Source organism: Geodermatophilus obscurus (assembly GCF_900115395.1).
Classification (GTDB): domain Bacteria; phylum Actinomycetota; class Actinomycetes; order Mycobacteriales; family Geodermatophilaceae; genus Geodermatophilus; species Geodermatophilus obscurus_B.
On sequence record NZ_FOWE01000001.1, the window covers coordinates 226,798 to 340,840 of the forward strand.

At 76.3% G+C, this 114,043-nt stretch carries 105 protein-coding genes and 1 riboswitch (2 of these 106 running past the window's edge); of the genes, 57 read left to right on the forward strand and 48 right to left on the reverse strand.

What is annotated here, in order from left to right; all coding sequences use genetic code 11:
* The 4 genes from BM165_RS01090 to BM165_RS01105 form a co-directional block, all read left to right on the forward strand.
* Positions 1–1,118, forward strand: partial view of a low temperature requirement protein A gene (locus BM165_RS01090; RefSeq protein ID WP_075011675.1) — the 3' portion only. The gene continues 97 nt to the left of window position 1, outside the view; the window shows 1,118 of its 1,215 coding nt (coding positions 98–1,215); its start codon lies off the left edge, out of view; its stop codon occupies positions 1,116–1,118.
* Positions 1,119–1,166: 48 nt separating this feature from the next.
* On the forward strand, positions 1,167–2,177 hold the full coding sequence (locus BM165_RS01095; protein WP_075011676.1) for an Acg family FMN-binding oxidoreductase: 1,011 nt from the start codon (positions 1,167–1,169) through the stop codon (positions 2,175–2,177).
* Between the two features lie 122 nt (positions 2,178–2,299).
* Positions 2,300–2,821, forward strand: coding sequence for a universal stress protein (locus BM165_RS01100; protein ID WP_075011677.1), 522 nt, complete (start codon positions 2,300–2,302; stop codon positions 2,819–2,821).
* Complete coding sequence (locus BM165_RS01105; protein ID WP_075011678.1) at positions 2,790–3,119, forward strand: hypothetical protein; 330 nt, start codon at positions 2,790–2,792, stop codon at positions 3,117–3,119. Before BM165_RS01100 ends, BM165_RS01105 begins: the two co-directional genes overlap by 32 nt.
* 161 nt (positions 3,120–3,280) lie before the next feature.
* On the opposite strand, the gene BM165_RS01110 is transcribed toward BM165_RS01105, so the two are convergent.
* Complete coding sequence (locus tag BM165_RS01110) at positions 3,281–4,828, reverse strand: HNH endonuclease signature motif containing protein (RefSeq protein ID WP_075011679.1); 1,548 nt, start codon at positions 4,826–4,828, stop codon at positions 3,281–3,283.
* 299 nt (positions 4,829–5,127) lie between these two features.
* Between BM165_RS01110 and BM165_RS24065 the strand changes: the two genes are divergently transcribed.
* Positions 5,128–5,793, forward strand: coding sequence for a hemerythrin domain-containing protein (locus BM165_RS24065; protein WP_075012068.1), 666 nt, complete (start codon positions 5,128–5,130; stop codon positions 5,791–5,793).
* Here the strand turns inward: BM165_RS24065 and BM165_RS01120 are convergent.
* Positions 5,768–8,080 carry an ATP-binding protein gene (locus BM165_RS01120; protein WP_083426924.1) on the reverse strand — a complete coding sequence of 771 codons (2,313 nt, stop codon included), beginning with the start codon at positions 8,078–8,080 and terminating at the stop codon, positions 5,768–5,770. The two genes, BM165_RS24065 and BM165_RS01120, sit on opposite strands and share 26 nt — an antisense overlap.
* Before the next feature lie 84 nt (positions 8,081–8,164).
* On the opposite strand from BM165_RS01120, the gene BM165_RS01125 reads away from it, so the two are divergent.
* The 3 genes from BM165_RS01125 (at position 8,165) to BM165_RS01135 (ending at position 10,800) form a co-directional block, all read left to right on the forward strand.
* Complete coding sequence (locus tag BM165_RS01125; protein ID WP_075011681.1) at positions 8,165–8,554, forward strand: ArsR/SmtB family transcription factor; 390 nt, start codon at positions 8,165–8,167, stop codon at positions 8,552–8,554.
* Positions 8,551–9,174, forward strand: coding sequence for an SRPBCC family protein (locus BM165_RS01130; RefSeq protein WP_075011682.1), 624 nt, complete (start codon positions 8,551–8,553; stop codon positions 9,172–9,174). Before BM165_RS01125 ends, BM165_RS01130 begins: the two co-directional genes overlap by 4 nt.
* Positions 9,175–9,255: 81 nt before the next feature.
* Complete coding sequence (locus BM165_RS01135) at positions 9,256–10,800, forward strand: APC family permease (RefSeq protein ID WP_075011683.1); 1,545 nt, start codon at positions 9,256–9,258, stop codon at positions 10,798–10,800.
* Here the strand turns inward: BM165_RS01135 and BM165_RS01140 are convergent.
* Both BM165_RS01140 and BM165_RS01145 read right to left on the reverse strand, forming a co-directional pair.
* On the reverse strand, positions 10,787–11,974 hold the full coding sequence (locus BM165_RS01140) for a lycopene cyclase family protein (RefSeq protein WP_075011684.1): 1,188 nt from the start codon (positions 11,972–11,974) through the stop codon (positions 10,787–10,789). The genes BM165_RS01135 and BM165_RS01140 overlap by 14 nt on opposite strands.
* Before the next feature lie 70 nt (positions 11,975–12,044).
* Positions 12,045–13,424, reverse strand: coding sequence for a cation:dicarboxylate symporter family transporter (locus tag BM165_RS01145; RefSeq protein WP_075011685.1), 1,380 nt, complete (start codon positions 13,422–13,424; stop codon positions 12,045–12,047).
* Positions 13,425–13,553: 129 nt separating this feature from the next.
* Here BM165_RS01145 and BM165_RS01150 point away from each other — a divergent pair, with 129 nt between their 5' ends.
* A complete protein-coding gene (locus BM165_RS01150; RefSeq protein ID WP_075011686.1) occupies positions 13,554–15,179 on the forward strand; it encodes a sensor histidine kinase in 1,626 nt (541 codons plus the stop codon).
* A complete protein-coding gene (locus BM165_RS01155) occupies positions 15,176–15,844 on the forward strand; it encodes a response regulator (protein ID WP_075011687.1) in 669 nt (222 codons plus the stop codon). The genes BM165_RS01150 and BM165_RS01155 overlap by 4 nt, the downstream gene beginning before the upstream one ends.
* Positions 15,845–15,851: 7 nt before the next feature.
* Here BM165_RS01155 and BM165_RS01160 read toward each other — a convergent pair whose 3' ends face one another.
* Both BM165_RS01160 and BM165_RS01165 read right to left on the reverse strand, forming a co-directional pair.
* A complete protein-coding gene (locus tag BM165_RS01160) occupies positions 15,852–16,250 on the reverse strand; it encodes a YchJ family protein (protein WP_075011688.1) in 399 nt (132 codons plus the stop codon).
* A 4-nt stretch (positions 16,251–16,254) separates the two neighbouring features.
* A complete protein-coding gene (locus BM165_RS01165; RefSeq protein WP_075012069.1) occupies positions 16,255–17,907 on the reverse strand; it encodes a glycoside hydrolase family 13 protein in 1,653 nt (550 codons plus the stop codon).
* A 211-nt stretch (positions 17,908–18,118) separates the two neighbouring features.
* Here BM165_RS01165 and BM165_RS01170 point away from each other — a divergent pair, with 211 nt between their 5' ends.
* Together BM165_RS01170 and BM165_RS01175 are read left to right on the forward strand one after the other, a co-directional pair.
* Positions 18,119–18,310, forward strand: coding sequence for a hypothetical protein (locus BM165_RS01170; RefSeq protein ID WP_075011689.1), 192 nt, complete (start codon positions 18,119–18,121; stop codon positions 18,308–18,310).
* Between the two features lie 126 nt (positions 18,311–18,436).
* Complete coding sequence (locus tag BM165_RS01175) at positions 18,437–19,465, forward strand: LLM class flavin-dependent oxidoreductase (protein WP_075011690.1); 1,029 nt, start codon at positions 18,437–18,439, stop codon at positions 19,463–19,465.
* 16 nt (positions 19,466–19,481) lie between these two features.
* Here the strand turns inward: BM165_RS01175 and BM165_RS01180 are convergent, their stop codons facing one another.
* Positions 19,482–20,471, reverse strand: coding sequence for a YihY/virulence factor BrkB family protein (locus BM165_RS01180; protein ID WP_075011691.1), 990 nt, complete (start codon positions 20,469–20,471; stop codon positions 19,482–19,484).
* A gap of 134 nt (positions 20,472–20,605) precedes the next feature.
* Here BM165_RS01180 and BM165_RS01185 point away from each other — a divergent pair, with 134 nt between their 5' ends.
* Entirely contained in the window at positions 20,606–20,920 is a 315-nt protein-coding gene (locus BM165_RS01185; protein ID WP_075011692.1) for a PspC domain-containing protein, read from the forward strand.
* On the opposite strand, the gene BM165_RS01190 is transcribed toward BM165_RS01185, so the two are convergent.
* A complete protein-coding gene (locus tag BM165_RS01190) occupies positions 20,886–21,719 on the reverse strand; it encodes a helix-turn-helix transcriptional regulator (RefSeq protein ID WP_075011693.1) in 834 nt (277 codons plus the stop codon). The two genes, BM165_RS01185 and BM165_RS01190, sit on opposite strands and share 35 nt — an antisense overlap.
* A gap of 231 nt (positions 21,720–21,950) precedes the next feature.
* On the opposite strand from BM165_RS01190, the gene BM165_RS01195 reads away from it, so the two are divergent.
* Positions 21,951–22,328 carry a hypothetical protein gene (locus BM165_RS01195; RefSeq protein WP_075011694.1) on the forward strand — a complete coding sequence of 126 codons (378 nt, stop codon included), beginning with the start codon at positions 21,951–21,953 and terminating at the stop codon, positions 22,326–22,328.
* Between the two features lie 116 nt (positions 22,329–22,444).
* Here the strand turns inward: BM165_RS01195 and BM165_RS01200 are convergent, their stop codons facing one another.
* The gene (locus tag BM165_RS01200; protein ID WP_083426926.1) at positions 22,445–23,188 is read right to left on the reverse strand and encodes a dienelactone hydrolase family protein; all 744 of its coding nucleotides are present in this window, start codon (positions 23,186–23,188) and stop codon (positions 22,445–22,447) included.
* Between the two features lie 129 nt (positions 23,189–23,317).
* Between BM165_RS01200 and BM165_RS01205 the strand changes: the two genes are divergently transcribed.
* From BM165_RS01205 to BM165_RS25070, 3 genes are all read left to right on the forward strand, one after another.
* Positions 23,318–24,520 carry an FAD-dependent oxidoreductase gene (locus BM165_RS01205; protein WP_075011695.1) on the forward strand — a complete coding sequence of 401 codons (1,203 nt, stop codon included), beginning with the start codon at positions 23,318–23,320 and terminating at the stop codon, positions 24,518–24,520.
* Between the two features lie 77 nt (positions 24,521–24,597).
* Positions 24,598–24,849: a hypothetical protein gene (locus BM165_RS25065; protein ID WP_208976593.1), complete on the forward strand. Its 252-nt coding sequence runs from the start codon at positions 24,598–24,600 to the stop codon at positions 24,847–24,849.
* Positions 24,850–24,973: 124 nt separating this feature from the next.
* Complete coding sequence (locus BM165_RS25070; protein WP_208976594.1) at positions 24,974–25,261, forward strand: SGNH/GDSL hydrolase family protein; 288 nt, start codon at positions 24,974–24,976, stop codon at positions 25,259–25,261.
* A 51-nt stretch (positions 25,262–25,312) separates the two neighbouring features.
* Here BM165_RS25070 and BM165_RS01215 read toward each other — a convergent pair whose 3' ends face one another.
* Complete coding sequence (locus tag BM165_RS01215) at positions 25,313–26,494, reverse strand: MFS transporter (RefSeq protein ID WP_075011696.1); 1,182 nt, start codon at positions 26,492–26,494, stop codon at positions 25,313–25,315.
* Between the two features lie 154 nt (positions 26,495–26,648).
* On the opposite strand from BM165_RS01215, the gene BM165_RS01220 reads away from it, so the two are divergent.
* Positions 26,649–27,320: an alpha/beta hydrolase gene (locus BM165_RS01220; RefSeq protein WP_244273951.1), complete on the forward strand. Its 672-nt coding sequence runs from the start codon at positions 26,649–26,651 to the stop codon at positions 27,318–27,320.
* Between the two features lie 5 nt (positions 27,321–27,325).
* Here the strand turns inward: BM165_RS01220 and BM165_RS25390 are convergent, their stop codons facing one another.
* Entirely contained in the window at positions 27,326–28,015 is a 690-nt protein-coding gene (locus tag BM165_RS25390; RefSeq protein WP_244273952.1) for an alpha/beta fold hydrolase, read from the reverse strand.
* Between the two features lie 238 nt (positions 28,016–28,253).
* Here BM165_RS25390 and BM165_RS25395 point away from each other — a divergent pair, with 238 nt between their 5' ends.
* Together BM165_RS25395 and mug are read left to right on the forward strand one after the other, a co-directional pair.
* Positions 28,254–28,634: a hypothetical protein gene (locus BM165_RS25395; RefSeq protein WP_244273953.1), complete on the forward strand. Its 381-nt coding sequence runs from the start codon at positions 28,254–28,256 to the stop codon at positions 28,632–28,634.
* Between the two features lie 29 nt (positions 28,635–28,663).
* Positions 28,664–29,149: a G/U mismatch-specific DNA glycosylase gene (mug, locus tag BM165_RS01235; RefSeq protein ID WP_280140676.1), complete on the forward strand. Its 486-nt coding sequence runs from the start codon at positions 28,664–28,666 to the stop codon at positions 29,147–29,149.
* Position 29,150: 1 nt separating this feature from the next.
* On the opposite strand, the gene BM165_RS01240 is transcribed toward mug, so the two are convergent.
* Entirely contained in the window at positions 29,151–32,042 is a 2,892-nt protein-coding gene (locus BM165_RS01240) for an AfsR/SARP family transcriptional regulator (RefSeq protein ID WP_075011699.1), read from the reverse strand.
* A gap of 185 nt (positions 32,043–32,227) precedes the next feature.
* Between BM165_RS01240 and BM165_RS01245 the strand changes: the two genes are divergently transcribed.
* Positions 32,228–33,523: an FAD-binding oxidoreductase gene (locus BM165_RS01245; protein WP_075011700.1), complete on the forward strand. Its 1,296-nt coding sequence runs from the start codon at positions 32,228–32,230 to the stop codon at positions 33,521–33,523.
* Between the two features lie 12 nt (positions 33,524–33,535).
* On the opposite strand, the gene paaE is transcribed toward BM165_RS01245, so the two are convergent.
* From paaE to paaA, 5 genes are all read right to left on the reverse strand, one after another.
* Positions 33,536–34,612, reverse strand: a complete 1,077-nt coding sequence (gene paaE, locus BM165_RS01250; protein WP_075011701.1) for a 1,2-phenylacetyl-CoA epoxidase subunit PaaE — start codon at positions 34,610–34,612, stop codon at positions 33,536–33,538.
* Complete coding sequence (gene paaD / locus BM165_RS01255) at positions 34,612–35,106, reverse strand: 1,2-phenylacetyl-CoA epoxidase subunit PaaD (protein ID WP_244273955.1); 495 nt, start codon at positions 35,104–35,106, stop codon at positions 34,612–34,614. Before paaD ends, paaE begins: the two co-directional genes overlap by 1 nt.
* A gap of 5 nt (positions 35,107–35,111) precedes the next feature.
* Positions 35,112–36,026: a 1,2-phenylacetyl-CoA epoxidase subunit PaaC gene (gene paaC / locus BM165_RS01260; RefSeq protein ID WP_244273956.1), complete on the reverse strand. Its 915-nt coding sequence runs from the start codon at positions 36,024–36,026 to the stop codon at positions 35,112–35,114.
* Positions 36,027–36,117: 91 nt separating this feature from the next.
* The gene (gene paaB, locus BM165_RS01265) at positions 36,118–36,486 is read right to left on the reverse strand and encodes a 1,2-phenylacetyl-CoA epoxidase subunit PaaB (RefSeq protein ID WP_348271780.1); all 369 of its coding nucleotides are present in this window, start codon (positions 36,484–36,486) and stop codon (positions 36,118–36,120) included.
* A complete protein-coding gene (gene paaA, locus BM165_RS01270) occupies positions 36,483–37,445 on the reverse strand; it encodes a 1,2-phenylacetyl-CoA epoxidase subunit PaaA (protein ID WP_075011703.1) in 963 nt (320 codons plus the stop codon). The genes paaB and paaA overlap by 4 nt, the downstream gene beginning before the upstream one ends.
* Before the next feature lie 111 nt (positions 37,446–37,556).
* Here paaA and paaK point away from each other — a divergent pair, with 111 nt between their 5' ends.
* The gene (paaK, locus tag BM165_RS01275; protein WP_075011704.1) at positions 37,557–38,897 is read left to right on the forward strand and encodes a phenylacetate--CoA ligase PaaK; all 1,341 of its coding nucleotides are present in this window, start codon (positions 37,557–37,559) and stop codon (positions 38,895–38,897) included.
* Positions 38,894–39,493, forward strand: a complete 600-nt coding sequence (locus BM165_RS01280) for a TetR/AcrR family transcriptional regulator (protein WP_075011705.1) — start codon at positions 38,894–38,896, stop codon at positions 39,491–39,493. Before paaK ends, BM165_RS01280 begins: the two co-directional genes overlap by 4 nt.
* 6 nt (positions 39,494–39,499) lie before the next feature.
* Here the strand turns inward: BM165_RS01280 and fahA are convergent, their stop codons facing one another.
* The 3 genes from fahA to BM165_RS24575 form a co-directional block, all read right to left on the reverse strand.
* A complete protein-coding gene (gene fahA / locus BM165_RS01285) occupies positions 39,500–40,699 on the reverse strand; it encodes a fumarylacetoacetase (RefSeq protein ID WP_075011706.1) in 1,200 nt (399 codons plus the stop codon).
* Positions 40,696–41,901: a homogentisate 1,2-dioxygenase gene (locus BM165_RS01290; RefSeq protein ID WP_075011707.1), complete on the reverse strand. Its 1,206-nt coding sequence runs from the start codon at positions 41,899–41,901 to the stop codon at positions 40,696–40,698. Before BM165_RS01290 ends, fahA begins: the two co-directional genes overlap by 4 nt.
* A gap of 96 nt (positions 41,902–41,997) precedes the next feature.
* The gene (locus tag BM165_RS24575; RefSeq protein WP_177225057.1) at positions 41,998–42,174 is read right to left on the reverse strand and encodes a hypothetical protein; all 177 of its coding nucleotides are present in this window, start codon (positions 42,172–42,174) and stop codon (positions 41,998–42,000) included.
* A 243-nt stretch (positions 42,175–42,417) separates the two neighbouring features.
* Here BM165_RS24575 and BM165_RS01295 point away from each other — a divergent pair, with 243 nt between their 5' ends.
* Positions 42,418–43,299 carry a hypothetical protein gene (locus BM165_RS01295; RefSeq protein ID WP_083426929.1) on the forward strand — a complete coding sequence of 294 codons (882 nt, stop codon included), beginning with the start codon at positions 42,418–42,420 and terminating at the stop codon, positions 43,297–43,299.
* Positions 43,300–43,357: 58 nt separating this feature from the next.
* Here BM165_RS01295 and BM165_RS01300 read toward each other — a convergent pair whose 3' ends face one another.
* Positions 43,358–43,651 carry a hypothetical protein gene (locus BM165_RS01300; protein ID WP_075011708.1) on the reverse strand — a complete coding sequence of 98 codons (294 nt, stop codon included), beginning with the start codon at positions 43,649–43,651 and terminating at the stop codon, positions 43,358–43,360.
* Positions 43,652–43,712: 61 nt separating this feature from the next.
* Between BM165_RS01300 and BM165_RS01305 the strand changes: the two genes are divergently transcribed.
* Positions 43,713–45,359, forward strand: coding sequence for a bifunctional 3'-5' exonuclease/DNA polymerase (locus tag BM165_RS01305; RefSeq protein WP_075012076.1), 1,647 nt, complete (start codon positions 43,713–43,715; stop codon positions 45,357–45,359).
* Positions 45,360–45,363: 4 nt separating this feature from the next.
* On the opposite strand, the gene BM165_RS01310 is transcribed toward BM165_RS01305, so the two are convergent.
* Positions 45,364–46,242 (reverse strand): bile acid:sodium symporter family protein, encoded by an 879-nt coding sequence (locus BM165_RS01310; RefSeq protein WP_075011709.1) that lies wholly within the window; start codon positions 46,240–46,242, stop codon positions 45,364–45,366.
* Between the two features lie 279 nt (positions 46,243–46,521).
* Between BM165_RS01310 and BM165_RS25925 the strand changes: the two genes are divergently transcribed.
* The 3 genes from BM165_RS25925 (at position 46,522) to BM165_RS01325 (ending at position 50,632) form a co-directional block, all read left to right on the forward strand.
* Positions 46,522–48,378, forward strand: a complete 1,857-nt coding sequence (locus tag BM165_RS25925) for a serine/threonine-protein kinase (RefSeq protein ID WP_075011710.1) — start codon at positions 46,522–46,524, stop codon at positions 48,376–48,378.
* Positions 48,379–48,389: 11 nt separating this feature from the next.
* Positions 48,390–49,100, forward strand: coding sequence for a DNA-directed RNA polymerase subunit alpha C-terminal domain-containing protein (locus tag BM165_RS25930; RefSeq protein ID WP_075011711.1), 711 nt, complete (start codon positions 48,390–48,392; stop codon positions 49,098–49,100).
* A 165-nt stretch (positions 49,101–49,265) separates the two neighbouring features.
* Positions 49,266–49,419, forward strand: a riboswitch (cyclic di-AMP (ydaO/yuaA leader).
* A 241-nt stretch (positions 49,420–49,660) separates the two neighbouring features.
* Entirely contained in the window at positions 49,661–50,632 is a 972-nt protein-coding gene (locus BM165_RS01325) for a VldE C-terminal domain-containing protein (RefSeq protein WP_075011712.1), read from the forward strand.
* Here BM165_RS01325 and BM165_RS01330 read toward each other — a convergent pair.
* Positions 50,620–51,843 (reverse strand): ROK family transcriptional regulator, encoded by a 1,224-nt coding sequence (locus tag BM165_RS01330; RefSeq protein WP_075011713.1) that lies wholly within the window; start codon positions 51,841–51,843, stop codon positions 50,620–50,622. The two genes, BM165_RS01325 and BM165_RS01330, sit on opposite strands and share 13 nt — an antisense overlap.
* 102 nt (positions 51,844–51,945) lie before the next feature.
* On the opposite strand from BM165_RS01330, the gene xylA reads away from it, so the two are divergent.
* Genes xylA through BM165_RS01345 form a run of 3 tightly spaced genes read left to right on the forward strand, consistent with a single transcriptional unit; the run spans position 51,946 to position 55,339 of the window.
* Complete coding sequence (gene xylA, locus BM165_RS01335; protein ID WP_075011714.1) at positions 51,946–53,133, forward strand: xylose isomerase; 1,188 nt, start codon at positions 51,946–51,948, stop codon at positions 53,131–53,133.
* Positions 53,133–54,539, forward strand: coding sequence for a xylulokinase (gene xylB / locus BM165_RS01340; RefSeq protein WP_075011715.1), 1,407 nt, complete (start codon positions 53,133–53,135; stop codon positions 54,537–54,539). Before xylA ends, xylB begins: the two co-directional genes overlap by 1 nt.
* Positions 54,536–55,339: a sulfite exporter TauE/SafE family protein gene (locus BM165_RS01345; RefSeq protein WP_075011716.1), complete on the forward strand. Its 804-nt coding sequence runs from the start codon at positions 54,536–54,538 to the stop codon at positions 55,337–55,339. The genes xylB and BM165_RS01345 overlap by 4 nt, the downstream gene beginning before the upstream one ends.
* A gap of 39 nt (positions 55,340–55,378) precedes the next feature.
* Here BM165_RS01345 and BM165_RS01350 read toward each other — a convergent pair whose 3' ends face one another.
* Both BM165_RS01350 and BM165_RS01355 read right to left on the reverse strand, forming a co-directional pair.
* A complete protein-coding gene (locus BM165_RS01350; RefSeq protein ID WP_075011717.1) occupies positions 55,379–57,028 on the reverse strand; it encodes an AMP-binding protein in 1,650 nt (549 codons plus the stop codon).
* Between the two features lie 7 nt (positions 57,029–57,035).
* A complete protein-coding gene (locus BM165_RS01355) occupies positions 57,036–58,001 on the reverse strand; it encodes a cyclase family protein (RefSeq protein ID WP_075011718.1) in 966 nt (321 codons plus the stop codon).
* Between the two features lie 119 nt (positions 58,002–58,120).
* On the opposite strand from BM165_RS01355, the gene BM165_RS01360 reads away from it, so the two are divergent.
* Positions 58,121–59,410 carry a hydroxyacid-oxoacid transhydrogenase gene (locus BM165_RS01360; protein WP_075011719.1) on the forward strand — a complete coding sequence of 430 codons (1,290 nt, stop codon included), beginning with the start codon at positions 58,121–58,123 and terminating at the stop codon, positions 59,408–59,410.
* 4 nt (positions 59,411–59,414) lie between these two features.
* On the opposite strand, the gene BM165_RS01365 is transcribed toward BM165_RS01360, so the two are convergent.
* On the reverse strand, positions 59,415–59,846 hold the full coding sequence (locus BM165_RS01365; protein ID WP_083426930.1) for a PaaI family thioesterase: 432 nt from the start codon (positions 59,844–59,846) through the stop codon (positions 59,415–59,417).
* Between the two features lie 25 nt (positions 59,847–59,871).
* The gene (locus tag BM165_RS01370) at positions 59,872–60,387 is read right to left on the reverse strand and encodes an Lrp/AsnC family transcriptional regulator (RefSeq protein ID WP_075011720.1); all 516 of its coding nucleotides are present in this window, start codon (positions 60,385–60,387) and stop codon (positions 59,872–59,874) included.
* Between the two features lie 162 nt (positions 60,388–60,549).
* Here BM165_RS01370 and hppD point away from each other — a divergent pair, with 162 nt between their 5' ends.
* Entirely contained in the window at positions 60,550–61,755 is a 1,206-nt protein-coding gene (hppD, locus tag BM165_RS01375) for a 4-hydroxyphenylpyruvate dioxygenase (RefSeq protein ID WP_075011721.1), read from the forward strand.
* A 132-nt stretch (positions 61,756–61,887) separates the two neighbouring features.
* Here the strand turns inward: hppD and BM165_RS26265 are convergent, their stop codons facing one another.
* Positions 61,888–62,376 (reverse strand): WhiB family transcriptional regulator, encoded by a 489-nt coding sequence (locus BM165_RS26265; protein ID WP_432276809.1) that lies wholly within the window; start codon positions 62,374–62,376, stop codon positions 61,888–61,890.
* 309 nt (positions 62,377–62,685) lie between these two features.
* Between BM165_RS26265 and BM165_RS01385 the strand changes: the two genes are divergently transcribed.
* Together BM165_RS01385 and BM165_RS01390 are read left to right on the forward strand one after the other, a co-directional pair.
* Complete coding sequence (locus BM165_RS01385) at positions 62,686–63,030, forward strand: YciI family protein (RefSeq protein ID WP_075011722.1); 345 nt, start codon at positions 62,686–62,688, stop codon at positions 63,028–63,030.
* A gap of 4 nt (positions 63,031–63,034) precedes the next feature.
* On the forward strand, positions 63,035–64,282 hold the full coding sequence (locus BM165_RS01390; protein WP_075011723.1) for an RNA polymerase sigma factor: 1,248 nt from the start codon (positions 63,035–63,037) through the stop codon (positions 64,280–64,282).
* Here BM165_RS01390 and BM165_RS01395 read toward each other — a convergent pair.
* From BM165_RS01395 to BM165_RS01415, 5 genes are all read right to left on the reverse strand, one after another.
* On the reverse strand, positions 64,279–64,746 hold the full coding sequence (locus tag BM165_RS01395) for a heme-degrading domain-containing protein (protein ID WP_075011724.1): 468 nt from the start codon (positions 64,744–64,746) through the stop codon (positions 64,279–64,281). The two genes, BM165_RS01390 and BM165_RS01395, sit on opposite strands and share 4 nt — an antisense overlap.
* Positions 64,743–65,024, reverse strand: a complete 282-nt coding sequence (locus tag BM165_RS01400) for a YciI-like protein (RefSeq protein ID WP_075011725.1) — start codon at positions 65,022–65,024, stop codon at positions 64,743–64,745. The genes BM165_RS01395 and BM165_RS01400 overlap by 4 nt, the downstream gene beginning before the upstream one ends.
* A gap of 10 nt (positions 65,025–65,034) precedes the next feature.
* Entirely contained in the window at positions 65,035–66,324 is a 1,290-nt protein-coding gene (locus tag BM165_RS01405) for a D-arabinono-1,4-lactone oxidase (protein WP_075011726.1), read from the reverse strand.
* 115 nt (positions 66,325–66,439) lie between these two features.
* On the reverse strand, positions 66,440–66,643 hold the full coding sequence (locus BM165_RS01410; protein WP_075011727.1) for a cold-shock protein: 204 nt from the start codon (positions 66,641–66,643) through the stop codon (positions 66,440–66,442).
* Positions 66,644–67,147: 504 nt separating this feature from the next.
* The gene (locus tag BM165_RS01415; RefSeq protein WP_075011728.1) at positions 67,148–68,338 is read right to left on the reverse strand and encodes an MFS transporter; all 1,191 of its coding nucleotides are present in this window, start codon (positions 68,336–68,338) and stop codon (positions 67,148–67,150) included.
* A 92-nt stretch (positions 68,339–68,430) separates the two neighbouring features.
* On the opposite strand from BM165_RS01415, the gene BM165_RS01420 reads away from it, so the two are divergent.
* Positions 68,431–68,916, forward strand: a complete 486-nt coding sequence (locus BM165_RS01420; RefSeq protein ID WP_208976596.1) for a cupin domain-containing protein — start codon at positions 68,431–68,433, stop codon at positions 68,914–68,916.
* A gap of 43 nt (positions 68,917–68,959) precedes the next feature.
* Here BM165_RS01420 and BM165_RS01425 read toward each other — a convergent pair whose 3' ends face one another.
* The 3 genes from BM165_RS01425 to BM165_RS01440 form a co-directional block, all read right to left on the reverse strand.
* Positions 68,960–69,898, reverse strand: a complete 939-nt coding sequence (locus BM165_RS01425) for an alpha/beta hydrolase (protein ID WP_075011729.1) — start codon at positions 69,896–69,898, stop codon at positions 68,960–68,962.
* A 35-nt stretch (positions 69,899–69,933) separates the two neighbouring features.
* Positions 69,934–71,448, reverse strand: coding sequence for a flavin-containing monooxygenase (locus BM165_RS01430; protein WP_075011730.1), 1,515 nt, complete (start codon positions 71,446–71,448; stop codon positions 69,934–69,936).
* A gap of 291 nt (positions 71,449–71,739) precedes the next feature.
* Positions 71,740–73,125 (reverse strand): cytochrome P450, encoded by a 1,386-nt coding sequence (locus tag BM165_RS01440; RefSeq protein ID WP_244273957.1) that lies wholly within the window; start codon positions 73,123–73,125, stop codon positions 71,740–71,742.
* Between the two features lie 254 nt (positions 73,126–73,379).
* Here BM165_RS01440 and BM165_RS01445 point away from each other — a divergent pair, with 254 nt between their 5' ends.
* From BM165_RS01445 to BM165_RS01475, 7 genes are all read left to right on the forward strand, one after another.
* Entirely contained in the window at positions 73,380–74,780 is a 1,401-nt protein-coding gene (locus BM165_RS01445; RefSeq protein WP_075011732.1) for a nicotinate-nucleotide adenylyltransferase, read from the forward strand.
* Between the two features lie 44 nt (positions 74,781–74,824).
* Positions 74,825–75,847: an aldo/keto reductase gene (locus tag BM165_RS01450; RefSeq protein ID WP_244273988.1), complete on the forward strand. Its 1,023-nt coding sequence runs from the start codon at positions 74,825–74,827 to the stop codon at positions 75,845–75,847.
* A gap of 11 nt (positions 75,848–75,858) precedes the next feature.
* Entirely contained in the window at positions 75,859–76,686 is an 828-nt protein-coding gene (locus BM165_RS01455) for an alpha/beta hydrolase (protein WP_075012080.1), read from the forward strand.
* Between the two features lie 161 nt (positions 76,687–76,847).
* Positions 76,848–77,882 carry a BMP family protein gene (locus tag BM165_RS01460; protein ID WP_075011734.1) on the forward strand — a complete coding sequence of 345 codons (1,035 nt, stop codon included), beginning with the start codon at positions 76,848–76,850 and terminating at the stop codon, positions 77,880–77,882.
* 62 nt (positions 77,883–77,944) lie between these two features.
* Entirely contained in the window at positions 77,945–79,492 is a 1,548-nt protein-coding gene (locus BM165_RS01465; protein ID WP_075011735.1) for an ABC transporter ATP-binding protein, read from the forward strand.
* The gene (locus tag BM165_RS01470) at positions 79,489–80,577 is read left to right on the forward strand and encodes an ABC transporter permease (protein WP_075011736.1); all 1,089 of its coding nucleotides are present in this window, start codon (positions 79,489–79,491) and stop codon (positions 80,575–80,577) included. Before BM165_RS01465 ends, BM165_RS01470 begins: the two co-directional genes overlap by 4 nt.
* Positions 80,574–81,503, forward strand: coding sequence for an ABC transporter permease (locus tag BM165_RS01475; RefSeq protein WP_075011737.1), 930 nt, complete (start codon positions 80,574–80,576; stop codon positions 81,501–81,503). Before BM165_RS01470 ends, BM165_RS01475 begins: the two co-directional genes overlap by 4 nt.
* A gap of 92 nt (positions 81,504–81,595) precedes the next feature.
* Here the strand turns inward: BM165_RS01475 and BM165_RS01480 are convergent, their stop codons facing one another.
* Positions 81,596–81,778: a hypothetical protein gene (locus tag BM165_RS01480; RefSeq protein ID WP_143107968.1), complete on the reverse strand. Its 183-nt coding sequence runs from the start codon at positions 81,776–81,778 to the stop codon at positions 81,596–81,598.
* 280 nt (positions 81,779–82,058) lie between these two features.
* On the opposite strand from BM165_RS01480, the gene BM165_RS01485 reads away from it, so the two are divergent.
* From BM165_RS01485 to araA, 5 genes are all read left to right on the forward strand, one after another.
* A complete protein-coding gene (locus tag BM165_RS01485; protein WP_075011739.1) occupies positions 82,059–82,874 on the forward strand; it encodes a 3-oxoacyl-ACP reductase family protein in 816 nt (271 codons plus the stop codon).
* Positions 82,875–82,919: 45 nt separating this feature from the next.
* Complete coding sequence (locus tag BM165_RS01490) at positions 82,920–88,424, forward strand: ATP-binding protein (protein ID WP_075011740.1); 5,505 nt, start codon at positions 82,920–82,922, stop codon at positions 88,422–88,424.
* Between the two features lie 24 nt (positions 88,425–88,448).
* Positions 88,449–90,398 (forward strand): 3-oxoacyl-ACP synthase III family protein, encoded by a 1,950-nt coding sequence (locus tag BM165_RS01495; protein WP_075011741.1) that lies wholly within the window; start codon positions 88,449–88,451, stop codon positions 90,396–90,398.
* Between the two features lie 388 nt (positions 90,399–90,786).
* Entirely contained in the window at positions 90,787–91,797 is a 1,011-nt protein-coding gene (locus tag BM165_RS01500) for a LacI family DNA-binding transcriptional regulator (RefSeq protein ID WP_083427000.1), read from the forward strand.
* Between the two features lie 93 nt (positions 91,798–91,890).
* Positions 91,891–93,423, forward strand: coding sequence for an L-arabinose isomerase (gene araA / locus BM165_RS01505; RefSeq protein ID WP_075011743.1), 1,533 nt, complete (start codon positions 91,891–91,893; stop codon positions 93,421–93,423).
* 106 nt (positions 93,424–93,529) lie between these two features.
* On the opposite strand, the gene BM165_RS01510 is transcribed toward araA, so the two are convergent.
* From BM165_RS01510 to BM165_RS01520, 3 genes are read right to left on the reverse strand one after another with little or no spacing between them, the layout of a single operon-like run.
* On the reverse strand, positions 93,530–94,039 hold the full coding sequence (locus tag BM165_RS01510; protein WP_075011744.1) for a phosphohydrolase: 510 nt from the start codon (positions 94,037–94,039) through the stop codon (positions 93,530–93,532).
* Positions 94,040–94,091: 52 nt separating this feature from the next.
* Positions 94,092–94,880: a hypothetical protein gene (locus BM165_RS01515; protein ID WP_075011745.1), complete on the reverse strand. Its 789-nt coding sequence runs from the start codon at positions 94,878–94,880 to the stop codon at positions 94,092–94,094.
* Entirely contained in the window at positions 94,877–95,806 is a 930-nt protein-coding gene (locus BM165_RS01520; protein ID WP_075011746.1) for an ABC transporter ATP-binding protein, read from the reverse strand. The genes BM165_RS01515 and BM165_RS01520 overlap by 4 nt, the downstream gene beginning before the upstream one ends.
* Before the next feature lie 168 nt (positions 95,807–95,974).
* On the opposite strand from BM165_RS01520, the gene BM165_RS01525 reads away from it, so the two are divergent.
* Together BM165_RS01525 and BM165_RS01530 are read left to right on the forward strand one after the other, a co-directional pair.
* Positions 95,975–97,264, forward strand: a complete 1,290-nt coding sequence (locus BM165_RS01525; protein ID WP_075011747.1) for a sensor histidine kinase — start codon at positions 95,975–95,977, stop codon at positions 97,262–97,264.
* On the forward strand, positions 97,261–97,908 hold the full coding sequence (locus BM165_RS01530) for a response regulator (protein ID WP_075011748.1): 648 nt from the start codon (positions 97,261–97,263) through the stop codon (positions 97,906–97,908). The genes BM165_RS01525 and BM165_RS01530 overlap by 4 nt, the downstream gene beginning before the upstream one ends.
* A gap of 9 nt (positions 97,909–97,917) precedes the next feature.
* Here BM165_RS01530 and BM165_RS01535 read toward each other — a convergent pair whose 3' ends face one another.
* The 4 genes from BM165_RS01535 to BM165_RS01545 form a co-directional block, all read right to left on the reverse strand.
* Positions 97,918–98,979, reverse strand: a complete 1,062-nt coding sequence (locus BM165_RS01535; RefSeq protein ID WP_075011749.1) for a DUF2855 family protein — start codon at positions 98,977–98,979, stop codon at positions 97,918–97,920.
* A gap of 69 nt (positions 98,980–99,048) precedes the next feature.
* Positions 99,049–99,468 (reverse strand): dihydrodipicolinate reductase C-terminal domain-containing protein, encoded by a 420-nt coding sequence (locus BM165_RS25075; protein ID WP_208976597.1) that lies wholly within the window; start codon positions 99,466–99,468, stop codon positions 99,049–99,051.
* Positions 99,468–99,848 (reverse strand): Rossmann-fold NAD(P)-binding domain-containing protein, encoded by a 381-nt coding sequence (locus BM165_RS25080; RefSeq protein ID WP_208976598.1) that lies wholly within the window; start codon positions 99,846–99,848, stop codon positions 99,468–99,470. The genes BM165_RS25075 and BM165_RS25080 overlap by 1 nt, the downstream gene beginning before the upstream one ends.
* Before the next feature lie 19 nt (positions 99,849–99,867).
* Entirely contained in the window at positions 99,868–101,082 is a 1,215-nt protein-coding gene (locus BM165_RS01545) for a coiled-coil domain-containing protein (protein ID WP_143107969.1), read from the reverse strand.
* Between the two features lie 90 nt (positions 101,083–101,172).
* Between BM165_RS01545 and BM165_RS01550 the strand changes: the two genes are divergently transcribed.
* Positions 101,173–102,201, forward strand: a complete 1,029-nt coding sequence (locus tag BM165_RS01550; RefSeq protein ID WP_075011751.1) for a site-specific integrase — start codon at positions 101,173–101,175, stop codon at positions 102,199–102,201.
* A gap of 26 nt (positions 102,202–102,227) precedes the next feature.
* On the opposite strand, the gene BM165_RS01555 is transcribed toward BM165_RS01550, so the two are convergent.
* The gene (locus BM165_RS01555; RefSeq protein ID WP_143107970.1) at positions 102,228–104,663 is read right to left on the reverse strand and encodes a lysylphosphatidylglycerol synthase domain-containing protein; all 2,436 of its coding nucleotides are present in this window, start codon (positions 104,661–104,663) and stop codon (positions 102,228–102,230) included.
* A gap of 213 nt (positions 104,664–104,876) precedes the next feature.
* Between BM165_RS01555 and BM165_RS01560 the strand changes: the two genes are divergently transcribed.
* Positions 104,877–106,136, forward strand: coding sequence for a cation:proton antiporter (locus BM165_RS01560; protein WP_083426934.1), 1,260 nt, complete (start codon positions 104,877–104,879; stop codon positions 106,134–106,136).
* A gap of 85 nt (positions 106,137–106,221) precedes the next feature.
* On the opposite strand, the gene BM165_RS01565 is transcribed toward BM165_RS01560, so the two are convergent.
* The 3 genes from BM165_RS01565 to BM165_RS01570 all read right to left on the reverse strand — a co-directional run bounded on the left by BM165_RS01565 (position 106,222) and on the right by BM165_RS01570 (position 108,806).
* Positions 106,222–107,577 (reverse strand): diacylglycerol/lipid kinase family protein, encoded by a 1,356-nt coding sequence (locus BM165_RS01565; RefSeq protein WP_075011753.1) that lies wholly within the window; start codon positions 107,575–107,577, stop codon positions 106,222–106,224.
* An 88-nt stretch (positions 107,578–107,665) separates the two neighbouring features.
* The gene (locus tag BM165_RS24580; protein ID WP_177225058.1) at positions 107,666–107,818 is read right to left on the reverse strand and encodes a hypothetical protein; all 153 of its coding nucleotides are present in this window, start codon (positions 107,816–107,818) and stop codon (positions 107,666–107,668) included.
* A gap of 577 nt (positions 107,819–108,395) precedes the next feature.
* Entirely contained in the window at positions 108,396–108,806 is a 411-nt protein-coding gene (locus tag BM165_RS01570; protein ID WP_075011754.1) for a DUF5709 domain-containing protein, read from the reverse strand.
* A 307-nt stretch (positions 108,807–109,113) separates the two neighbouring features.
* Between BM165_RS01570 and BM165_RS01575 the strand changes: the two genes are divergently transcribed.
* The 5 genes from BM165_RS01575 to BM165_RS01595 form a co-directional block, all read left to right on the forward strand.
* Entirely contained in the window at positions 109,114–111,888 is a 2,775-nt protein-coding gene (locus BM165_RS01575) for a helix-turn-helix transcriptional regulator (protein WP_075011755.1), read from the forward strand.
* A gap of 116 nt (positions 111,889–112,004) precedes the next feature.
* Positions 112,005–112,184 carry a hypothetical protein gene (locus BM165_RS01580; protein ID WP_075011756.1) on the forward strand — a complete coding sequence of 60 codons (180 nt, stop codon included), beginning with the start codon at positions 112,005–112,007 and terminating at the stop codon, positions 112,182–112,184.
* 98 nt (positions 112,185–112,282) lie between these two features.
* A complete protein-coding gene (locus tag BM165_RS01585) occupies positions 112,283–113,002 on the forward strand; it encodes an alpha/beta fold hydrolase (protein ID WP_208976599.1) in 720 nt (239 codons plus the stop codon).
* Positions 113,003–113,022: 20 nt separating this feature from the next.
* Positions 113,023–113,952: an alpha/beta fold hydrolase gene (locus BM165_RS01590; RefSeq protein ID WP_075011758.1), complete on the forward strand. Its 930-nt coding sequence runs from the start codon at positions 113,023–113,025 to the stop codon at positions 113,950–113,952.
* Positions 113,953–113,993: 41 nt separating this feature from the next.
* Positions 113,994–114,043: the beginning of a DUF6510 family protein gene (locus BM165_RS01595; protein WP_075011759.1), read on the forward strand. Its footprint extends 235 nt past the window's final position; 50 of the gene's 285 nt are visible here — the first part of the coding sequence; the start codon lies at positions 113,994–113,996; its stop codon lies off the right edge, out of view.

The window sequence follows — 114,043 nt, forward strand, 5'->3', positions numbered from 1 at the left end:
CGGCCTCGCGGCTGGAGCTGTTCTTCGACCTGGCGTTCGTGCTGGTCGTGGCGGAGCTGGCGATCGCGCTGCGCGAGGACGTCACCCTGCACGGGTTCCTCGTCTTCGCGGGCCTGTTCGCCACGGTGTGGTGGTCGTGGATCAGCTCGACGCTCTACGCCAACCGCTTCGACCACGACGACGTCGTCTACCGCGTGTACAAGCTGGCCAGCATGGCCGCCGTCGTCGGGCTGGCGGCTTCGGCGTCGGAGGCGACGGGAGAGCGGTTCACCGTCTTCGTCGTCTGCCAGCTGCTGCTGCGCGGGACGCTGCTCCTGCAGTACCACCGCGCGCACCGGCACGTGCCCGAGGCGCGGCCGATCACCCGCCTCTACCTGGCCGGGGCCGGTGCGGGGGCGGTGCTGTGGGCGGTGTCGCTCGCGGTGCCCCGGCCGGCCGCCTTCGCGCTGTGGGGCGCCGCCGTGCTGGTCGAGGCGCTGGTGCCGCTGCTGGCGACGCGCTCGCGCAGCGACGTGCCCCTGCACGTCGAGCACCTGCCCGAGCGGTTCGCGCTGTTCGTCATCCTCGTGCTGGGGGAGCCGGTGGCGGCGGTCGCGCACGGGCTCTACGACGCGAAGTGGTCGGGGGCCGCGCTGCCGGTGGCGGTGCTCGGCTTCGTGCTGGCGGCGGGGCTGTGGTGGAGCTACTTCGACCTCGCCGGCGCCCGCGCCAAGCGGCTGCTGGGCGAGGCCGGGGAGTCCAACGGCGCCACCTCCCACGACGTCTACGTGTTCGGCCACCTGCCGCTGACGCTCGCGCTGGCCACCGTGGGCGCCGGCCTGGAGCTGGCGGTGGTCGAGGCCGCGGCCGGGGAGGTGCCGCCGGCGACCCGGCTGCTGGTCGCGGGCGGGGTGGCGGTCTACCTGCTGTCGGCCAGCGTGACGACGTCGGCGATGACCGGCGACACCCGCCGGCAGTGGTGGTGGCCCGTCCTGGCCGCCGTGGTCGCCGCGCTGGACGCCCTGCTGGAGCTGCCGGCGTTCGTGGTGATCGGTGCCCTAGCCGCGCTCGTCGCGGTCGTGGTGGTCGCGGGCCTGGCGCAGCGCTCGGCCGGTGACCTGGAGACCGAGGAGGTCTGATGCCCGCCCGACCGGGTGGGGCACGGGAGTCGAGGACGGGAGGACGGGATGGACCAGCACGCGTGGACCCGGGTCGTCGAGGCCGCGACCCGCGCACCGTCGATCCACAACACCCAGCCCTGGTCGTTCGTCGCGGACGGCGACCGGCTCACGGTGCGCACCGACCCCTCGCGGGCGCTGCGGACACTGGACCCGAGCGGGCGCCAGCGCGTGGTCAGCTGTGGTGTGGCGGTCGAGTTCGCCGTCGTCGCGCTGACCGCCGCCGGGTCCGCGACGGAGGTCGAGCTGCTGCCGGACCCGGCGGACCCCGACCTGCTGGCGACGGTGACGGTCACCGGCCCGTGGGAGCCCGACGAGGAGGACCGGGTCCTCGACGAGGCGATCGACGCCCGGCACACCGAGCGGGCGCCCTTCCTGCCGCAGGCCGTCCCGGCCGACCTGGTCGAGCGGCTGCAGGCGGTGGCCGGGGCCTTCCGGGTGTGGCTGGAGCCGGTCACCACCGAGGACGAGGAGGTCGCGACCGTGTTCCTCATCTCCCGGGCCGAGGAGATCGAGCGGGGTGAGCCGGAGTACCTCGCGGAACTGGAGCGGTGGATGCGCACCGACCCGGGCGCCGTCGACGGGATCCCGGTCGCGGCGGTGCCGGGGGAGGACCCGGCGACCCGGCCGTCGAACTGGCTGGTCCGCGACTTCGTCGTCGGGTCCCGCCCGGCCGGGGGCGCACCGCGCGGCCCCGACCCCGACGCGCCGCCCGAGGTGGAGCGTCCCGCGGTCGTGGTGATGGGCACCGACGCCGACGACCGGGCGGCGTGGCTGACCGCCGGGCGGGCGCTGGGCCGCGTGCTGCTGGAGGCCACCGCGGCCGGGCTGGCCGCCTCACCGCTGACCCAGGCCCTGGACTGGCCGGCGACCCGTTCGCAGTTGCGCTCGCGGCTGTCGCTGATCGGGCACCCGCAGATGCTGCTGCGGCTGGGCTACCCCGCGGGTGACCGGACGCCGTCGACGAACCGGCGGCCGGTCACCGAGGTGCTCACCTTCGGTAGGACGCCCTCCGCCTGACCCTCCCTCCGCCTGACCCTCCCCCACGGGGACCAACGGCACTGTCCCGGCGGACCGCTGCGGGCGTGCACTGGACTGCGGAGGTCACCGGGGACCGGCCGGGAGGTGCTGCGGTGGACGGAATGCCGGATCGCGGCGGAGAGATCGTCGTCGGGGTGGACGGGTCCGCCTGCGCCCGCGCGGCGCTCGCCTGGGCCGGGCGGCTCGCGGACCGGACGGGCCTGCGGCTGACGGTGGTCCGGGCGTGGTCGCTGACCAACGCGCCGCGGCCGCCGACCTGGGAGCCGGCGTACGTACCGCCGATGGCCGACTACGAGGCGGCGGTGCAGGCCGCCCTCGCCCACGACGTCGCCGCGGCCGGGGTGCCCGAGCGCGTGACGGTGCAGTGCCGGGCGGTGCACCGTTCGCCCGTCCCCGCGCTGGCCGCCGCGTCGGCCGACGCCGAGATGCTGGTCATCGGCTCGCGCGGCCGGGGCGGCGTCCGCGGCCGGCTCCTGGGGTCGGTGACGACCTCGCTGGTCGAGGCCGCCGGCTGCCCAGTGGTCGTGGTGCGCCCACAGCGCCGGCCGGACCATGCCCGGCCGGGGAGCAGGGACAGCAGGGAGGACGCTCATGGACAGGTCGACCCCGCCGACGCCCGGTGACGACCGGCGCCGGGAGATGTCACCGGACGAGAAGCTCATCGCCCAGTGGGAGGCTCAGCACGACGTCGCCGCCCGCGGGCACCGCGGCGATCCGCTCGGGCTGCAGCGATCGCTGAGCCGCGAGCGCCTCGCCGATCAGTGCCGGCCGCCCCGCGGTGCGACGGCCAGCAGGGACGCCGCCGCGCAGGGGCAGCCGCGCGCTGCCGACGCGATGCCGGGCCCGGCGCCCGGCGAGCCGCAGGTGCCCGCCCGCCGGCACCCGTGGCGGCGCTTCCACCACCACTCGTCCGAGCACTGAGTCCGTCGGGCGCGGAGGCGACCTGACGCCTCGTCGACGAGTCGGCAGGTCGGCACGGCGACGAGGCGAGCTGTCGGCATGTCGATCGGTCCCCACGTCGAGGTGTCGCTGCGTCGAGGTGTCGCCGCATCGAGCTGTCGCCAAGTCGACCCGGCGGGACCTCAGAACGGTGGCGGGTCGTGGTCCGGGTCGGTCTGTGGTGGCCCGGCCGCCTGGGGTGGCGGGTCGGGCGCGGCCGGTGGTGGTCGCATGCCCGGTGGGCGGGTCGTGCTGGTGATGCCGGACGGTGTGGTGACGGTGAGGATCCCGTCGGCGTCCATGGTGAAGCGCCAGCCGCGGGCGAAGGTCTTGAGCCGGTGGTGGCAGCGGCACAGGCAGCAGAGGTTGGCGCAGTCGGTCGGGCCACCTGCGGCGTGCGGGATGACGTGGTCGGTGTCGGCCCAGCCGACGCGTTGGCCGCAGGTGGGGAAGCGGCAGGTGCGGTCGCGGGCGCGCACGAACGCCTGCTGCGCGGCCGAAGGGCTGTAGCGGTTCACGGCGTGGGGCCGGTCGAGCACCGCACACGAGCACTCCTCGGCCCGGTGTTCCGGGCAGCCGCGGGCGGCGAGCCGACGCAGCCGGTCCAGCGTGCCGGTGGCGCGCAGGGTGCCGTCGTCGTCGGTGAGGGCCACGGTGACCGATCCGCCGTCGGGTGCCTGTACGCCGAGGGCGTCGAGCCGGGCGAGCAGGTCGCGCAGGTGTGCGGCGGTGATCGGCAGCCCGTTGACCGCACCGCACCCGGTCGAGGACCCGGCCAGCGAGGCGAGGGTGGCGGTGATCTGCAGGTGCGCGGTGATCTGCAGGTGCGCGGTGATCTGCAGGTGCGCGGTGATCTGCAGGTGCGCGGTCACCGGTGGGCGGCTGTCGTCCCAGGGGCGCTGGATCAGGTCGGCGGCCACCTGGGTGCGCAGCTGCCCGATCGGGCGGGGGTCGCCGTCGGCCTTGAGCATGGCCGCGAGTGCGTCGATGACCGCGTGGCAGGCCGCGGCCACCTCGGCGGGCAGGTCGGCGGTCAGTCTCGCCATGCCCTCGTCGGGGGAGGGCTCGAGGCGGACGTCGGCGTGGCGCTGTGCCTGCTCCCGGCGGCGCTCGGCCGCGTCGGGGTCCAACTGCAGCAGCAGTTCCAGCGCGCGCTTCTTCAGCTTTCCCGCCGTCAGGGTCGCGGCCTCGGGCAGCAGCCGGGCCTCCACCCGCCGCGCCAGCCCCGGGTCGGTGTGCTCCAGCGCCTCGACCAGGATCCGGGCCCGGTACTCGTCCAGCACCCCGGCGGCCAGCGCCGCCCACGTGGCGGGCAGGCTCTCCCGCAACGTCCAGGCTCGGTGGGCCAGCTTCGACGCCGCCACCCGGCCGCAGTTGAGGACCATCGCCAGCTCGACGGGAAAGAACTCCGACACCCCGGGCAGCTCGGGATCGGGCTTCCACGACCGCGCACCGGGTGTGCCGGGCGGCGGGTCGTCGTCATCGGGTGAGTCATCGGCCAGGCCGAGCACGAGTTCGGCCTCGTAGGCGGCGGTCCGAGCCCGCACCGCCTGCACCCGCGCCAGCTCCGCCGCCATCTGCTCCCGCGACAGCAACGACACCGGCAGCCGGCGCAACGGCGCCGGCGTCTCGACCAGGAGACCGGCCAGCGCACGCTCGAAGCGCGACCCGTGGACGGCGACCTCCTGCACACCTGCGAACCTACGGCCGGGGTACGACAGTTCCCGCAGGTCAGGAGGCACTCGGCACGCCAGATCGCTCGGGCGCCGCTCCAGGGCATTGGCCCACCCGGACCCGGGACGACGGCGTGCGCGGAGGTGCGGTCCCGAGGCGAGGAGCTGCACACCAGCGCCCACCGTCGCCCGGGGTACCCGTGCACCGCGGCACGGCAGGTCAGGCGGTGGGGTCGCCACGGGCACCACGCGGTGAGGGGGAGGTGTGGGTGCCCTGTGGCTGTGGCGTGCCGCCGTCCGCCGACAGGGTCGACGCCATGACGCACACCGCTCCCGCCCCCATGGCCGACGTCCGCGACATGTACGTCGTCCACCGCGCCTTCCGCCGCGAGCTCCGGCTGGTGCCCGAGCTCGTCCGGGCCGTCGCCCCCGGCGACACCGGGCGCGCCGCCGTCCTCGCCCGGCACACCCGGATGTGCCTGCACGGCCTGCACCTGCACCACACCGCCGAGGACGAGCTGCTCTGGCCCCTGCTGCTCGAGCGCTGCCCGCCCGACGCCGACCTGGTGCACCGCATGGAGGCCCAGCACGCCGAGGTGGAGCGGCTCCTCGACCTGCTCGGCCCGGCGCTGGACCGGTGGGAGGTCGAGGCCCGGCCCGCCGTCGCCGAGGAGGTCGCGGGCACGGTCGACGCGCTGCGGACCGTCCTGCTCGAGCACCTCGACGAGGAGGAGCGGGAGATCCTGCCGCTGGCCGAGCGGCACGTCACGCAGCAGGAGTGGTCGCGGCTCGGCCAGCACGGCAAGGGGCAGACGGCGCTGCGGGACCTGCCGCTGCTGTTCGGCTCGCTGCTGGAGGAGTGCAGCCCCGAGGAGCGCGAGATGATGCTGCACGTCGTCCCGTTCCCCGTCCGGGTCCTGCTGCGCACCGTCGGCGCCCGCAGCTACCGCCGCTACGTCAGCCGGGTGCGGGGGACGCGCTGAGTTCCCGCGCCAGCGCCGGGACGTCCGCCGGGCGCAGCAGCCGGCCCGCGTCCCAGGCCCGCCCGAACGCCGCCTCGCCCAGCGCCGCGCGCACCTGCGGCAGCACCTGCCGGGCCAGCTCGACGTCGGGCGGGAAGGCCACCGCCACCGACGCCGCCTCCGCGGTCGCCGAGCCCGCGGCGAACAGCCGGGCGGCCAGCTCCGGCCGCCCCCGCCGGGCGGCGACGACGGCCAGGCCCGGCAGCGTGTAGGCCAGCGTCCAGGTGGTGCGGACCTCCGCGGCGAGCTCCGCGGCCTCGGTCCACCGCGCCAGCGCCTCGTCGTCGTCCCCGGCGAGCTGCGCGAGGGAGGCCTGGACGTTGAGCACGGTGGCCAGCGTGAACGGGCTGCCCAGGTCCCGCGCCAGCCGCTCCGCCGCGGCGAGCTCCGCCGTGCCCCCGCGGAGCTCGCCGGCCAGCAGCAGCCGCTGCCCGCGCACGATCACGGCGTGCGCGCCGGCCCAGGCCTGCCCGGTCTCCCCGGCCAGCCGCAGCGCCTCGGCGAGGTCGTCGTCGGCGCCGGCGGGGTCCCCGCGGAAGACGGCGGCCGACGCGGTGAGCACCAGTGCCAGGGCCCGCAGGTCGCCGGCGCCGGCCGTCGCGGCCGCGCGGGCGGCGCCTGCGGCCGCGTCCGCCGTCCCGGGGAGGTCGCCGGAGGCGTAGCGCAGCGCCGCGGTCGCCAGCAGCAGGCGGGCGTCGTCGTCCGGGGCGAGCCCGGCGCGCGGCACCCGCGTGACCCAGCCGAGCCCCTCGGCGACGTTGCCCCGCACCGCCCAGTACAGCCAGGTGCCCTCGACCAGCCGCGCGACGTCGGACGCGCGGCCGGCGGCCACCAGCCGGCCGAGCGCGGCCGAGAGGTTGCCGTGGTCGCGCTCGAGCCGGTCCAGCCACGCGCCCTGGGCCGGCCCGGCCAGGCCCGTGCCCGCACCGGAGGCGAGGTCGAGCACGGCCGCGGTGGCCCGGTCGGCCACCACGTCTGCCTCCCCGGAGCCGGCCAGCCGCGCCGCCGCGTACTGGCGCACCGGCTCGAGCAGCCGGTAGCGGGCGTGCGGCCCGTCCTCCGCCACGACCAGCGACTGCTCCACCAGGCCACCGAGCTCCGGGACGACGTCGTCCCCGCCGGCGACGGCCCGCGCGGCGTCGAGGTCGAATCCGCCCGCGAACACCGCCAGCCGCCGCAGCAGCGCCTGCTCACCGGCGGTGAGCAGGTCTTGGCTCCAGTCCAGGGCGGCGCGCATCGTGCGCTGCCGCTCGGGCAGGTCGCGGGAGCGCCCGGAGCCGAGGGCGTCGTCGAGACGGTCGAGCAGGGCCGACGGCGGGAGGTAGCGCGCGTGCGCCGCGGCCAGCTCCAGCGCCAGCGGCAGCCCGTCGAGGCGACGGCAGATCGCGGCGACGTCGGCGGCCGCCTCCTGCAGCGACACCGCACGGCCGGCCGCTGCCGCCCGGTCGAGGAACAGCCGGGCGGCGGGGGAGGCGGCGACGGTCGCGGCGTCCGGGCGCGCCGGGACGGGCAGCGGGCCGAGGGGGTGCTCGCGCTCGGCCCGCACGCGCAGCGCCGCGCGGCTGGTGGCCAGCACCGCGAGCCCGGGGCAGCGCGCCAGCAGCGCGGCCACGTCCGGCGCGGCGTCGAGCACGTGCTCGACGTTGTCCAGGACGACGAGGTGCGCGCGGCCGCCCAGCCGCGCGGCGACGGCGTCGAGCACGGGTCCGGTCAGCTGCCGCCCGCCGAGTGCCCGGGCGAGCGCCGGCAGGACCAGCCGCGCCTCCCGCACCGGCGCGAGCTCGACGAGCGTGACGCCGTCGGGGAAGTCCGGTGAGAGGGCGCGGGCGGCGGCCAGCGCCAGGGTGGTCTTCCCGACGCCGCCGGGCCCGGTGAGGGTGAGCAGCCGCGTCGCCCCCGACCGCAGCAGGCCGGTCACCTCGGCCAGCTCGGTCTCGCGGCCGACCAGCGGCGCGGCCGGCAGCGGCAGCACCGGCGGCGTCGGCGGGGGCGGGCCCTCCGCCGGCGGACCCGGACGGGCGGCGGCGGCCAGGACCGCGCGGTCGGCGTCGTCGAGGTCGAGGGCGTCGGCAAGCGCGCGGAGGGTGTGCGGGTACGGCCGCCGACGCTCCCCGCGCTCGAGCGCGCTGACCCCCTTGGCGGTCAGCCCGGCGCGGGAGGCCAGCTCCTCCTGGCTGAGCGCGGCCCGTTCCCGCCACCGGCGCAGCAGGCCGGCGAGGGACCCGGGGTCGGACGGCACGGCGCTCACCGGCCGGGAGGGTAGCCGCGGCCCGCCATCGCCGACAGGACATCAGCCTTGACTGATATAAGTCGGCGCTGACATGCTCCGCCCGTGCACGCGTTCGACGTCCTGGGCGACCCCGTCCGCCGGCGCATCGTCGAGCTCCTCGCCGACGGTGAGCTGTCGGCGGGGGAGGTCACCGCGGTGGTGCGCCGGGAGTTCGGCATCTCCCAGCCCGGCGTCTCGGCGCACCTGCGGGTGCTCCGGGAGAACGGCTTCGCCCGGGTGCGGGCCGACGGCGCGCGGCGGCTCTACGCCGTCGAGCCGGCGCTGCTGCAGGACGTCGACCGGTGGCTCGAGCGGTTCCGCGGCACCTGGGACCGGCACCTCGACGCACTCGCCACCGAGCTCGCCCGCGGCCAGCGCGAGCGGCGCCGGCGCGGCAGCACGCCACCCGAGGACCACCTACCCGAGAACCACCCACCCGAGGAGGAACCGTGAGAGACCTGCTGGCCGGAATCGCCGAGACCGCGCGGGAGGTCGCGCGCCGCGGCGCCGGCGACGACGAGACCATCGCCGTGAGCCTGCGCCGCGAGTACCCGGCCGACGTCGCCGACGTCTGGGACGCCGTCACCGACCCGGCCCGGTTGGCGCGCTGGTTCGCACCGGTCAGCGGCGACCTGCGGCAGGGCGGCACCTTCGCCGTCGAGGGCAACGCCGACGGCGAGATCCGCGAGTGCACGCCGCCGTCCTCGCTCGTGCTGACCTGGGGGAGCCCGGTCAGCGTGGTCACCGTGCGACTCGCGCCCGCGGGGCGGGGCACCGGGCTCGTGCTCGAGCACACCGTCCCGGCGGCGTTCGCCGGCAGCGGCGCGGGTGCCCTGTTCGTCGGCCCGGGCTGGGACGTCGCCCTGCTCGGCCTGGCGCTGCACGTGGGCGGCGACGACGTCGGCGACCCGGTCGCCTGGGAGGGCAGCGACGAGGTCCGCGCGGCCAGCGCCGCCTCGATCGACGCGTGGGTCGCCACCGTGACCGGCTCGGGCACGGCGACCCCCGAGGAGGTCGCCGGCGGGGAGGCCGCGGCCCGCGCCCAGTTCACCCCGGAGCCCTCGGCGGGCTGAACGTGGTGGTCCCCGGCTCGCCGGGGACCACCACGTCGGTCAGAGTGGGCGCGCAGCTCCCTCGAGACGGAAGGCCCACGCGTGCGCGCCCAGGACGACGGCGACCCCCAGCTGGCGGAGTTCGGTTACACCCAGCGGCTCGACCGCAGCATCGGCCGGTTCGCCAGCTTCGCGGCCGGCATCAGCTACATCTCGATCCTCACGGGCACGTTCCAGCTGTTCTACTTCGGCTTCGGCGCCGGCGGCCCGGCCTACGTGTGGTCCTGGCCGATGGTCTTCGCCGGGCAGCTGATGGTCGCCCTGTGCTTCGCCGAGCTCGCCGCCCGCTACCCGGTGGCCGGGTCCCTCTACAACTGGACGAAGCGCCTCGGCAGCACGACGACGTCGTGGCTGGCCGGCTGGGTGATGCTCACGGCCTCGGTCGTGACGCTCGCGGCGACCGCGCTCGCCTACCAGATCACGCTGCCCCAGCTGTGGTCGGGATTCCAGGTCGTCGGCGACGGCACCGGCACCTACGACGTCGCCGTCAACGCCGTCCTGCTGGGCGGGCTGCTGATCCTGGCCACCACGCTGGTCAACGCCTTCGGTGTGCGGCTCATGAGCCGGATCAACAGCGCGGGGGTGTTCATCGAGCTGGTCGCGGCCGTCCTGATCATCGTCGTGCTGGCCGTGGCGGTCACCCGCGGCCCGCAGGACGTCCTCACCGACACCGGCGGGCGCGGCGAGGGCCAGTCGCTGGGCTACCTCGGCGCCTTCCTCGTCGCCGCGCTCGCGTCGGGGTACGTGATGTACGGCTTCGACACCGCCAGCTCGCTGGGGGAGGAGACCAAGGACCCCGGCCGGACCGCCCCGCGCGCCATCCTGCGGGCCGTCACCGCGTCGTTCGTGCTCGGCGGGCTGATCCTGCTCTTCGCCCTCATGGCCGCGCCCGACCTCACCGACCCGCAGCTCTCGTCCAGCTCCGGCGGCCTGCAGTACGTGCTGCTCTCGGTGGCCGGCACGGGTCTGGGGAAGGCGTTCCTCGTCTGCATCGTCGTCGCGGTCACCGTCTGCGTCCTCGCGGTGCAGACGGCGACCATCCGGATGGCCTTCGCCATGGCCCGCGACAACGCGCTGCCCTTCAGCGCGCAGCTGGCCCGCGTGGACCCCAAGCGGCGGACGCCGGTGGTGCCGGCCGTCGTCATCGGGCTGCTGGCGATCGGGGTGCTGGTGCTCAACGTGCGCCAGCCGCAGGTGTTCACCGCGCTCACCAGCATCGCCGTGGTGATGATCTACCTCGCCTACCTGCTGGTCACCGGGCCGATGCTGGTCGCCCGGCTGCGCGGGAGGTGGCCGCTGCCCGAGCGGCCGGGGCGGTTCTCGCTCGGTCGCTGGGGGCTGCCGGTCAACGTGCTCGCGGTGCTCTGGGGCGCGGGGATGGCGCTGAACCTCGCCTGGCCGCGGCGGGAGGTCTACAACGCCACGGGCGAGCCGCAGTGGTACCTGCAGTGGGCCGCGTTCGTGTTCATCGGCGCGATCATCGCCTCCGGCCTGGCCTGGTTCCTGCTGCGCCAGCGCAAGCGCACCGGCGTGCTCCCCGAGCACGCCGTCGTCGTCGACACGGCGCCGCCGCCTACCCCCGCCTGATCCGGACGCGACGGCCCGCCGTCCGCGCGACGTCACGCAGCAGGCGGGCGCGCGCGGCGGGGGGCAGCGCGGCGAACACCCGCGCCATCGCCGCGGCGATCGCCGCCGGCGGCGATCCGACGTCGAGGTAGGCGGCCCACGTGCGCTCGGGCAGGGTGAAGAAGGCGGCGAAGAAGGCGTCGGTGGCCGCCGCGTCCAGGGGCAGCAGCACCTCCAGGCCCAGCCCGAGCAACGCCGCCGTCGCCCGGGGCCGGGCGGCGCGCACCACCCGGTGGGGGTCGCTGCCGCCGGCGAGCGCCGCGGCCACCCGCGGACCCAGCCGCAGCGACGACGCCACGCTGTAGCCGGTGGCCGGGTGCACCAGCCCGGCGGCCGCGCCCAGCCGGGTGCCGGCGCCGGCGCCCCGGGCCGCGCCGTCCAGCGGGATGGCCACCCGCTCGGCGTCCCCGGCGGGGCGCAGCCCGTGCGCGGCGAGCAGCGCGGCCAGCCGGTCGCGCAGGCCGGCCAGGGGCAGGGGCGGCCGCGCGGCCAGGGAGGTGGCCTCCAGCAGCACGGTGCCGTCGTCGAGGGGCAGGCCGTAGAGGAACGCCGGGGGCAGGGCCGGGTCGGCCAGCGCCGCCCAGTCCATGAGCAGCGCGCCGCCGGGCGGCACCAGGTCGGGCACCGGGCCCGCGACCACCTCGCCCCAGGCCCGCTGCTGCGCGCTGCCCGGGCCGCCGCCGCGGGCGTCGAGGACCACCCGCGCGGTCAGCCGCCCGCCGTCGGCGAGGACGGCGACCTCCCGTCCGCCGTCGGCCAGCATCCCGGCCACCCGGCCGGTGACCACCTCGCCGCCGGACGCGCGGAACCGGTCGAGCAGCGCGGCGTGCACGACGTCGTTGCGCAGCCGGGCGTAGCCGCGGGACAGCCGCCGCTCCCCGCCGGCCGCCGTGCGCACCACGGTGGGGGAGTACCGCGTCGCCGCGGTGGCCGGGTCGAGGCCGAGCGGGCCGGCCGCGGCGTCGAGCTCGTCGGCCCACAGGGAGTAGGTGGCCGGCCAGGGCCGCGTGCCGGGGGCGACCAGGGCCGTCCGCAGTCCCGCCGCCGCGCAGGCGGCCGCGGCCGACAGGCCCGCCGGTCCGGCACCGGCGACGACGACGTCGAGGTCGTCGGGGGCGGGGGACGCGGCGGGCACGGCAGGAGACGACCACACCCCCCGTCCCCGGCGCCAGGCCGGGATCGGGGGGTGCGGTCGGGGAGGCGGGTCAGCGGACGCCGGCGACCGCCTGCTCGCGCACCTCGGCCGGGGCGTCGGGCAGGTCGCCCGGGCCGTGGTCGTCGTCGAGCATGGTCGTCTCGTCGAAGGGGGACCGGCCCGACAGGGCGGCGTCGAGCTGGGTGCGGTCGAGCTCCTTGGTCCAGGTGGCGACCAGGACGGCGGCGACGGCGTTGCCGGCGAAGTTGGTCACCGCGCGGGCCTCGGACATGAACCGGTCGATGCCGACGATGAGCCCGACGCCGTCGAGCAGGTCGGGACGGTGGGCCGACAGGCCGCCGGCGAGGGTGGCCAGGCCGGCGCCGGTGACCCCGGCGGCGCCCTTCGAGGCGATGATCATGAAGGCGAGCAGGCCGAGCTGCTCACCGATCGACAGCGGGTCGCCCAGGGCCTCGGCGATGAACAGCGAGGCCATCGTGAGGTAGATGGCGGTGCCGTCGAGGTTGAACGAGTAACCGGTCGGCACGACGATCCCGGCCACCGGCTTGCTCACGCCGGCGTGCTCCATCTTCGCGATCAGCCGGGGCAGCGCGGTCTCCGACGACGACGTGGAGACGATGAGCAGGAACTCCCGGCCCAGGTAGCGCAGCAGCGAGAAGATGTTGATCCCCGCGACCAGCCGCAGGATGAGGCCGAGGACGACGAACACGAAGACCGCGCAGGTGGCGTAGAAGCCCAGCATGATCACCGCGAGGCTCTTCAGCGCGTCGACGCCGGTCTCCCCGACCACCGCGGCGATGGCGCCGAACGCGCCGATCGGGGCCACCCACATGACCATCGCCAGGATGCGGAAGACCAGCTTCTGGAAGTGGCCGATGCCGCGCAGGACGGGCTCCCCGGCCCGGCCCATCGACTGGATGGCGAACCCGACCAGCAGCGCGACCAGCAGCGCCTGCAGCACCGACCCCTCGGTGAGCGCGGAGACCAGGGTGGTGGGGATCAGGCCGAGGACGAAGTCGACCGTGCCGCCGGAGCCCTCGGCGTCCTGGGCGAGTGCCGCCCCCTCACCGCGCAGGCCCTCCGACAGCTGCAGGCCGTCGCCGGGCTGCAGCAGGTTGCCCACCACCAGGCCGATGGCCAGCGCCACCGTCGACATCAGGAGGAAGTAGCCCAGCGCCAGGCCGCCGACCCGGCCGACCTTCGCCGCCTGCCGGATCGACCCGATGCCCAGCACGATGGTGCAGAAGATGACCGGGGCGATGAGCATCTTGATCAGGGCGACGAACGCCGTCCCGATCCACTTCAGGCCCGCGGCGAACTCGGGGAACACCAGCCCGACGGTGATGCCGAGGAGGACCGCGGCGATCACGGCCAGGTAGAGCCAGTGCGTGCGGTCGCGCCGCGTCGGTGTCGCGGTGTCTGCTGCCATGACTGCTCCTGTGGGGTCGGGAGACCGGGTGTGGTGCTCCCAGTGGGCCGCAGCCGGTGACCGCGGTCACCCTTGCGTTCATTGCGTACGTGACCTGCCTCTCACGTCACGGAGCGGCACACTGCTGCCGTGTCCCTGGTCCCGGTGCGGCGGCGCGGTACCGTCAGCCTCGCCCGGCAGTTCCTGTGGCTGCAGGCGCTGGTCGTGGCGGTGCTGGTGGCGGCCTCGTCGGTGGTCGCCTACCGCGACGCGCGGGACGCGGTCGTGCTCAACGCCGAGGAGCGCACCACCGCCGTCGTCGAGAGCATCGCCGACTCCCCGCAGGTGGTCGCCGCGGTCACCGGGCCGGACCCCACCGCGGTGCTGCAGCCCTACGTCGAGCAGGTGCGCGCCGACGCCGGCCTGTCCTTCGTGACCGTCCTGGCGCCCGACCGCACCCGCTTCACCCACCCCGACCCCCGCGAGATCGGCCGGCCGTTCCGCGGCACCATCGCCCCGGCGCTGCAGGGGACGACGTTCTCCGAGACCTACACCGGCACGCTCGGCCCGTCGGTCCGCTCGACCGGCCCGGTGTTCGACGCGGACGGCGAGGTCGTCGCGCTCGTGTCGGCCGGGATCACCGTCGACCTCGTCGGGGCCGATCTCGCCGACGACGTGCCCGGCATCCTCGGCACGGCGGCGCTGACCCTCGCCGTCGGCGCGCTGGGCAGCTGGGCGATCAGCCGCCGCGTGCGCCGGCAGACCGGCGGCCTGGACGCCACGACCCTGGCGCGGATGGTGGAGCACCACGAGGCGGTCCTGCACGCCGTCCGGGAGGGACTGCTCCTGGTCGACCGCGAGGGCCGGGTGCAGCTGGCCAACGACGAGGCGCGGCGGCTGCTCGACCTCGACGGCGACCCCGCCGGCCGGCCGGTCGCCGACCTCGGCCTGCCCGTCGAGCTGGCCGCCGCCCTCGCCGCCTCCGAACGCGGCGTCGACGAGGTGCACCTGACCGGCCGCCGCGTGCTGCTGGTCAGCCGCTCCCCGACGCGCGCCTCCGGGCGGGCCGCCGGCTCGGTCGTGACGCTGCGCGACCACACCGAGCTGCAGGCCCTGACCGGCGAGCGCGACAGCGTGCAGGCCTTCGCCGAGTCCCTGCGCGCCCAGGCGCACGAGGCCGCCAACCGGCTGCACACCACCGTGTCGCTCATCGAGCTGGGCCGCAGCGACGAGGCCGTGCGGTTCGCGACGGCACAGCTGGCCTCGGCCCAGGAGCTCACCGACCGCGTCGTCGGTGCCGTCGAGGAGCCGGTGCTGGCCGCGCTGCTGCTGGGCAAGGCCGCGACCGCCGACGAGCGCGGCGTGCGGCTGGACATCGAGACCTCGACGGCGGTCGGGCCCACCGGCATCCCGGGCGGCGACCTGGTGACGATCGTCGGCAACCTCCTCGACAACGCCATCGACGCCGCCCTGGCCGGCGACCCGCCGCGCGAGGTGCACCTGGCCGTCTGGGTCGAGGACGACCGGCTCGAGGTCCGGGTGGAGGACAGCGGCCCCGGGCTCACCGAGGAGCAGGTGCCGCTGGCGTTCCGGCGCGGGTGGTCGACGAAGGACGACGGCGCCGGCGCCCCGGCGCGGCTCGGCCGCGGGCTCGGGCTGGCGCTGGTCGCCCAGGCCGTCCACCGGCACGGCGGCACCGTGGAGGTCCGGCCCGGGCCGGGGGCGGAGTTCCGCGTGTCGGTGCCCCTCGCCGTCCCGGTGCGGACCGCGCCGTGATCCGGGTGCTGGTGGTCGAGGACGAGCCGGTCGCCGCCGAGGCGCACCGGACCTACGTCGACCGCACCGCCGGCTTCACCACCGTGGGCGTCGCGCACACCGGCGCGGCGGCCCTCGACGCGCTCGCCCGCACCCCGGTCGACCTGGTGCTGCTGGACCTGCACCTGCCCGACGCCTCCGGCCTGGACCTGTGCCGGCGGATCCGGGGGGCCGGCGCCGACGTCGACGTGCTCGCCGTGACCTCGGCGCGGGAGCTGGCCACCGTGCGCGCCGCCGCGGTGCACGGCGTCGTCGGTTACCTGCTCAAGCCGTTCACCTACCCGGGCCTGCGCGACCGGCTGGTGGCCTACGCCGAGTACCGGTCGCAGCTGTCGGCCGGCGGGGAGGTTGCCGGTCAGGCCGAGATCGACCGCGTGCTGGGCACCGTGCGGCCGTCCCGGTCGGCGCCGCTGCCCAAGGGCATGGGCCGCGAGACCCTCGACGCCGTCGTCGCCGCCGTCCGGCGCGCCCAGGGGGTGTCGGCGGCCGAGACCGCCGAGCTGATCGGCGCCTCCCGGATCACCGCCCGCCGGTACCTGGAGTACCTCGCCGAGGCCGGGCTGGTCGAGCGGGTGCCCCGCTACGGGAGTGCCGGCCGCCCGGAGCTGGAGTACCGCTGGCGCTGAGCCGGTGTCACAGCGGGTCGCCGTCGACGTAGACCCACCGGCCGTCGTCCCGGCGGAACCGGCTGTGCTCCTGGTGGGTGTGCCCGGACCGCACGTGCTCCTCCCCGCCGCTGCGCGCGTGCGCGCGGAAGGTGACGGTGCCCTCGGTGTCGAACAGCCCGCCGCCGGAGCCGGCCAGCACCTCCAGGCCGGTCCAGCGCACCGCCGGGTCGAGCTCCAGCGTGCGCGGGCGGGTGGCCGGGTCCCAGGTCGCGAGCAGGTACGCGGCGTCCCCGACGGCGAAGGCGCTGTACCGCGAGCGCATCAGCTGCTCGGCGGTGGCGGCCGCCGCCGTCCCGTCGTGCAGCCGCCCGCAGTCCTCGGCGTAGGTCAGGCCGGATCCGCAGGGGCAGCGCTCGGGGCTCACGCCGTCAGTCTCCGGCGATCCAGACGGCGGTGTCCGGCGGGAGGGCCACCGAGCGGGCCGAGGAGTGCACGCCGGGGCCGGACGCCAGGAGCACCCGCCCGCGCGAGCCCACCAGGACCGACTCGGCGCCCATGTTGACCACGCAGCGGACCGTGCGGCCACCACCGGTGCAGCGGACGGTGAGGACGTCGCCGCGGCTGCTGACCGTGGCCTCGCCGGTCCCCAGCGCGGGGTGCTCGGCCCGGACGGCCAGCGCCTGCCGGTAGAGGCTCAGCACCGACGAGGAGTCGCGGGCCTGGCGGGACACCGCGTGCTGCCGCCACTCGGCCGGCACCGGCAGCCACGGCCGGGCCGCGCCGGCGGGGGAGAAGCCGACGCCGGAGGTGGCGTTCCACGGCATCGGGACACGGCAGCCGTCACGGCCGGCCCGCTCGCCGTTGCTGCGCAGGAAGATCGGGTCCCGCTTCGCCTCGTCCGGCACGTGCGCCTGCGGCAGGCCCAGCTCGTCGCCGGCGTAGACGTAGGCCGAGCCGGGCAGCGACAGCAGCAGCAGCGCCGCCGCGCGCGCCCGCGACAGGCCGGTCTCGCCGCCGCCGAAGCGGGTCACCATGCGGTCCTTGTCGTGGTTGCCCAGCACCCAGGAGACCGGGGCGCCCACGCGGCCGAAGGCCTCCAGCGCGCTGCCGATCGCGTCGGTGAACGCCGCCGTCTGCCACGTCGACTTCAGCAGCCGGAACGACAGCGACTGGTGCATCTCGTCGGGCCGCGAGTACAGGGCGACCTCGTCGAGGTCGGCCAGGCACACCTCGCCGACGAGCATCGTGTCCGGGTACTCGTCGCAGATCCCGCGCCAGCGCCGCCACACGTCGTGGACCTCGGGCTGGTTCCAGGTCATGGCCTGCTCGGGGCCGTGGCCGAACAGCGTGGGGGAGTACTCGCCCGGGTTGTCCCGCAGGCCGGCGTCCTTGTAGAGGCCGTAGGCGACGTCGACCCGGAAACCGCTCACCCCGCGGTCGAGCCAGAAGCGCAGGGTTCGCTCGAAGTCCTCGGCGACGACGGGGTCGCGCCAGTTGAGGTCGGGTTGCTCGGGGGCGAACAGGTGCAGGTACCAGCGGCCGTCCGGGGTCCGCGACCACGCCGGCCCGCCGAACAGCGAGCGCCAGTTGTTCGGCGGCTCCTCCGACGGCGGCGCGAAGTGGTACCGCGAGGCCTCGGGGCCGTCGGGGTCGGCCAGCGCCGCCTGGAACCAGGGGTGCCGGTCGGAGGTGTGGTTGGGGACGACGTCGAGCACCACGCGCAGGCCGAGCTGCCGCGCGTCGGCCACCAGGGCCTCGACGTCGGACACGTCGCCGTACTCCGGGTCGACGGCGCGGTAGTCGACGACGTCGTAGCCGCCGTCGGCCCCGCCGGAGGGGTAGTGCGGGTTGATCCAGAGCGCGTCCACGCCCAGCCACGACAGGTAGGGCAGCCGGGCGCGCAGGCCGGCGAGGTCACCGATCCCGTCGCCGTTCCCGTCGGCGAACGACCGCAGGTACACCTGGTAGACGACGGCCGACCGCCACCAGGGCTGCTCCGCGGCCTGCTCCTGGGCAGGTGCCGGCCGGGACCACGGCTGCTGGCCGGCGGCGGTGCCGGCCGTGACGAGCTGAGCGGACATGCGCACAGGATCGGCACGGAGGGTGGCCGGTGGGGATGGTCCCGACGCCAAAGGGTGAGGTCGGGATCGTCACATTCCGCCGAACGCGCAGGTGCCGGCGACGCTGCGTGGCGTCCCGCACACCCGGATGGGCGAGGGGTGTGCCCGTGTTGCACCAGGCGTCCCACGAGTCACGAGCCGTCCCCGAGCCGGCGGCGAGGAGTCCCGCACCATGTCCCGCACCGTGTCCAGCCCGATGGCCGAGCGCGCCGTCTGTCACCGCCACCCCCGGCACGTCTGGATCGCCAGCTGCCCCGACTGCACCTCCTGGCACCTCGCCGGCCTGCGGGCCGGACGCGACGAGCGGTCGCCGGTGCCCGGCCCCCGCGACGCGGGCGACGGCCGGGCCTCCGCAGCCGCGTAGCCGGACACACCCACGCCCCTCCGGCCGGCCGGAGGGGCGTGGGTGTGTCGGGAGCGGGATGGGGTTGACTGTCGTTGAGCGTTTGACCAGCCGGGGTGCCTACCCCGTGAGCCGAGGAGGACCGCCGTGCACCTGGGTGTCGACAGCTTCGTGGCCGCGGTGACCGACCCGTCGACGGGCCGGGCCGTGGGGCCGGAGGAGCGGATGGCCGACCTGCTCGAGGAGATCGAGACCGCCGACCGGGCGGGCCTCTACTCCTTCGGGATCGGCGAGCACCACCGGCCCGAGTACTACGACTCGGCGCCGCCGGTCATCCTGGCCGCCGCGGCCGCCCGCACCTCCCGCATCCGGCTGGGCAGCGCGGTCACCGTGCTGTCGGCCGCCGACCCCGTCCGGGTGTTCCAGCAGTTCGCCACCCTCGACCTGATCAGCCGCGGCCGCATCGACCTCGTCGTCGGCCGGGGCTCGTTCACCGAGGCGTTCCCGCTCTTCGGGCTGTCCCTGGCCGACTACGGCGAGCTCTTCGACGAGAAGCTCGACCTGCTGCTGCGCATCCGGGCCTCCGAGACGGTGACCTGGTCGGGCCGGCACCGGCCCGCGCTCACCGGCCAGGGCGTCTACCCGCGCCCGCTGCAGGACCCGCTGCCGGTCTGGGTGGGCGTGGGTGGCACGCCGACGTCGTTCGTCCGCGCCGGGCTGCTCGGCCTCCCGCTGATGGTCGCGATCATCGGCGGCCAGCCGCGGCAGTTCGCGCCACTGGTCGACCTCTACCGGCAGGCCGGCGAGCGTGCCGGGCACCCGCCGGAGGCGTTGCAGGTGGGCCTGCACGTCTTCGGCTTCGTCGCCGACAGCACGCAGGCCGCGGCCGACACGATCTACCCGGGCTGGCACGAGATGTTCACCAAGGTCAGCCGCGAGCGCGGCTTCGCCCCGCCCAGCCGCGCCCAGTTCGACGCCACCAGCGGCCCCGACGGCGCCTTCTTCACGGGCGACCCCGACACCGTCGCCGAGAAGCTGGTCCGCATCTCCGGTCAGCTCGGCGGTGTCGACCGGGTGTCGATCCAGATGACCAACCCGCGGCTCGCGCACGCCGACCTGCTGCGCGGCATCGAGCTGCTGGGCACCGAGGTCGCGCCGCGGGTCGCCGGGTCCTGAGGGCGGGCCCGGCCGGTCAGGGCTCCTCGGGGTAGGGCGGGGCGCTGTCGGCCACGACGGCGCCCCGCTCGCCCAGGGGCCGCTCGGGGCCGACCGTGGAGTCCCGCTCGGTCTGCCGCTCGGCCTCGGCGTTGACCACCGCGCCCAGGACGACCAGGGAGACGCTGAGCCACAGCCACACCATGCTGATCGCCACCCCGGCCAGGGACCCGTAGGTGGCCGTGTAGTCCCCGAGGCCCTGCACGTAGGCGAACAGCGCGAGCGACGTCGCCAGCCACAGGCCCGTCGCCAGCACCGCGCCGCCGCTGATCCACCGCCAGCGCGCCTGCCGCCGGTCGGGGCCGACCCGGTAGAGCACCGCCAGCACGAGCACCATCAGCCCGGCCACGCCCAGCCAGACCAGCCAGGACTCGAGGGCGCGGACCGGGCCGGGCGCGCCGGCCATCAGCGACGACAGGAGGCCGCGTCCGGCGAGCGCGGCGCCCAGCAGCGCAGCCCCGCCCAGTACGACGGCCAGCCCGAGCCCGCTGCGCCGCAGGAACCCCCGCGACTCGTCCTCGTGGTAGGCCAGGGTCAGCGCGTCGATGAGGTAGGTGGCGGCCGTCGTCGCCGTCCACAGGGCCGCCAGCAGGCCGGTCAGCCCCCGGAGGGTCAGCACCTGCCCCGACGCGGCGGTGATGGAGGTGAGCTGGTCGCCGACGAGGGGCTCGAGGTCGTCGGGGAGCACCTCGGCCATGTCCGACAGCTGCTGCAGCGCCTCCTCCGGGGTGTTGACGGCCCCGTAGATCGACAGCGCCGTCACGAGCACGGGGGCGATCGACAGCAGCGCGAAGAACGCGACCGCCGAGACCTGCACCATGAGCCGCTCGCCGAACGCCACCCGCAGCGACCGCCGCAGGACCCGCCACCACTGCCGGGGCGGGATCCGGTGCGGCGACGCGGCGTCGCTCGACCCGGAGCGCACCGGCCGCCCGGCCGTGGCCCCGCTGCCGCGAGCGTCAGCCATGGACGGTGTCCTGCCCACTCCGCGTCCCCCACACGCACCGGGGATCCCCGGAGTCCGGGGACCGGGGTCGGGTCCGGGCAGGATCCGGGCGCTGCCGGATGTCCCGCCGGCGCCCCCGGCGGCAGGCTCGTGCCATGACATCGACACCGCACACGGCCATCCCCTCCACCCCCCGCCGCGAGCTCCGGCGCACCCGGTCCGGCGCGATGCTGGGCGGTGTCAGCGGCGGGCTTGCCGACTACACCGGCGTCGACACCGTGCTGTGGCGGGCCGCCTTCGTGGGGCTCACCCTCGCAGGCGGCGCGGGCATCGTGCTCTACGCCGTCCTGTGGGTGCTCACCCCGCCGGTGCCGCTCGCCCCGGGCGAGCAAGCCCGCCCCGTGGACCTCGCCGTCGAGCGGCTCAGCGGCCGGCTCAGCGGCGACCGCACGGGGTCGTCGCAGGGCTGACCGCGGGCAGGACGCCCCGCCGCTGGGCCTCCAGGACGGCGGTCAGCCGGTCGTGGACGCCGAGCCCGCGGTGGAGGCTGGTGGTGTGCGTCGTGACGGTGCGCACCGAGCAGCCCAGCCGGTGGGCGATCGCGGCGGCCGTCAGCCCCTCGGCCAGGCACTGCAGGACGCCGACCTCGCGTCCGGTCAGGCCGCAGGCTCGGGCGCTGCCGGCCGCGGCCCCGGCGACGTTCCCCGCGCCGCCGCGCCACCGGGCGAGGAGCCGGACGTGCCGGTCCAGGGCCCGCAGGGCCGGCTGCACCGCGGACAGCAGCGCCAGCTCGCGCGGCCCGAAGTCCGGACCGACGCGGGCGAACACGAACGCGGACACCTCCGCCCCGCCTCGCAGCGGCAGGCTGACCTGCTGGTCCCAGCCGCTCAGGTCGGCGAGGAACGCGCGCGCCGGTGACCGCCGCCAGGCGAGCGACCCGCCGGCGGCGGTCCGCGCGGTCAGCGGCGTGAGGTCGCCGCACGCGTTGGCCACCATCAGCGGGTGCCGGTGGCGCATCCGCCGGGTGACCGCGTCCAGCGTCGGCACCAGCCCGGGGTCGGCCCCGTGGACGGAGATCTCCGACTCGCCGGTGTGCCACCGGGTGCGCTGCAGCACCACTGCCGGGGCGTCCAGCCGGGGGCACAGGACGGCGGCCACGGCGTCGACCGGCAGCCGGGGGCCGTCGGGGCCGTCCCGGCGCGCGGGGTCCGCCAGGCCGTCGGGTGCGGCGACCACGAGGTCGGTGATCTCCTGGGCGGGTGAGCCCATGAGGGGCCTCCGGCGGTCTCGGCGGGGCGGTCGCCGCCTGCTGTCCGGGACGCGGCCCGGGTTCCTCGCGCGACCGGGAGGCGTCAACGCGGATCCGCCCGGCCGTCAAGCGGGACGTGCGCGGCCGTCCCTACGCAGATGTGCGGAGAGACGCCGGCCCGGTGCGGCCCCTAGCGTCCGCCGCGAGCGGAACAGCACCGCGGAACGGCACCGCAACACCGAGGGGGAACCGTGGCACTGACCATCCTGCACCTGCGCTGGGACGTCTCCGGCGACGAGGCCTACGACGCACTCGGCCGGGCGCTCCCGGAGGACGACCGCCGGCCGCCGGAGTGCCTGTCCCGCCGGCACGTCCGCCACCCGCGGGCGGTCATGGTCTACGAGGTCTGGGACGACGCGCGGGCCGCCGGGTCGGAGCTCGACCGGGTCCGCGCCGAGCTCGGCGCCGGCCCCGACGCCCCGCAGCGCGTGGCCTTCTCCGTCCCCGAGTACTTCGCCGCCGGCTTCGGTCAGCGGCCCCGGGCGGCGCGGCCGGCCGACGCAGGCACGCCCGCCGTCCCGGCTCCCCGCGAGCCCGAGGCCGCACCGGCGCCCGCGCCGGTGCCCTGACGGAGGCCCCGACGGCCCCGACCGAGGTCGGGGCCGTCGGCTCCTGAGGTGCTCGGCCCCTGAGGTGCTCGGCCCCTGAGGTGCTCGGCCCCTGAGGTGCTCGGCCCCTGAGGTGCTCAGCCCCTGAGGTGCCTGCCGAACCAGGCCTCGGTGCGGGCCCAGGTGTCGGCCGCGGCCGCCGGGTCGGGCCTGATGCGCAACACGTTGCGCATCAGCGGGCGCAGGGCGCGCGGGCCCACCGGGGCGTCGTGCAGGAAGCCGTGCCCGGCGCCGGGGTACTCGCGCACGTCGGACTCGACGCCGAGCCGGGCGAGCACCGCCGTCAGCTCGGCGGCGGCGCCCCGCAGCCCGGGGTCGGCCCCCCCGTAGGCGCCCAGGACCGGGCAGGCTCCCAGCAGCGCCGTGTGCGGGTCCTCCGGCAGCCGGGCGTAGAACACCGCCGCGGCGTCGAACCCGCGCGCGGCCAGGTGCAGGGCCAGGCCCCCGCCGACGCTCGACCCCAGGACGCCGAGGCGGCCGGTGCAGCCGGGCACGGCGGCGAGGTGCGCGCGGGCGGCCTCCGCGTCGGCGAACGGGCGCCCGGTCCCGGCGGCCACGGCACGGAACGTCGGTACCAGGCTGCGGCGGGCGCCGCCGTCGGTGAACAGGTCCGGCATCAGCGCCAGGTAGCCGGCGGCGGCGATCCGCCGCACCTGGCGGCGCATGACACCGTCGACCCCGAAGGCCTCGTGCAGCAGCACCACGCCCGGCCACGGGCCGGACCCCCCGGGCACGCCGAGCACCCCGCGCAGGCCGGGGGTCCCGCCCGGCGCGGCCGGGATCTCGACGTCGGTCAGGACGGTGTCGTGCAGCTCGGTCACGTGCTGCCTCCCGCGGGGTCGAGCGGCCGGTGCCGCCGATGCTGGCAGAGAACCGCGCGCAGGGGGGTTGGCGCACGCCGCGCGGTGTGAGGGGATGCCCGCAGGGCTCTCTGGGGGAGGTACTGGGGGATGGCACGGGCGACGGAACGGGCGATCGTGGTCGGCGGCGGGGTCGCCGGTCCGGTGGCGGCCATGGCGCTGCAGCGGGCGGGGATCGAGGCGACGGTCCACGAGGCCCACCCGGCACCGGCCGGGGACGTCGGGGCGTGGCTCGGCGTCCAGGTCAACGGGCTCGACGCGCTGGCCGCCGTCGGCGCCGAGGACGCCGTCCGCGCCGCGGCCTTCCCCACGCCGGTCATCGAGTTCCGCAACGCGGCCGGCCGGGTGCTGGGCGAGCTGCCCACCGGCGACCCCGCCGGTGCCCGCCCGGCCGGCGTCTCGCTGCGCCGCTCGGAGCTCTACCGGGCACTGCACGACGAGGCGGTCGACCGCGGCGTCGAGGTCCGCCACCGCTCCCGCCTCGTCTCCGCCGAGGACACAGGCGACGGCGTCACCGCGGTCTTCGACGACGGGCACACCGAGACCGCGGACCTGCTCGTCGGCGCCGACGGCGTCCGCTCCACGGTGCGCACCCTGGTCGACCCCGGCGCCCCGGCGCCCCGCTTCGTCCCGGTGCTCACCACCGCCGGGTACTCCGAGCACACCCCGGCCGACGCCGAGCCCGGCCGGCTGACCATGGTGTTCGGCCGGCGCGGGTTCGGCGGGTACCTCGCCGCGCCGGACGGGCGGACCTGGTGGTTCGCCACCCCGCCGCTGACCCGGGAGCCCCCGGCCGCGGAGGTCGCCGCCACCACCGACCTGCAGTGGCGGGCCCGGCTCTACGACCTCTTCCGCGGCGACCGGTCCCCGCTGGTGGCGCTGGTGGAGGCCACCCCCGGGCCACTGCGCGGGTGGACGACGTACGACGTCCCCTCCCTGCCCCGGTGGCACCGCGGGCGCACGGTGCTGATCGGCGACGCCGCGCACGCGACCGCGCCGGGTGCCGGGCAGGGCTCGTCGCTGGCGATGGAGGACGCCGTCGTCCTGGCCCGCTGCCTGCGCGACCTCCCCGCCGCCGACGCCCTGCGCACCTTCGAGGCGCTGCGCCGGCCCCGCGCGGAGCGGATGGTCGCCCAGGGCTTCGCGGCCAGCAGCGCGGAGGCCCCGCCGGCGGTGGGCCGGCTGGTGCGCGACCTCGTCATGCCGGTGGTGCTGCGGCTGCGCGACCCCCGCGCCTGGGGGCGCGCGCACCGGGTGGAGTGGGACGTGCCCGTGCCGGTGCCGGTGGGCTGAGCGGGGGAGCGCGTCACCGGAACGGGCCGGCGTCGTCGTCCCCGGCGTCGTCCTCCCGGCCCCGATGGAGTGGTCCGTTGCGCCGCCTCCTCGCCGTCGTCCTCTCCGCGCTCGCGTGCGCGTTCGTCCTCTCCCCGCCGGCCGCGGCCGCGCCGCAGTGCCTGCGCTCGACCCGCGACTACCCCCGCGTGCTGGCGCAGGCCCTCGGCGCGCGGCTGACCGACGTCACCTGCGGCGGCGGCGAGACCGCCGACTGCTCCACCGCCCAGTTCCCGGCGTGGCCCCGCAGCTCGAGGCGCTCCCGCTCGACGCCGACCTGGTCACGATGACCATCGGTGGCAACGACAGCGGGGTGTTCGTCGAGTCGATCCCGCGCTGCACCAGCGCCGGACTGCTCACCCTCGGCCAGGGCAGCCCTGCCGCGACACCTACGGCACCTCGTTCGAGGACACCGTGCGCACCACCACCCACCCGGCGCTGGTGCGCGCCCTGACGGCGGTGCGCGACGCGGCGCCGCGGGCCCGCGTGGCGATCCTCGGCTACCCGTGGATCCTGCCGGCCACCGGCGTCACCTTCGTCGACCTCGCCGGGGTGTCCGAGGGCCACCACGCCTGTCGGCCGCTCGGCGTCCGCCGGTTGGAGACGGTGCCGCAGGGGACCAACGCGGTCATCGTGCACCCCAACGCCCTCGGCGAGCAGGAGATGGTCGCGCAGGTCCAGCAGGTGCTGCGCCTGCGCTGAGCCGCACGGTCCACCCAGCCGTGCGCCCGGCCTCCGCGGCCGGGCGCACGGTCACCGCCGCGGGATCGCCAGCGCCGCCGCCAGTCCGGCGGCCACCACGGCGGTGCTGACGGCGAAGGCCACCTGGTAGGACGCGACGTCGGTCAGCCACCCGGCCACCAGCGGCCCGACGACCGCACCCAGGTCGGCCGACATCTGGAACACCGCAACGACCCGGCCGCCGCGCGCCGGGCTCACGTCGCCGACCAGCGCCGCCGGCACGCTCGCCAGCAGGGAGGCGGCCAGCCCGTAGGTGGCCATCGACAGCAGGAAGGCCCCGGTCGCCGGCGGCAGCACCAGGACCGCCATCGCCGCCGTCCCGACCGCCGCGCCCAGCACCAGACTCGGCCGGCGGCCCCACGTGTCGGCCAGCCGGCCCGAGCGCAGCAGGCCGATCGCCTGCGCGGCCGAGCCGGCGAGCAGCCCCACGCCGGCCCAGGCCGCGGTGCGCCCCAGCTCCTCGGTGACGTAGAGGGGCACCAGGGAGTTGCGGACGCCGAAGAGCACCCAGCCGATGCCGAGGTTGGCGACCAGCGCCGCCACGTAGGCGCGGGTGCGCAGCGCCGCGCGCAGCGACAGCGGCTCGCCGGCCGGTGCCGGTGCCGGTGCCGCGCCGCCGGCTGGCCGGGCCGGGGCGCGCAGCAGCACCATCGCCACGGCGCCGGCGACGAGCAGGAACCCGGCGTAGAGGAAGAACGGCAGCCGTGGGGACAGCGTCGTCAGCAGGCCGCCGAAGGCCGGGCCGGCGATCCCGCCGAGGATGAACCCGCCCTGGTACGTGGCGGCGGCCCGGCCGCGGTGCGTGGGCGGCGCCACCCGCAGCAGCAGGGCCAGCGCCGCGACGGTGAACATGGCGCTGCCGATCCCGCCGGCGGCGCGCAGCACCAGGAAGACCGGGAAGGACGTCGCCAGCCCCGCCAGGCCGGTGGTCACCGCCACCAGGACCAGCCCGGCGGCGAGCACCAGTCGCTCCCCGACCCGCTCGACCAGCGAGCCGCCGGCGAACGCGGAGACGAACCGGAAGAAGGCGAACGCGCTCACGGCCAGGCCGACCGCCGTCGTCCCCACGCCGAAGGAGCGGGCGAACAGCGGGATGGCCGGGGCGACGATGCCGAAGCCCAGCGCGACGACGAAGGCGACGACGGCGAGGACGCCGACCTCGCGGGGGAGGTCGCCTCCTCCCCGTCGCAGCACGGCGCCGATGCTGTCAGGCCGTCCCGGGTGACGGCGCACCGGAGGTGGGTACCGGGAGCCCGTGCTCACCCGACGCCGTCTGCTGGTGGCGGCCGGCCGGCTCGCGGTCGCGGGCATGGTGGCAGGGTGCGGGGCCCGGACGACAGGCCCTCCGGTGGCGAGCCCGGACCCGGCCGTCCTCACCGCCCGCCCGACGGCGACGCCCGGCGGGCCTGCCCCCGCCCCGGGCACGCGGGCACTCGGGCTGGAGGATGCCCGCGACACCCTGCTGCACGTCCCCGCAGCGGGGGTCCCCGGGCCGGCGCCGCTCGTCGTCGTCCTGCACGGCGCGGGCGGCGACGCCGAGGCCGGGCTCGGGCTGCTGCGGCCGCCGGCCGACGAGCAGGGCCTGGTGCTCCTGGCGCCGGCCTCCCGTGGCAGCACCTGGGACGCGGTCGCCGGCGGCTACGGGCCCGACGTGGCCGTGGTCGACCGCGCGCTGACCGCCGTCCTCGCGAGCGTGCCGGTCGACCCGGAGCGGATAGCCGTCGCCGGCTTCTCCGACGGCGCCTCCTACGCGCTGGGCCTGGGGCTGGCGAACGGCGGCCTGTTCCGCCGGGTGGTCGCCTTCTCGCCCGGGTTCGTGCCCCCGGGGCCGCGCCACGGCCGCCCGCCCGTGTTCGTCTCCCACGGGACCGGTGACGACGTGCTGCCGATCGACCGGACCAGCCGGCGCATCGTCCCGGCGCTGCTCGACGACGGCCACGAGGTGACCTACCGGGAGTTCGACGGCGGCCACGTCGTGCCGTCCGAGGTGGCCCGGGAGGCGGCCGACCGGCTCGGCTGACCGGGTCAGCCCACCTCCTCGGCGAGCCGCCGGATCGGGTCCGACCACGCGGCCGGCGTCGTCCACACGAAGCTGTGCGCCCCCGGGACGGACGCGAACCGGCCGTCCCGGGCACGGGCGGCCAGGGAACGGGCCCAGTCCTCCGTGCACAGCCGGTCGTCCGCGCCGTGCAGGACCAGCACCGGGACCGGGACCTGCGGCACGGCGTCCTCGAGGCGGTCGGCGAGGTGGGCCCGGACGGCGTGCACCACCCGGCGCATCCCCGCCCGCGCGCGCTCGGGACGGTGGGCCTCGTCGAGGTCCGGCGGCTCCAGCCGGTGGTTGCGGTGCCAGGCCCGCAGCACCCCGCCGAGGCTGCGGAAGCGAGGGTCGACCGTCGGGCCGGCCAGCACCAGCGCGCGCACGCCGGGCTGGTGCCGCAGCGCCACGTGGGTGGCGACCTGCGTGCCGCCGGAGTGCCCCGCGAGCACCACCCGGGCCAGGCCCGCGTCGGCGAGCCAGGTGGCGACGGCGTCGGCGAACTCCCCGACGTCGAGCTCGTGCGGCGGCTCGCCGCTGCCCGAGAAGCCCGGGAGCTCCACCAGGGAGGCCCGCGTCCACGTCCCCAGCTCCCGGAGCGCGGGGACGAGGTAGTCGGCGACGCCGATGCCCTGGACCACCACGACCTCCGCGACGCCGGGGCGCGGCCGGCCCACCGAGCGGCTGTGCACCCGCCCGAGCGGGGTCGGGAGGTCGGCCGGGACGATCTCCCGGCCGGTCCGGTCGGTCGACAGGGGACACCTCCGATGGTCCAGCAGACGCGCCGGGGCTGGGCGGTGCCGTCCGCCAGTCTGGTCGCGCCGGCCCCCGGGTGCGCGACGGCCGCGCGGCTGGTTGGCTCGCTCCGAGGCGGCCCAGCAGGCGGCCGCCCGGGTCGCTGACCGGGAGACGAACGTGGTCACCACCAGTGCAGGCACGTCCAAGCAGACGGCGGCGCAGGCGCTCGGGATCGCCGGCGCCGCGTTCGGGGCGGTGAGCGTCCTCGCGCCGCGGGCGGTCGCCACCGGGTACGGCGTCCCGCCGACGCCCCAGGGCCTCCAGCTGCAGCGGCTGTTCGGCAGCCGCGCGCTCGCGCTCTCGGTCATGGCCCTCACCGCGCGTACCCCGGAGGAGGTCGACCGGGGTCTCGCGGTGGTCGCGGGCGCGAACCTCCTCGACGTGCTCACGGCGCTCGCGGCGGCCGGTGGGTCGGGTCGGCCCACCACGGTCCGCGCGGTGGCCAGCTCAGCCGTCTACGGCGCGGCGGCGCTGGCGGTCCGGGCGATGCGGGACTGAGCGCCGACGCCGCACCGGCCGGGAAGCCGCTGCCCGACGTCGTCGCACCGGACCTCGACGTGCTGTTCTGCGGGATCAACCCCTCACTGCTGTCGGCCGCCCGCGGGCACCACTTCGCGCGGCCCGGCAACCGGTTCTGGCCGGCGCTGCACCTGGCCGGGCTCACCCCGCGCCGGCTGACGCCGGAGGAGGACCGGGAGCTGCCGCGGTACGGCCTCGGGGTCACCAACCTGGTCGCCCGGCCCACGCGGACGGCGGCCGAGCTCACCGCCGAGGAGCTGCACGAGGGTGCGGCGGCCCTCACCGACCTGGTGGAGCGGTACCGCCCGCGCACCGTCGCGGTCCTGGGCATCACCGCCTGGCGGCTGGCCACCGGCCGGGCCCGCAGCGCGTGGGGCCGCCAGCCCGACCGGCTCGCCGGCGCCGAGACCTGGGTGCTGCCCAACCCCAGCGGCCTGAACGCGCACTTCCAGCTGCCCGACCTCGCCCGGCTCTACGCCGGCCTGCGCGGGTGAGTCAGCCGGCCCGGGACGCCGTCCGGGCCTCCTCCGCCAGCCGGCCGACGACCGCGCAGGCCGCGCCCAGGTCGAGGGCCGCGCCCTCGGCCTGCCCGGCGACGAGGTCGTCGGTGGCCAGCGCCGCCTCGGTGGCCGACACGTAGCGCTGCCCGTCCATCGGGTCCATCCGCAGCGGGTCGTAGCCGACCAGCCGGGCGTTGGCCTGCACCGCCCCGAGCAGGACGGCGGCGGTGCGCGGCTCCCCGGCGGCGGTCGCGGTGCCGAGGGCGGCCAGCAGCCCGGCCAGGGTGCCGGTGACGTCGCCCTCGCGGTGGGTGAGGTCGACCATCCGCCACAGGTCGGCGAGCGCCTCGCCGGGCCGGCCGGCGTCGGTGAGCACCTTGGCGCGGATCCACAGCACCGACGAGTGCGCCCAGGAGTGCCCCAGGTCGGTCGCCAGCCGCTCGGCGCGGGCCAGGTGGTCCAGCGCGCCGTCGACGTCGCCGGCCACCCGCGAGAACTGCCCCAGCGTCATCGCGATCTCGGCCTGCACCCACTCGATGCCCGACGCCTGCGCCAGCTCCAGGCCGCGGGCGATGTCGCGCGGCGTCTGCCCGTCGGGGTCGGCCTGGCCGAGCAGCGCGCGGACGAACCCGCGGAGCACCAGCGCGAGCGCCAGGACGCCGTCGGAGTCGTCGGGGGCGGAGGCGACGATCTCGTTGGTGCGGGCCCAGATGGAGGCGACGTCGCCGGAGAGGTAGGCCAGCAGCGCGTCGCCGAGCAGGGCGCCGCTGCGCACCTGCGGCGGTGCGTCGGGGGTGGCGTCCAGCGCGTCGGCCAGCCAGCGCCGGCCCTCGGCCACGTGCCCGCGGCGGTACCACCACCACGACAGCGCCGCGCCGATGCGCAGCGCCTGCTCGCCCTGGCCGGTGGCGAGGGCGTGGCCGAGCGCAGCGCGGATCGCGGGCTGCTCGGCGTCGAGGCGGCGGGCGCTGGTGGTCCACTCCGGGCGCCGCAGCGTCGGCTCGAGCCGCTCGGTGAGCTCCACGGCGAAGGCGACGAGCCGGTCGCGCAGCCGCCGGGAGTGCGCCTCGTCCAGACCCTGCTCGGCGTACTGCCGCAGCGTCTCGAGCATCCGGTACCGGCCGGCGCCGTGGTCGAGCTCGACCAGGGACTTCGCGACCAGCACCCGCAGCAGCGGCAGCGCGCCGCCGTCGACCTCGGGGCCGGCCGCCGCGGCCACCAGGTCGGGGCCGAAGGTGCCCGGCAGCACCGCCACGGCGCGGAACACGGCGAGCTCGGCGGGGGAGAGCAGGTCGACGCTCCACTGCACGGTCGCCGCCAGGGTGCGCTGGTGCGGCACGGCGGTGCGCCACCCGCCCGACAGCAGGGCGAAGCGGTCGTCGACCCGCCCGGCCACCTCCGCCAGCGGCAGGGTCGTCAGGCACGCGGCGGCCAGCTCCACGGCCAGCGGTAACCCGTCGAGGGCGGCGACCAGGTCGCGGACGTGCCGGAGGTCGTCCTCGGTCGGGTCGGCCAGGTGCGGGGCCACCAGCCGGGCGCGGTCGAGGAAGAGCCGCTCGGCGTCGCTGCCGGGCGCGCCGGCCGGCATCGGCCCGCACGGCAGCACCGCCTCGCCGGGCAGCCCGAGCGGCTCGCGGGAGGTCGCCAGCACCCGCAGGTCGGGGCAGCGCGGCAGCAGCTCGGCGCAGACGGTCGCGGCCGCCTCGACCACGTGCTCGCAGTTGTCGAGGACGAGCAGCAGCGGCCGGTCGTGCAGCGCGGTGGCGACGGCGCCCAGGGTGTCCCCGCCGGCGAGGGTCACCCCGAGGACGGTGGCCACCTGCGCGGCGACGAGGTCGGGGTCGGTGACGCCGGCCAGCTCGACCAGCGCGGCCGGCGGGGCGCCGGCCGGGCGGCGGCGGGCGGCCTCCAGCGCCAGGCGCGTCTTGCCGCTGCCGCCGGGACCGACCAGCGTGACCAGCCGGGGCCCGGCCAGCGCGGCCGCGACCTGCGCCAGCTCCCGCTCGCGGCCGACGAAGGCGGTCAGCGGCACCGGCAGCGGGCCCAGCGGCCGGACGGACGGCCGCTCGGGCACGGGAGCGGCGGCCGCCGCGGCGGGAGCGGGGCGGACCCGACCCGAGCCGGCCAGGTCGGGGTCCTGGCGCAGGATCTGCCCGTAGAGGGTCTGCAGCGGGCGGCCGGGGTCGACGCCGAGGCCGTCGGCGAGCATCCGCCGGCCCTCCTCGTAGACCTCCAGCGCCTCGGCCTGCCGGCCGCACCGGTACAGGGCCAGCATGAGCGAGGCGCGCAGCCCCTCGCGCAGCGGCTCGGCGCGCAGCAGCTCGCGGACGTCGTCGACGATCTCGGCGTGCCGGCCCAGCCGTAGGTCCAGCTCGGCGGCCAGCTCCCGGGCGGCCAGCCGCAGCTGCTCGAGCCGCTCGGACTCCTCGACGGCGAAGGTGGCCGACACGTCGGCGTAGGCCGGGCCGCGCCACAGCGCCAGCCCCGCGGTGACCGCCTCCCGAGCCTGCTCGACCTCGTCGCGGGCGGCGAGGTCGCGGGCGGTGCGCAGCAGCTGCACGAACCGGACGGCGTCGACGTCGCCGGGGGCGACTTCGAGCCGGTAGCCGGGCTCCCGGGTGACCAGCAGCGTCCAGCGGCCGCCGGTGACGTCGGGCTCGAGCTCGCGGCGCAGCCGGGACACGATCGACTGCAGGGTCGCCGAGACCGCGGCGGGCGGCTGGCCGCTCCACACGCGGTCGACGAGCAGGTCGACCGGGACGGTGCGGCCCGGGTCGACGAGCAGCGCGGCCAGGACGGCGCGGTGCTTGGGGGACTGGGGAGCGAGGAGGGAGCCGTCGCGCCGGACCTCCACCGGGCCCAGCACGCGGAACGAGGTGCCGTTCATCGGCGCGCAGCCTAGGTTCCGGAACCGCCGTGCGGTGCTGCTCGCTCCACGCCGAGACGAGCGCGTGACCTCGGGGCCCGGTCCCGCGCCCTGACCTGGCACCCAAGCGACCACCAAGGGCGTGCCAAGGACCGCCGTCCACCCTCCGGGTGCACCGTCCGCCACCAGCACCGTGGAGATCCCCCGTGACGTCCGGAACCGTCCTGCCCCCCGTCCTCGCACCCGACCTGTCCGAGGCGCTGCGCTCCCGGCTCTCGCCCGGCGCCGCGCTGCAGGAGGACCGGGTGGTCCGGGTGGCCGAGGTGCCCGACGTGGTGGCCACCGTCCGGCTGGCCGGCCGGCACGGGGTGGGCCTCGCGGTGCGCGGTCCGGGGCGCTCCTGCGGCGGCGGGCGCCGGCTGCTCGTGGACACCGCCGCGCTCGCCCAGGTGTCGGTCTCGCCCGCCGGCTGGGCGCGGGTGGGCGCCGGCGTGCGCTGGCGGGACCTGGCCGGCCGGGCGGCCGGGCACTCGCTCACCCCGCTGACCGGCGCCTCGGCCGCCGAGCGCGTGGCCGACACGGTGACCGGCGGCGGCGTCGGCCCGCTCGCGCGCACCTACGGCCTGGCCGGCGACCGGGTGCGGGCGGTGGAGCTGGTCACCGGCGACGGCGCGCTGCGGCGGGTCACGGCCGTCGACGAGCCCGAGCTCTTCTGGGGCGTGCGCGGCGGGGGCGCAGCGCTGGGCGTGGTGACCGCCGTCGAGCTGGACCTGCTGGCCGCCGGGCCGCGCTACGGCGGGCAGCTGCGGTGGGCCGCGTCCGACGCCGCGCGGGTCCTCGACGCCTGGCGGGCGTGGTCGGCGACGCTGCCGGCGCAGGCGGGCACCTCGTTCCTGCTCAGCCGGCCCGGGCAGGGCGAGTGCGGGGTGGCGGTGCGGTTCGCGTGGGCCGGCGACACCGACGACGGCGTGGGCGTGCTCGACGGGCTGCTGCGTCCCCTGGCGGGCACCGCGCGGCCGCTGGACTCCGAGATCGCGCCGCGCGGCCCGGCGGGGCTCGCCACCCGGGAGCAGGAGACGGGCACCGGCTCCTCGCTGCTGCTCGACCGGCTGACCGACGCGGCCGCCGGGGCGTTGCTCGGGACCGTGCAGGGGACGTGGCCGCGGACGGTGGAGCTGCGGCTGCTCGGCGGCGCGCTGGCCTGGGTGCCCGAGCAGCCCAGCGCCGTCTGCCACCGCGGGGCGCGCCTGGCGGTGCGGGTGGTCGGCGGTACCGGCGCCGAGGACCGCGCCGCCACCCGGGCCTGCGCCGAGGAGCTGGCCGCCGTCCTCGGCGACGCCCTCGGGGGCCGGGCACCGGCGCACGGGTTCGACGCCGTCCCCGACGTGCTCGCGCGTACCCCGACGGCGGCCGTGCGCGACCGGCTGGCGGCGCTGGCCGCCACCGCCGATCCCCACCGCGTCCTCGAGGGCGCCCTCCCGGGCGACCGGCGCGGGCGCTGAGGCCCTGGCGGCTCAGGCGTCGAAGTCGACCGTCACGGCGTCGGTCAGCGGCAGGCTCTGGCAGGTCAGCACGTAGCCCGCCGCGACCTCGCTCTCCTCCAGCGCGTAGTTGCGTCGCATCCGCACCTCGCCGTCGGTGACCCGGGCGCGGCAGGTGCCGCAGACGCCGCCCTTGCAGGCGAAGGGCAGGTCCGACCGGACCCGCTGGGCGGAGTCGAGCACCGGCGCGTCGCGGGGGAGGGCGAGCGTGGTCGAGCGGCCGTCGAGGACGACGGTCACCGAGCTGCTCGGACCGTCGACGGTCTCCTCGTCGCCGCGGACCGGCTCGGGCGGGACGTCGTCGACGTAGAAGAGCTCCTGGTGCACTCGCTCGGCGGGGACGCCGAGGTCGGCGAGCAGCGCGCGGGCCTCGGTGACCATCCCGTGCGGGCCGCACAGCCACCAGTGGTCGACCGTCGCCGGGTCGGTGAAGGTGCCGACCAGGGTGCGCAGCCGGTCGCCGTCGAGCCGGCCGCTGGTCAGCTCGGCGTCGCGCGGCTCGCGGGAGAGCACGTGCACCAGCTGCAGCCGGGGACCGAAGCGGTCCTTCAGGTCGGCCAGCTCGTCGGCGAACATCACCGTGTTGGTGCGCCGGTTGCCGTAGAAGACGGTGACGGTCGACTCCCCGTCGCGCAGCACCGTGCCGGCCAGGCTCAGCGCCGGGGTGACGCCGGAGCCCGCGACGACGAAGACGTGGTCGGCCGGGGTCGACAGGTCGGCGGTGAAGGTGCCCGAGGGCGGGAGCGCCTCGATCGCGTCGCCGGGGCGCACCTCCCGCACCAGCCAGGAGGAGAAGAAGCCGCCGGGCACCTCGCGGACGCCGACCCGCGGCGGCGCACCCGCGGGCGCGCAGATGGAGTAGGAGCGCCGCTCGTCGCGGCCCCCGTCGACCCGGCGCAGCGTGAGGGCTTGCCCGGGCCGGAACGCGTACTCCTCGGTGAGCTCCGGCGGGACGTCGAAGGTGACCGCGACGGCGTCGTCGGTGAGCCGCTCGACGCTCGCCACGGTCAGCGGGTGGAACCGCGGCCGCCGGCGGGCGGGGGCACTCATCAGATCTCCTTCACGTGCTCGAACGGCTCGCGGCAGCTGCGGCAGCGGCGCAGCGCCTTGCACGCCGTCGCGCCGAACTCGCTGAGCTCCTCGGTGTCGGCCGACCCGCACAGCGGGCAGGCCGCCGTCCGCCGGGTGGCGCCCAGCTGCAGCGGGATCGGCCCGGAGACGCGCTCCGGGGCGCGGCCGGGCGGGGCGATGCCGGCCTCGGCGAGCTTGCGGCGGCCGTCCTCGCTGATCCAGTCGGTCGACCAGGCGGGGGAGAGGACGGTGCGCACCTCGACGTCGTCGAAGCCGGCGGAGTGCAGGGCGTGCAGCAGGTCGGCGCGCATGACGCCCATCGCCGGGCAGCCGCTGTAGGTGGGGGTGATGTCGACGACGACGGTGCCGTCGTGCACCCGGACGTCGCGCAGCACGCCGAGGTCGGCGAGGGTCAGCGCGGGCAGCTCGGGGTCGGTGACGGTCTCGGCCACCGCCCGCGGGTCGGTCCGCACCGCGCTCACCACGTGGCCGCCGGGTGCTGCCGCGCCAGGCCCTGCAGGGTGCCGAGCAGCTCGGTGAGCTCCGGGCCGTGCTCGCCGAGGCGGCCGCGCGGGGGCGTGTCGGCCGGCCACTCCCGCACCCGCAGGGTGGCGCGGTCGAGCACCGTCGTCAGCACCTCGCGCACCTCGTCGCGGACGTCGGCCGGGTCGACGGCGACACCGGCGGCGACCAGCCGCCGCTCGACGTCGGTGGCGGTGAACAGCTCGGCCAGGTGCGGCCACACCGCGTCGACGCCGGCCTGCACGCGGCGGTGCGACTCGGGGGTGCCGTCGCCGAGGCGCAGGACCCAGCGGGCGGCGTGGTCGCGGTGGTAGGCCAGCTCGTGCACGCCCTTGGCGGCGATCGCGGCCAGCACCGGGTCGCGGGACTCCCGCAGCCGGGCGAACACGGCCAGCCGCACGGTGGCGGCGACGAGCAGCCGGGCCATCGTCTGCCCGAAGTCGCCGTTGTCCGCCTCGACCAGGCCGGTGCTGCGGAACTCGTCGGGGTCGCGGAAGTAGGCGAGGGCGTCCTCGTCGGGGACGGACTCCGTCGCGAGCGTCCGGGAACGGCCGAGGACGCCGACCGAGCCCGCGCGGGCCAGCAGCAGCCGGGCCTGCCCGAGCAGGTCGAGCGCGGTGTTGGCGACGGCCACCTCCTCCTCGAGCTCGGGGGCGGCGGTGACCCACTGGGTGAGCCGCTGGGCGAGCACGAGCGCGTCGTCGCCGAGCATCAGGCAGTAGCTGCCCAGGTCGGTCGCGTCGACGCCGTCGGGCACGGTCGTGTCGACGCCGGCCAGCGGCTCGTCGAACCCGGTGCCGAACGCCCAGTGCCCCTCGCCCCCGTGCGCGTGGTCCAGCGCGTCGTACACGGTCTCCTGGTGACCCACCACGGAACGCTCCTTGCCTCGTGACGGATGGATGGAAGGCCCCGTCTCAGGGGCCCGCGGCGAGCCTGCGAGCCGTGGGGGGAGACGGGGTCCTTCACATGTGGGGGACGTTCTCCGGGATCTCGTAGAACGTCGGGTGGCGGTAGACCTTGTCGCCGCTGGGGGCGAACATCGGGTCCTTCTCGTCGGGGCTGGAGGCGGTGATGTCGGCGGCCTTCACCACCCAGATGCTCACGCCCTCGTTGCGCCGGGTGTAGACGTCGCGGGCGGCGTGCACCGCCATCTCGTCGTCGGGGGCGTGCAGCGAGCCGACGTGCACGTGGTTGAGCCCGCGCTTGCCGCGGACGAACACCTCGTACAGCGGCCAGTCCCGCCGGCTCACCGACGGTGCCGGGGTCGTCGGCACCTCCGGCCCGGTGGGGACGGCGCCGTGCCCGCCCTCGGCGGTGACGTCCGTGCTCACGCGACGGCTCCGGCGTGCTTCTCCGCGTACGCGGTCGCGGCCTCGGTCACCCAGGCGTTGTCGTCGCGGGCGGCGCGGCGGCGGGCGATCCGCTCGTCGTTGCAGGGGCCGTTGCCGGCGAGGACCGCCTTGAACTCCGACCAGTCGATCGCGCCGAAGCGGTGGCGGCCGGTGTCGGGGTCCAGCCGCAGCTCCGGGTCGGGCAGCGTGACGCCGAGGAACTCCGCCTGCGGGACGGTCATGTCCACGTAGCGCTGGCGCAGCTCGTCGTTGCTGTGCCGCTTGATGCCCCAGGCCATCGACTGCGCGGAGTTGGGGCTGTCGTCGTCGGGCGGGCCGAACATCATCAGCGAGGGCCACCACCAGCGGTCGACGGCGTCCTGCACCATCGCCCGCTGCTCGGGGGTGCCGCGCATCATCGTCATCAGCAGCTCGTAGCCCTGCCGCTGGTGGAAGGACTCCTCCTTGCAGACGCGGATCATGGCCCGGGCGTAGGGCCCGTAGGAGGAGCGGCACAGCGGCACCTGGTTGCAGATCGCCGCGCCGTCGACCAGCCAGCCGATGACGCCGACGTCGGCGTAGGTGAGTGTCGGGTAGTTGAAGATCGAGCTGTACTTCTGCTTCTTCTCGATCAGCTTGTCGGTGAGGTCGGCGCGGTCGGCGCCGAGGGTCTCCGCGGCGGAGTAGAGGTACATGCCGTGGCCGGCCTCGTCCTGCACCTTGGCCAGCAGGATCGCCTTGCGGCGGAGGCTCGGGGCCGCGAGCAGCCAGTCGCCCTCCGGCTGCATGCCGATGATCTCCGAGTGCGCGTGCTGGGCGATCTGGCGGATCAGCGTCCGCCGGTAGCCCTCGGGCATCCAGTCGCGCGGCTCCACGCGCCGGTCGGCGGCGATGGTCGCCTCGAACTGCCGCTGCAGCGCGGCCTCGTCGGTCGGCCGGTCGAGCGTCGGCGCGGACATCGGAGCTCCCCTCGAGCTATTTACTGACCGTGTGGTCGGTAATAGTGTCCCCCAGGGCGGTGTGCGGCACAAGGAGCGCCCGGGGAGTGCACGGCCGACGAGGAGGCACCCATGACGACGGCGACCGGCGGCACGACGCGGCGGCTCGGGGACGCACCCGACCCGGGGACGCTCGACGCCGCGGAGCGGATGGGCGTCGACGAGCTGCGCGCGCTGCAGCTGGACCGGCTGCGGGCGTCGCTGCGGCACGCCTACGACAACGTGCCCCACTACCGCCGGGCCTTCGACGCCGCCGGCGTGCACCCCGACGACTGCCGCGAGCTCGCCGACCTGGCCCGCTTCCCGACGACGGCCAAGGCCGACCTGCGCGAGAACTACCCGTTCGGCATGTTCGCCGTCCCGCGGGAGCGGGTGCGCCGCGTGCACGCCTCCTCGGGCACGACCGGCAGGCCGACCGTCGTCGGCTACACCGAGCGCGACCTCGACACCTGGGCCACCGTCATGGCCCGCTCGATCCGCGCCGCCGGGGGGCGTCCCGGCGACGTGCTGCACAACGCCTACGGCTACGGCCTGTTCACCGGCGGGCTCGGTGCCCACTACGGCGCCGAGCGGCTGGGCTGCACCGTCGTCCCGGTGTCGGGTGGCATGTCGGCGCGCCAGGTGCAGCTGATCACCGACTTCGCGCCGCGGGTGGTCATGGTGACGCCGTCCTACATGCTCGCCCTGGTCGACGAGTTCGAGAAGCAGGGCCTCGACCCGCGCGCCAGCTCCCTGGAGATCGGGATCTTCGGGGCCGAGCCGTGGACCGAGCAGATGCGCCGCGAGATGGAGGAGCGCCTCGACATCCAGGCCGTCGACATCTACGGCCTGTCGGAGGTGATGGGCCCCGGCGTCGCCCAGGAGTGCGTGGAGACCAAGGACGGCCTGCACGTGTGGGAGGACCACTTCTACCCGGAGGTCATCGACCCGGCCACCGAGGAGGTGCTGCCCGAGGGCGAGGTCGGCGAGCTGGTGTTCACCTCGCTGACCAAGGAGGCGATGCCCGTCGTCCGGTACCGCACCCGTGACCTCACCCGGCTGCTCCCCGGGACGGCACGGCCGGGGATGCGGCGGATGGAGAAGGTCACCGGCCGCACCGACGACATGGTCATCCTGCGCGGGGTCAACCTCTTCCCGACCCAGATCGAGGAGGTCGTGCTGCGCACCCCGGGCCTGTCGCCGCACTTCGCGCTCGAGCTGCTCACCCGCGGGCGGATGGACCACCTCGTCGTCCGGGTGGAGGCGCGCCCCGACTGCCCGCCGGAGCGCCGCGAGCCCGCGGCCGCCGAGGTCGTCCAGGGCGTCAAGGACACCGTCGGCACGACCGTCGAGGTGCTCGTCGTCGACCCGGAGACGCTGCCGCGGTCGATGGGCAAGCTGCAGCGCATGACCGACCGCCGGGGAAGGACGTGACCGACGTCCGGGTGCGCCGGGGCCGGCCCGGGCACTCCCTGGACAGCCTGCTCGACGTCGCGGTCGCCGTCTTCAACGAGCGCGGCTACGACGCCACGAGCATGGACGAGCTGGCCGCGCGCCTCGGCGTCACGAAGTCCGCGATCTACCACCACGTGCCGGGCAAGGTCGAGCTGCTGCGCCTGGCCCTCGACCGGGCGCTGGACGCGCTGTTCGCCGTCACCGCGGAGCCCGGCGCGGCCACCGGACCGGCGATCGACCGCCTCGAGCACGTGGTCCGGGGCTCGGTCCGGGTGCTGGCCGCCGAGCTCCCCTTCGTCACCCTGCTGCTGCGGGTGCGCGGCAACTCCCCGGTCGAGCAGGCCGCGCTGGCCCGCCGGCGGGAGTTCGACCGGATCGTCACCGACCTGGTGCGCGCCGCCGAGGAGGAGGGCGACGTGCGCCCCGACGTCGACCCCGCCGTCACCAGCCGGCTGCTGTTCGGCACCGTCAACTCGCTGACCGAGTGGTTCCGGCCCGGCGGCAGCCTGACCGCCGACGACCTCGCCGACGCGCTGGTCACCACGACCTTCGAGGGCCTGCGCGCCCGGCGGTGACGGGGGTCAGGACGCCCGGGCGGCCTCGACCCGGCCGGTGACCTCGCCCAGGGAGATCCGGCCCCCGCCGGTGCCGGGCGCGGTGGCGGTGATGCGCACCTCGTCGCCGTCCTCGAGGAACGAGCGGGTGCGGCCGCCCGGCAGGACCAGGGGCCGCTCCCCGGCGCGGGACAGCTCGACCAGGGAGCCGCGCTGGCCGTCCTCCGGGCCGGAGACGGTGCCCGAGGCGAACAGGTCGCCGGTGCGCAGGGCCGCGCCGTTGACCGTCAGGTGGGCCAGCTGCTGGGCGGCGGTCCAGTACGTGGACGCGAACGGCGGGCGGGAGACCAGTTCGCCGTCGAGGCGGACCTCCAGGGTGATGTCGAGACCCCACGGCTCGGTGAGGGTGTCGTCGAGGTAGGGCAGCAGCGGCACCTCGCGCGCCGGCGGGGGCACCCGCGCGGCCTCGAGGGCGACGAGCGGGACCACCCACGGCGACACCGAGGTGAGGAAGGACTTGCCGAGGAAGGGCCCCAGCGGCACGTACTCCCAGGCCTGCAGGTCGCGGGCCGACCAGTCGTTGACCAGGCAGACGCCGAAGACGTGCTCGGCGAGGCCGGTCAGCGGCACGGGGGTGCCGAGGTCGGAGCCCACCCCGACGACGAAGCCGACCTCGGCCTCGACGTCGAGCCGCTGCGTCGGGCCGAAGGTGGGCGCGTCGTCGGCGGGCGCCTTCCGCTGCCCGCTCGGGCGGACCACCGGCGTCCCCGAGACGGCGACCGTGCCCGCGCGGCCGTGGTAGCCGATCGGCAGGTGCAGCCAGTTCGGCGTCAGCGGCGGCGTGCCGGGGCGCAGGACGCGGCCGAGCTCCTCGGCGTGGTGGCGGGAGCTGTAGAAGTCGACGTAGTCGGCGACCTCCACCGGGAGGTGCAGCACCACCTCCGACAGTGGCCGCAGGTGCGGCTCGACGCGGCCGCGGTGGGCCGGGTCGGTCAGCCACCCCGTGAGCTGCGCCCGGAGCGCCGCCCAGGCGCGCGGCCCGCGGGCCATGAAGGCGTTGAGCGAGCCGGTGGTGTGCACGTCGTCGCCGGTGGCCGCGGCCAGGTCCAGCACGGCGTCGCCGACCGCCACGCCGGTGCGCCGAGCGGTGCCGGGCGCGGAGAAGACGCCGTAGGGCAGGTTGTCGACACCGAAGCCGGTGCCGGGGGGCAGGTCGAGCCAGCTCACTCGCCGGGACCCCGCCCCGACCAGCTCCAGGCGTAGCGGCCGTCGTCGCAGGCGGTGCCGGCCGCGCCGAGGTCGAGCGGGCGGAAGGTGTCGACCATGACCGCCAGCTCGTCGAAGGACTCCGCGCCGAGCGACGGCTCGATCGCGCCCGGCTGCGGGCCGTGGCTGTGCCCGCCCGGGTGCAGGGAGACCGACCCCTTCCCGATGCCTGAGCCCTTGCGGGCCTCGTAGTCGCCGTCGACGTAGAACATGACCTCGTCGCTGTCGACGTTGGAGTGGTAGTAGGGCACCGGCACCGCGAGCGGGTGGTAGTCGACCTTCCGCGGCACGAAGTTGCAGATGACGAAGTTGGGGCCCTCGAACACCTGGTGCACCGGCGGCGGCTGGTGCACCCGGCCGGTGATCGGCTCGAAGTCGGCGACGTCGAAGGCGTAGGGGTAGAGGCAGCCGTCCCAGCCGACGACGTCGAAGGGGTGCTCCGGGACGACGTGCACGGTGCCGGCCAGCCCGCTCGGACCGGTGCCGCGGTGCTTGACGTAGACCTCGACGTCGGTGCCCTCGGCCAGCAGCGGCCCGGCCGGCCCGCGGAGGTCGCGCTCGCAATACGGGGCGTGCTCGAGGAACTGCCCGTAGCGCGAGAGATACCGCTTCGGCGGGGCGATGTGGCCGTTGGCCTCGATCGCGTAGGTGCGCAGCGGCTCGTCGCCGGTGGGGATCCAGCGGTGCGTGGTGGTCCGCGGGATGACGACGTAGTCGCCGCGGCCGACCTCCAGCGAGCCGAACACCGTCTCCACGGTCGCGGCGCCGCGCTCGACGAACACGCACTCGTCGCCGGTGGCGTTGCGGTAGTACGGGCTGGTCCGGCTGCTGACCGCGTAGGAGATGCGGACGTCGGCGTTGCCGAGCACCAGCCGCCGCCCGGTGACCGGGTCGGTGCCCTCGTGCTCGTCGCCGGCGAAGAGGTCGTGCAGCCTCAGGTGCCGGGGCACCAGCGGCGCGTTGGGCGTGAGGGACTGGTCGGGCAGCTCCCACGGCCGGGCGTCGACGAGCGCGGAGGGGACGCCGCGGTGGTAGAGCAGCGCGGAGTCGGAGGAGAAGCCCTCCTCGCCGACCAACTCCTCGCGGTGGAGGCCCCCGTCGGGGCGCCGGAACTGGGTGTGCCGCTTGGGCGGGACCTCGCCCACCTGCCGGTAGAACGCCATGGCGCCACCTTGTCGGGCGAGTGGCGGTCCTGACCACTCCTGCCGTGGATCCGGACCGGGCTCGGGGACGCCGAGCCCGGACCGGCCCCGGTCGGATCAGCCCCGGTCGTGCCGCGGGCGGTAGGGCATGCCCGGGTTGAAGACCTCGAGGGTGTAGCCGTCCAGACGGCGCAGCCAGGCACGGGCGCGGGTGGCGAGCGCGGCGGGACGGCGGGCGGGGGTCGTGGCGGGGGTCGTGGCGGGGGTCGTGGCGGGGGTCGTGGCGGGGGTCATGGCGTCTCCAGGTGGTGCGGGATGCGGGGACGTCGTCGTCGCGGCCGTCCTCCACCGTCGGCCGGTCCCGTGTCGGGACGGCGGCGGGACGGCCAACGGGAGGTGAACGGGCACCGTGTCGTCCACCACGGCCGGGCGGCGCGCCGGGAGCGGCCGCGGCGGGCCGAACTCCGGTGACACGGCCGCCCCCCGGTGCTGCAATGGGGTCCGCACGGGGAACCCACCGAGTACGGAGGTCCCGACGTGGACCCTGCCACGACGACCGTGCGCCCCGCGGCCGGACGCCGACGCGAGCTCCTGCCGGTCATGCGGGGCCTGCTCCTGGTCTTCAGCGTGCTGACCGCGCTGGGTTTCACCGCGCTGTTCGTCCTGTCGACCCGGACCGCCGAGAGCTTCGCCTGGACCATCCAGCCGCCGGTGACCGCCGCCTTCCTCGGCGCGGGCTACGCGGCCGGCTGCACCCTCGTCGTCCTGTCGCTGCGCGACCCGGTGTGGTCGCACAGCCGGGTGCCGGTCCTGACCATCCTGGTGTTCACGCTGCTGACCCTGGTCGCCACGCTCGTGCACGTCGACCGCTTCCACTTCCAGCCGGAGTTCGCCGACTCGACCCTGCTGGCCCGCGGCGCGGCCTGGTTCTGGACCGCCGTCTACGTCCTCATCCCCCTCGGCATCCTCGTGGCGCTGGTGTTCCAGGAGCGCGCACCCGGCGCCGACCCGCCCCGGCGGTACCCGGTCCCGGTCGCGTTGCGGGCGGCCCTGGCCGTCGAGTCGGTCGTGCTCCTCGCCGTGGGTGCCGCGATCTCGGTGACGCCGTCGACGGCGACGACGCTGTGGCCCTGGACGCTGACCCCGCTGACCGCCCGGGTGGTGGGCGCCTGGCTGATCGCTTTCGGCATCGCCACGGCACTGGCCGCGCTGGCCGGTGACCTGGAGCGGTTGCGCACCGCGACGATCGCCTACACCGTCTTCGGCGTCCTCCAGCTCGTCGTGGTCCTGCTGCACCGCGACCACGTCGCGTGGGACCGGCCCGTCGCCTGGCTGTACGTGGCCGCGGCCGTCGCCGTCACCATCACCGGGGCGGAGGGCTGGCGCCGCGCCCCGGTGCCGGCCCGCCACCGGGCCTGAGCACCGGGCACGCCCGGCGGCGTGCCGGGTCCGGCGTCGACGGGTCGCCCCGCGGCGCTCAGCGGGCGGCGGTCAGCGCGCGGGCGACCGTGGGGCAGGAGCGCAGGGTCACCGGCCGGCCGGTCCGCTCCGCCCACTGCAGCGTGTCGGTCAGCAGCTCCCGGCCCGACGGCGACAGCGCCGTGACCGACCGGGCGTCGACGGCGTCGACCCGCACCGGCTCCGCCCCGTAGCAGCGCCGGAACGCCTCGACCGCCGCCGCGTCGACGTCGCCGGCGAGCACGAGCACCCGGCCGCCGGAGGTGTTCAGCAGGCGGACGACGCCGCGCCGGGCCACCGCGGAGACGGGCACGCCGCCAGTGTGCGCGCCCGGCCTCCCCGGCGCCGTCGCACCCCTCGGTGAGACTGGCCCGGTGGACCGGGTGCTCCTGCGCCGCGACGGGGCGGCCGTGGTGGCCACCGTCTGCGCCGAGGACGGCACCCCCGGCGCGGCCACCGTCCTGCCGGCCGGCGAGCTGCCCGGCTGGGTCGCCGCGCGGGAGGCGGCGGGCGCGGTGCGCTGGGTGTGGGACGACACCACCCGCTGGTACCCGGCGCTGCTCGACGCGGGCGTGCGGGTCGAGCGGTGCACCGACCTGCGGCTGTCGGCCGCGGTGCTGCGCCGCTCGCCGTACGCCGGCCCGACACCGGCCCCGGACCCGGGCTGGGCGGCGCTGGAACCGGTGACCGCCGGCGACCCGGCGCTGTTCGACCTCGCCGACCCGGCCGACTCCCTCGACCCGCTCGCCGAGCACCGCCGTCAGCAGGCCGCCGTCGCCGCCTCCCCGCACCGCGGCCGGCTGGGGCTGCTGCTGGCCGCGGAGTCCTCCGGCGCGCTGGCGGCCGCCGAGATGACCTGGGCCGGGCTGCCCTGGCGGGCCGACGAGCACGGCCGCCTGCTCACCGGCCTCCTCGGCGATCGGCCACCGCCCGGCCTGCGCCCGCCGGTCCTGGAGCGGCTGGCCGGCGAGGTCCGCGCCGCCCTGCGCGCCCCCGACCTCAACCCCGACTCGCCGGTGGCGCTGCTGCGCGCGCTGCAGACGGCGGGACTGCCGGTCGAGGACACCCGCTCGTGGACGCTGGAGCGGTACGAGCACCCGGTGGTGCCGCCGCTGCTGGAGTACAAGCGGCTGGCCCGGCTGCTGGCGGCCAACGGCTGGGCGTGGCTGGACGCCTGGGTGCGCGACGGCCGGTTCCGCCCGGTCTTCCTGCCCGGCGGCGTGGTCACCGGGCGGTGGGCCTCCTCCGGTGGCGGGGCGCTGTCGGTGCCCGTGCAGGTCCGCCCCGCCGCGGTCGCCGACGACGGGTGGCGGCTGGTGGTGGCCGACGTCGCCCAGCTCGAGCCCCGCGTGCTCGCCGGCATGAGCCGCGACGCCGCCCTGGCCGACGCGGCGCGGGCGGCCGACCTCTACGCCGGCATGGTCGCCGCCGGCGTCGTGGCCACCCGCGCCGAGGCCAAGCTCGGGGTGCTCGGCGCCCTCTACGGGGGCACCCGCGGGGAGAGCGGGCGGATGATGCCGCGGCTGGCGCGCCGCTACCCGCGGGCGATCGGCCTGGTCGAGGACGCCGCACGGACCGGCGAGCGCGGCGCGGTGGTGCACACCCTCCTCGGCCGCGGCTCCCCGGTGCCCGGCGGCGCCTGGGCGCAGGAGGCGGCCGACCTCGGTGAGGCACCGGAGCCGGCAGGCCGGGACACCGACCGGGCCCGCCGCGCGTGGGGCCGGTTCACCCGCAACTTCGTCGTCCAGGGGACCGGCGCGGAGTGGGCGCTGTGCTGGGTGGCCGACCTGCGCAACCGGCTCTGGCGGCTCGGCCCCGGGGAACCGCTGCACCGGCGCCCGCACCTGGTGTTCTTCCTGCACGACGAGGTCGTCGTGCACACCCCGGCGTACCTGGCCGAGGAGGTCGGGGAGCAGGTCCGGCAGGCCGCGGCCACGGCCGGCCGGCTGCTGTTCGGCGACTTCCCCCTCGACTTCCCGCTCGACGTCGCCGCGGTGCGCTCCTGGGCCGACGCCGGCTGACCGCTCAGGCCGGCACGCGGTCCCGCGACCGGGCCGAGCGGGTGACGAGCCAGCCGACCAGCGCCGCGACCGGGAACATCAGCACCCCGTAGACGGCGGCCGGGATCGCCAGCTCCACGCTGCCGAGCACGCTGATGGCGACCGCGATGGCCAGCGTCGAGTTGTGCACGCCGATCTCGAACGCGCACGCCACCGCCTGCCGGTGCTCGACGCCGACCGCGCGCGGGACGGCGAACCCGATGAGCAGGCTGAGCACGCAGAACGCCAGCGCGACGAGGCCGACCTCGCGCACGTAGCCGGCGACGTTCTCCCGCTCGGCGAGCACCGTCCCGACGATGACCAGCGCCAGGACGACGGCGGACAGGATGCGCACCGGCTTGTCCATGCGGTCGGCGAACGCCGGCGAGGAGCGCCGCACGAGCATGCCCAGGGCCACCGGCACCAGCACGATGGCGAAGACCTGCACCGTCTTGCCGAACTGCAGGCCGATCTCCCCGGCGCCGGGCGGGTCGAACACCGACACGGCGAGGTTGGTCACCAGCGGCAGCGTGACCACCGCGAGCAGCGAGTTGACCGCCGTCAGCGAGACGTTGAGGGCGACGTCGCCGCGGAACAGGTGGCTGAACAGGTTCGCCGTCGTGCCGCCGGGGGAGGCGGCCAGCAGCACCATGCCGACGGCCAGGACCGGCTCCAGCCCGGCGACCACGACCAGGCCGAAGCAGACGGCCGGGAGGACGAGCAGCTGCAGGGCGAGGGCGACCACCGCCGCCCGTGGCCGGCGGGTGACCCGGACGAAGTCGTCCACGGTCAGCGACAGGCCCAGGCCGAACATGATGACGGCCAGGGCGGCGGGCAGGGCGACGGTGCCGAGTGCCGAGTCCACGAGCGACCTCCGGGTGGGTCCGCGGCGCCGGTGCCGCGCGGTACCGGGATCCTGGCCGACCGGGTGCCCGCAGGCGAGGGAGGCCACCCGCGCGGGGGCCCGCGCGGGTCGGGTGCGGGGTTGAGCAGGGCCGCGGGCGGGCACCCAGGGAGGGACGCGGCCGGACGGGCGGCCGCGGGGCACCGGCGCCGGTGGGCGGTACCCGCGGTGGGCCGCCGAGGACGCAGCCGGCGACGGAGGCAGCGGGCAGGGCACTGGGCCAGAGACGGAGCCAGGGACGTGACCTCGCTGGGGACCGCCCGACGGACGCTGGGCGACCGCTACGAGCTGCAGGACCTCATCGCGACCGGCGGCATGGGTCAGGTGTGGCGGGCCTGCGACCGGCTGCTCGAGCGCCCGGTCGCGGTCAAGGTCCTGCGCAGTGAGTACGCCGACGACCCGGTCTTCCTCGAGCGGTTCCGCTGCGAGGCCCGGCACGCGGCCGCGCTGAGCCACCCCAACATCGCCGCCGTCCTCGACTACGGCGAGACACGTGACGCCGGCTCCGGCGAGCGGCTGGCCTACCTGGTGATGGAGCTGGTCGAGGGGGCTCCGCTGTCGGCGCGGCTCGAGGCCGGCGGCCCGCTGCCGCCCGAGGACGCGCTGTCGGTGCTGCGGCAGACGGCGGCAGGCCTGGCCGAGGCGCACCGCGCCGGCCTGGTGCACCGCGACGTCAAGCCGGCCAACATCCTCGTCCGCCCCGACGGGCGGGTGAAGCTCACCGACTTCGGGATCGCCTGGTCGACCGACAGCGTGCCGCTGACCGGGACCGGCCAGGTGGTCGGCACGGCGCAGTACATGTCGCCCGAGCAGGCCACCGGCGAGCGGGTCGGCCCGGCCACCGACGTCTACGCGCTCGGCCTGGTCGGCTACGAGTCGCTCGCCGGGCGCCCCGCGTTCTCCGGGACCAACCCCGTCGCGGTGGCCCTCAAGCAGCTGCGCGAGGACCCCGCGCCGCTGCCGGGGGACCTGCCGCCCGTCGTCCGCGAGCTCATCGACGCCGCGCTGGTCAAGGACCCGCAGCAGCGGCCGCACGACGCCGCCGCGTTCCTGTCCGCCGTCGAGGAGACGATCGAGGCGACCACCCAGGCGGGGACCCGTCCCGAGCCCGCCGCCGCGCCGCCCACCCGCCCGGTCCTGCCCGGCCTGCCACTGGTGGGCGAGCCCACGGAGACGCTCCGGGCGGCCGACCTCGACGAGGAGCCCGCGGAACGGTCCGTGGTGGGCGCGCGGCGCCGGCGGGCGCTGCTGCTGGTGCCGCTCGTGGTCCTGCTGGTGGGGGCGCTCGCCGTCCTGCTGTGGCCGGGGAGCCCCGGCACCGGGCGGCCCCCCACCGCGCAGGCCGCGGAGCCGACCTCCGGGGCCGACGGCGGGGGCGGCCCGGCCGCGTCGGTCGTGCTGGCTGCGAGCGACCACGTCGGCCGCCCGGCCGGGGACGTCGCCGGCGACCTCACGGCGCTGGGCCTCACCGTCGCCGAGGAGACCGAGGAGACGACGGCGGTGCAGCCGGGCACCGTGGCGGGCCTGGACCCGGTGGGCGTCCCGTTGCCGCCCGCCGCCGCCGTGACCATCCGCGTCGCCGTCGCACCCGCTGCCGCGGCGCCGGGGACCGGTCCGCCCGTCGGGGACGGTGGGGGAGCTCCGGGCGCTCCCGCGGAGACGCTCCCGGACGCCGCACCGGAGGCGGTGCCGTCGGACGCGGTGCCCACGGATGCAGCGCCGTCGGACACGGCACCGGCCGACCCCGCGCCTGCGGAGCCGTCGGGTGCGGTGCCGTCGGACGCTGCACCGGCGGACCCCGCTCCGGTCGACCCCGCCCCCGCTGATCCGTCGGACGCGGTCCCGGTGGACCCGGCCCCGGCTGAGCCGGCTCCGGCTGACCCCTCGGACGCGGCCCCCGTCGACCCGGCGCCGTCGGAGCCCGTCACCCCCGCGCCCGCACCGTCGGACCCGGCGCCGTCGGACGCGGCCCCGTCGGAGCCGGTGCCCACCGAGCCCGCACCGCCGGAGCAATCGGGGTCCGTGTCGTCCGAGTCCGTGCCCGCGCCGTCCGGGTCCTCCGCCCCGGCGCCGTCGGAGCCCCGCGCGGGCGGTTAGGGTCCTCCGCCATGCCGACCAGCTCACCGGGAGCCGCACCCGCGGGGACGATCGAGACGCTGGGCTTGCCCACCCGGGCGGTCACCGCGCTGACCCGCGCCGGCATCACCGACGTCGCCGCCCTCGCCGCCCTCACCCGCCGTGAACTCTCGGCCGTGCCGGGCCTGGGCGCGGGTCTGGTGACCGCCATCCGCCGCGTCGTGCCCGAGCCGCCGGCCGTCCTGCCCGGCACCACCGTCCCGCCGGCGACGACCGCGGCGGACACCACCCCGGCGGTCACCACCCCGGCGGAGCCGGCCCCGGCAGCCGGAGCGACGGGGAACGGTGCCCCGCCGACGCCGTTCGACGACGACGCGGCGAGCCCCGCCTCCCCGGAGATCCCCTCCTTCGCCTCCCTGCGCGACCCCCGCCGCCGCACGGCCCTCGACCTGCTGGTGCCCGCTCCGGACCCCGCACCCGCGCCGGATCCCGCACCCGTGCCGGAGCCGGCACCCGCACCGGCCGCCGGGACCGGGCCCGACCCCGAGTCGGCACCCCGGCCGGAGCCGGAGCCCGGACCGGGACCACGGCGGCCGGCCGCCGCTCCCCGGCCGGCCGAGTACGCCGACCTCGTCCGGCTGGGCGTCCGGCTGGCCCGCGCCGCCGTCACCGCCCCGGGCCGGGTCGCGCTGTGGTCGGTCCGCACCCAGGTCGACCTGCTGCGGCGGCTGCTGGGCGCCTGAGCGCACCGGCCGCCGCCGGGGCGGGGAGCCCGGCGGCAGCGGCCGACACGCCGCGCGCGACGCGATCCCGGTCACGTCCTCCGCTGATCGACATTGTCACGGACCGATAACGGCGGTTACCGTGTCGCCGTCCGTCCGGCAGTCACGTCCCCGTCCGGGGAGCCCGGGCGGATGCCGCCGAGTCGCCCTCCGGGGCGAGCCGGGGACCCACCGTTCTCCTGGGGTGAATCCCGCACGCCGGACGCCGTCCGGCCGCGGGTAGGGCTGCTTCCCGCCCGAACCCGTCAGCTGACCCGGTAGGCGGCCATCGGGAGAAACGGAGAGCCGCCGGATGGCGCGCGCCTGCAGCACGACCGCACCACCCCGCCGGCCCCGCCGCACCTGGGTGCGCACCCGGATCTGACCGCGCCGCCCGTCCCCGACGCCGCCCGCGCCCGGCCTCCCCGGCCGCTGTCCGCCGGCCCGCCCGCGTCGCCCTGACGGCCGCAGCCGCCCGCACCCTCCCACCGCCCCGCCGTCGACGGCCGGGCCGTGGCCGCACACCTGGAGCACCGCCCCGCATGGACGCCCCCACCACCGAGATCTCCCGGCCCGACGGCCGCCCCGCTGCCGGGCACGGCCGCCGCCGCCCGCCGGCCACCCTGCGCCGGCCCGGGCTGCTGCTCGGCACGGCCGTCGCCGGCGCCCTGATCGCCGGCGTGCTGGTCGGTCCCGACCCGGCCGCCGAGGCGCAGGCCGGCACGGAGGAGACCGTGACCGTCGCCCAGGCGCTGGGCCTGCCCGCGCAGGTCGGCCCCTCGACCGAGGTGCCGCAGGTGCAGCCGCAGGACCTGCAGTCCCTCGGGGAGGTGGCCGCCAGCCGCGGCTCCCGCGAGGCCGCCGAGACCGCCGCGCAGCAGGCCCAGGCCGGCGCCGACCAGGCGGTGCGCGACGCGCAGGCCGCCGCGGAGGCCGCCCGGGTCGCCGCGGAGGCGCAGGCGGCCGCCGAGGCCGCCGCCGCCGAGGCCGCCCGCGTCGCCGCCGAGGCCGAGGCCGCGGCCGCGGCGGAGCGGGCCGAGCAGGAGGCCGCGTCCTCGTCGTCCGGGACCTCCGGGCCGGCCGCCGGCTCGTCGGCCTCCGCCCCGGAGGAGGCGCCGGCCGCGTCGTCCGGCGGGACCACGGCCTCCCGGGTCGCCCGGATCACCAACACCTCGGGCCCCGTGCGCTCGGTGGTGCAGGCCGCCGCCGACGCCGTGGTGAGCAACGTCCCCGGCGCCGCGTCGATCACCCTCGGCGGCACCCGCCCCAGCGCGACCGACCCCGGCGGACACCCCTCCGGCCTGGCGCTGGACTTCATGGTCATGTCCGACGCCGCGCTCGGCGACGCGATCGTGCAGTACCACCGCGACCACTGGGACGAGCTCGGCGTCGACTACCTGATCTGGGAGCAGCGGATGCTCTCCTCGCCGGGCGGGTCCTGGAAGGCGATGGAGGACCGCGGCGGCGTGACGGCGAACCACTTCGACCACGTGCACGTCAACTACCAGGGCTGACGGGGCTCCCCGGCCGGCAGCCACCGCACCGGGTCCTCGAGCACCCCGTGCAGGGCGCCCAGCGCCGCGCCGGTCGCCCCCGCGGCCGGCGCGACGGCGCCGGCCGTCACCACCGGACGACGCCACCGGGCCGAGAGCACCCGCCGGATGAGGTGGTCCTCCAACCGCGGGCACAGCAGGTCGCCGAGCTCGGCCAGGTGCCCGCCGAGGACGACCGTGGGGATGTCGAGCACGTTGACCACCCCGGCGAGCGCGATGCCCAGCGCCCGGGCCGCGCCGTCGACCGCCCGGTCGGCGACGGGGTCGCCGGCCCGGCTGCGGGCCCGCAGCTCCGCGGGGCCGGCGTCGGCGGGGACCCCGGCGGCGGAGAGCAGCGCGAGCCGGCCGGCGTAGCGCTCCAGGCAGCCGGTCGACCCGCACGGGCAGGCGGGACCGTCCGGGTCGACGCAGACGTGACCGATCTCGCCGGCCCAGCCCGAGCTGCCGGTCATCACCCGGCCTGCCAGGACCGCCGCGCCGCCGATGCCGATCTGCCCGGAGAGGTAGACGAAGTCCCGGTGCGGCCCGGGCAGCCCCGGTGCCCGCTCCGCGACGCTGCGCGCGGCGAGGTCGGCCTCGTTACCCAGCACCGGCACCGGACCGTCGGGGAGCAGCCCGGCCAGCACGTCGGCGGGGCGCACCTCCGACCAGCCCAGGTTCGGTGCGCGCAGCAGCAGGCCCCGCCCGGCGTCGACCAGGCCGGGGAGCGCGAGCCCGGCGCCCACCACCCGCACGCCGGCGGGCAGCGACGCGAGGACCCCGGCGGTCAGCCCGCCGAGCAGCGTCAGCGCCGCCACCGGGTCGCTGTCGCGCAGGTCCTCCTCGTGCAGCCGCTCGGCCAGCACCCGCCCGCGCAGGTCCAGCACCCGCACCGCGACCAGCCCGGCATCGACCTGCATGCCGAGCCCGACCGGGCGGGAGCCGGGCGCGAGCGGCGTGGCCGGACGGCCGCGGCGCGACCCGGGCCCGCGCTCCACCTCGTCGAGCAGCCCGCCGGCGACCAGCTCGTCGACCAGCCGGGTCGCCGTCCCCCTCGTCGTGCCCAGCGCCGCCGCGACGCCGGCCCGGGACAGCTCGCCGGGGTCGGCGCACACCGCCCGCAGGGCGAGCGCCAGGTTGGTCGCCCGCAGCGTCGACTGCCGGGCGCCGCTCGGGACGCGGCTGTCGGTCACCCCTTGAGGCTAGCGGCGACCATCGCTTATGTTCTACGGCAGCACAAAAGCGGTGGCCCGCGTCACCCGGACGAGCGCCCCGGTGCCCGAGGGAGGAACTCCATGGCCCACCAGCCCACTCGCGACGACAGGTTCAGCTTCGGCCTCTGGACGGTCGGGTGGAACGCCCGCGACCCCTTCGGCGACGCCACCCGCCCCGCCCTCGACCCGGTCGAGAGCGTCGAGCGGCTCGCCGAGCTGGGCGCCTACGGCGTCACCTTCCACGACGACGACCTGGTCCCGTTCGGCAGCAGCGACGCCGAGCGCACGGCGATCGTCGAGCGGTTCAAGAAGGCGCTGGCCGACACCGGTCTGGTCGTCCCGATGGCCACCACCAACCTGTTCACCCACCCGGTGTTCAAGGAGGGCGCGCTCACCGCCAACGACCGCGGCGTGCGCCGGTTCGCGATGCGCAAGGTCATGCGCAACATGGACCTCGCCGCCGAGCTCGGGGCGACGACCTACGTGGTGTGGGGTGGCCGCGAGGGCGCCGAGGTCGACGGCGCCAAGGACCTGCGCGCCGCGCTCGACCGCTACCGCGAGGGCATCGACACCCTGGCCCAGTACTCCGAGGACCGGGGCTACGGCCTGCGCTTCGCCCTCGAGCCCAAGCCCAACGAGCCGCGCGGCGACATCTTCCTGCCCACCATCGGGCACGCCATCGCCTTCATCAACACGCTCGAGCACGCCGACCTCGTGGGCGTGAACCCCGAGGTCGGGCACGAGCAGATGGCCGGCCTGAACTACACGCACGGCATCGCCCAGGCGCTGTGGCAGGGCAAGCTCTTCCACATCGACCTCAACGGCCAGCACGGCATCAAGTTCGACCAGGACCTCGTCTTCGGCCACGGTGACGTGCTGTCGGCCTTCGCCACCGTCGACCTGCTCGAGCACGGCGGCCCGAACGGCGGCCCGGCCTACGACGGCCCCCGCCACTTCGACTACAAGCCGCTGCGCACCGAGGACGTCAAGGGTGTCTGGGAGTCGGCCGCGGCCAACATGCGCACCTACCTGCTGCTCAAGGAGCGCGCCGAGGCCTTCCGCGCCGACCCCGAGGTGCAGGAGGCCCTCGCCGACGCCGCGGTGCCCGAGCTCGCGCAGCCGACCCTCGGCGACGGCGAGTCCTACGAGCAGTTGCTGGCCGACCGCTCGGCGTTCGAGGACTTCGACGCCGAGTCCGCCGGTGCCCGCCGCGGCGGCCAGGTGCGCCTCTCCCAGCTCGCGGTCGAGCACCTGCTCGGCGCCCGCTGATGTCCCTGGTCGCGGGGGTCGACACCTCGACCCAGGCCTGCAAGGTCGTCGTCCGGGACGCGGCGTCCGGGACCCTCGTCCGCGAGGGCCGGGCGCCGCACCCCGACGGCACCGAGGTGGCCCCCGCGGCCTGGGCCGCGGCGCTGGAGCAGGCGGTGGAGCAGGCCGGCGGTCTCGACGACGTCGCCGCGGTCGCCGTCGGCGGGCAGCAGCACGGCATGGTCTGCCTCGACGACGAGGGCCGCGTGGTGCGCGACGCCCTGCTCTGGAACGACACGCGCTCCGCCGGCGCGGCCGCCGACCTCACCCGTGAGCTCGGTGGTCCGCAGGCGTGGGCCGACGCCGTCGGGCTGGTGCCGGTCGCGTCGTTCACCGTGACCAAGCTGCGCTGGCTGGCCGAGCACGAACCGGACAACGCCGCCCGCACCGCCGCCGTCTGCCTGCCGCACGACTGGCTGACCTGGGTGCTCGCGGGGACCCCGGGTCTCGACGCGCTGGTCACCGACCGCGGCGACGCCAGCGGCACCGGCTACTGGTCGGCGGCCACGGGGGAGTACCGCCCCGACCTGCTGGAGCGGGCGTTCGGCACCACCCCGCTCCTGCCGCGGGTGCTCGGCCCGGCCGAGTCCGCGGGCACGTCGGTCGGCGGCGCGCAGCTCGGGCCGGGCACCGGCGACAACGCCGCCGCGGCGCTCGGCCTGGCCGCCGAGCCCGGCGACGTCGTCTGCTCGGTCGGCACCTCCGGCGTGGTCTCGATCGTGTCGGAGGTCCCGGCCGCCGACGCCACCGGCGCGGTGGCCGGGTTCGCCGACGCCACCGGCCGGTACCTGCCGCTGGTGGCCACGCTGAACGCCGCGCGCGTCCTCGACGCCACCGCCCGGCTGCTCGGCGTCGGCCTCGACGAGCTGTCCCGCCTGGCGCTGTCGGCCCCGCCCGGCGCCGGCGGGCTCACCCTCGTGCCCTACCTCGAGGGCGAGCGCACGCCGGACCGCCCGACGTCGACCGGCGCGGTGCACGGGCTCACCCTGGGCACCGCGACGCCGGCGCACCTCGCGCGGGCCGCGGTCGAGGGGCTGCTGTGCGGGCTGGCCGACGGGCTGGACGCCGTCCGTGCCACGGGCGCCGAGGTCCGCCGGGTGCTGCTCGTCGGCGGCGGCGCCCGGTCGGAGGCGGTGCGGGCGATCGCGCCGGCCGTCCTCGGGGTGCCGGTGCTCGTGCCGCCGCCGGGGGAGTACGTCGCCGACGGCGCCGCCCGGCAGGCCGCCTGGGTGCTGTCGGGGCAGGCCGAGCCGCCGGAGTGGGCGCGGCCGGGCACCGAGGTGCACGAGGCCGACCCGACGCCCGCGGTGCGCGAACGCTACGCGGAGGTGCGGGAGATGACCGCCGAACGCGTCCGCGGCGGGTGAGCGGGGCGTTCCTCCCGGAGGGCCTCACCCCGTCGGTCCTCGCCCTGGTGCTCGTGGCGGCGCTGGTGGCCGGGTGGGTCGACGCCGTCGTCGGCGGCGGCGGGCTCGTCCAGCTGCCGGCACTGCTGCTCGTCCCCGGGCTCGCGCCGGTGCAGGCGCTGGCCACCAACAAGCTGGCGTCGGTGTTCGGCACCACGACCAGCGCCGTCACCTACCAGCGGCGGGTGCACCCCGACCTGCGCACCGCGCTGCCCATGGCCGTGGTCGCCCTCGCCGGGTCGTTCGGCGGCGCGTCGGTCGCGGCGCTCCTGCCGGCGACGGTGTTCAAGCCGGTGATCGTGGTCGCGCTGGTCGCCATCGCGCTGTTCACGGCGTTCCGGCCGGCGCTGGGGGAGGAGACGGCGCTGCGCCACAGCGGCCGCCGCCACCACGGCACCGCGCTCGCCGTCGGGGCGGTCGTCGGGTTCTACGACGGCGTCCTCGGCCCCGGCACCGGCTCGTTCCTCGTCTTCGCCCTCGTGTCACTGCTGGGCTACGACTTCCTGCAGGCCAGCGCCAAGGCCAAGATCGTCAACGTCGCCACCAACCTCGGCGCGCTGGCCTTCTTCGTGCCGCACGGCTCGGTGGTGTGGGGTCTGGGCCTGCTGCTCGCCGCGGCCAACGTGCTCGGTGGTTACCTCGGCTCGCGGACGGCGACCAGCCGCGGCACCGGCTTCATCCGGGTCGTGTTCCTCGTCGTGGTGACCGCGCTGATCCTGCGGCTGGGCTGGGACGTCTGGACGGAGAACCTCCGCGACTGACCGGGTCCCCGCCCCGCGCGGGGCGGGGACCCGGCCCGGTCACGTCCCGCGCAGCTCGCGCCGGAGGATCTTCCCGGTGACCGTCTTCGGCAGCTCGTCGAGCAGCTCGATGCTGCGCGGGTACTTGTAGGCGGCCATCCGCTCCCGGCAGTGCGCGATCAGCTCGTCCGGGGTCACGCTCGCCCCGGGCTTGACGCTGACGAACGCCTTCACCGTCTCCCCGCGCTTCTCGTCCGGCACGCCGACGACGGCCGACTCCCGGACGGCGGGGTGCTCGGCCAGGACGTCCTCGACCTCGCGCGGCCACACCTTGTAGCCCGACGCGTTGATCATGTCCTTCTTGCGGTCGACGATGAACACCCAGCCCTGCGGGTCCATGAAGCCCACGTCACCGCTCTTCAGCGCACCGCCGGGCAGGCCCGCCGCGGTCTCCTCGGGCTTGCCCCAGTAGCCGGCCACCACCTGCGGGCCCTCGGCCACGATCTCGCCGACCTCCCCCAGCGGCAGGTCCTGCCCGTCGTCGCCCTGGATCCGGACGATCGTGTTCGGCGCCGGGACACCCACCGACAGCGCGCCCGACGTCGGGTCCACCGGCGACGGCGACCCGAACGGTGTCACCGTCATCGGCGACGTCGTCTCGGTGAGGCCGTAGGCGTTGTGCACCTGCTTGCCGGTCGCCTCGAGGAACCCGCGCTCGGCGGCCGGGGAGATCGCCGCCCCGCCGGAGTAGATCGACGTGAACGACGCGAACGCCTCCTTGCTGAACCCCGGCGCGTTGAGCAGCGCGCTGAACGCGGTGATCGCGCCGATCGTGAACGCCGGCCGGTGCTCGACGAAGGCGTCGAGCACCACCTGCGGCTCGAAGCGGTAGGCGAGCACCAGCGTCTGCGGCACCAGCATGCTCACCGCGACGTGCCCGATGAGGCCCGTGATGTGGAACAGCGGCGCGATGCCGAAGATCGACCCGTCCCGCCCGGCGTGCACCCAGTCCCGGTAGACCTGCGCGGTGAAGACGACGTTGCGGTGGGTGTTCATCGCGCCCTTGGGCACGCCCGTCGTCCCCGACGTGTAGGTCAGGAACGCCACGTCGCCGGGCTCGAACGTCACCGGGGGCGGGGTCTGCCCGCGGTGCCGCTCCACGAACTCCAGCAGGTCGGTGGTGCCCTCGTGCCGCTGGCGGGTGACCCCGGCGAACAGCCGCTCGTCGTCGCGGGTCTGCAGGTCCAGCCCGCTGGTGGTGAGCACCTGCCGCACGTCGGTGCGCGGGACGACGTCGCGCGCCACCTCGTCGTAGAGCGTGTCGAGGCACAGCAGCACCGAGGCGCCGGAGTCGGCGAGCAGGTAGGACAGCTCCCGGGTCCGGCTCATCGGGTTGATCGACACCATGACGCCGCCGGCCTTCCAGGCCGCCACCATCGCCATGACGAACTGGGGCACGTTCTGCAGGTAGACCGCCAGCCGGTCGCCGGGGGAGAACCCCTCGGCCAGCAGACCGGCGGCCAGCGCGTCGGTGGTCTCGTCGAGCTCGCGGCGGGTCACCGTGCCGTCGAAGTACCGCAGCGCGACGCCGTCGGGGTCGCGCTCGACGCCGGCGCGGTACATCGACAGCGCGTCGCCGAACTCGATGTCGTAGTCGGCCGGCTGGTCCCCGTAGAGGGCCGTCCAGGGCCGCTCGTCGTAGGCGCTCACGGCGGGCCTACTTGAGGACCACGGGGTTGACCGGCGAGCCGCTGCCCTTGTGCACCTTGAGCGGGGCGGCGACGTAGAGGCCCTCGTACTGGCCGTCCTCGGCGGAGTCGGCCGCCAGCGCCTCGAGGTCGGCGATCTCGGTGAGGGTCACCCCGAGGTTGCGCATGAGCGCGTTGTGCAGCACCAGCGCGACGCCGTTGTTCGGGTCGCTGGTGACCTCGTTGGCGATGGTGTCGGTGACGAGGTTGGGGATCTCCATGTCCTGGAACCACCGCACCAGCTCGGGGCTGTAGACCAGCCCCGGCTCGTTGAAGCCCTCGTAGAAGCCCTCGCCCTGCTCGAAGAACAGCTGCAGGAAGTTGGTGCGGATCACCAGGATGTCGCGCGGGCGGATCTCGGTGCCCTGGGCCTTCGCGCAGGCCACGAGGTCCTCGTGGGTGAAGGTCTCGCCCTTGTCCAGGTTCGGCTTGTCGCGGAAGCGCGCCATGTCGAGCAGGACGTAGCGGCCCACCACGCCGCGCTGGGCGATCGGCTCGACGCTGGCCTTCTCCAGGCCGCCGATGGTGGTGCGCGCGTCGTAGCCGTTCCAGATCTTCCCGCCGTACCAGACGTGGCCGAGGCCGTCGTACTGCGTGGAGCCCTGGAGGAACGCGTTGATCTTGTCGTCGGCGTAGTGCAGGCCGCCGGGATACTGGGGCGCGTCGGGGGAGTCCCAGGTGGACTCGTCGAGGATCTGGGTGCGCTCCGCGGGCGTGCGGCCAGGCCACACCGGGTCGCCCTTCGGGTCGCCGATCAGCCGCTGCAGCGTGAACACCTTGCCCTGCCGGACCAGCCCGACGGCGGCGAGCACCTGCTCGGGGCCGAGGTAGTTCAGCGCCCCCACCTCGTCGTCGTCGCCCCACTTGCCCCAGTTGGTCGGCGAGTCGGCCAGCAGGTCGTCGAGCGACGGGACGGAGTCGGGGGGAGTGGTCACGGAGGCCTCCAGGACGTCGGTGTCGGGGACGCACCCGACCCTGCCCCGCTGTGGTGCAGAGCACAACCGCCGTGCAACATCGACCGCAACCGACGACCACCCCCTCCCCGGAGGTCCCCGTGAGCAGCACCGTCCCCGCCGCCCCAGAGTCGGTCTTCACCTACGGCGCCCCCCAGCTGAAGTTCGGCAGCGGGGCCTCCGACGAGATCGGGTACGACCTCAGCCGCCTGGGCGTGCGCCGCGTCCTGGTCGTCACCGACCCAGGCGTCGCGGCCACCGGCCTGCCGCAGCGGGTGGCCGACCAGATGGAGCGGTTCGGCATCGAGGCGCGGGTCTACGACGGCGTGCACGTCGAGCCCACCGACGTCAGCCTGACCCGGGCGATCGAGGACGCGCGCTCGTCCGGGCCGTGGGATGCCTTCGTGGCCGTCGGCGGCGGGTCGAGCATCGACACCGCGAAGGCGATCGACCTGCTCACCACCAACCCCGGTGAGCTCATGGACTACGTCAACGTCCCCGTGGGCAAGGGGCAGGCGCCGTCGGAACCGCTCAAGCCGCTGGTCGCCGTCCCGACGACGACCGGCACCGGCTCGGAGAGCACCACGATCTGCGTGATGGACGTGATCTCCCAGCGGGTCAAGACCGGCATCAGCCACGCGCGGCTGCGCCCGACGCTCGCCGTCATCGACCCCGACCTGACGCTCACCCAGCCGCCCGGGGTCACCGCCGCCTCGGGCATGGACATCCTCTGCCACGCGCTGGAGAGCTACACGGCGCGCTGGTACACCACCTACGACCGCAAGACCCCCGAGCAGCGGGTGCCCTACTGCGGCTCCAACCCGATCTCGGACATGTGGTCGGAGAAGGCGCTGACCCTGCTGGCCGGGTCGTTCCGGCGGGCGGTGCGGCACGGCGACGACGTCCGGGCGCGCGCGGACATGGCGATGGCGGCCACCTTCGCCGGGATGGGCTTCGGCAACGCCGGCGTGCACGTGCCGCACGCCAACGCCTACCCGATCGCCGGGCAGGTGAAGGGCTTCCACCCGAAGGACTACCCGGGCGACGAGCCGATGGTGCCGCACGGGATGTCGGTGGCGCTGACCGCGCCGGAGGCCTTCCGGTTCACCTTCGAGGCCTCACCCGAGCGGCACGTCCGCGCGGCGAAGCTGCTGGCGCCCAACGCCGGCGAGCCCGAGAACGCGGCCGAGTTCCTGCCCACCGTGCTCACCGACCTGATGCGCGACATCGACATGCCCAACGGGATCGCCGCGGTCGGCTTCGACGACGGCGACGTGCCCGACCTGGTCGCCGGGACGATGAAGCAGCAGCGGCTGCTGGCGACCTGTCCGCGGGAGGTCACCGAGGACGACGTCGCGGGCATCTTCCGCCGCTCGATGTCGCTGTGGTGACCGCTCAGCCGGTCGGGACGACGCTCTTGGTCACCTGACCCGAGGCGACGACGACGCCGTCGACGCTGGCCTCGGCGCGCAGGAACGCCACGGTGCGGCCGCGCCGCAGGACCGAGCCGGTGACGTCGACCCGGGCGCCGGCGCGCACCGGGCGCAGCAGCGAGGCGGTGAGGTCGTGGGTGACGGCGTGCTCGGCGTCGCCGAGGTGCGGCAGCAGCGCGAGGAACCCGGCGACGTCGAGCAGCGTGTAGACCACCCCGCCGTGCAGCAGCGCGGCCTGGTTCTGCGCCGGCGCGTCCACCGGGAACCAGATGCCCGCCGAGGGGTCGGCCGGGTCGCGCAGCCGCATGCCGAGGAAGCGGTGCAACGGGATGTCGAGGACGGCCTGCACGCGGGCGGCCTGCACCGCGGCGGAGGGCTCGGCGGCGGAGGGCACGGGGCAGCCTCGCACGCCCGCCGGGTCAGCCGTCGCGGGGCGGCATGCCCGAGCGGCCGGCGCCCGGCTGCGCCTCGGCGCGCAGCAGCGGCAGCGTGCGCCAGGGCACCAGCTCCGACAGGGCGACCACGCTGGTCGAGCGCACCACCGCCGAGGAGCGGTTGAGGTCGACCAGCATCTGCTGCAGCGCCTCGTGCGAGCGGGCGGCGACCCGCACGAGCACGTCGCCGCTGCCGGTGGTGGCGTGCGCCTCCAGCACGCCGGGGAGGGCCTCGAGGTCGCGGCGGACGGCGTCGATGGCGCCCTGGGCGATCTCCAGGGTGACGAACGCCTGCACGCCGAACCCGGCGGCGCGCACGTCGACGTCGGGGCCGTAGCCGGTGACCACCCCGGTCTCCTCCAGCCGCTGCAGCCGGGCGGAGACGGTGCCGCGGGCCACGCCCAGCAGCCGCGACAGCTCCAGCGGCCCGGCCGAGCGGTGCTCGCGCACCGCCGCCAGCAAGGCCACGTCGAGCGCGTCGAGCGCGCGCCGGTCGGTCACGCCGTCGTCCTCCCCGGGACTGGTCGCGCCGGCCAGTTGACCGGCCGGAGTGCTGGTCGTGGTGGTCAGTCGTACCAGCACCAGCGGTACCGGTTGCCCAGTGTCCCCCGCGGGTGTGCAGTGCGGTCGGCAGGGACGGGCACCCCACGGGAGGAGACGGCGATGAGCCTGGAGCAGATCCTCAACGACGACGAGAAGCTGGCCGGCCTGGGCGCAGACCAGCTCCAGCAGCTGGTCGGCCTCGTCGAGTACGACGCCTCGGCCGACCCGTTCCCGGTCAGCGGCTGGGACTCCCTGGTGTGGGTGGTCGGCAACGCGCTGCAGACGTCGCACTTCCTGCAGTCGGCGTTCGGCATGGAGCTGGTGGCCTACTCGGGCCCGGAGACCGGCAACCGCGACCACCACGCCTACGTGCTGCGATCCGGGGCGGCGCGGTTCGTCGTCCAGGGCGCCTACGACCCCGACAGCCCGCTGGCCGACCACCACCGCCGGCACGGCGACGGCATCGTCGACATCGCGCTCGCGGTGCCCGACGTCGACCGCTGCGTCGCCCACGCCCGCGCGCAGGGCGCCACCGTGCTCGAGGAGCCGCACGACCTCACCGACGAGCACGGCACCGTGCGGCTGGCCTCGATCGCCGCCTACGGCGACACCCGGCACACGCTGGTCGACCGGTCCGGCTACTCCGGCGTCCACCTGCCCGGGTACGTGCCGCGCTCCTCGACGTTCCAGCGGCGGCCCGGTGCGCCGAAGCGGCTGTTCCAGGCCGTCGACCACGTCGTCGGCAACGTCGAGCTCGGCGCCATGGACGCCTGGGTCGACTTCTACAACCGGGTCATGGGCTTCACCAACATGGCGGAGTTCATCGGCGACGACATCGCCACCGACTACTCCGCGCTGATGAGCAAGGTGGTCGCCAACGGCAACCACCGGGTGAAGTTCCCGCTCAACGAGCCGGCGATCGCGAAGAAGAAGTCACAGATCGACGAGTACCTGGAGTTCTACCGCGGCCCCGGCGCGCAGCACGTCGCGCTGGCCACCAACGACATCCTCGCCACCGTCGACGCCATGCGCGCCGAGGGCGTGGAGTTCCTGACGACGCCGGACTCCTACTACGAGGACCCCGCGCTGCGCGCCCGGATCGGCGAGGTGCGCGTGCCGGTGGAGGAGCTGCAGGCGCGCGGGGTGCTCGTCGACCGCGACGAGGACGGCTACCTGCTGCAGATCTTCACGAAGCCGACCGGGGACCGGCCGACGGTCTTCTTCGAGCTCATCGAGCGGCACGGCTCGCTCGGCTTCGGCAAGGGCAACTTCAAGGCGCTGTTCGAGGCGATCGAGCGCGAGCAGGCCCGGCGCGGCAACTTCTAGGAGGACCCTCCTGCCCCCCACCGCTCGCAAGCTCGCGGCGGGACCCTGCAGGAGGGCCGTTCCAGCAGGTCACCGCGCTCGGCGCGGGCCCCTGGAGGAGGGCCGTTCCCGCACGTCTCCGACGGCGGCCGGTCAGGCGCTGAGGCGGTCGCGGCGCTCGAGGCGCACCCGGCGGCGCTCGCGCTCGGACAGGCCGCCCCAGATGCCGAAGCGCTCGTCGTTGGCGAGGGCGAACTCCAGGCACTCGGTGCGCACCGAGCAGCCCGTGCAGACGCGCTTGGCCTCGCGGGTCGAGCCGCCCTTCTCCGGGAAGAACGCCTCGGGGTCGGTCTCGGCGCACAGCGCGTCCCGGCGCCAGGCGGCCTGGCCGGCGTCGGTCGTGTCGGCCCAGAACGAGATGGGGGTCTGCTCGGCGGGGGCGTCCGTGCCGTAGGCGGTGTCGTCGTCGTAGTAGTCGTAGCCCGCGTCGTAGCCCGTGTCGTGGCCCGTGTCGTAGCCCGTGTCGTGGCCCGTGTCGTAGCCCGTCTCGTAGCCGGCGTCGGACCGGTACGTGAAGCCGCCGTCGGTGCCGGGGACGAGGCTGAGGTGGGCGCTGTGCTGGAGGCGGGAGAAGGGGGACACGGGAAGCTCCTCGATCGGGGTGTGGCGTGTTCCCGTGACGGACGGGTACGCCCTGGCTGCTGTCTGTGACGTTACGGAGTCCTGGGCGCGGTCGGCACTGGCGCAACTGAGCGAAACCCGGCCGCGCCCTTGGCGGATCGTGCCGTCGACCCGGGCCGCCGGCGTGTCGTCGCCCCAGCCCGCGCGGCGTGCGCTACGCCCCGGCCGGGCGGCGCGGGAGATCTTCCCGGCGGGCTGTCGATCTGGTGCGGTGCTGCGTGTCGTAGGGATGAGGGCCCGGCAGGCGGGCCCCGGACCCAGGAGGCCGAGATGGCGCAGTACATGATCCTGATCTACGAGGACGAGGCGCAGTACGCGGCGGCGACCCCCGAGGTGTACGGCGAGGTCCTCGAGGAGCACAACCGCTTCTCCGCGGGCGTCGAGGGCCTCGGCGCCAAGCTCCTCGGCGGTGAGGCGCTGGAGCCCACGACCACGGCGACCAGCGTGCGGGGCGGGGCGGACGTCACCGACGGCCCGTTCGCCGAGACCAAGGAGGCCCTCGGCGGCTACTACCTCGTCGACGCCCCCGACCTCGACACCGCCCTGGCCGTCGCGCGGACGGTGCCGGCGCGCTTCGGCGGGGTCGAGGTCCGCCCGGTGATGACGTTCGACTGACCCCGTGACCGCCGACCCGGCCGCCGTCGCCGCCGCGGTCGCCGACGCGCACCGTCGCGAGTGGGCCTTCGTGCTCGCCGCGACGGTGCGCGTCACCCGCGACATCGACGTCGCCGAGGAGTGCGTGCAGGAGGCCTTCGCCGCGGCGCTGACCGAGTGGCGCGACCGCGGCGTCCCGTCACGACCCGGTGCCTGGCTGACCACCGTCGCCCGGCGGCGTGCGCTCAACGTGCTGCGCCACTCCGGGGTCGAGCGCCGCCACCTGCCGCTGCTGGTGGAGGAGGCGGTCGCCCCGGACCCCCGCGACGACGGCGCGCACGGCTACCCCGACGACCGGCTGCGACTGGTGGTCACCTGCTGCCACCCCGCGCTGGACCGCCCGGCGCAGGTGGCCCTGACGCTGCGGCTGCTGTGCGGGCTCACCACCGCCGAGGTGGCCCGCGCCTTCCTCGTCAGCGAGCCGACCATGGCCGCCCGCATCACCCGCGCCAAGAAGAAGATCGCCGTCGCCCGGATCCCCTACCGGGTGCCGCCACCGGCGGAGCTGCCCACGCGGGTCGACGCCGTGCTCGCGGTGGTGCACCTGCTGTTCACCACCGGGCACACGACGCCGGCCGGGGAGGACCTGGTCCGCGCCGACCTGGTCGAGCGCGCGCTGCAGCTGTGCCGCATGCTGCGCGCGCTGCTGCCCGGGGACCCCGCGGTCGCCGGCCTGCTGGCCCTGCTCGTGCTCACCGACGCCCGCCGGGCCACCCGCACCGGCGAGGACGGGCGGTTGCTGCTGCTGGAGGAGCAGGACCGTGCGCGGTGGGACGGCGCGGCCATCGCCGAGGGGGTGGCGCTGGTGCGCGAGGCGCTGCGCGCCCGGCCGCCGTCGCGCTACGCGCTGCAGGCCGCCATCGCCGCGGTGCACGCCGAGGCACCGAGCTGGGACGCCACCGACTGGACGGAGGTCGTCGCGCTGTACGGGGTGCTCGCGCAGGTGTGGCCCTCACCGGTGGTGGCGCTCAACCGGGCCGTGGCGGTGGGGTTCGCATCCGGGCCGGCGGTCGGGCTGACCGCCCTCGACGCCCTGGCGACCGAGCCGCAGCTCGCCGGCTACGGCTACCTCCCGGCCGCCCGCGCCGACCTGCTGCGCCGGTTGGGCCGGGTCGCCGAGTCGCGGCTGGCCTACACCGAGGCGCTGCACCTGACGGACAACGCCGTCGAGCGGCGGTTCCTCGCCGGCCGGCTGGCCGCGCTCGACGGCTAGCGGCCGAGGTGCGCCCGCAGCGCCGCGACGACCATCCGGTGGTCCTCGAGCTGGGGGAGCCCCGAGACCGCGACCACGCCGACCGGCCCGACCCCGCGCACCAGCAGCGGCACGGCGCCGCCGTGGGCCGCGTAGCGGCGCGGGTCGAGGCCGGAGGACTCCTCGAACGTCGTGCCCCGCTCGACCCAGGTCTGGCGCACGTACAGGGAGGAGTGCCCGAAGCGGTGCACCACCGCGCACTTGCGCTCGATCCAGTCGGCGTTGTCCGGCGTCGCGCCGGTCAGCGCGGCGGAGAACAGCCGGTGGCCGTTGCGGGCGACCTCGACGGCGACCGGTGCGTCCGCGCGGCGGGCCGCGGCCACGAGCGCGGAGCCGAGCTCCCAGGCGTCGTCGTTGCTGAACCCGGGCAGCTGCAGCTCGTCCTCCTCCGCGGCGAGCTCGGCGACGGTCGGGAAGCCGCTCACGCCGGTCCACCCCCGACGACGACATCCCACGGCCGGACCGACCAGCCGGTCACCAGCCCGTGGACGACGTAGGGGTCGGCCGCGGCGAACCGCTCGACCACCGCGCGGTCCGCCGTCCAGACCAGCAGGGCGCGGTCGTGGGGGTCGGGCAGGGCCCCGGCGAGCAGCAGCTCGCCGCGCTCGTGCGCGGCCCGGGCGAGGGCCAGGTGCTGCTCGCGCAGCGCCGCCCGCCGCTCCAGGTAGTCGGCGGCGAGCTCGTACTCCAGCAGCAGGTGCATGCCGTTCCTCTCACACGTGCGCGGCGACGGTCCGGTCGAGGAAGTCGTTGCGGAAGGCGCCGCGCGGGTCGTGCCGCCGCACGAGCGCCCGGAAGTCGCCCAGCCGCGGGTAGAGCCGGTCGAGCTCGGCCGCGCCGGTGGTGAAGAGCTTGCCCCAGTGCGGGCGGGCGTCACAGGGGGCGAGGGCCTCCTCGATCGCCGGGAGGACGGCCCGCACGTGCGCCTCGTCGCGGTACCAGGTGAAGTGCAGGGCCAGGACGTCGGTGCCGTACGCGGGGCTCAGCCACAGCTCGTCGGCGGCGACGGTGCGGATCTCGCCGACCATCAGCAGCGGCGCGATCCGGGGCGCGAGGGCGCGCAGGGCCTCGATCGCCGCCCCGGCGTGCCGCCGCGGCACGAAGTACTCCGACTGCAGCTCCTCGCCGCTGCTCGGGGTGAAGCCGACCTGGAAGTGGGGGAGGCGCTCGTGCCACTCGCCGGGGACGCCGAGCTGCTCGGTGAGGTTCTCCACGGGGGTGTCGGGGAGCATGTGGGTCGGCACCGTGGCGGAGCGGGCGCCGAAGAACTCCTCCGGTGCCGCCTCGAGCTCGTCGACGCGCGACTTCACCCACACCGAGGTGATCTCGTGCCAATTCGTGAACACGCTGACGCTGTAGGCGGCGTCGGCCACCCCGTCGAGGTCGGCGGTCAGGCGCTCCCACGTCAGGCCGAGGTAGACGTTATTGCGCACCGAGAAGGTCGGCTGGACGCGCAGGCCGATGCGGGTGACCACGCCGAGGGCGCCCAGGTGCACGACCGCGCCGGGCAGGTCGGCGTCGCCGGCCCGCAGGGTCACCAGCTCGCCGTCGGAGCGCACCAGCTCCAGGCCGACGACGGACGTGCTCAGCGAGCCGTTGCGGTTGCCGGAGCCGTGCGTGCCGGTCGCCGTCGCGCCGGCGACGGTGATGTGCGGCAGCGAGGCGAGGTTGTGCAGCGCGTAACCGTGTCGCGCGAGCTCGGGCAGCAGCCGCCCGTACTGCATCCCGCCGGGCACCCACGCGACACCGGGCGCGTCCCCGTCGGGGAGGTCGACGACGACGTCGCCGCGGAGGTCCTCCAGGGAGACGAGGTCGGCCGTGGTGTCGGCGATGTCGTTGAAGCAGTGCCTCGACCCGAGGGCCTTGACCCGGGGGCTGCCGGCGACGATCTCCTGCACCTCGGCGACGCTCGCCGGCCGGTGCAGCCGCGCGGCCCGGTAGGTCAGGTTGCCGGCCCAGTTGGTGCCCGCCGGAGCGGGCGCGGTCGCTGCGGGGTGCTGCATGGGACGGGCGGTCCTCTCTCGGCGGTGCGGCGTCGGCCCATCCAACACCGTCCGGACGCGACAGGACCCCTCCGGCCGGAGCGGCCGGAGGGGTCCTGTCGGGGTGCGGGAGTACTCAGATGGCGCGGACGTTCTCCGCCTGCGGGCCCTTCTGGCCCTGCGTGACGTCGAACTCCACGCGCTGCGCCTCGTCCAGCGACCGGTAGCCGGAGCCGGTGATCGCCGAGAAGTGGCAGAAGACGTCGGCGCCGCCGCCGTCCTGCTCGATGAAGCCGAAGCCCTTCTCCGCGTTGAACCACTTCACAGTGCCCTGGGCCATGTCGTTCTCTTCTCCGTGCTGGGGGTGTCGGTGCCGGCTGGTGCCGGTCCCGGGTCGCCGCACCGACCGGCAGGACCGAGAGGAACGTCAGGCAGAGACGACTGCGGACGTTCGAGAACGAAGCAGAGGCGCGACAGCGACCGGGACCGACTGTACTAGCCCCGCGGCCCCCGGCGGCGGCGGACCCACCCCGAGGGGGTCACCAGCGCAGCGGCTCGACCAGTCGCGACTGGGCCGTGCGGCAGGCGCGGCAGTTCCCCCAGGTCACGAGCGCCAACGGCGTCGTCGGGGAGCCGCACTCGGGGCACTCGACCGACTCGCCGGCCCGGGACCGGGCCTCGCTGACGGCGAGCGAGCGCTCCTGGTGGATGGCCTCGTCGCCCCGGCAGGAGCATCCGAGATGGGATTCGGCGCAGCGTCCACGGTGTGTGGTGATGGGACCCCCTCCGGTCGAGGGGGACGCTACCCGGTCGACGGCGCGTCGTGGAGAGTCCGCGGGCGGTGTCACCCGCGCCGGCGGGTGCGCAGCTCGAGCCACAGCCACCCCGACAGCCCCGCCGGGACCGCGGCGAAGGCCGCCATCGCCGCGACGCCGCCGGCGAGCGAGCCCAGCCAGGCGAGCAGCAGCGGGGCGCCGAACCCGACGTAGGCGAACGCGTAGAACGCGCTGTTCATCGCCCCGCGGGTGTGCGGCGGGGCCAGCCGCGCCGTGAGCGTGAGCCCCGCGGTCAGGCACAGCCCGCCGCAGGCGCCCATCAGCACCGACGCCGGTACCAGCAGCGGCTGCGACCCGGTGGCGATGGCGACCACGGCCAGGCCGACGCCGACCGCGCCGAGCGCCATGCCCAGCGGCGCGGCGCCGCGCTCGGCCCGGCGCCCGACCCGTGCGGCGACGGCACTGGCGCCCAGGGCCAGCCCGCCGACCAGCCCGGCGTAGGCCACCCCGACGCCGTCGGGCACCACCAGCAGCGGCAGCAGGGTGGCCGCGACCGCGGGGAAGGCGAACACCCCGACGGCGGTCGGCGCCAGCACCGCCCAGAACGGCCGCCGCGCCTCCGGCGGCAGCCCCAGCGTCATGAGCCGTCCCGCCCGGCGGACCTCGACGGTCTCGGGCACCGTCAGCAGCGCGCCCAGGCCGACGGCGAGGACCGCGACGTGGACCAGGTAGGGCAGCGTCGTCGGCGCCGGGCCGTACTGGGCCAGCAGGCCGCTCATCGCCGGGGCGATCGCGAAGCCCAGCGACGTCGACACCGCCCCGCGGGTGGCCGCCGACTGCTGCCCGTCGGGCCCGGCGAGCTCCTGCAGCCACGCGTTGGCGACGGAGAACACCACCCCGGACACGACGCCCTGCAGCAGCCGGCCGGCGTAGAGCAGCGGCAGGTGGTCCACGGCCGGCAGGAACAGCAGCGACACCAGCCCGGCGAGGACGGCGAAGGGCAGCACGAGGGCACGGCGGCCGAAGCGGTCCGAGGCCGCCCCGGCGACGGTGAGCGCGGCGATGAGGCCGATGGCGTAGCAGCCGAAGACGGCGGTGAGGTCGGCGTCGGACAGGCCGAGCGTGCGCCGGTACACCAGCAGCAGCGGGGTCGGGATGTTCGTGCCCAGCGCGACGGTGAACAGCCCGAACGTGAGCGCGTCGAGTCGTCGCCGCAGGGCCCGCTGCGTCGCGCCCCGCTCCGTTGCGGCGTCCGGCACGCGGCGGACGCTACCGCTCCGGGCCGCCTCCTCCCCGGTGGCGCGGGCCGCTGCCAGGATGGGCGCCACCCGACGGGAGGAGGGCGCGCCCCGTGTCCCTGCACCGGCACTACCCGCCCGACCTCTACCGCGGCACGACCGGGGAGGTCAGCGCCTGGCTGAGACCGGCCGACCGGCCGCCGGACACCGTCTCCGGCGCCGGGGTCACCTGCGAGTTCCTCGCCACCGGCGAGCAGACCGCCGGCCGCTTCGGCCTCTACCGGTGGACCTTCGGCGCGGAGGCCACCGGCCCCGGGCCGCACTTCCACCGGTCGATCTCCGAGCAGTTCTACGTGCTGTCGGGCTCCGTCGAGATCTACGACGGGCGGAGCTGGACGACGGCGGGCGAGGGCGACTTCCTCTACGTCCCCGAGGGCGGCATCCACGGGTTCCGCGGCGGCGGCCACGCCTCGATGCTGCTGCTGTTCGCGCCCGGCGGGCCGCGCGAGGAGTACTTCGAGACCCTCGCGCGCGGCGAGCACATGACGCCGGAGGAGCGCGCGGAGTTCATGCTCCGCCACGACACCTACTGGGTGTGAGGGGTGCCGGCCCGGGCGCGCACGGCCCGGGCCGGCCGGCCGGTCAGCGGTGGATGACCTCCCGGAACCGGGTGCAGCTCTCCTCGATGGCCGCCTGCGCGGCCGGCGAGGCGCCGCCCATGTCGAAGAAGCCGTGGATCATGCCGTCGTAGCGCAGCACGTGCGCGGTCCCGCCGGCCGCCTCGAGCGCGGTGCCGTAGGCCTGGCCCTCGTCGCGCAGCGGGTCGTACTCCGCGGTGACCACCACCGCCGGGGGCAGGCCGGACAGGTCGGCGTGGTGCAGCGGCGACAGCCGGGCGTCCTTGGCGTCCTCCCAGGCCCCCGCGTAGTGGCCGTAGAACCAGTCCATCGTGTCCTTCTCGAGGAAGTAGCCCTTGGCGTTCTCCACGCGGGAGGGGTAGTCGCCCTCCGCGTCGACCGCGGGGTAGATGAGGAACTGGCCGACCAGTGGCGTGCCGTCGTCGCGCATGACCTGGGCGACGACGGCGGCGAGGTTGCCGCCGGCGCTGTCGCCGGCCACCGCGAGGCGGTGGTCGCCGCCGCCGAACTCGTCGAGGTGCTGCACCACCCAGCGGGCCGCGGCCACGGCGTCCTCGGCGGCGGCGGGGAAGGGGTGCTCGGGCGCCAGCCGGTAGTCCACGGCGACCACCACGGCCTCGGCGTGCCGGCAGACGTTGCGGACCATGTTGTCGTGGGTGTCGAGGTCGCCGATCACCCAGCCGCCGCCGTGGAGGAACAGGACGGTGGGCAGCGGACCCGCCGCGTCGGGGCGGTACACCCGTGCCCGCAGGTCGCCCTCGGCGCCGGGCACGGTGCGGTCCTCCACGCTGCCCACCGGGACGACCTGCTCCGGCGTGCGCACGCCGTGGGTGACCGCCAGGTAGAACGCGCGCCCGGCCTCCGGTGCGCCCTCGTGGATCGGAGGACCCCCCGACTCCTCGAGCATCGTGAGCAGGGCGGCGATGTGCGGGTCGACCGGCACGGGTGTCCTCCTGGAGCGGTGAGGGGTGGGGCGGGTCAGCGGTACACGAGCGAGCCGTCGTCGAGGTCGGCCCTCGGCAGCACCTCGCACTCCTGCGCGTGCTCGAGCATGTGGGTCCACGGCTCGCGGTCGCCCTGCCGGAACAGCAGGTGCTGGGAGCGCAGGACGTAGCCGGCGTTGAAGTTCTCCGGGTCCGACCAGGGCCTGAGCTGCATGCCGGCGTCCTCCGGGCGCAGCTCGGGCACCACCGTGCGGGCCCCCTTCTCCTGCATGTGCGCGAACAGCCGGCTCACCAGGTCGCAGACCAGGTCCACCCGCAGCGTCCAGCTGTGCCGGAAGTAGCCGAACACGTAGGCCATGTTCGGCACGCCGGTGATCATGACGCCGCGCCAGGTGACGCGCTCGGGGAAGGCGACCGGTTCGCCGTCCACGGTAAAGGCGACGTTGCCGAACGCCGCGAGGTCGAAGCCGGTGGCGGTGACGACCACGTCGGCCTCGAGCTCCTCGCCGCTGCCGACGCGGATGCCCGTCTCCGTGAAGGTGTCGATCGTGTCGGTGACGATCGAGGCCTTCCCCTCCCGGAGCGCGGCGAACAGGTCGCCCTCGGGGACGATCGCGATGCGCTGCTGCCAGGGCCGGTAGCGCGGGGTGAAGTGCTTCTCGACGTCGAACCCCTCGGGCAGCAGCGGCTTCATCGACTCCATGAGGAAGGCATGCAGCTCGTCGGGCGCCTCGTGCGAGAGCCGGGCCAGCTCGTCGAACTGCGCCGAGTGGGCGCGGCGGAGGATCTCGTGGGTCCAGTCCTCCGGGATGTCCAGCGCGCGCAGGGTGACGGCGAGCTCGTGGGTCAGCGGCGGCGCCAGGAAGTAGGACGGGGAGCGCTGCAGCATCGTCACGTGCGCGGCGTGCTGCGCGATCGCCGGGATCAGCGTGGCCGCCGTCGACCCGGAGCCGATGACGACGACCCGCTTGCCGGTGAGGTCGAGGTCGTCGGGCCAGGACTGCGGGTGCACGAGGCGGCCCCGGTAGCGGTCCAGGCCCGGCCACTCGGGCCGGTGCGGCTCGGTGTGGTCGTAGTAGCCCTGGCACATCCACAGGAAGTCGGTGGTCATCCGGACCCGCTCGCCGGTGTCCCCGCGGTCGACCTCGACGGTCCACCGGGCGTCCTCGCTCGACCAGGACGCGGCGGTGACCCGGTGCCGGTAGCGGATCAGCGGGGCGAGTCCGTCCTCCTCGATGACCTCGTCGAGGTAGGCGAGGATCTCCCCGCCCGCGGCGATCGACGGCCCGCGCCAGGGCTTGTGCCGGTAGCCGTAGGTGAACAGGTCGCTGTCGGAGCGGACACCGGGGTAGCGGTGGGTCCACCACGTCCCCCCGTGCGCCTCCTGGGCGTCCAGGATCGCGAGACTGTGGTCGGGGAACCGCTCGCGCAGCGTGTGCGCGGCCCCGATCCCCGAGACACCCGCACCGACCACGAGGACGTCGACGTGCTCGACGTCGCGGGGGTCGGCCTGCGGGGCCGGCAGTGTCGCCGTGTCGGTCGTGGTCATCGTGCGACCTCCCCCTCGAGCTGTGATGCGGCTCACGCAAGCTATCCGCCCGGGGAGTCCGGCGCCCGGGCGCGGCCGGACCCGGGCGCGTCGCGGGATCGGCCCTCCCCGGGCGGGCGGTGGCGGGTGGACGCGACCGGGCCGGCGAGCCGGGCGGGCCGCGACCGGCGGGGTCCCGGCGCGTGCCGTGCCTCCTCGGCGAGCTGTCGGGCGGCGACGACGGACGGCGGGTCGTCGGTGCGGGCGGGTGGCCGGGGCACCCTGCTGTCGGGCACGGTCGTCCCCGGCACGTCAGAAGCGGACGGGCAGCGCGTCGATGCCGTGCACGAACGCCAGCCGCCGGAAGGCCAGCTGCTCGGGCGGGACGGCGAGCGCCAGGTCGGGGAAGCGGCGGAGCAGTGCCGGCAGCACCGTGCGCAGCTCCAGCCGGGCCAGCTCTGCGCCGACGCAGCGGTGGATGCCGTGGCCGAACGCGAGGTGCCCGCCGCGCGTGGCGCGGTCGGGGTCGAGCGCGTCGGGGTCGGGGCCGGCCCAGGCCGGGTCGCGGTTCGCCCCGCTGAGCGAGACGAGCAGGACGTCGCCGGCGCGCAGCCGGTGCCCCCCGAGGTCCCGGTCGGACCGGGTGAACCGGGGGAAGGCGACCTGCACCACCGACAGCAGGCGCAGCAGCTCGTCGACCACCCGGTCGACGTCGGCCGGGGAGCCCTCGCGCACCGCCGCCGCCATGGCGGGGTCGCGCAGCAGGACCAGGGTGCCCAGCGAGATCATCGACGCCGTCGTCTCGTACCCGCCGGTGACGACGCCGTCGGCGAGCCCGGCGAGGTCGGCGTCGGACACGGCGTCGCCCTGCTCGCGGACGATCCGGCCGATCAGCCCGTCCCCGGGGGAGCGGCGCTGGGCCGCGACCGCGGCGAACAGCAGCCGGCGCTGGGTGGACACCGCGCCGAACGCACCCGCGGTGCCGGAGGTGGCGTCGAACCGGCGGGTACCCAGCCGGGTCACCTGCTGCTCGTCGGCCCCGATCCCCAGCAGGTCGCAGATCACGCGCAGCGGGACGGGCACGGAGACGTGCCGCGCCAGGTCGGCCGGTGAGCCGGCGGCCGCCAGGGCGTCCAGCTGCCGGGCCACCGTCGCCTCGACGGCGGGCACCAGCCGCTGCAGGCGCGCGCGGGTGAAGTCGGGGGCGACCAGCGCGCGCAGCCGCGTGTGGTCGGGCGGGTCGGTGAAGCCCAGGCCGCCGACGTCGTCGGCGGTGACCGTGCCGGTGCCGCTGAACAGGTGCCGCACGTCGGTGCTGAACCCGTGGCGGTCGGCGAGCACCGCGCGGGCCTCCGCGGCGCCGGTCACCAGGTACACGGCCATGTCGAAGGGCAGGTCGAGGCGGTGCACCGGCGCGGTCGCGCGCAGCCGCGCGAGCGCCGGGACGGGATCGGTGCCGTTCCGGCGCAGCGGCAGCGTGGCCGCCTCCGGCAGGACGGTGAGCCGGGACAGGTCCAGGCGGGTGGGGTCGAGGCCGCCGCGGGCGACCCGGCGGGCGACCCGGCGCGCCAGGAGCCGCCCGAGCAGCCGTTCCAGCGCGGCGCGCGGCCGGCGCACCGGCGCCGGGGACGGGGCGCCGCCCGGGTCGGGGCCGGCGGGCGGCGGCAGGGTTCCGACGGGAGGGAGGAGAGCGGACACGACGCCTCGTCTCGGGCCACGGGAGGAGGCCGGGCGGGACGTGACCTCGGTCCCGCCCGGCCCTGCCAGCCTCGTGACGGCGCTACCGCCCGACCATCGGGGAGCGCCCCCGAAACCGCAGGCCGGCGTGGGGGAGCTCCCGGAGGGGGGAGCCAGGGTGCCGGGTCCTGCCGCGGGCCCGGCCGGTCGCGAGCGGTCGCCCGCCGGCGCCGTTAGGCTCGCCGCCTGGCACGCCCGCACCGCGAGGGGACCGCATGGACGCCGGCGTCGACACGCTGCAGAAGGCCCTGCAGATCAACCTGGACCCGCGCTGGTACGGCACGATCGCGGAGATCGGCGCCGGCCAGGAGGTCGCCCGCTGGTTCTTCCGGGCCGGCGGAGCGGCGGGCACCGTGGCCAAGACGATGTCGGCCTACGACATGTCGGTCAGCGACGCCGTCTACGGCAAGTCCGACCGCTACGTGTCCAAGGGCCGGCTGCAGGCCATGCTCGACCACGAGTTCCAGCTCAACGTCGACCGGCTCGGCGACGACCGCGGCGACGACACGTCGTTCTTCGCCTTCGCCGACACCGTCGTCGCCCGCAGCTACCGCGGCGGCAACGAGTGCCACGGCTGGATGGGCGTGAAGTTCCAGTCCCACCCGCGCGACGAGCCCAGCCAGGTGGTCCTGCACGTCCGGATGCTCGACGACGAGGCGGCGCTGCAGCAGGAGGCCCTCGGCGTCGTCGGCGTCAACCTGCTGCACGCCGCGTTCTTCCAGCACCACCAGCCGGAGACGCTGGTGGAGAGCCTGCTCGACCGGCTGACCACCGGCCGCATCGAGGTCGACCTCATCGAGCTGTCGGGGATCGAGTTCCGTGCCGTCGACAACCGGCTGATGGCCCTGAAGCTGGTTCAGCTCGGGCTGAGCGGCGCGGCCATGTTCGGCCCCGACCGCCACGTGCTGCAGCCCAGCGAGGTGCTGCGCAAGAAGGCGATCCTGGTCGAGCGGGGCAGTTTCCGGCCGCCGACGGTGGTCAACGTCGCCATGCTCGAGGCCGCCCGCGCGCGGTTCGAGGCCGACCCCGCCGTCGCCGGCCGGGAGATCCTGCTGCTCGGCGAGCTGACGATGGCCAACCTGCGGGCCGGCGGGGACGTCGTCGACCGGCGCGACTTCCTCGCCCGCGCCGACCTGCTCGCCGCCTGCGGACTGACCGTGCTGATCTCCGACTACGTGGCCTACCACCGGCTGGCCGCCTACCTGGCCTGGCGCACCGACGGCGCGATCGGGATGGTCATGGGCGTCCCGAGCCTCATCGACCTCTTCGACGAGGAGTCCCACGCCGCGCTGCCCGGCGGGATCCTCGAGAGCTTCGGCCGCCTGCTGAAGAACGACCTGCGGTTGTTCGTCTACCCGATGCTGCGCGACGGCGAGGTGGTCACGGTGGACACCGTCCGGGTCGGCGAGGAGCTGCAGCCGCTCTACGACTACCTGCACCGGCGGGGCAGCTTCGTGGGCCTCGACGACTTCGACCCCGCCCACCTGCCGATCCTCAGCCGCGACGTCCTGCGGCGGATCCCCACCGACGACGAGTCGTGGGAGGCGATGGTGCCGGCCGAGGTGGCCGCGCTGATCCGCAAGCGCGGGTTCTTCGGCTACCGCCGGGAGCGCTGACCCGGCGGGCCCCGCCCGCAGGGGACAGGATCGCCGGTGTGGAGATGCGCACCCTGGGCCGCAGCGGCTGTGCCGTGTCCGCCCTCGCCCTGGGCACGATGACCTTCGGCGCCGAGACCGACGAGGCCGGTGCGCACGAGCAGCTCGACGTCTTCGCCGAGGCCGGCGGCACGCTGGTCGACACCGCCGACGTCTACTCCGCCGGGGCCGCGGAGGAGATCGTCGGCCGGTGGCTGGCCGCCCGCCCGGCCGACGTCCGCGACCGGGTCGTGCTCGCCACCAAGGGCCGCTTCCCGACCGGCGACGAGCCCAACGCGCTGGGCAGCTCCCGGCGGCACCTGCGCCGGGCGCTGGAGGACTCGCTGCGCCGGCTCGGCGTCGACCACGTCGACCTCTACCAGCTGCACGCCTGGGACCCGCTCACGCCGCTGGAGGAGTCGCTGCGCTTCCTCGACGACGCGGTGTCGGCCGGGAAGGTCGGCTACCCGGGGCTGTCGAACTTCACCGGCTGGCAGCTGCAGCGGGCCGTCGACGTCGCCGGGCGCGACCACCTCACCGTCCCGGTCACGCTCCAGCCCAACTACAGCCTGCTGGCCCGCGGCGTCGAGGCGGAGATCGTGCCGGCCTGCCTGTACAACGGGCTCGGGATGCTGCCGTGGGGGCCGCTGGCCGGGGGCTGGCTGTCCGGGAAGTACACCCGCGACCAGCGGCCGGAGGGCGCCACCCGGCTCGGCGAGGACCCCGCGCGCGGCATGGAGGCCTACGACCGGGTCGGCACGCGCGAGCGCACGTGGGACGTGCTCGCGGTGGTGCAGGACGTCGCGGAGGCGCGCGGCGTGCCCATGCCGCAGGTCGCGCTGGCCTGGCTGCTCGCCCGGCCGGCGGTCAGCTCGGTGATCCTGGGGGCGCGCACCACCGACCAGCTGCGCGGGAACCTGGGCGCGGCCGGCCTGGTGCTGTCGGCCGAGGAGACCGCGCGGCTCGACGCCGTCAGCGACCCCGCCGAGCCCGACTACCCCTACGGCGAGCTCGGGGTGGAGCAGCGCAGCCGGGACCTCGCCGGCTGACGGTGCGCCGGGTGCTCCGGGCGGCGCTGGTCGTCGTCGTCCTGTCGGCCCTGGTGGTGGGCTCGGTGGTGGGCCTGCTGTGGGCGTTCCAGCGGCGCCTGGTGTACCTGCCCGACGACGGCCCGGTGCCCGCGGCGGCCGACGCCGTCCCCGGCGGCCGGGACGTCGCGCTGACCACCGCCGACGGGCTGACCCTCGGCGCCTGGTCCGTCCCCGGCCGGTCCGCCGACGCCCCGGTGGTGCTGGTGGCCAACGGCAACGGCGGGCACCGGGGGCTGCGCGCGCCGCTGGCCCGGGCGCTGTCGGAGGCGGGACTCGGGGTGCTGCTGTTCGACTACCGCGGCTACGGCGGCAACCCGGGCAGCCCGAGCGAGGAGGGGCTCGCGCTCGACGTGCGGGCCGCGCGGGACTGGCTGGTCGGCGAGGCCGGCGTCGCGCCGGAGCGGCTCGTCTACTACGGCGAGAGCCTGGGCTGCGGCGTGGTCACCGCGCTGGCGGTCGAGCACCCGCCGGCGGGGCTGGTACTGCGGTCGCCGTTCACCGACCTGGCCGCCGTCGGCAGCCACCACTACCCGGTCCTGCCCGTGCGGCTGCTGCTGCGCGACCGGTTCCCGGTCGCCGAGCAGGTGGCCCGGGTCCGGGTGCCGACGACGGTCGTCCTCGGCGACGCCGACACGATCGTGCCGCCGGAGCAGAGCCGGCGCGTGGCCGCCGCCGCGGCGCGGCTGCACCGCCTCGTGGAGGTCCCGGGCGCCGACCACAACGACGCCGTGCTGCTCGACGGGGAGCAGCTCGTCGACGCCGTCGTCGAGCTCGCCGGCCCGGCCGCGGGGGAGTGAGACCCGCCCCGGCCCGGCCCGGAGCCGGTGGCGGCGCCCGGGGCCTCGAGCGCCCACTTCATGTCTCGATTCCGTCTCGAGTCGACCTGTTACCCGGATCACTCCTTAGCGCTGAGATACACATGGCCGGTCCACCCGCCCGACGACGGGATGTGCCGACCATGCGATCCGCCCGACTCACCGCCAGTGCAGTGGCCACCGCGACGCTCCTCGTCCTCACCGCCTGTGGTGACGGAGGCGGGGGAGGCGGGGGAGGCGGGGGAGGTGGGGGAGGCGGTGCCGCCGGAGGTGAGGCACCGCGCATAGCAGCGGTCTTCTCCGGGACGACCACGGACGCCGACTACACCTTCCTGGGACTGCAGGCGCTCGAGGCCGCCGAGGCCGACCGCGACGCCGAGGTCACCTACTCCGAGGGCGTGCAGGTCCCGGACGCCGAGCGCGTGCTGCGCGAGTACGTGGCCGACGGCTACAACGTCATCTGGACCCACGGCAGCCAGTTCTACGACGCCACGGTCGCCGTGGCGCAGGAGGCGACCGACGTCGTCTTCATCGCCGAGCAGGACACCGAGCCGGCGGACGTGCCGGAGAACGTCTGGGTGCTCGACCGCAACTTCCACCTGGCGTTCTACCCGCTGGGGGTGCTGGCCGCGGAGGCCAGCCAGAGCGGCCGGATCGCCTACCTGGGCGGCGTGACGCTGCCCTTCTCCTACTCCGAGGTGCATGCGGTCGAGCAGGCCCTGGCCGACACCGGCTCCACGGCCACGCTGACGCCTGTGTGGACGGGTGACTTCAACGACCCGACCCGGGCGCAGCAGTTCACCGGCCAGCTCCTCGCCGACGGCAACGACGTCATCCTGACCTCGCTCAACCTCGGCGCGGTCGGCGCCTTCGAGGGCGTGGCCGACGCGCCGACCGGCACCCTGATGTCGGCCAAGTACACCGACAAGTCCAACCTCGCGCCGGACCACTACGTGACGTCGGTGCTCTACGACTTCACGGTGATGCTCGACGACATCCTCGCCTCCATCGAGGACGGTGAGACCGGCGGGTACCTCGGCATGACCTACGAGCAGGGGATCTCGCTGCAGACACCGATGAACGTCGACCAGGCCGTGGTCGACCGGGTGAACGAGGTCGTCGAGCAGTTGCAGGCGGGTGACATCGAGGTCGAGCGCGACGTCACCCCGGTCGAATGAGCGGGCCGGCACCCGCCGCCCCGGCGGGGAGCGCCGTCCCCGGCTCACCCCGCCCCCTCACGATGAGCGGGATCAGCAAGTCCTTCGGCTCGGTCCGTGCCCTGTCCGACGCCGACTTCGAGCTCGCCCCCGGAGAGGTGCACGGGCTCGTCGGCGGCAACGGGGCCGGCAAGACGACGCTGATGAACGTCCTGTACGGGCTGTACCGGCCCGACGCAGGCGAGGTCCACGTCGACGGCCGCGAGGTGACGATCCGGTCGCCGCGCGACGCGATCGGACTGGGCATCGGCATGGTCCACCAGCACCTGCTGCAGGTGTCCACGTACTCGGTGGTCGAGAACGTGGTGCTGGGCACCAGCGGCGGGTCGGGCGGGCTGCGCCAGGCCGCCCGCCGGATCACCGAGCTCAGCGACCGGTTCGGCCTGGCGGTCGACCCCCGGGCCCGCACCGACAGGTTGTCGGTGGGCGCCCGCCAGCGGGTGGAGATCCTCAAGGTCCTCTACCGCGGGGCGCGCGTCCTCATCCTCGACGAGCCGACCACCAACCTCACCCCGCAGGAGGTCGACGCGCTGTTCGCCTCGCTGCGCGAGATCGTCGCCGAGGGCACCAGCGTCGTCTTCATCTCGCACAAGGCGCGCGAGGTGCTGGCCATCTGCGGACGCATCTCGGTCATGCGCGACGGACGGCGGATCGCGACCGTCCCGCGGGCGTCGACCGACGCCACCGGCCTGGCCTCGCTGATGGTCGGCGAGCTGGCCGGGGAGCGGACGTCCGAGGTGGCCGCCGCCCTCGGCGTCGGCGAGGTCGCGTCCGCGGCGGCCGCCGAGGAGCCCGTGGCCTCCACCCCGGACGGGCCGGCGCTGCTGTCCGTGTCCGGTGTGGTGGCCCACAACGACCACGGCGTGGCCGCGCTGCACGGCCTGGACCTCGAGGTCTGGGCCGGGGAGGTCCTCGGAGTCGCCGGTGTGGCCGGCAACGGCCAGGTCGAGCTCGCCGAGGTGCTGGCCGGGGTCCGGCCCGTGCGCCAGGGGAGCGTGCGCGTCGGCGGATCGGAGCTCGCAGGCGCACCGACGCGGCGCTGGCTGTCGGCGGGGGTCGCCTACGTCCCCGAGGACCGCCACCGCGACGGCATCCTCGGAGCGGCGACGGTCACCGACAACCTGCTGCTCGGCGCCCAGCGCGACCGGGCGTACCGCCGGGGCGGGATGATCGACTGGCGGCGGGTGCGGGAGCACGCCCGCGACACCATCGACCGCTACTCGATCAAGACGCCGGGGCCCGACGCCCCCGCCGGCAACCTGTCCGGTGGGAACATCCAACGCCTCGTCCTCGCCCGGGCGTTCGATCGGGAGCCCTCGGTCCTGGTCCTGCAGAACCCCACCCGCGGTCTCGACCTGCGGTCGGCCCGGTTCGTGTACGACCGGGTGCGCGACGCGCGCGACCGCGGCTGCGCCGTCGTCCTGATCTCCGAGGACCTCGACGAGCTCAGCCTGCTGGCCGACCGGATGGTCGTCCTCTACTCCGGCGAGGTCGTCGGCGAGCGCCGCCGAGGCCACTACGACGCCTACGAGCTGGGCCGGCTCATGGCCGGCCTCCGGGAGGACGCATGAGTGCCCCCGTCCTGACCGAGGAGCCAGGTGCGCCGGCGACGGCGTCCCCCGGCATCGGCACCCGCTTGCTGCGCGGGGTCCTGCCCTACGTCCTCGCCCTGGTGTTGGCCTTCGTCGTCTCCGGCATCGTCATCGTGGCGCTGGGCTACGACGTCGTCGGGGCCTACCGGACGATCCTCACCACCTCGTTCCGCACCGGCTTCGGGTTCACCGAGACGCTCACCAAGTGGGTGCCGCTCACCCTGCTGGCGCTCGGCTTCACCATCCCGCTGGCCGTGAACCGGTTCAACATCGGTGGCGAGGGCCAACTGCTCGTCGGGGCGACCGCGGCGGCCGGGGTGGGCATCGTCCACGCCGACCTGCCCGCCGCGGTCCTGCTGCCCCTGGTGATCGTGGCCGGTGTGCTGTCAGGTGCCCTCTGGGCCGGCATCGCGGCGTTCCTCATGGGGCGGTTCCGGGTCAACGAGATCCTCAGCACCGTCCTGCTGAACTTCGTCTCCTTCCAGGTGCTCGACTACGTCGCCACCGAGGTCTGGTCGGATCCGGCCGCCGGCGTCGCCGCCACCCAACGGGTCGGCGCGGGAGCCCTTCTGCCCGACGTGGGCGGGCCGCCCGGGGTGCACGCCGGCATCCTCCTGGCGGTCCTGGTCACGCTCGTGACGATCGTGGTCACCCGGCGCACGGCCGCCGGCTTCGAACTGCGGGCCGCGGGCACGAACCCCCGGGCAGCCGGCATCAACGGCATCCGGGTCGAGAAGGTCGCCGTCCTGGCGCTGATCACCGGTGGCGCCCTGGGCGGGCTGGCCGGCGCGCTCGAGGTCTCCGGCGTGCACGGCCGGGCCCTGGAGGGCATGCAGTCGAACTTCCTGCTGATCGGCATCATCGTCGGACTCATCGCCCGCGGCAGTGCCCTGTGGGTGCCGGTCGTGGCGTTCGGCATCGCCATCCTCGAGGTCGGGGCCAGCTCGATGCAGCGCACCGTGGGTGTCCCCGCCGAGATGGTCCTCATCATCGAGGCGCTGATCCTGATCTTCCTGCTGCTCTCCGACGTGATCGCGGGGCGGCTGGCGAGGAGAGCGGCATGACCGAGTTCGCATCCCTGGCCCAGCTGACCGTGGTGGCCATGGTCCCGTTCCTCCTGGCCTCGCTCGGCACGATGCTCGGCGGCCTGGCCGGGGTCTTCAGCGTGTCACAGGAGGGCGTCATGCTGCTCGGCGCCTCGGTCGGCTTCCTCGTCAGCTACGGCACCGGCAGCAGCGTCCTGGGCATCCTGCTGGCCGCCGGCATCGGCGGGGTGTTCGGCTTCGCGCTCGGCTGGGCCACGACGGTGCTGCGCCTGGACCAGTTCGTCGTCGGGCTGGCGCTGTTCTTCGCCGCGACCGGGCTGGCCGGGCTGCTGTACAGGATCGTCATCGGGCAGAGTGCGACGACGCCGCGGGTCGACACCCTGCCGCGGCTCGAGATCCCGCTGCTGAGCGACATCCCGCTCCTCGGGCGGGCGCTGTTCGCGCAGAACCTGCTGGTGTACCTGGCCGCTCTGCTGGCCGTCGGGCTGTGGTTCTACCTGTACCGGACCCGCTCCGGCCTGGACCTGCGTTCGGTCGGGGAGAACCCGAAGGCCGCCGACAGCCTCGGCATCCCGGTGGCGCGCACCCGGCTGTGGACGACGACCGCCGGCGGAGCCCTCATGGGGGTCGCCGGTGCGTTCCTGCCGCTGGTCTTCACCGCCACCTACACGGACACGATCATCGGCGGGCGCGGCTGGCTGGCCATCGCGCTGACCTTCTTCGGCGGGTGGCGGCCGCAGTTCATCGTCGCGGGCGCGTTGTTCTTCGCGGCCATGGACGTCGTCGCGCTGCGCGCCGAGGTCTCCGGGATCGACGTCCCGAGCCAGGTCCTGCTCGTCGTGCCCTACGTCGCCACGCTGCTGGTCATGATCTTCGCCTTCCGCTGGGCGAAGGTGCCGCAGTTCCTCGGCCGCAACTACGACCGGGAGTCACGGACCGCCTGAGCGCGGCGTGCCCGAGCCGGCGGTCGTCCCGGGGGAGCTCGGCTCCGTCGTCGAGCTCGCCGGCCCGGCCGCGGGGGAGTGAGGCCCCGGCCTCACCGCCCGCCGGGGGACCAGCCGTCCCGGGAGAGGAGCGCCTCCCACAGGTGTCGCTGGGCCCGCCAGCGACGGGCGGCCGCACGGCGGAGACGGCCGGTGCCGGTACGACGCAGCAGCACGGCGGCGGTGACGAAGGGGGTGAGGAAGACGGCGAGGAGGAAGGCGGGGGTCGGGTCCACGACGTCCACGGTCGGCCGCCGGGCGGGCCGGCGACAGCCTCATCCCGGCCAGGCTGCGCAACGGATCTGCCCGCCGGTGCCGGTCCGGTCCAGCGCTCATCACCGAGCGTCGCCGCGGTGCCGGGCCCGCCCCGCCCCCGCCGGCGACCCCGCCCTGCTCTTGCCGTGTGACGGCGGGCACACCAGGCTGTCCGTATCCGATGCCGGAGCCGCGGATGTCGTCCCGCCGCTGCTCCGGTCCCCGCCGAGGCGTCCGCGCCCAGGCCCCCAGGAGGAGCCGGTGACAGCCACCGAGACCCGTACCAGCAGGGCCGGGGACAAGCTCGTCGGCCGGGTCGCGTTCGTGACCGGCGGCACCCGGGGGATCGGCGCGGCGATCTGCCGCAGCCTGGCCGCCCAGGGTGCCGACGTGGCGGCCGGCTACAGCGGCAACACCGAGCGCGCGGAGATGTTCGCCCAGGACTTCGCCAGCGCCTTCCCCGAGAGCCGCATGAGCGTGCACCGGGGGGACATCGCCGTCCCGGACGACTGCCGCCGCACGGTCGCCGAGGTCATCGAGCAGCACGGCCGGCTCGACATCCTGGTCAACAACGCCGGCATCACCGCCGACCGGACGGTGCTGAAGATGACCGACGAGGACTGGCGCCGGGTCATCGACGTCAACCTCACCGGCGCCTTCTCCCTGTCCCAGGCGGCGCTGCGCCACATGCTCGAGCGCGGCAGCGGGCGGATCGTGATGATCTCGTCGGTGATCGGCGAGATCGGCGGCATCGGCCAGTCCAACTACGCCTCCGCCAAGGCCGGCCTGCTCGGGCTCACCAAGACGCTGGCGCGCGAGGCGGCCCTGAACGTGCAGCGCTCGGGCAAGTCCGACGGGGTGGGCGTGACGGTCAACGCCGTCACCCCGGGCTACACCGCCACCGAGATGCTCGACAGCGTCCCCGAGAAGGTGCTCGAGGGGCTCAAGGCCAAGATCCCGGTCGGCCGCCTCGGCGAGCCGGAGGAGGTCGCCCGCGTCGTGCACTTCCTGGCCGCGGACGCGTCCGGCTACATCACCGGGCAGGTCTGGGGCGTCAACGGCGGCCTGGACATGTAGTCGCGCGCGCCCCACCGACCCTCCGACGCCGAAGAGGTGCCGCGCGTGTTCGAACGCATCGCCGTCGTCAACCGTGGGGAGCCCGCACTGCGGCTCATCCGTGCCGTGCGGGAGCTCGACGCCGAGCACGGGACGCGGACCCGCGTCGTCGCGCTGCACACCGCGGCCGAGCGGCGCGCCACCTTCGTGCGCGCCGCCGACGAGGCCGTGCTGCTGGCCGACACCGGCGCGGTGAACCCCTACCTCGACCACGCCGAGCTCGGCCGGGCCCTGCGGTCCAGCGGCGCCGACGCGGCGTGGGTCGGCTGGGGGTTCGTCGCCGAGGACCCCGCCTTCGCCGAGCTGTGCGCCGACCTCGGCGTGACGTTCGTCGGCCCGCCGCCGGAGGCGATGCGGCTGCTCGGGGCCAAGGTCGAGGCGAAGGTCCTCGCCGAGCGCGTCGGCGTCCCGGTCGCGGCCTGGAGCGGGGGCCCGGTGGAGGGTCCCGAGGACGCCCGCCGGCACGCCGAGGCGATCGGCTACCCGCTGATCGTCAAGGCGCGCAGCGGCGGCGGCGGCCGGGGCATCCGCGTGGTCCGGTCACCCGGCGAGCTGGAGGAGGCGCTGGAGCGCACCTCCTCGGAGGCGGCGAAGAGCTTCGGCGACCCCGTCGTCTTCATGGAGCGGCTGGTCGAGGGCGGCCGGCACGTCGAGGTCCAGGTCATCGCCGACTCCCACGGCACCGTCTGGGCCCCCGGCGTGCGCGACTGCTCGGTGCAGCGGCGCAACCAGAAGGTGATCGAGGAGTCCAGCTCGGTCGCGCTCACCCCCGAGCAGGACGCCGCGCTGCGGGAGTCGGCCGTGGCGCTGGTGCGGGCCGCCGGGTACGTCGGCGCGGGCACGGTGGAGTTCCTCTACCAGCCCGAGGAGCGGCTCACGACGTTCCTGGAGGTCAACACCCGGCTGCAGGTGGAGCACCCGGTCACCGAGGCGACCACCGGCCTGGACCTGGTCAAGCTGCAGCTGCACGTGGCCGCGGGCGGGCGGCTCGAGGGCGACCCGCCGCCCGCGACCGGGCACGCGGTGGAGGCCCGGCTGACCGCCGAGGACGCCGAGCAGGGGTTCGCCCCGGCGCCGGGCCGCGTGGAGCTGCTGCGGCTGCCGACCGGCCCCGGCATCCGCGTCGACACCGGCCTCGGCGTCGGCGACGTCGTCCCCCCGCAGTACGACTCGATGATCGCCAAGGTCATCGCCTGGGGCCGCGACCGCCCCGAGGCCCTCGCCCGGCTGCGCTGCGCGCTGCGCGAGACCACCGTCGTGCTGCGCGGCGGCACGACGACGAAGTCCTTCCTCCTCGCCCTGCTCGACCGGCCCGAGGTCGTCGAGGGCACCGCCGACACCGGATGGCTCGACCGCGCCGGCCTGGCGGAGATCGTCGGCAGCCGCGACGACGGCACCGCGTGGGTGGCCCTGGTGCAGGTGGCCATCGACATCGCCGTCGCCGAGGAGGAGCGCGAGCGCCAGGCGTTCCTGGTGTCGGCGCGCGGCGGCCGGCCGCGGGCGCCGCACGAGGTCGGCCGCACCGTGGAGCTCGGCATGCGCGGGCAGGTGCACCGGCTCACCGTCTCCACGCTCGACCGCGACCGGCACCGCATCGAGCTCGACGGCCGGACCGTCGACGTCGAGGTCGACCGGCTCGGCCCGCTGGAGACCCGGCTGACCGCCGCCGGGCGGCGCTATCCGGTCGTCGCCGTCGACGCGCCCGGCTCCTCGCTCGTGGAGGTCGACGGCGTCACCCACCGAGTCGGCCGCGACGTCGGCGGGGTGGTCCGCGCCCCGGCCCCCGCCGTGGTGGTCGCCGTCCGCGCCGTCCCCGGCGACGACGTCGAGGCCGGTCAGCCGGTGGTGGTGCTGGAGAGCATGAAGATGGAGACGGCCGTGCGGGCGCCGTTCGCCGGCCGGGTCCGCGAGGTGCGGGCGGTGGTGAACAGCCAGGTCGACGCCGGCGCGCCGCTGCTGCTGCTCGACCGCACCGGCGGCGACGTCGAGGAGGCCCTCGGCGAGCGGGTGTCCCTGCCCGGCGGCGACGACAAACCCGACGACGACCCGCGCGCGCGGGCGCTGGCGCTGCTCGGGCAGCTGCGCGCCCTGGTCACCGGCTACGACGTCGGCCCGGGGCACGCCCGCCGGCTGGTCGCCGAGTACGCGGCCGCGCGCGACGAGCTGCCGTCCGACGACGGGCAGCTGCTGTCGGCCGAGCTCGACGTCCTGGTCACCTTCGCCGACCTCGCGGAGCTCTCGCGCAACCGCCCGGCCAGCGAGGAGGAGGAGGCCGACACCCAGGTCCACAGCCCGCGCGAGCACTTCCACACCTACCTGCACTCCCTCGACGCGGAGCGGGAGGGCCTGCCGGAGACCTTCCGCGGCCGCCTGCAGCGGGCGCTGGCCCACTACGGCGTGACCGACCTCGAGCCCGGCCCCGCGCTGGAGGAGGCGGTGCACCGGGTCTTCCTCGCGCAGCAGCGCACCGCCGAGCAGCTGCCCGCCGTCTCGGCCCTGCTCGACCGCTGGCTCACCACCGAGCGGCTGCCCGAGGGCCCCTCCCGCACCGAGGTGGGCGAGGTCCTCGACCGGCTGGTGCTGGCCACGCAGCTGCGCCACCCCTCGCTCGGGGACCTGGTCCGCGCCGTCCGGTTCCGGCACTTCGAGGAGCCCGTCGTGCGGGCCGCCCGGCAGGAGGTGCTCGACCGGGCCGAGCGGCTGATCGAGCAGCTCGACGAGGCCGGCGCGCGCGGGGACACCGCGGAGAGCATCCGGCGGATGGAGGCGCTGGTCGCCAGCCCCGAGCCGCTGGTCCGGCTGCTGGCCTCCCGCCTGTCGCGGCCGACGTCGGTCCCGGACCCGGTGCTGGAGGTGCTGACCCGGCGCTACTACCGCAGCCGCAACCTCGAGGACGTCCGGTCGACCCTGCTCGACGGCGACACCTGCGTCACCGCCGGCTACGCCCTCGGCGCGGACCGGCTGCACCTGGTGGCGCTGATGACCCGCGCGACGCGGCTGGAGCCGGCGCTGGCGGCGGTGGCCGGCGCGGTCGCCGGGCTCGCCGACCCCGGTCGGACGGTCGTCGACCTCTACGTCGACTGGCCCGACCGCCCCGCCGACGCCGACGCGCTGTCGGACCGGCTGCGCGACCTGGTCGACGGCGAGTCCACGCTGCGCACCGCGCGCCGCGTCACCGTCACCGCCTGCAGCCCCGACGGCGAGGTGGAGACCCTGACGTTCCGCCCGGGGGAGGACGGCCGGCCCGCGGAGGAGCGGCTGCTGCGCGGCCTGCACCCGCTCACCGCCCGGCGGCTGGACCTGTGGCGGCTGGAGGCGTTCGACGCCGAGCGGGTGCCCTCCCCGGAGGACACCCACCTGCTGCACGTGACCGCGCGCGACCACCCCAACGACGAGCGGTTCATCGCCCTGGCCGAGGTCCGCGACCTGACGCCGGTGCGCGACGAGCGGGGCGAGGTCGTCGGGTTCCCCACCATCGAGCGGCAGCTCATGTCCTGCCTCGACGGGCTGCGGCGCGCCCAGTCGCTGCGGCGGTCGCGGCGGCCGCTGACGCACAACCGGATCCACCTCTACGCCTGGCCCTCGATCGAGGTGCCGCTGGCCGAGGTGGCCGAGTTCGCGCGCACCGCGGCGCCGCTGACCCTGGGCGCGGGCCTGGACCAGATCGTGCTGCTGGCGCGGCTGCAGGAGGAGGGCGACGGTCCGCCGCGCGACGTCGCGCTGCGGTTCTCCAACCGCCCCGGCACCGGGGTGAGCATGACCGTCACCGACCGCCCGACGACGCCGCTGCGCCCGCTGGACGACTACACCGAGAAGGTGCTCAGCGCCCGGGCCCGCGGCGCCCCCTACCCCTACGAGCTCGCTCCGGTGCTGGCCGGGCCGCGGGGCTCCTTCGTCGAGCACGACCTCGGCGACGACGGCCGGCTGGTGCCCGTGGAGCGCCCGCCGGGGCAGAACCGCGCCGGGATCGTCGTCGGCCTGGTGACCATCCCGACCGAGCGCTACCCGGAGGGGATGACCCGGGTGGCCCTGTTCGGCGACCCGACCAAGGCCCTGGGCACGGTCGCCGAGCCCGAGTGCGCCCGCGTGGTGGCCGCGCTCGACCTGGCCGAGGAGCGCGGCATCCCGGTCGAGTGGTTCGCGCTGTCCTCGGGTGCGCGCATCTCGATGGACAGCGGCACCGAGAACATGGACTGGGTGTCGCGGGCGCTGCGCCGGATCATCGAGTTCACCCAGGCCGGCGGCGAGGTCAACGTCGTCGTCACCGGCATCAACGTCGGCGCCCAGCCGTACTGGAACGCCGAGGCGACGATGCTCATGCACACCCGCGGCATCCTGGTGATGACGCCCGACAGCGCGATGGTGCTGACCGGCAAGCACTCCCTGGACTACTCCGGCGGGGTGTCGGCGGAGGACAACTTCGGCATCGGCGGCTACGACCGGGTCATGGGGCCCAACGGGCAGGCGCAGTACTGGGCGCCCGACCTCAACGGGGCGCTCGACGTGCTGGCGCGGCACTACGACCACACCTACCGCGCGCCGGGGGAGCGGTGGCCGCGGCCGGCGCCGACGACCGACCCGCGCGACCGGGACGTCCGCTCGTTCCCGCACACCCACCCCGACAGCGAGTTCACCACCGTCGGCGACATCTTCTCCGCCGAGGCCAACCCCGAGCGCAAGAAGGCCTTCGACATCCGCACCGTCATGCGGGCGGTCACCGACGCCGACCACCCGGTGCTGGAGCGGTGGGCCGGCATGGCCGACGCCGACACCGCCGTCGTCCTCGACGCCCACCTCGGCGGGCACCCGGTGTGCGTGCTGGGCGTGGAGTCCCGGCCGATCCCGCGGCGGGGCAGCCTGCCCGCCGACGGGCCCGACCAGTGGACGGCGGGCACGCTGTTCCCCCGCTCGTCGGTGAAGACCGCGCGGGCGGTCAACGCCGCCAGCGGCAACCGGCCCCTGGTGGTGCTGGCGAACCTCTCCGGCTTCGACGGCTCACCGGAGTCGCTGCGCAAGTGGCAGCTGGAGTACGGCGCGGAGATCGGCCGGGCCATCACCAACTTCCGCGGCCCGATCGTGTTCTGCGTGGTGTCGCGTTACCACGGTGGCGCGTTCGTCGTCTTCTCCGGCGCCCTGAACGAGCAGATGCAGGTGCTCGCCGTCGAGGGCTCCTACGCGTCGGTGATCGGCGGCGCACCCGCCGCGGCCGTCGTCTTCGCCCGCGAGGTGGACCGGCGCACCGCGGCCGACCCGCGGGTGAAGGACCTCGAGGCGGCCATCGGCTCGGCCGACTCCGTCCAGCAGGCGCACCTGCGGGCCCAGCTGGCCGGCGTCCGCAGCTCCGTGCGCTCCGAGAAGCTCGGCGAGGTCGCCGCCGAGTTCGAGGCCGTCCACGACATCGAGCGCGCCCGCCGGGTGGGCTCGGTGCACGACATCGTCCCCGCCGCAGAGCTGCGGCCGCGCCTGATCGCCGCCGTCGAGCGGGGGATGGAGCGCGCCGCGCACGTCTGAGCCACCGACAGAGAGGACCCTCTCGTGAACGCCTTCGTCCTGAACCGGCACGGCCGCATGGTGTTCCCCTCGAACGTCATGCCCGAGCTGGACTTCTCGACCCTGGAGACGCTCGAGCAGCTCGACAACGTCATCCGCCGCGACTTCGAGACGAAGGCCCCGAGCGGCACCGAGATCATGGGGAAGGTGCGCACCGGCGCGTACGACACCCGCTACGACCTCATGCGCGACCTGGCGCTGAACCTGTTCTGGGCCAACCGCTTCTCGATCACCATGTACGACAAGCGGCCCACCCGCTGGGCCGACGTGCCCCGGACCCGTGACGACGTCTTCCTGCCGGTCCTGCAGCCCTGGGAGGACGGCGAGGCGAAGATCGCCGCCGTCGAGCAGGCGTACCCGACACTGCCCGCCCGGTGGGACGGGGAGGTCGAGGACCGCGTCTTCGGGATCCTGTTCGACGTGTACGGCCACCGCCGGCACCAGGCCACCACGCTGCCGGCCATCAAGCCGACGGTCGCGGAGTTCATGCAGCACTCGGGCGCCCTGACGTTCCGGCTGCCCTCGTACGACCCCGACCACCCGGTCTACAGCTACGCCGACATCGTCGACTGCGACGAGGACGTCCCGGAGCTCGAGGCGCTGCACCGCTGGGCGATGGTGCTGCACAACCAGTACCCGTGGGACCGGTCGCAGGTGGAGCTCGCCGAGGCGAGCCAGCTGCGCGACGACGACTACGTGGTCGCCTTCCACCCGCGTGACCGTGAGGTCCGGGGCTTCCTGCGCCGGCTGGCTGCCGGGGCCCCGCCGCGGCACGCCCCGGCAGCCCGCGAGTCCCGCCCACCGGTGCGGCCCTTCCCCGCGGTCGACGTCCGGCAGCAGTTCGGCGTCCGGCCGCGGCTGGAGGCGCTGGTGGCCGTGCACGGCGACCAGGCCTGCGGCAACGAGGACCTGATCCGCAACACCGCCTACAACTGGTCGCCGATGAGCGCCGACGAGATCGCGGCCAAGACCGGCATCGAGCAGCGCCGGTACAGCTCGCTCCCGCTGGAGGAGCTCGCGCTGCAGGCAGCCGAGGGGGCGTTGGCGAAGGCGGGACGGGAGCCGGAGGAGATCGGCGTGGTGCTGGTGTGCACCTGCACGAGCTCGCGGCTCATCCCGTCCCTGGCGACGTACCTCTGCGGCCAGCTCGGGATGCACCAGGTGTACGCGGCCTACGACCTCATCGCCGCCTGCGCCGGCATGCCCTACGGCGTCGCGGACGCCACCCGGTTGATCCAGGAGATCGAGCGGCCGGTCCTGGTGGTCTGCGCGGAGAAGTTCTCGGACAAGATCGGCAACGTGCGCACGTCCCGGATGATCTTCGGTGACGGCGCATCGGCGATGGTGATCGGCCCGGCCCCGGAGGGGTCCGACGGCGACATCGACCTGCTGAAGACCTACGCCAGCGGCCCGGCGAGCGAGGTGAACTCGATCCTGTGGCCCAACCCCGAGTTCGACAACAACATCACGGTGTTCGGCCCGCAGGTGAAGGCGCTGGCCGGGCGCTACCTGGCCCAGATGATCACCGAGCTGGAGCAGCTGCCGGCGCCGGACGGCCGGGACGGGTCGATGATGGACGCGATCGACCTGATCGTGCCGCACCAGGCGAACAAGACGATGGTCATCCAGCTGGCCGAGCGGGCGGGGCTGTCGGCCGACCAGCTGTACTTCAACATCGAGCAGGTCGGCAACACGTCGTCGGCGAGCATCCCGCTGGCCATCCACGACGCCGTGCGCGACGGGGTCATCACCGAGCCGGTGCGGGTGTTCGCGCCCGGGTTCGGCGCGGGCGCCGTGGCCGGGTACGCGGTGATGCGGATCGACCCGGCCGTGGTCGCGGTGTCGACCCCGACCGTGCCGCACCCGCACGACGGTGGGGAGCCGGTCCCGGCCTCGACGTCGGCCTCGGAGGACATGCGGGAGGCCTTCGGCTGACCGACACCGGGCGACGGTGGGCGCGCAGGTGCGGTCCCGACGGGGGGACCTGCACCCGGGCGCACGCCGTCGCCTGAGCCGTGGCCCGCGCGGTCCCCGGCCGGCCGACGACGGATCGTGACCCCGTTCGGTCGGGTGGCGTTGACGGCGTGTGTGTTTGCGTTCACAGTGATCTCCGGACGGGGTGGTGCTCCCGCCGGAACGGGTCACCAGGACCGCACAGGAGGCAGTCGATGTCGAGGGACGGGGTCCACGCCACCGGGACGGTCACCACCCTCGCGCCGCAGCCGTCCGCGTCATGCCGCCGCTGACCGGCCGCCGGTCCGGCCAGCCGGGACGGGTGTCGGGAGGTGCCCGGAGCCGGACGGCCGGTGGCCGCCCCGCCGTCATGGCCGACGTCGCCCGGCTGGCCGGCGTGTCGGCCCAGACCGTCTCCCGCGTCCTCAACGACCACCCCTACGTGGCCGAGGAGACGCGCGCCCGGGTGGTCGCGGCCATGTTGGAGCTCGGCTACCGGCGCAACCTCACCGCCCGGGCGCTGGTCACCCGCCGCACCGACACCATCGGGGTCATCGCCTTCGACACGGGCCTGTACGGACCGGCCAGCACTCTGTTCAGCCTCGAGCAGGCGGCGCGGGAACGCGGCTACCACGTGCACGTCGCGACCGTCCCCGACCTGTCGGAGGAGGGCTTCGTCGACGCCGTCGAGCGGCTGCGGGGGCACCTGGTCTCCGGCCTGGTGGTCCTCGCGCCGCAGCGGGGCGCCGTCCGGGCCATGGCGGGCTTCCCCGGTGACCTGCCGGCGGTCGCCGTCGAGGGCGGGGCGGCGCCGGGCCTCACCTCGGTGGTGGTCGACCAGGTCGGGGGAGCGGTGCAGGCCACCCGGCACCTGCTCGACCTCGGGCACCGCCGGATCGCGCACGTGGCCGGCCGGGAGGACTGGATCGAGGCCGACGCCCGCCTGCAGGGGTGGCAGCAGGCGATGGCCGACGCCGGGCTGCCCGCCGGCCCCGTCCTGCCCGGCGACTGGAGCGCCCGCTCGGGTCACGAGGCCGGCCTGGCCCTGCTGGCCGCGGGCGTGCCGGTCACCGGCGTCTTCGTCGCCAACGACCACATGGCGCTCGGGCTGGTCCGGGCGCTGGCCGAGGCCGGTGTCGACGTCCCCGGCGACGTCAGCGTGGTCGGCTTCGACGACATCGCCGAGGCCGGCTACCTGCGCCCGCCGCTGACCACCGTGCGGCAGGACTTCGCCGAGGTCGGACGGCGCTGCGTCGACCGCCTGCTCCACCTGGTCGAGGGGCCGGACGGCAGCCCGCCGGAGGACGCCCTGGTCGTCCCCGCCACCCTCGTGGTGCGCGCGTCCACCGCGTCGCCGGCCGGGGAGCCTCCCCGGCCCTGAACCGGCGGCCCCCGCGCCACCGCCCCCGGGCGTGTGCCCGCACGACCGAACACCCGGAGCGGCCGACCGGCCGCCCGCAGGACAGGAGGACAGATGTCAGCAGGGACCGACGCAGCCGGGGTCGCCGACCCGTTCGCCGGGAGCGAGGTGTGGTTCCTGACCGGCAGTCAGGGGCTCTACGGGGAGGAGACCCTGGCGCAGGTCGCCGAGCAGTCGCAGCGGGTCGCCGAGGCGCTGGACGCGGCGGGCGAGGTGCCGGTGCGGGTGGTGTGGAAGCCGGTGCTCACCGACGCCGGCGCGATCCGGGCGCTGATGGGCGAGGCCAACGAGACCGCGGCCTGCGCCGGCGTCATCACCTGGATGCACACCTTCTCCCCGGCGAAGATGTGGATCAGCGGGCTGGACGCGCTGCGCAAGCCGCTGCTGCACCTGCACACCCAGGCCGACGCCGCCCTGCCGTGGGCGACCATCGACATGGACTTCATGAACCTCAACCAGGCCGCGCACGGCGACCGGGAGTACGGGTTCGTGCTGACCCGGCTGCGGATGCCGCGCACCACCGTGGCCGGGCACGTCTCCGACCCGCGGGTCCGGGCGCGGGTGGGCGCGTGGGCCCGCGCGGCGGCGGCCGCGGGCGCGCTGCGCACGCTGCGGGTGGCCCGGTTCGGCGACAACATGCGCGACGTCGCCGTCACCGAGGGCGACAAGGTCGAGGCCGAGATCCGGTTCGGCGTGTCGGTGAACACCTGGGGCGTCAACGACCTGGTCGCCGCGGTCGAGACCGTCGAGGAGAGCGCGGTCGACGCACTGGTGGCCGAGTACGGCGACCTCTACGCCTTCGCCGACGACTGCGCGCCGGGTCGCGAGCGGCACGAGGCGGTGCGCTACCAGGCCCGGATCGAGGCAGCGTTGCGCGGCTTCCTCACCGCCGGCGGGTTCGGCGCGTTCACCACCAACTTCGAGGACCTCGGCGGGCTGCGGCAGCTCCCGGGCCTGGCGGTGCAGCGGCTGATGGCCGACGGCTACGGGTTCGGCGGTGAGGGGGACTGGAAGACCTCGGTGCTGCTGCGCACGCTGAAGGTCGCCGCCGCCGGGCTGCCGGGCGGGACGTCGTTCATGGAGGACTACACCTACGACCTCACCGGCACGCCGAAGATCCTCGGCGCGCACATGCTCGAGGTCTGCCCGACCATCGCCGGCGACCGGCCCCGGGTGGAGGTGCACCCGCTGGCCATCGGCGGCCGCGAGGACCCCGCCCGGCTGGTGTTCACCGCCGCGCCCGGCGAGGGCGTCGTCGTCGGGTGGTGCGACCTGGGGGACCGGTTCCGGTGGGTCGCCAACGAGGTCGACGTCGTCCCCCCCGACGAGCCGCTGCCCAACCTGCCCGTCGCGCGGGCGGTCTGGCAGCCGCGGCCGGACTTCGCCACCGCCACCGAGGGCTGGCTGACCGCCGGCGGGCCGCACCACACCGTGCTGTCGACCGCGCTCGGGGCCGAGGAGCTCACCGACCTGGCGGAGGTCTTCGCCACCGAGCTGGTGCTCATCGACGGCGCCACCACCCGCCGCTCCCTGGCCCAGGAGCTGCGCTGGAGCGCCGCCTACCACCGCCTCGCCCAGCGCCTCTGAGCGGACGGCCGCCGCTGACGAACGGCCGCAGGCTCGTCATGGCGATGGCCTCCCTGCAGGGCCCCACGGCGAGCCTGCGAGTCGTGGGGGGCAGGGAGGTCCTTCGTCAGACGAGGACGCGGCGGCCGTGCACGGTGTCGGCGGCCTCGGCGGCGAGCAGGATCCGCCGGGCGGGCAGGTGCCGGCCCTCCCGGAGGCTGCGGGCCTTGGCCGGGTCGGTGCCGGCCAGGCCCGCGGTGGCGGCGAGGTCGTGCCGGTTGACCGCCAGCGCCACCAGGCGGCCGAGCGGGTGGGCGGCGCAACGGCGGACGAGCCCGGAGATGTGCGGCTCGCCGGGCCGCCGGGTGACCGCGTCGACCGCCTCGACGACGACCTCCGGGACGCCGAGGGCGCGCAGCCGGGCCAGGTCGTAGCGGCGGGCGGGGTCGGGGGAGTCGCGGGTGCGCTCCACGACCTCGCGGAGCAGCCCGGCCATCTCCGCGTGCGGGCCGTGCGGCCGCAGCGTCTCGGCCACGGGCCGCAGCTCCGCCAGGTAGAGGTCGCGGCCGTCGGCGTCCACGTGGCCCTCGTGTGCCTGCAGGGCCAGCAGGTGCGCGTCGGCGACGGTGAACCCCACGGGGCCGAGGCTAGGCGGGGCCGGCCGCCGGACGCGGCAGGCCCCGCCCGGGTCAGCCGGCGTCGCGCCGCAGCAGCGACCACCCGCCGGCCGCGAGTGCCACGGCCGACCAGCCGACCAGCTGCCCGGTGGCCTGGGCCGCGGTCATGTCCGGCTCGCCCAGCAGCGTCCAGATCGCGGCCGAGCCGGGCAGCAGCTCGGCGAGGTCGGCCATCCACTCGACGCCGAACGCCGGCAGCAGGAACGGCAGGACCAGCTGCAGCAGGAACACCGCCGCCAGCGCCCCGGCCGTGCTGCGCAGCAGCAGCCCGAGCCCCACCGCCAGCACCCCGCCGGCCGCGAGCACCGCCGCGATCCGGCCGACGCTGTCGGCCACGTCGGCGGCCGAGAGGGTCAGCCCCGGCTCGATCAGCCGGGCGGCGACGTCGGCCACGAGGGCGAGCAGGACCCCGGCGACCGTGGCGACGAGGACCGGCACGGTCACCCGCGCGGCCAGCAGCACCCCGCGGCGCGGGGTCCACTGCAGCGTGGGGCCGATCGCCCGGCTGGCGTACTCCTGCGTCACCGCGAGCAGCACCGCCACCAGCAGCGCGAACTGGCCGAGGAGCACCCCGAACTCGCCGGCCCACGTCGCCGGCGGCAGCACCCCGGTCTCGGTCACGTTCTCCGCGTCGAACGCCATGAGGACGCCGGTGCCGACGATCGTCACGGCGGCCGCCAGCAGGCACCACCAGGTCGTGCGGACCGTCCGCAGCCGCACCCACTCCGCCCCGGCGGCCCGCGCGACCACGGTGGCGGTGCCCGGCCCGGCCGGGCGGACCGGGGTGGCGACCGCGCTCACGACCGCACCGCCGCGGGCTCGTCGGCGACGCGGTACTCGACGTCGGTGTCGGTCAGGTCCAGGTACACCTGCTCGAGGGAGCTGCGCTCCTCGGCCAGCCGGTGCACCGCGGCCCCGGCGGCCAGCGCCACGTCGCCGACGGTCTCGGCCGCCGCACCGTCGACGAGCAGGTCGCCGTCGTCGGCGGGGGAGACCCGCAGGCCGCGCCGACGGAGCGCGTCGGCGAGGAGGCCGGCCGACGGCGTCCGGACCCGGACCCGCTGGCCGACCGCCCCGCCGCGCACGACGTCGGCGAGGGACGCGTCAGCGATCAGCCGGCCCCGGCCGATGATCACCAGGTGGTCGGCGGTCTGCTCCATCTCGCTCATCAGGTGGCTCGACAGCAGCACCGTGCGCCCCTCGCCGGCCAGCCGCCGCACCAGCGCGCGGATCCAGCGGACGCCCTCGAGGTCGAGGCCGTTCATCGGCTCGTCGAAGAGCAGCACGCCGGGGTCGCCGAGCAGCGCCGTCGCGATGCCCAGCCGCTGGCGCATGCCCAGCGAGTAGCCGCGCACCCGCCGCTTGGCCGCCGGCCCGAGCCCCACCTGGTCGACGACCTCGTCGACCCGCCGCGGCGGGATGCCGTGCGTGCGGGCGGCCACCCGCAGGTGGTCGCGGCCGCTGCGGCCGGGGTGGACGGCGCCGGCGTCGAGGAGGGCGCCGACGGCGTGCAGCGGCTCGGCCATCCCGGCGACGGGCCGCCCGCCGACCAGCGCGCGGCCGCGGGTGGGCCGGTCCAGGCCCAGCACCATGCGCATCGTGGTGGACTTGCCGGCGCCGTTGGGTCCGAGGAACCCGGTCACCTTCCCCGGCAGGACGTCGAAGGTCAGGTCGTCGACGGCGCGCACCGCGCCGTACTGCTTCGTCAGGCCGTGGACGGTGATCACGTGCGGTCCCGCGGCTGCGGGCAGGGAGGGGTCATGGCAGCGAGCCTGGCCGGGACGGGGTCCGGCGCGGATCACCCCACAGCGCCGACCCGCCTCCCCCGCGCGGGGGAGGCGGGGAGCGCGCCGGCGGGGGAGTCGCGCGGCGCCGCGGGAGGCCAGGATCACGGCATGTCCTGGACGGCACCGACGCACGCCCCGGCGCTGGCACCGCGGGTCCGCGCCCTGCTCGCCGCCGCCCGCCCCGGCTGGCCCGGGCGAGCGCTGTACGTCCTCGCCGGCCTGCCGCTCGCGGTCCTCTACTCGGCGCTGTTCATCGGCCTGGTCGGCTCCGTCGTCGCCGTCGTCTACGGCATCGGGGTGCTGCTGGTCCTGCAGGTGCTCGCCGTGGCGCGCGGCCTCGGCGGCGTCGAGCGGCGGCTGGCCCGGACGCTGCTGGGCGTGGACATCCCCGACGGCGAGCGGGTGCGCGACCAGCGGGGCGTCGTGCGCCGCGTCCGCCGCCTGGTCCTCGCCGCGGGCACCTGGCGGGCACTGGGCTGGCTCGGCGCCCGGGTGCTGCTCGGGGCGGCCATGTTCGCCACGCTCGTGTTCGGCCTGGCCGCGTTCGTCGCCCTCGGCTGGGAGACCGACTGGACCGTCGTCACGACACTGCCGCTGCTGCTGCTCATGGCCCTCGTGGTCTGCCTGACCCTGCTGGTGCTCGAGCTGCTCGTGCGCCTCACGGCCGCGGCCGCGCCGCGGCTGCTCGGCGCGGCCCCCGAGCAGCGCATCGCCGCGCTGCAGCAGAGCTCCCGGCGGCTGGCCGACCGCCAGCGGCTGGCCCGCGACCTGCACGACACCATCGGGCACGCGCTGACCGCCAGCCTGCTGCAGGCCACCGCCGCCCGCCGCACCCTGACCCCCGCCGGCGACCGTCCGGTGCAGCCGGACTTCGCCCGGCAGGCCCTCGAGCACATCGAGACCAACACCCGCACCGCGCTGTCGGAGCTCGACCGGGTGCTCAGCGTCCTGCGCACCGTCGATGCCCAGGGCGACCCGGCGCCCTTCGCCGCCCCCACCCTCGCCGACCTCGACGACCTGCTCGCCGGGCTGCGCGACGGCGGCCTGCCGGTGGCCCTGGTGGTCGACGGCATCGGGGAGGGCGAGCTCGGCGAGGTGCCCGCGGGCCTGCAGGAGCTGGCCTACCGCGTCGTGCAGGAGGGCACCACGAACGTGCTGCGGCACGCCGGGTGCCCGCTCACCGTCGCTCAGGTGGTGCGCGTCGACGGCCTCCTCGTCGTCCGGGTCTGCAACGAGGCGGCGACGCAGCTCGACGCCCGCCCCGGCCCCGGCGGCGGGCGCGGGCTGGCCGGCCTGCGGGAGCGCGCGGCGGCCGCCGGCGGCACGCTGACCGCCGGGCCGTCGCCGTCGGGCGGGTTCGAGGTCTGCGCGACCCTGCCGCTGTCCGGCACCGCGTGACGCTGCGGCTGCTGCTCGTCGACGACGACGTGCTCGTCCGCTCGGGCCTGCGGGTGATCCTCGAGAGCGAGCCCGACCTCACCGTCGTCGGCGACGCCGGCACCGGTCGCGAGGCGCTGGAGGTCGCCGCCCGCACCGACCCCGACGTCGTCCTCATGGACGTGCGGATGCCCGACATTGACGGCATCGCGGCCACCGCCGCGCTCGTGGCGCGGGACCCGCGGCGGCCGCGGGTGCTGGTGCTGACCACCTTCGAGGACGACGACTACCTGTTCCGGTCGCTGCAGGCCGGGGCGAGCGGGTTCGCGCTCAAGCGCTCCGACCCCGACGAGCTGGTCGACGCCATCCGGGTGGTCGCCCGCGGCGCCTCCCTGGTGCTGCCGGACCTGACCCGGCGGCTCATCGCCTCGCACGTGCCGACGCGGCCGCGCGGCGCGGCCGCGCTGCCGGAGCTGACCGGGCGCGAGGCCGACGTGCTGCGCCTGGTCGCCGGCGGGCTGTCCAACGCCGAGATCGCCGCCGGCCTGCACCTGAGCCGCGAGACGGTGAAGACGCACGTCAGCAGCGTGCTGCTCAAGCTCGGCGCCCGGGACCGCACGCAGGCGGTGATCGCCGCCTACGAGAGCGGCTTCATGACCCCCTGAGGGAGCCGCTCAGAGCTGGACGACGTGGCCGGTGCGCGGGTCGCTGCTGCCCGCGAGGACCTCCAGCCAGACGTCGCGCAGCGCCTCGGGGCCGGAGGAGACGGTCACGTCGACCCACCCCTCCGCCGCCGGGGCGAAGCGCCGCCACGCCTCGCCGAAGCGCCGGTCGAGCCCCTCGCGGCCCCAGTCCGCCGTGCGCGCGGCCACGCGGTCGGGGGCGAAGAACACCGTCGGGCGCGGCCCGGGGAGGTCGCCCGCCGGGCTCGCGTCCTGGTGGGTCACGCCGACGACGAGGTCGAGCAGCAGGTCGGCGCCGAGGTGGTCGTGCAGCGCGCGGCGCAGGGGAGTGCTCCCGGCGAGGTCGACGTAGGCGGTGGGCGCGGCCGCCAGCGCGGGGACGTCGTCGTAGGGGAGCACGCGGTCGTAGCAGCCGAGCGACGCGGTGAAGTCGACGTTGCGCGGGCTGGTCAGGCCGACGACCTCCGCGCCGCCGCCGCGCAGCAGGAAGGCGGTGCCGTACGCCGTCTTGCTCGACGCCGACGACAGGACCACCACGCCGGCGTCCTGCTCGGCCAGCTGGTCGGCGAGCAGGAAGGAGGTGAAGAACAGTGGGCGGTAGAGCACCTGCAGGTCCTCGCGCTCCGGCTCGTGGGCCGGGTCGCCGGATGTGAGCAGGTAGGAGTTGTAGACGGCGGGCAGCGCCGCCCGGTGCGGGCTGCCGTCGCGGAAGCCGTGCGCACCCGCCCGCTCCGGGCGCACCAGCAGGTGGCTGGCGGGCGGCAGGTAGCCGTACACCCGCTGCCCGGGCTCGACGCCGTCGGCGCGGGAGGCGAGCACCTCGGCGAAGCCCCACAGCGGGACCCGCCCGGAGCCCTCGCCCGCCGGGAAGAACCGCCAGTACCGCAGGGCGTCCCCGAGCACGGCGTAGGTGACGTTGTTGGCGGTCACGCCGACGCGGTCGACCCGGAGCACGGCCTCCCCGTCGCCGGGCTCGGGCACGTCGGCCTCGACGAGCGAGGTGCGGGTGAGGTCGTCGCGTGCGACCTCGAGGGCCCAGCCGGGGGTCGTCACGCCGCCACCGTGCCGGTCCGGGCGCCGGCGGTCAACGCCGGCCCCGGGTCGCGGCGCCGCGCGCCGGGCTCAGCCGTCGAACAGCAGGCGGTCCAGGCCCCGCCGCACGCCGGGCACCTCGCCGACCCTGCGGACGGCCAGCAGCGTGCCCTCGACGTAGGGGGCGGGGGAGTCGCCGGTGTCGTGACGGATGGTCAGCCGTTCCCCTCCCGCGGCGGAGACGACCTCCGTGGCGAGCACGAAGCCCGGCAGCCGGACCGAGTGGACCCGGGTCCCCGCCACGTCGGCGCCGCGCGCCTCGGCCGGGCCGATGAGCTCCGCCGTCGGGACCGCCGGCCCGGGCGTGCGCACCTGCCCGAGGGTCTCGGCGAGCTGCCGGGCCGTGCCGCTGGGCACGTCGGGCTTCGTGGCCGCGGCGTGGTCGAGGACCTCCCAGGAGCCCACGTGCCGGGCGGACAGCGTGGCGGCCCGCTGCAGGACGGCGGCCATCACCGAGAGTTGCCGGCGGCGATCACCCCGACCCCGTGGTCGCGGGCGAGGCGGTCGAGGTCGGCGTCGTCGTCGGCGGTCAGCCCGCTGGAGCCGACGACGAGGTGCACGCCGGCCCGCACCGCCGTCCGGACGTGGTCCCCGACGGCGGCGGCACTGGTGTGGTCGACGAGAACGTCGACGTGCCCGGCGTCGAGGGCCTCGGCGACGGTGCCGTGCACCGGGCCGGTGCTGCGTGCGGCCGTCACGTCGGCGAGGGTCCGCCCGGCCGCGGACCGGGAGACCCCCGAGGCCAGCACCAGGTCGTCGGCGGCGTCGATCGCGGCCAGGATGGGAGGCGCCGTCCAGCCGGTGCCACCGGCGAAGCAGACCGTGATCACCCGTCCGACCCCAGGGCCGTCAGGGCGTGCCCGTCGCGGGCTCGTCCGGGATGCGGGCGCGCAGCGCGTCGGCCTCGGCGGTGAGCGCTCCGACCCGCTCGCTCGCCGCGCGCGCCGCCGCCTCGGCCTGCGCCGCCCGGCGCTCGGCGTCCTCCGCGCGCTGCGCCGCCCGCGCCGCGTCGGTGCGGGCCTCCTGCCGGTCGCGCTCGGCCGCCTCGGCCCGGCCGGTGGCCTCCCGGGCGAGGGTCCGTGCCTCCTCCTCGGCGGCGCGGGCCGCGTCCCGCTCCCGTCCGGCGGCGCGCGTCTGCTCGCGGGCGGTGGCTGCGGCGGCCAGTGCCTCGTCGCGGGCGGCGGCCGCGGTGTCGCGCTCCTCCGTCCGGGCGCGCACCCGCTCGGCGAGGGTGCGCTCGGTGACCTGCCACGCGGCGCGGGCCTCGACCAGGGCGTCGTGCTCGCGGGCCGCGTCGGCGCGGGCGTGCTGCTCGGCCTCCCGGGCCGCCTCGGCGTCGCGGCGCGCGGCGTCCCGCTGCCGCCCGGCCTCGCGGGCCTGCTCCCGGGCGGCGGCGGTCCCCTCGCGGGCGCGTTCCCGCTCGGCCTCCGCCCGCGCACGCTCGGCGTCGGCCGCCGCGCGTCCCGACTCGGCGGCCTCGCGCGCCTGCTCGGCCACCTCGGTGCGGCGCTGCGCCTCGGCCCGCGCCTCGGCGACCTGCCGCTCCGCGGCGGCCCGCGCCTCCTCGGCGTCCCGCTCGGCCGTCCGGCGGGCCTCTGCGGCCTCCGTCCGCAGCCGCTCGGCCTCCCGTGTCCGTTCCTCGGCGCGCAGCCGGTCGGCGTGGGCGGCGTCGACGTCGGACCTCGCCTGTGCGAGACGGGCCTCCACGGTCGCCTCGTCGCGGTAGGCGTCGAGGGCCTCCAGCGCGTCGGTGAGCAGGGCGGCCTGCACCTCCGCCGCGGCGGCGGCCTCCCGGGCGGCGCCCGCCCACCGGCTCACCAGTGCCCGGACCCGGCCCTCCGGCGGCAGGTCGCCGGCCAGCGCGGCCGCTTCCGTCCCTCCGCCGGCGACCCGCTGCGCCGCCGCGCGCAGCCGGGCCCGTCGCGCCGTCTCGGGGTTGTGGTCGGGCCGGTCGCAGAAGCGCGGGGAGGGTCCGCTGCGTCCCGGCACCCGCGGCCGCCGCGGTCGCGTGCAGGCCGGGAAGGCGCAGGCCTCTGGTGCGGCGTCCGTACCCGGCTCGGTCATGTCGCGAGGTTAGACGGATGGGCACATCCATGCGTCCATTAGTCATGACGCAATCGTTTGACTTCCGGGAATCACCTACTCTGCGAAGCGATGGACACCGAGCCGGGAGACGCTCTGCAGACCGCCGTCGAGGCCGCCGGGACCCCCCGGCCGGGGGACGGGGGGCTGCTGCTGCCCGGTGACCTCACCTCGGTCGGCTCGTACGTCGCGGCAGCGCAGGCGGCCGCCACGCGGGAGGCCTACGCCCGTGACGTGCGGGCGTGGGAGGCGTGGTGTGCGGGGCGGTCGCTGTCGCCCGCGCTGCCCGCCGACCCGCTGACCGTCGCCGCCTGGCTGGCGTCGATGGCCGACGACGGCCGCAGCCCGAGCTACGTCGCCCGCCGGCTCTCGGCACTCAACGACGCCGCCCGCGGGGCTGGGCACCCGCCGCCCGGGGACAGCGAGGGCGTGCGCCGGACGCTGGCCGGGATCCGCCGGTCCGCCGCGCGGGCCGGGCGCCGGCCCCGGCGGGCCCGCGCGGTCGACACCGCGACCGTGCGGGCGCTGGTCGAGGACCTCCCGGACACCCTCGCCGGGACGCGGGACCGCTGCCTGATCCTCGTCGGCTTCGCCCTGGGCCTGCGGGCCTCGGACCTGTGCGCGCTGCGGATCGAGGACCTCACCCCGGCCGGGCACGGCGGTCTCGACGTCCTGCTGCGGTACTCCAAGACCGACCAGGGAGGGGCGGGGGAGACCCTCGCCCTGGCCGAGGGCGTCCGCGAGGTCACCTGCCCGGTGCGGGCCGTCGCCGCCTGGCGCGCCGCGCTGGCCGGACAGGGCGTCACCTCCGGCCCGCTGTTCCGGTCCGTCGGGAAGGGCAGCAGCCCGCGCCTGGGCGCGGCCGCGCTGACCACGCGCAGCGTGGACCTGGTGCTCGAGCGCGCCGCCGAGCGCGCCGGCGTCTCGACCGAGGGACTGTCCCCGCACTCGCTGCGCCGCGGCTTCGCCACCACCGCCTACGCGCAGGGCGTGCCGGAGAAGGAGATCAGCCGGACCGGCCGCTGGCGCTCGCTGGTCGTGCGCTCCTACGACGCCTCCAGCCGCTGGGCCGACCCCGCCTCGGGCTCCCTCGGGCTCTGACACGGCCGGCCGGGCCGCCGCACGCCCTACACGTAGTCCGACCTGCGGAGCCAGCGGAAGGCCACCCAGCCGGGCAGGACCGGCAGCCAGAACGTCGCGATCCGGAAGAGGAAGACGGCCGGGACGGCGATGGTGTGGTCCATCCCGGCGCCGACCAGCCCCGCGATGAGGGCGGCCTCCAGCGCGCCCAGCCCGCCCGGCGTCGGGGCGGCCGCGGCGATCGTGGCGCCGGCGAGGTAGACGGCACCCACGGTGACCACGCCCAGCCCACCACCCAGGGCCCGGGTGGACAGGTAGAGGCAGAGGAGGTAGCCGAGGGTCGTCGCCGCCGAGCCGCCCAGCAGCAGCGCCAGCTTGCCGGGGCTGCGCAGGACGGCGGTGACGCCGTGGACGGACCGGCGCAACGGCGGCACCAGCCGCGTCACGACCAGGCGCCGGACGGCCGGGACCGCGGACGCGGCGAGGGTGAGCACGAGCACCGCCAGGGCGCCCCACAGCACGGTGGGCGACTCGGCCGGCCGGACGGCGCCGAGCAGCGACCCGCCGGCCCAGGCGCCGAACAGCAGCAGGAACACCACGTGGACGACGGTCCCGGCCGCGTAGCTGAGACCGACGCCGGACGAGGCCACGGCGACGTCGACGCCGCTGCGCTGCAGGAAGCGGACGTTCAACGCCATCCCCCCGAGAGCGGCGGGTGCCAGCTTGCCGGCGAAGGAGGACGCGAGCTGGGTGACGAGCGTGGGGACCGGCCGCACCCGCGCGGCCACGGCACCGAGGAGGCTGACGGTGGCGCCCACGTACGTCAGCGCGGACGTCGCCAGGACGAGCGGCGCCCAGGCCCAGTCGGCGTCCCGCACGCGTGCGGCCATGCCGGCCACGTCGCCGAGCTGCGGGACGAGGGAGTACGTGACGAGGACCAGCATCGCCACCACGAGGAGCTTCCTCGGCCTGACCCGGTCCAGTTCCGTGAGTGGCGGCTCCGGGACCCCGCACCGCGCGGAGACGGCGGCCCGGATCTCCCCGAGCAGGTCCCCGTGGCGCTTCGCGGCCTCCCGCGTGGCACCGCTCAGGCTCTTCGGCTGCAGCCGGGGGAGCGACGCGGCCACCGCCTCCGGCCCCAGCCGGGCGACCGCGGTGTCGACGGCGGGCTCGACGCCGGCCTGCAGTGCCAGGGCGACGAGGAGCTGGGCGACGTCGGCGTCGAGCAGCGCGGGTGCGGCGGCGACCTCGCTGAACCCCCAGTCGAGAAGCCAGGGGGTACCCGACCGGTCCAGGAGGAGGTTGGCCCGGCGCAGGTCGCGGTGCGCGACGCCGTGCCGGCGCAGGACGGCCACCTGCTCCCAGATCCCGAGCAGGACCGGTCCGGTCAGGGTCGTGTCCGGCAGCCGGTCGAGCGTCGCGCCGTCGACGAGGTCGTAGGACAGCAGCCAGGAGTCGCGTCCCACCGGCGCGATCGTCCGCAGGCGGGGCGTCCGCGCACCCACGTCCCGGACGAAGAGCGACACCAGCGCCTCGTGCTCGACCGTGCGGCGCAACGAGGAGAACGGGCGCTCGTCGCCCACGTTCTTGAGTCGGAGGAACCGGTAGGCCCGGAACAGCAGGTCCGCTGCGCGGTTCTCGGCTCCCATGACCTTGGCGAACACGCGGTCGCCGTTCCGCAGGGTGGCCGTCCAGGGGACCGAGCCGCGCGCGTCGACCGCGGCCGGATCGACGTCGACCGGCTCGAGGCCGCTGCCGGCCAGGGCGGCGGCCACGGCGCCGCGGGTCGGCCGGGCGACGGGACGGCCGAACAGCAGGAGGGTCCCGGACCCCACCGCGGCGCCCAGCACGAGCACCACGGTCAGGGTGGCGGGTAACGCCCGGGGGACCAGCAGGTGCAGCAGCGTGGTGAGTCCGAGGACCAGGGCCCCGGCACGCCGCCAGCGACGCGACACGAACGGCGCCAGCACCACGAAGGACGCGGCGACGACGGCCGTGCCGCCCACCCCGCGCGCGCCGTCGAGGCCCCACGGCAGCGCGTCCCCGCGGGGCAGGACGCCCGTGCCGTCGCCGTCGAGGACCCACCCGACCGCCCGCGCCAGGACGGCGGCGATGACGCCGCCGACGAGCAGGTACCCGAACAAGCGTGGACGGCGCGTCAGCGCGGCGGTGAGCCACGCCGCGACGACCGACGCCACCGCCAGCAGCGCCGCGGCCCAGGTCAGGACCCGCTCGAGCGTGGGTACGGCCGAGGACACCCGCCGGACGAGGTCCTCGTCCGGCGCCGGGACCTCCCCGCGCGCCCACCTCAGGACCACCAGCAGCAGGACGGCGGCCACGGTCAGCACGCCGGTGCGCAGCACGTCGCTGGGGGACCGCTCGTAGCCGGTGACCTGCTCGCGCGGGTCCGCACCGCCGACTCCTGCGGTGCGTCCTCCCCGCTCGGACGTCGTGGCCGGCGTCGCCGCCGGGGCCTCCGGCACCCGCGGTGCTCGGTCGCCGGGCCGGCCTGCGGTGTCCGTCGTCCCCATGCGGTCCGCCCTCCAGGGGTCGTCGCTCCGCACACGGTGGCGTACGAGCGCCTCCCGGGGGAGGGGGCGGCGCCCGGTCTCCCGCTCTGGACGCTGTCCCGGACGCTGAGCAGAATCCGTCCGCGTCGGCGCGACGGCGCCGTGGCCCGACGACGGGAGCCACCGGTGGACGGTCTTCTCGGGGTCGACACGCTGGTGGCCGTGGCGGCCGTCGCGCTGGTCGCTCCCCTGGTCGTCGGGCTGCTGCCCCGGCTGCCGGTCCCTCAGGTGGTCCTGCTGCTCGCCGGGGGGATGCTGATCGGGCCGGACGTCCTGGGGCTCAGCTCGCCGGGTCAGGTGCAGGTCCTGGCCGACGTGGGCCTGGGCTTCGTCTTCCTCCTCGCGGGCTACGAGGTGGACCTGCGCCTGTTCCGGCAGGACGCCGGGCGGCGTGCGGTGGTGGCCTGGACCGCCTCGCTGCTGATCGCGATCGGCGTGGTCGCCGTGCTGTCCCGGACGGGGCTGGTCCGCGCGTTCGTGCCGGTGGCCCTCGCCCTGACGACGACCGCGCTGGGGACCCTCCTCCCGATCCTCCGGGACAACGGGCTGCTGAGGGGCCGGCTGGGGAGCTACCTCCTCGCGGCGGGCGGGGTCGGGGAGCTGTTCCCCGTGCTGGCGATCGCGGTGTTCCTGGGCACCCAGAACCGGTTCACCGCGCTGGTCTCGCTGGGCGGCGTCGCGGTCCTCGCGCTGCTGCTCGGGCTGGCCCGCCGGGCGATCAGGGAGGGAGGCCGGCTCGCCACGGTCATCACGCTGGGCCAGCACGAGACCGCGCAGATCACCCTGCGCGGGACGATCCTCCTGCTGGTCGCGCTCATCGCCGTCACCGACCGCTTCCACCTCGACGCCGTGCTGGGCGCCTTCCTGGCCGGCGTCGTGCTCCGCCGCTGGGTGGGCACGTCCTCGCCGGTCCTGGAGTCGAAGCTCGACGCGGTCGGGTACGGCTTCTTCATCCCGGTCTTCTTCGTCTACTCCGGCATGAACCTGGACCTGGACTCGATCGCCGAGGCCCCGCTGCGGGTCGTGCTCTTCTTCGCCCTGATGCTCGGGGTCCGGGGGCTGCCTGCGCTGGTGGTCTACCGCGCCGTGCTGGACTGGCACGAGCGCACCCAGACGGCTCTGGTGACGGCGACCGCCCTCCCCGTGCTGGTGGCCCTGACCGAGATCGGCCTGCGCAACCGGACGATGCTGCCGGAGAACGCCGCGGCGCTGGTGGGCGCCGGTGTGCTCACCGTCCTCCTGCTGCCCGCCCTGGCCGTCGCGCTCGGCCGGTCCGAGGGGGGCGCGGATCCCGCCTCCGTTCCGGCCGGCGAGTCGCCGCCGCCGGCACCCGCTGCGTCGCGGGAGGGCACGTGGACCCGCCGACGCGGTCGGGACGGAGGCTAGCGTCGGTGCCGCTACCGCTACCGCTACCGCCACCGTCGCCGGCTGCGTCGTCGGCTGCGTCCTCGCGGGAGGGCGGGCCCCCTCCTCAGCGCGCCGGCTGCCGCGCCGCTGCCGGGACCCGGGGCGGCAGCTGCCGGGGATCCGCTCCGCCCGCGATGCGGGCGAGGGCCCGCAGGGCCGCCAGCGCACCCACCGGCTCGACCGCCGACGGCGAGGCGCCGGGGTGGGAGGCGGCGATGCGGACCCGCAGGGCGGCCGGCCGCACCCGGAAGACCAGCGGCGGGTCCAGCAGCGCGGCCTCCCCGTCGATGCCCACCGGCACCGGGCGCGTCGCCTCGACGCGGAACCCCGGGGTCTCCCACTGGCGCACGGGGCGCCGCCGGGGCCGCGCTCGGCGGTCCGGCGGGTCGAGGACCGTCACCCCCAGCAGGCCCTGGTCGACGGCCGGACGGGTCCCCGCTCCGGCGGCCCCGCCGAGCCGGTACTGGTTGTTGCCCACCAGGATGACCGCCGCCCCCTGCAGGGTCCGCCCACCCGGGGTGGGCCAGCTCAGGTCCTGCGACCCGCCCCGCACGGCCAGGGAGCGCGGCACCGTGCCGAGCAGGGTCCGCACCTTCGCCGCCCGGTAGCCGGAGCTCTGGACCGCCTCCGCGTAGATCCCCAGCGAGACGTTGTTGACGAAGACCCGGCCGTTGACCTCGGCGAGGTCGACGACCCGCTCACCGCCGTCGACGAGCGCGTCGAGCGCCCCCACCAGGTCGGTCCGGTCCACGCCGAGGTCGACGGCGAAGTGGTTGCGCGTCCCGGCGGGGATGCACGCGTAGGGGAGACCGGACTCGGCGGCCACGGCGGCCACCACGGCCTGCGAGCCGTCACCGCCGGCCATGCCGACGGCGTCGGCCCCCCGCTCCACCGCGTCCCGCACGAGCGCCGCCAGGTCCTCGCCGGGGCGCAGCTCGAGCACGTCGATGCCCCGGTCCCGGGCCGCCTCGGCCAGCCCGGCCGCCGCTGCCCGGCCGCCGCCCGACCGGGGGTTGACGACGACGACCGGCCGGCGGGGGCGCTCGGCGGGCGGAAGGACGACGTCCGGCCGGAAGGCCGACCGGGCCGCCGCGTGCCAGACCAGGGCGCCCAGGCCCAGCAGCAGGAGGGTGCGCACGTAGCCCTCGTCCATCAGCAGGACGACCCCGCCGGCGAGGGCCGCACCTGCGACGGCGAGGCCGGCGGCCCGGGCCGTGCCCCGGCGGAGCACGCCCTCCCACACGCCCCCGGCGACCAGCGCCCCGCAGGCCAGCAGGAGCAGCCCGCGGGGGAAGTCGTCCAGCGCCGCCTGCAGGCTCAGCACCGCCACCCAGGCCGCGGCGGCCAGCGCCACGACGGCGGCGGTGCGCCGCCGGCGTCTGCGCCGCCCTCGACGGAGCGTGCGCGGGGGAGCGGACATCGACGGCCACCTCTCCCGTCCGGGTCCTCCGGGGACACCAGTGTGCTGCGCCGACCGGGCCGGCGGGCCGGTCGGCGCAGCGCCCGCGTCAGATCCCGCACTCGTCGCCGAGGTGGTCGTCCACGCGGTTGCTGGCCTCCGACAGGTCGCCCTCGGCCTGCTCGAGCACCTCCAGCGAGTCGAGGTCGGTGACGTCGACCTGGCCGAACGCGTCGGCCATCCGGGCCAGGCCCGCCGCCATCGAGGCCCAGTCCGCGGTGATCGGCTCGGGCGCCTCGATGGCGCGCAGGTCGTCGGCGATCGTGCGGAACGCCTCGGCGATCGACGGGTCGCCCTCCGCGTCGTCCAGGGCGGCGTCGACGCGCTCGTCGATGCCGGCGGCCCGGTCGCAGAAGTCGCCGGTCGTCCCCTCCTCGGCCGCGGTCGCCTGCGTGGCCTCCGGGGAACCGGCACCGGAGCCGTCTCCGCCGCCGCACGCGGCCAGCAGGACGACGGCGGCCGCGGCCGGCCACCCCGACGCGGAACAGGTGCAGGTCGCGCCGCACGGTGCGGGTCATGGCTGCCTCCAGGGACGGCGGAACGAACCGACACGAGGCTCCGTCCGGGAGGCCTCTCCGGACCAGCGGGGTGCCCCCCGGACCGACCCGGGGCTGACCCCGTGGTGGCGCCCGCGCGGGGGTGACAGCGTCGGGTCGTGACACCGCGGGTGCTGATCGTCGACGACCACGCCCCCTCCCGGTCGCTGGCCCCCCGGCTCCTCGTGGCGGGGGCCTCTCGCCCGGTTGCCGTCGGCCGGCGAGCCCCGTCGCCGCCCGGGGTCAGGACCGGTCGTCGTCCCGGTCGGGGACGACGTGCACGGCCGCCTCCTCGGCGGAGGCGGCGCCGGTGTCGATGCCGACGTCCTCGGCGTGCAGCTCCGGCTCCTCGTCGTCCCAGCTGCCGTCGTCCTCGACCAGCCGGCCGGCCCGCCGGCCGCCGACCTCGTCGTCGATCAGCTCCCCGTCGGTGTCGGAGCTGTCGCCGAGGCCGTCGCCGGGGTCGTCGTCACCGCCGTCGGGCAGCTCGCGGGCGAGGCGGCCGCGCAGGCCCTCCCCGGCCGACTCCTCCCGCGCGGTGGTGCCCCACTCGCCGACGCCCCACGGCCGCTCCGGCGGGGACCACCCGGCGTCCTCGTCCGGCTCCGTCCCGTCGACGTCAGTCCTGTCGATGCCCCCGGTCCCGGTGTCCATCGCGCGTCCTCCCACCTCCGGGGCCTGCGGCCGACCGTCGGCCCCCTCCCGTGCCCCGGCGATGATGCGTTTGCCCATGTCCTCTCCGCATCGGTCAACTGACTGGGTGCAGATGCGCAGGTGACGGCGCCGGGGGCGGAGGACGCGGCGCACGGGGTCCGGCGGGCGCGCGGCAGGCGGTTGTGGGCGCCCTCCCAGGCACGGGACGCTCCGCCGCACGGGGACCCGCACCGATCGCCGCCGACCCTCCCGACCGCCGCCGGCCCTCCCGGCCGGCGGCGGGCGCTCCGAGCCGAGGGGAGCACCCGTGGACGCCACCGCCGAGGACCCCGCTCCCGCACTGGTCGGCCGGGCGGGGGACGTCGCCCTGCTCACGTCCCTCCTCGACCGCGCCGCCGACCACGGTGCCGCCCTGGTGCTCACCGGCGGGCCGGGCGTCGGCAAGAGCGCCCTGCTCGACGTCGGGGTACGGGCCGCCGGCGCGGCCGGGACCCGCGTGCTGTCCACTGCCGGCGTGGCGGCCGAGGCCGAGGTCGCCCACGCCGGGCTGAGCCGGCTCCTGCAGCCCGTGATGGGCGCCTGGGACACGCTGGCCGCGCTGCACCGCGACGCCCTCGCCACCGCGCTCGGCCACCGGGCGGGACCGACGCCCGACCGTCTCGTCGTCTCCACCGCCGTCCTCGCGCTGCTGCGGGAGGTCGCCGCCGGCGGCCCGGTGCTCCTGGTGGCCGACGACCTGCGGGACCTCGACCGGGCCACCGCCGACGTCCTGGGCTTCGTGGGCCGCCGGCTCCCGGGCAGCCGCATCGGCCTGCTCGCCGCCGCGCGGTCCGGCGACGACGGGTTCCGCCCGCTCGCCGGCCTGCCCGAGCACGAGGTGCGGCCGCTGGGCGACCGGGCGGCCGAGCAGCTGGTCACCGGTCGCTACCCGACGATGGCGCCCCGGGTCCGCCGCCGCGTCGTGGCCGTCTCCCAGGGCAACCCGCTGGCGCTGCTCGAGCTGCCCGCCGCGCTCACCGGCCCGCAGCGGGTGGCGCACCAGGCGCTGCCCCCGGTGCTGCCCCTGAGCAGCTCCCTGCGGTCCCGCTTCGCCGACCGGGTGGGCGACCTGCCGCCCGGCACCCGGCGGCTGCTCCTGCTCGCCGCCCTCGACGGGACCGGCGACCTCGGGGTCCTCGGCGCGGCGTCCCCGGGCGAGGACTGGCTCGACGTCCTGGCCCCCGCCGAGCGGGCGCGGCTGCTGTCCGTGGACGCCGGCACCCGCCGCGTGTCCCTGCGCCACCCGCTCGTCGGCTCGGCGGCCGTCGCGCTGGCGACGGCCGGCGAGCGCCGCCGGGCACACGTCACGCTCGCGGCGGTCCTCGCCGACCAGCCCGAGCGCCGGGCGTGGCACCTGGCCGAGGCGGCCGTCGGCTCGGACGGGCACGCCGCGGACCTCCTCGACGCGGCCGGGGAGCGTGCCCTGCGCCGGGGCGACGTGACCGCCGCCGTCCCCGCGCTGCTGCGGGCCGCCGACCTCGGCCGCCGCGGTCCCGACCGCGCGCGCCGGCTCGGCAGGGCCGCCTACGTGGGCGCGGCCGTGGCCGGTGACCTCCGCAGCGTCCCGCCCCTGCTGCTGCAGGCGCGCCGCGCCGACCCCGACGGCGGCGGCTCGCTGCCGGCCGCGATGGCCGCCGCCCACTCCCGGTGGGCGGGCGAGGGGGACGTCGACGGGGCCGTCACGGGCCTCGCGCGCGCGATCGAGGCCGCGCTGCGGGGACCGGTCGGGACCGGCGACCTCGACGAGGCGCTGCACGACCTGCTGGTCGTGTGCTCCTCCGCCGGCCGCCCCGGACCGGAGCGCGTCCTGCGGGCGACGGCCGCCCGGGTGGGGCACCGGGTGGGCCCGGCCGTGGCGGTCGCCCTGTCCACGCTCGGCGACCCGGCACACGTCACCGCCGCGGACCTCCGGCAGCTGGACCGGCTGGTCGCCGGCGTCGACGCGGAGGTGGACCCGGCGCGGATCGTGCGGACCGGGCTGGCCGCCCTGTCCGTCGACCGGCTCGACGGCTGCCGAGGGGCGTTGTGGCGGGTGGTGTGGGACGGGCGGGAGGGCGGCGCCGTGGGCTGCGCGACGCAGGCGCTGGTCCTCCTCGCCTCCGACGCCTGGACCGCCGGCCGGTGGGAGGAGGCGCGCCGCACCGCCGAGGAGGCCGTGGAGCTGGCCGGCGCCCGGGGGCACCGGCTCCTCGCGCTGTCCGGCACCGGCTGCCTGGCGCTGCTCTCCGCCGCCGAGGGGGACGGCGCGAGCGCGCGGGCCCTGGCCGGCGAGGTCGCCGCCTGGGCCGGCCCGCGGGGGGTCCGCGCACTGGAGCACGTGGCGTCCCGGGCGCGCGCGCTGGCGGCCCTCGCGGACGGCGACGTCGAGGAGGCCCACCGGCAGGCCGCGGCGACCGTCCCGCCGGGGACCGGAGCCGCCTCCGCGCCGGTCACCCCGGAGGTGGTGCTCGACCTGGTCGAGGCGGCGGTCCGGACCGGCCGGCGTCCGGAGGCTGAGGCGCACGTCGCGGCGGTGCGGGCGCTGCCGGCCGTGCGGCTGCGGCCCCGGCTGGCCCTGCTCGCGGCCGGCGCGGCCGCCCTCACCGCCCCGGACGGCGGGGCCACCGCGTGCTTCGAGGAGGCGCTGGCCGTGCCGGGCGCCGCCCGTTCCCCCTTCGAGCACGCGCGCGTGCAGCTGGCCCACGGCGAGCACCTGCGCCGGGTGCGCGCGACCGGTGCCGCCCGGCTGCACCTCGCCGCCGCGCTGGAGACCTTCACCCGGCTAGGCGCCCGGCCCTGGGCAGCGCGGGCCGGGCACGAGCTGCGCGCGGCCGGGATGTCGAGGTCCGTGGGGGCACCGGCGGTCCCGGCGGACCTGACGCCGCAGGAGCACGAGATCTCCCAGCTCGCGGCGTCGGGGCTGACCAACAAGCAGATCGGCGCGCAGCTCTACCTCTCCCCGCGGACGGTGAGCGCGCACCTGTACCGCGTCTTCCCCAAGCTCGGCATCTCCTCCCGGGCGGCGCTGCGGGACGCGCTGGCCCGCGCACCGCTGCCGGGCTGAGGCCGCGGGCCCCGCGCGCCGGCAGTCGCATGACCGATGCCGCGGCCGCGGCCGCCCGCCACGGTCGGCGGGTGCGGCGGGAGCGCCGGCGCGCAGGGACGACGAGGGAGCGGGCCATGCCGACCTACCAGATGGTCTACGGCGACGGTGAGCAGGTCGTGCGCGAGACGTACGAGGATGTGCAGGTCGAGCGGGAGGACGGCTGGACCGTCCTGTTCCGCGGGGGCTCGGCGATCCTGCGGGTGCAGGACGTCCACGTGCAGTCCCTCGAGCGGGTCGGGCCGCAGCCCGGCTGAGGCCCCGCCGAGTCACTTGACCGATGCCCGCGCCGGCCGGCGGACCCCAGACTCGGCCCGCCGGGGCAGCCGTCGCGGAGGGACCCCCGAGGAGCGACATGAAGCCGACCATCGTCCTGGTCCACGGTGCCTACGCCGAGTCGTCGAGCTGGGACGACGTCGTCGCGCCGCTGCAGGAGGCCGGGCACCGGGTGATCGCCTGGGCCACCCCGCTGCGCGGGCTCGCCTCGGACGCGGCCGGGCTCACCGACCTGGTCCGCAGCATCGAGGGCCCGGTGGTCCTCGTCGGGCACTCCTACGGCGGTGCGCTGCTGACCAACGTGGCCGCCGACGCGGGTGACGTGCAGGCCCTGGTGTACGTCGCCGGGTTCGCGCTCGACCCCGGTGAGAGCTGCGCGGACGCCTCGGCCCTCGTGCCCGGCGGCACGCTCGGCGAGACGCTGGTCCTCGTGCCGCTCACCGGCGGCGGCGCCGACACCTACATCGACCCGGCGAAGTACCATCACCAGTTCGCCGAGGACCTGCCCGAGGCGCAGGCGGCGCTCATGGCGGTCACCCAGCGGCCGGTGACCCAGGCGGCGCTCGGCGAGCCCTCCGGCGACGCGCCGCTGTGGCGCACGGTGCCCAGCTGGTTCGTCTTCGGCGAGCTGGACCGCAACATCCCGGCGGGCGCGCACCGCATCATGGCCGAACGGGCCGGGTCACGGCGCACCGTCGAGATCGCGGGCGCCTCGCACGTCGTGGGCATGTCCCACGTGGCCGAGACGGTGCAGATGATCCTCGAGGCGGCCGACGCCTCGACGACCGCGGCAGTCTGAGCGGGGCACCGGGAGCTCCGATGCCACCTCCAGGGCCGGACACCGGGACGCGCGGCGACGGCTTCGACGGCTTCGCGCAGGCGCGGCTCACCGTGGGGGACGTGACCCTGCGGGTGCGGTCGGGCGGCTCCGGTCCGCCGCTGCTGCTCCTGCACGGTTACCCGGAGACCCACCTGATGTGGGGCGGCGTCGCCGCGGAGCTGGCCGAGGACTTCACCGTGGTCGCGCCCGACCTCCGCGGCTACGGCGACAGCTCGAAGCCGCCGACCGTCCCGGGGCACGAGACCTACGGCAAGCGGGCCATGGCCGACGACGGCGTGCGGCTGATGCGGCAGCTGGGGTTCGACGCCTTCGACGTGGTGGGCCACGACCGGGGCGGCCGGGTGGCCTACCGCATGGCGCTGGACTCCCCGGACGCCGTGCGCCGGGTGACCGTGATGGACGTCGTCCCCACCGGCGAGGTGTGGGCCCGGGCCGACGCGCGCCTGGCGCTCGGGTACTGGCACTGGTCGTTCCTCGCGCTGCCCGAGCCGGTGCCCGAACGGCTCATCGCCCCGGACCCGGAGTTCTTCTTCTTCGACGCCGAGTTCGGCGGCGCCGTCCGGGGCTTCGCGCCCGAGGCGGTCGCCGACTACGCCCGGTCGGTCCGGGACCCGGCCGTGGTGCACGCCATCTGCGAGGACTACCGCGCCGGCGCCACCTGCGACCGCGACGACGACGACGCCGACCGGGCCGCCGGGCGCCGCATCACCTGCCCGCTGCAGGTGCTGTGGGCGGGCCGGGGCGCCCTGGCGACCTGGTACGACACGCTTGCCGTCTGGCGGGAGTGGGCCGACGACGTCACCGGCGAGGCGCTGGACTCCGGGCACTTCCTGGCTGAGGAGCGGCCTGCGGAGACGCTGGCCGCGATCCGCCGCTTCCACGGTGACGGGCACGCGCAGGCCGCGTGAGGACCCCCGCACCGGCCGGTGCGGGCGAGAGGAGACCGGGAATGAGCGACCCCACGGACCCCGGCGACCGCCGGCTGGACGGCAACGCCGC

What these genes read in the sequence shown, in the direction of transcription:
- xylB (WP_075011715.1), top strand. Translation starts at nt 53,133, where the DNA reads ATGTCCCTGGTCGCGGGGGTCGACACCTCGACCCAGGCCTGCAAGGTC.
- BM165_RS25075 (WP_208976597.1), bottom strand. Translation starts at nt 99,468, where the DNA reads ATGGCCGCCGTCCTGCAGCGGGCCGCCACGCTGTCCGCCCGGCACGTG.
- BM165_RS01105 (WP_075011678.1), top strand. Translation starts at nt 2,790, where the DNA reads ATGGACAGGTCGACCCCGCCGACGCCCGGTGACGACCGGCGCCGGGAG.
- BM165_RS01445 (WP_075011732.1), top strand. Translation starts at nt 73,380, where the DNA reads ATGGACGCCGGCGTCGACACGCTGCAGAAGGCCCTGCAGATCAACCTG.
- BM165_RS01585 (WP_208976599.1), top strand. Translation starts at nt 112,283, where the DNA reads ATGAAGCCGACCATCGTCCTGGTCCACGGTGCCTACGCCGAGTCGTCG.
- BM165_RS01400 (WP_075011725.1), bottom strand. Translation starts at nt 65,024, where the DNA reads ATGCACCTGCTGCTGGAGTACGAGCTCGCCGCCGACTACCTGGAGCGG.
- BM165_RS01430 (WP_075011730.1), bottom strand. Translation starts at nt 71,448, where the DNA reads ATGACCACGACCGACACGGCGACACTGCCGGCCCCGCAGGCCGACCCC.
- hppD (WP_075011721.1), top strand. Translation starts at nt 60,550, where the DNA reads ATGAGCCTGGAGCAGATCCTCAACGACGACGAGAAGCTGGCCGGCCTG.
- paaK (WP_075011704.1), top strand. Translation starts at nt 37,557, where the DNA reads ATGACGACGGCGACCGGCGGCACGACGCGGCGGCTCGGGGACGCACCC.
- paaE (WP_075011701.1), bottom strand. Translation starts at nt 34,612, where the DNA reads ATGAGTGCCCCCGCCCGCCGGCGGCCGCGGTTCCACCCGCTGACCGTG.
- BM165_RS01590 (WP_075011758.1), top strand. Translation starts at nt 113,023, where the DNA reads ATGCCACCTCCAGGGCCGGACACCGGGACGCGCGGCGACGGCTTCGAC.
- BM165_RS01545 (WP_143107969.1), bottom strand. Translation starts at nt 101,082, where the DNA reads ATGACCGAGCCGGGTACGGACGCCGCACCAGAGGCCTGCGCCTTCCCG.
- BM165_RS01180 (WP_075011691.1), bottom strand. Translation starts at nt 20,471, where the DNA reads ATGGCTGACGCTCGCGGCAGCGGGGCCACGGCCGGGCGGCCGGTGCGC.
- BM165_RS01465 (WP_075011735.1), top strand. Translation starts at nt 77,945, where the DNA reads ATGAGCGGGATCAGCAAGTCCTTCGGCTCGGTCCGTGCCCTGTCCGAC.
- BM165_RS25930 (WP_075011711.1), top strand. Translation starts at nt 48,390, where the DNA reads ATGCCGACCAGCTCACCGGGAGCCGCACCCGCGGGGACGATCGAGACG.
- BM165_RS01460 (WP_075011734.1), top strand. Translation starts at nt 76,848, where the DNA reads ATGCGATCCGCCCGACTCACCGCCAGTGCAGTGGCCACCGCGACGCTC.
- BM165_RS01095 (WP_075011676.1), top strand. Translation starts at nt 1,167, where the DNA reads ATGGACCAGCACGCGTGGACCCGGGTCGTCGAGGCCGCGACCCGCGCA.
- BM165_RS01185 (WP_075011692.1), top strand. Translation starts at nt 20,606, where the DNA reads ATGACATCGACACCGCACACGGCCATCCCCTCCACCCCCCGCCGCGAG.
- BM165_RS01470 (WP_075011736.1), top strand. Translation starts at nt 79,489, where the DNA reads ATGAGTGCCCCCGTCCTGACCGAGGAGCCAGGTGCGCCGGCGACGGCG.
- BM165_RS01205 (WP_075011695.1), top strand. Translation starts at nt 23,318, where the DNA reads ATGGCACGGGCGACGGAACGGGCGATCGTGGTCGGCGGCGGGGTCGCC.
- BM165_RS01525 (WP_075011747.1), top strand. Translation starts at nt 95,975, where the DNA reads ATGTCCTGGACGGCACCGACGCACGCCCCGGCGCTGGCACCGCGGGTC.
- BM165_RS01580 (WP_075011756.1), top strand. Translation starts at nt 112,005, where the DNA reads ATGCCGACCTACCAGATGGTCTACGGCGACGGTGAGCAGGTCGTGCGC.
- BM165_RS01100 (WP_075011677.1), top strand. Translation starts at nt 2,300, where the DNA reads ATGCCGGATCGCGGCGGAGAGATCGTCGTCGGGGTGGACGGGTCCGCC.
- BM165_RS01385 (WP_075011722.1), top strand. Translation starts at nt 62,686, where the DNA reads ATGGCGCAGTACATGATCCTGATCTACGAGGACGAGGCGCAGTACGCG.
- BM165_RS01550 (WP_075011751.1), top strand. Translation starts at nt 101,173, where the DNA reads ATGGACACCGAGCCGGGAGACGCTCTGCAGACCGCCGTCGAGGCCGCC.
- BM165_RS01325 (WP_075011712.1), top strand. Translation starts at nt 49,661, where the DNA reads ATGGACGCCCCCACCACCGAGATCTCCCGGCCCGACGGCCGCCCCGCT.
- paaA (WP_075011703.1), bottom strand. Translation starts at nt 37,445, where the DNA reads ATGTCCGCGCCGACGCTCGACCGGCCGACCGACGAGGCCGCGCTGCAG.
- xylA (WP_075011714.1), top strand. Translation starts at nt 51,946, where the DNA reads ATGGCCCACCAGCCCACTCGCGACGACAGGTTCAGCTTCGGCCTCTGG.
- BM165_RS24575 (WP_177225057.1), bottom strand. Translation starts at nt 42,174, where the DNA reads ATGACCCCCGCCACGACCCCCGCCACGACCCCCGCCACGACCCCCGCC.
- BM165_RS01170 (WP_075011689.1), top strand. Translation starts at nt 18,119, where the DNA reads ATGTCCCGCACCGTGTCCAGCCCGATGGCCGAGCGCGCCGTCTGTCAC.
- BM165_RS01290 (WP_075011707.1), bottom strand. Translation starts at nt 41,901, where the DNA reads ATGGCGTTCTACCGGCAGGTGGGCGAGGTCCCGCCCAAGCGGCACACC.
- BM165_RS01145 (WP_075011685.1), bottom strand. Translation starts at nt 13,424, where the DNA reads ATGGCAGCAGACACCGCGACACCGACGCGGCGCGACCGCACGCACTGG.
- BM165_RS24065 (WP_075012068.1), top strand. Translation starts at nt 5,128, where the DNA reads ATGACGCACACCGCTCCCGCCCCCATGGCCGACGTCCGCGACATGTAC.
- BM165_RS01165 (WP_075012069.1), bottom strand. Translation starts at nt 17,907, where the DNA reads ATGTCCGCTCAGCTCGTCACGGCCGGCACCGCCGCCGGCCAGCAGCCG.
- BM165_RS01475 (WP_075011737.1), top strand. Translation starts at nt 80,574, where the DNA reads ATGACCGAGTTCGCATCCCTGGCCCAGCTGACCGTGGTGGCCATGGTC.
- BM165_RS01410 (WP_075011727.1), bottom strand. Translation starts at nt 66,643, where the DNA reads ATGGCCCAGGGCACTGTGAAGTGGTTCAACGCGGAGAAGGGCTTCGGC.
- BM165_RS01450 (WP_244273988.1), top strand. Translation starts at nt 74,825, where the DNA reads ATGCGCACCCTGGGCCGCAGCGGCTGTGCCGTGTCCGCCCTCGCCCTG.
- BM165_RS01500 (WP_083427000.1), top strand. Translation starts at nt 90,787, where the DNA reads ATGGCCGACGTCGCCCGGCTGGCCGGCGTGTCGGCCCAGACCGTCTCC.
- BM165_RS24580 (WP_177225058.1), bottom strand. Translation starts at nt 107,818, where the DNA reads ATGGCGGCGGGCCTGGCCCGGATGGCCGACGCGTTCGGCCAGGTCGAC.
- BM165_RS01240 (WP_075011699.1), bottom strand. Translation starts at nt 32,042, where the DNA reads ATGAACGGCACCTCGTTCCGCGTGCTGGGCCCGGTGGAGGTCCGGCGC.
- BM165_RS01405 (WP_075011726.1), bottom strand. Translation starts at nt 66,324, where the DNA reads ATGCAGCACCCCGCAGCGACCGCGCCCGCTCCGGCGGGCACCAACTGG.
- BM165_RS01570 (WP_075011754.1), bottom strand. Translation starts at nt 108,806, where the DNA reads ATGGACACCGGGACCGGGGGCATCGACAGGACTGACGTCGACGGGACG.
- BM165_RS01190 (WP_075011693.1), bottom strand. Translation starts at nt 21,719, where the DNA reads ATGGGCTCACCCGCCCAGGAGATCACCGACCTCGTGGTCGCCGCACCC.
- BM165_RS01565 (WP_075011753.1), bottom strand. Translation starts at nt 107,577, where the DNA reads ATGTCCGCTCCCCCGCGCACGCTCCGTCGAGGGCGGCGCAGACGCCGG.
- araA (WP_075011743.1), top strand. Translation starts at nt 91,891, where the DNA reads ATGTCAGCAGGGACCGACGCAGCCGGGGTCGCCGACCCGTTCGCCGGG.